At 36.8% G+C, this 115343-nt stretch carries 99 protein-coding genes and 1 riboswitch (1 of these 100 only partly in view); of the genes, 33 read left to right on the top strand and 66 right to left on the bottom strand.

The features are described from left to right. Positions 1 to 463 precede the first annotated feature (463 nt). Together JKA74_RS14240 and JKA74_RS14235 are read right to left on the bottom strand one after the other, a co-directional pair. On the bottom strand, positions 464 to 1453 hold the full coding sequence (locus JKA74_RS14240) for an isoaspartyl peptidase/L-asparaginase family protein (protein WP_201431879.1): 990 nt from the start codon (positions 1451 to 1453) through the stop codon (positions 464 to 466). Next, positions 1450 to 3030, bottom strand: coding sequence for a beta-N-acetylhexosaminidase (locus tag JKA74_RS14235; protein WP_201431878.1), 1581 nt, complete (start codon positions 3028 to 3030; stop codon positions 1450 to 1452). Before JKA74_RS14235 ends, JKA74_RS14240 begins: the two co-directional genes overlap by 4 nt. A 161-nt stretch (positions 3031 to 3191) precedes the next feature. Between JKA74_RS14235 and JKA74_RS14230 the strand changes: the two genes are divergently transcribed. Both JKA74_RS14230 and JKA74_RS14225 read left to right on the top strand, forming a co-directional pair. Next, the gene (locus JKA74_RS14230; RefSeq protein ID WP_201431877.1) at positions 3192 to 4106 is read left to right on the top strand and encodes an aminotransferase class IV; all 915 of its coding nucleotides are present in this window, start codon (positions 3192 to 3194) and stop codon (positions 4104 to 4106) included. Positions 4107 to 4111: 5 nt separating this feature from the next. Beyond that, a complete protein-coding gene (locus tag JKA74_RS14225) occupies positions 4112 to 4843 on the top strand; it encodes a sulfotransferase-like domain-containing protein (protein ID WP_201431876.1) in 732 nt (243 codons plus the stop codon). A gap of 69 nt (positions 4844 to 4912) precedes the next feature. On the opposite strand, the gene JKA74_RS14220 is transcribed toward JKA74_RS14225, so the two are convergent. Next, positions 4913 to 5500, bottom strand: coding sequence for a FimB/Mfa2 family fimbrial subunit (locus tag JKA74_RS14220; protein ID WP_201431875.1), 588 nt, complete (start codon positions 5498 to 5500; stop codon positions 4913 to 4915). Between the two features lie 631 nt (positions 5501 to 6131). Here JKA74_RS14220 and JKA74_RS14215 point away from each other — a divergent pair. Next, positions 6132 to 7271, top strand: coding sequence for a helix-turn-helix domain-containing protein (locus JKA74_RS14215; RefSeq protein WP_201431874.1), 1140 nt, complete (start codon positions 6132 to 6134; stop codon positions 7269 to 7271). 96 nt (positions 7272 to 7367) lie between these two features. Continuing rightward, complete coding sequence (locus tag JKA74_RS14210; protein ID WP_201431873.1) at positions 7368 to 8495, top strand: serine hydrolase domain-containing protein; 1128 nt, start codon at positions 7368 to 7370, stop codon at positions 8493 to 8495. A gap of 26 nt (positions 8496 to 8521) precedes the next feature. Here JKA74_RS14210 and JKA74_RS14205 read toward each other — a convergent pair whose 3' ends face one another. Further along, positions 8522 to 9427: a hypothetical protein gene (locus tag JKA74_RS14205; RefSeq protein WP_201431872.1), complete on the bottom strand. Its 906-nt coding sequence runs from the start codon at positions 9425 to 9427 to the stop codon at positions 8522 to 8524. A 472-nt stretch (positions 9428 to 9899) separates the two neighbouring features. Here JKA74_RS14205 and JKA74_RS14200 point away from each other — a divergent pair, with 472 nt between their 5' ends. The 12 genes from JKA74_RS14200 to JKA74_RS14145 all read left to right on the top strand — a co-directional run bounded on the left by JKA74_RS14200 (position 9900) and on the right by JKA74_RS14145 (position 25908). Beyond that, positions 9900 to 11063 carry an AraC family transcriptional regulator gene (locus tag JKA74_RS14200; protein ID WP_201431871.1) on the top strand — a complete coding sequence of 388 codons (1164 nt, stop codon included), beginning with the start codon at positions 9900 to 9902 and terminating at the stop codon, positions 11061 to 11063. A gap of 52 nt (positions 11064 to 11115) precedes the next feature. Beyond that, positions 11116 to 12630: a serine hydrolase domain-containing protein gene (locus tag JKA74_RS14195; RefSeq protein WP_201431870.1), complete on the top strand. Its 1515-nt coding sequence runs from the start codon at positions 11116 to 11118 to the stop codon at positions 12628 to 12630. Between the two features lie 291 nt (positions 12631 to 12921). Further along, positions 12922 to 13632 carry a DUF4386 domain-containing protein gene (locus JKA74_RS14190; protein ID WP_201431869.1) on the top strand — a complete coding sequence of 237 codons (711 nt, stop codon included), beginning with the start codon at positions 12922 to 12924 and terminating at the stop codon, positions 13630 to 13632. Between the two features lie 133 nt (positions 13633 to 13765). After that, positions 13766 to 14389 (top strand): hypothetical protein, encoded by a 624-nt coding sequence (locus tag JKA74_RS14185; protein ID WP_201431868.1) that lies wholly within the window; start codon positions 13766 to 13768, stop codon positions 14387 to 14389. Positions 14390 to 14673: 284 nt separating this feature from the next. Further along, positions 14674 to 15213 carry an SRPBCC family protein gene (locus tag JKA74_RS14180; protein ID WP_201431867.1) on the top strand — a complete coding sequence of 180 codons (540 nt, stop codon included), beginning with the start codon at positions 14674 to 14676 and terminating at the stop codon, positions 15211 to 15213. Further along, positions 15203 to 15661 carry a GNAT family N-acetyltransferase gene (locus JKA74_RS14175; RefSeq protein WP_236587814.1) on the top strand — a complete coding sequence of 153 codons (459 nt, stop codon included), beginning with the start codon at positions 15203 to 15205 and terminating at the stop codon, positions 15659 to 15661. Before JKA74_RS14180 ends, JKA74_RS14175 begins: the two co-directional genes overlap by 11 nt. Before the next feature lie 287 nt (positions 15662 to 15948). Then, entirely contained in the window at positions 15949 to 17304 is a 1356-nt protein-coding gene (locus tag JKA74_RS14170) for a DEAD/DEAH box helicase (RefSeq protein ID WP_201431866.1), read from the top strand. Positions 17305 to 17636: 332 nt separating this feature from the next. Then, on the top strand, positions 17637 to 18266 hold the full coding sequence (locus tag JKA74_RS14165) for a YiiX family permuted papain-like enzyme (RefSeq protein ID WP_407659060.1): 630 nt from the start codon (positions 17637 to 17639) through the stop codon (positions 18264 to 18266). A 124-nt stretch (positions 18267 to 18390) separates the two neighbouring features. Beyond that, complete coding sequence (locus tag JKA74_RS14160; protein ID WP_201431864.1) at positions 18391 to 19011, top strand: hypothetical protein; 621 nt, start codon at positions 18391 to 18393, stop codon at positions 19009 to 19011. An 11-nt stretch (positions 19012 to 19022) separates the two neighbouring features. After that, positions 19023 to 19745 carry an acetolactate decarboxylase gene (locus tag JKA74_RS14155; protein WP_236587812.1) on the top strand — a complete coding sequence of 241 codons (723 nt, stop codon included), beginning with the start codon at positions 19023 to 19025 and terminating at the stop codon, positions 19743 to 19745. Positions 19746 to 19769: 24 nt separating this feature from the next. Next, complete coding sequence (locus tag JKA74_RS14150; RefSeq protein ID WP_201431863.1) at positions 19770 to 20402, top strand: HD domain-containing protein; 633 nt, start codon at positions 19770 to 19772, stop codon at positions 20400 to 20402. 394 nt (positions 20403 to 20796) lie between these two features. Further along, positions 20797 to 25908 carry a T9SS type A sorting domain-containing protein gene (locus JKA74_RS14145; RefSeq protein ID WP_201431862.1) on the top strand — a complete coding sequence of 1704 codons (5112 nt, stop codon included), beginning with the start codon at positions 20797 to 20799 and terminating at the stop codon, positions 25906 to 25908. Positions 25909 to 26751: 843 nt separating this feature from the next. On the opposite strand, the gene JKA74_RS14140 is transcribed toward JKA74_RS14145, so the two are convergent. The 6 genes from JKA74_RS14140 to JKA74_RS14115 form a co-directional block, all read right to left on the bottom strand. After that, positions 26752 to 27843 carry a cyanophycinase gene (locus JKA74_RS14140; protein WP_201431861.1) on the bottom strand — a complete coding sequence of 364 codons (1092 nt, stop codon included), beginning with the start codon at positions 27841 to 27843 and terminating at the stop codon, positions 26752 to 26754. A 505-nt stretch (positions 27844 to 28348) separates the two neighbouring features. Next, entirely contained in the window at positions 28349 to 29314 is a 966-nt protein-coding gene (gene egtD / locus JKA74_RS14135; protein WP_201431860.1) for an L-histidine N(alpha)-methyltransferase, read from the bottom strand. Then, on the bottom strand, positions 29311 to 30468 hold the full coding sequence (gene egtB, locus JKA74_RS14130) for an ergothioneine biosynthesis protein EgtB (protein ID WP_201431859.1): 1158 nt from the start codon (positions 30466 to 30468) through the stop codon (positions 29311 to 29313). The genes egtD and egtB overlap by 4 nt, the downstream gene beginning before the upstream one ends. 938 nt (positions 30469 to 31406) lie before the next feature. Continuing rightward, on the bottom strand, positions 31407 to 31604 hold the full coding sequence (locus JKA74_RS14125; protein WP_201431858.1) for a hypothetical protein: 198 nt from the start codon (positions 31602 to 31604) through the stop codon (positions 31407 to 31409). A 100-nt stretch (positions 31605 to 31704) separates the two neighbouring features. Beyond that, entirely contained in the window at positions 31705 to 32100 is a 396-nt protein-coding gene (locus tag JKA74_RS14120; protein ID WP_201431857.1) for a hypothetical protein, read from the bottom strand. A gap of 329 nt (positions 32101 to 32429) precedes the next feature. Further along, positions 32430 to 33014 (bottom strand): super-infection exclusion protein B, encoded by a 585-nt coding sequence (locus JKA74_RS14115; RefSeq protein ID WP_201431856.1) that lies wholly within the window; start codon positions 33012 to 33014, stop codon positions 32430 to 32432. Positions 33015 to 33642: 628 nt separating this feature from the next. Between JKA74_RS14115 and JKA74_RS14110 the strand changes: the two genes are divergently transcribed. Beyond that, positions 33643 to 34068 carry a response regulator gene (locus JKA74_RS14110; RefSeq protein ID WP_201431855.1) on the top strand — a complete coding sequence of 142 codons (426 nt, stop codon included), beginning with the start codon at positions 33643 to 33645 and terminating at the stop codon, positions 34066 to 34068. Between the two features lie 306 nt (positions 34069 to 34374). Here JKA74_RS14110 and JKA74_RS14105 read toward each other — a convergent pair whose 3' ends face one another. The 3 genes from JKA74_RS14105 to JKA74_RS14095 form a co-directional block, all read right to left on the bottom strand. Then, positions 34375 to 35823, bottom strand: a complete 1449-nt coding sequence (locus tag JKA74_RS14105; protein ID WP_201431854.1) for a hypothetical protein — start codon at positions 35821 to 35823, stop codon at positions 34375 to 34377. 740 nt (positions 35824 to 36563) lie between these two features. Further along, positions 36564 to 38195, bottom strand: coding sequence for an L-glutamate gamma-semialdehyde dehydrogenase (gene pruA / locus JKA74_RS14100; protein ID WP_201431853.1), 1632 nt, complete (start codon positions 38193 to 38195; stop codon positions 36564 to 36566). A 257-nt stretch (positions 38196 to 38452) separates the two neighbouring features. Then, a complete protein-coding gene (locus JKA74_RS14095) occupies positions 38453 to 41086 on the bottom strand; it encodes an AsmA-like C-terminal region-containing protein (RefSeq protein WP_201431852.1) in 2634 nt (877 codons plus the stop codon). Positions 41087 to 41491: 405 nt separating this feature from the next. On the opposite strand from JKA74_RS14095, the gene JKA74_RS14090 reads away from it, so the two are divergent. From JKA74_RS14090 to JKA74_RS14075, 4 genes are all read left to right on the top strand, one after another. After that, the gene (locus JKA74_RS14090; protein WP_201431851.1) at positions 41492 to 42271 is read left to right on the top strand and encodes a hypothetical protein; all 780 of its coding nucleotides are present in this window, start codon (positions 41492 to 41494) and stop codon (positions 42269 to 42271) included. A gap of 182 nt (positions 42272 to 42453) precedes the next feature. After that, positions 42454 to 43488, top strand: coding sequence for an alkaline phosphatase D family protein (locus JKA74_RS14085; protein WP_201431850.1), 1035 nt, complete (start codon positions 42454 to 42456; stop codon positions 43486 to 43488). A 37-nt stretch (positions 43489 to 43525) separates the two neighbouring features. Beyond that, the gene (locus JKA74_RS14080; RefSeq protein WP_201431849.1) at positions 43526 to 43909 is read left to right on the top strand and encodes a nuclear transport factor 2 family protein; all 384 of its coding nucleotides are present in this window, start codon (positions 43526 to 43528) and stop codon (positions 43907 to 43909) included. Positions 43910 to 44061: 152 nt separating this feature from the next. After that, the gene (locus JKA74_RS14075) at positions 44062 to 45099 is read left to right on the top strand and encodes a CNNM domain-containing protein (protein ID WP_201431848.1); all 1038 of its coding nucleotides are present in this window, start codon (positions 44062 to 44064) and stop codon (positions 45097 to 45099) included. 532 nt (positions 45100 to 45631) lie between these two features. On the opposite strand, the gene JKA74_RS14070 is transcribed toward JKA74_RS14075, so the two are convergent. The 4 genes from JKA74_RS14070 to JKA74_RS14055 form a co-directional block, all read right to left on the bottom strand. Next, the gene (locus JKA74_RS14070; protein WP_201431847.1) at positions 45632 to 46183 is read right to left on the bottom strand and encodes an EF-hand domain-containing protein; all 552 of its coding nucleotides are present in this window, start codon (positions 46181 to 46183) and stop codon (positions 45632 to 45634) included. A gap of 99 nt (positions 46184 to 46282) precedes the next feature. Then, on the bottom strand, positions 46283 to 46756 hold the full coding sequence (locus JKA74_RS14065; protein ID WP_201431846.1) for a hypothetical protein: 474 nt from the start codon (positions 46754 to 46756) through the stop codon (positions 46283 to 46285). Positions 46757 to 46781: 25 nt separating this feature from the next. Continuing rightward, a complete protein-coding gene (locus tag JKA74_RS14060; RefSeq protein WP_201431845.1) occupies positions 46782 to 47390 on the bottom strand; it encodes a DUF998 domain-containing protein in 609 nt (202 codons plus the stop codon). A 6-nt stretch (positions 47391 to 47396) separates the two neighbouring features. Further along, positions 47397 to 47948, bottom strand: a complete 552-nt coding sequence (locus JKA74_RS14055) for a TetR/AcrR family transcriptional regulator (RefSeq protein ID WP_201431844.1) — start codon at positions 47946 to 47948, stop codon at positions 47397 to 47399. Between the two features lie 96 nt (positions 47949 to 48044). Here JKA74_RS14055 and JKA74_RS14050 point away from each other — a divergent pair, with 96 nt between their 5' ends. Then, positions 48045 to 48308 carry a hypothetical protein gene (locus tag JKA74_RS14050; protein WP_201431843.1) on the top strand — a complete coding sequence of 88 codons (264 nt, stop codon included), beginning with the start codon at positions 48045 to 48047 and terminating at the stop codon, positions 48306 to 48308. A gap of 156 nt (positions 48309 to 48464) precedes the next feature. Here JKA74_RS14050 and JKA74_RS14045 read toward each other — a convergent pair whose 3' ends face one another. From JKA74_RS14045 to JKA74_RS14020, 6 genes are all read right to left on the bottom strand, one after another. Beyond that, positions 48465 to 50186, bottom strand: coding sequence for a tetratricopeptide repeat protein (locus JKA74_RS14045; RefSeq protein WP_201431842.1), 1722 nt, complete (start codon positions 50184 to 50186; stop codon positions 48465 to 48467). 382 nt (positions 50187 to 50568) lie between these two features. Further along, on the bottom strand, positions 50569 to 52272 hold the full coding sequence (locus JKA74_RS14040) for a tetratricopeptide repeat protein (RefSeq protein WP_201431841.1): 1704 nt from the start codon (positions 52270 to 52272) through the stop codon (positions 50569 to 50571). 123 nt (positions 52273 to 52395) lie between these two features. Then, positions 52396 to 53253, bottom strand: coding sequence for a DUF5777 family beta-barrel protein (locus JKA74_RS14035; RefSeq protein WP_201431840.1), 858 nt, complete (start codon positions 53251 to 53253; stop codon positions 52396 to 52398). Positions 53254 to 53400: 147 nt separating this feature from the next. Next, a complete protein-coding gene (locus JKA74_RS14030) occupies positions 53401 to 53964 on the bottom strand; it encodes a YceI family protein (RefSeq protein ID WP_201431839.1) in 564 nt (187 codons plus the stop codon). A 29-nt stretch (positions 53965 to 53993) separates the two neighbouring features. Further along, entirely contained in the window at positions 53994 to 54788 is a 795-nt protein-coding gene (locus JKA74_RS14025) for a hypothetical protein (RefSeq protein WP_201431838.1), read from the bottom strand. Between the two features lie 12 nt (positions 54789 to 54800). After that, entirely contained in the window at positions 54801 to 55583 is a 783-nt protein-coding gene (locus tag JKA74_RS14020) for a hypothetical protein (RefSeq protein ID WP_201431837.1), read from the bottom strand. Between the two features lie 289 nt (positions 55584 to 55872). Here JKA74_RS14020 and JKA74_RS14015 point away from each other — a divergent pair, with 289 nt between their 5' ends. Next, positions 55873 to 57483 (top strand): S41 family peptidase, encoded by a 1611-nt coding sequence (locus JKA74_RS14015; protein ID WP_201431836.1) that lies wholly within the window; start codon positions 55873 to 55875, stop codon positions 57481 to 57483. Between the two features lie 92 nt (positions 57484 to 57575). Here the strand turns inward: JKA74_RS14015 and JKA74_RS14010 are convergent, their stop codons facing one another. The 3 genes from JKA74_RS14010 to proC are packed head-to-tail and all read right to left on the bottom strand — an operon-like array spanning position 57576 to position 60416. Beyond that, positions 57576 to 58775 carry a glutamate-5-semialdehyde dehydrogenase gene (locus JKA74_RS14010; RefSeq protein WP_201431835.1) on the bottom strand — a complete coding sequence of 400 codons (1200 nt, stop codon included), beginning with the start codon at positions 58773 to 58775 and terminating at the stop codon, positions 57576 to 57578. A gap of 34 nt (positions 58776 to 58809) precedes the next feature. After that, entirely contained in the window at positions 58810 to 59601 is a 792-nt protein-coding gene (gene proB / locus JKA74_RS14005) for a glutamate 5-kinase (RefSeq protein WP_201431834.1), read from the bottom strand. A gap of 14 nt (positions 59602 to 59615) precedes the next feature. Beyond that, complete coding sequence (gene proC, locus JKA74_RS14000; protein ID WP_201431833.1) at positions 59616 to 60416, bottom strand: pyrroline-5-carboxylate reductase; 801 nt, start codon at positions 60414 to 60416, stop codon at positions 59616 to 59618. Between the two features lie 605 nt (positions 60417 to 61021). Between proC and JKA74_RS13995 the strand changes: the two genes are divergently transcribed. After that, positions 61022 to 61537 carry a GNAT family N-acetyltransferase gene (locus JKA74_RS13995; protein WP_201431832.1) on the top strand — a complete coding sequence of 172 codons (516 nt, stop codon included), beginning with the start codon at positions 61022 to 61024 and terminating at the stop codon, positions 61535 to 61537. A 40-nt stretch (positions 61538 to 61577) separates the two neighbouring features. Here the strand turns inward: JKA74_RS13995 and JKA74_RS13990 are convergent, their stop codons facing one another. The 24 genes from JKA74_RS13990 to JKA74_RS13875 form a co-directional block, all read right to left on the bottom strand. Next, positions 61578 to 64820, bottom strand: coding sequence for a CheR family methyltransferase (locus JKA74_RS13990; RefSeq protein ID WP_201431831.1), 3243 nt, complete (start codon positions 64818 to 64820; stop codon positions 61578 to 61580). Positions 64821 to 64930: 110 nt separating this feature from the next. Further along, positions 64931 to 65449 carry a hypothetical protein gene (locus JKA74_RS13985; RefSeq protein ID WP_201431830.1) on the bottom strand — a complete coding sequence of 173 codons (519 nt, stop codon included), beginning with the start codon at positions 65447 to 65449 and terminating at the stop codon, positions 64931 to 64933. A gap of 957 nt (positions 65450 to 66406) precedes the next feature. Continuing rightward, positions 66407 to 66943 (bottom strand): YfiT family bacillithiol transferase, encoded by a 537-nt coding sequence (locus JKA74_RS13980; protein WP_201431829.1) that lies wholly within the window; start codon positions 66941 to 66943, stop codon positions 66407 to 66409. A gap of 331 nt (positions 66944 to 67274) precedes the next feature. After that, entirely contained in the window at positions 67275 to 67835 is a 561-nt protein-coding gene (locus JKA74_RS13975) for a DUF1572 family protein (protein ID WP_201431828.1), read from the bottom strand. A gap of 201 nt (positions 67836 to 68036) precedes the next feature. Next, a complete protein-coding gene (locus JKA74_RS13970; protein ID WP_201431827.1) occupies positions 68037 to 69137 on the bottom strand; it encodes a DUF6544 family protein in 1101 nt (366 codons plus the stop codon). Positions 69138 to 69190: 53 nt separating this feature from the next. Beyond that, positions 69191 to 70882, bottom strand: a complete 1692-nt coding sequence (locus tag JKA74_RS13965; protein ID WP_201431826.1) for an SMC family protein — start codon at positions 70880 to 70882, stop codon at positions 69191 to 69193. Positions 70883 to 70926: 44 nt separating this feature from the next. Then, positions 70927 to 72015 (bottom strand): DUF4297 domain-containing protein, encoded by a 1089-nt coding sequence (locus tag JKA74_RS13960; protein ID WP_201431825.1) that lies wholly within the window; start codon positions 72013 to 72015, stop codon positions 70927 to 70929. A 203-nt stretch (positions 72016 to 72218) separates the two neighbouring features. After that, the gene (locus tag JKA74_RS13955; protein ID WP_201431824.1) at positions 72219 to 72740 is read right to left on the bottom strand and encodes a hypothetical protein; all 522 of its coding nucleotides are present in this window, start codon (positions 72738 to 72740) and stop codon (positions 72219 to 72221) included. Between the two features lie 72 nt (positions 72741 to 72812). Further along, on the bottom strand, positions 72813 to 73079 hold the full coding sequence (locus tag JKA74_RS13950; protein ID WP_201431823.1) for a hypothetical protein: 267 nt from the start codon (positions 73077 to 73079) through the stop codon (positions 72813 to 72815). A 320-nt stretch (positions 73080 to 73399) separates the two neighbouring features. Beyond that, on the bottom strand, positions 73400 to 73918 hold the full coding sequence (locus tag JKA74_RS13945) for a hypothetical protein (protein ID WP_201431822.1): 519 nt from the start codon (positions 73916 to 73918) through the stop codon (positions 73400 to 73402). Positions 73919 to 74240: 322 nt separating this feature from the next. After that, positions 74241 to 76283: a M3 family metallopeptidase gene (locus tag JKA74_RS13940; protein ID WP_201431821.1), complete on the bottom strand. Its 2043-nt coding sequence runs from the start codon at positions 76281 to 76283 to the stop codon at positions 74241 to 74243. 118 nt (positions 76284 to 76401) lie between these two features. After that, complete coding sequence (locus tag JKA74_RS13935) at positions 76402 to 76629, bottom strand: endonuclease V (RefSeq protein WP_201431820.1); 228 nt, start codon at positions 76627 to 76629, stop codon at positions 76402 to 76404. 285 nt (positions 76630 to 76914) lie between these two features. Beyond that, positions 76915 to 77625, bottom strand: coding sequence for a tetratricopeptide repeat protein (locus tag JKA74_RS13930; RefSeq protein WP_201431819.1), 711 nt, complete (start codon positions 77623 to 77625; stop codon positions 76915 to 76917). Between the two features lie 90 nt (positions 77626 to 77715). Further along, positions 77716 to 78222, bottom strand: coding sequence for a hypothetical protein (locus JKA74_RS13925; RefSeq protein WP_201431818.1), 507 nt, complete (start codon positions 78220 to 78222; stop codon positions 77716 to 77718). A gap of 279 nt (positions 78223 to 78501) precedes the next feature. Continuing rightward, a complete protein-coding gene (locus tag JKA74_RS13920; RefSeq protein ID WP_201431817.1) occupies positions 78502 to 78744 on the bottom strand; it encodes a DUF433 domain-containing protein in 243 nt (80 codons plus the stop codon). A 134-nt stretch (positions 78745 to 78878) separates the two neighbouring features. Further along, positions 78879 to 80093, bottom strand: coding sequence for a hypothetical protein (locus JKA74_RS13915; protein ID WP_201431816.1), 1215 nt, complete (start codon positions 80091 to 80093; stop codon positions 78879 to 78881). 179 nt (positions 80094 to 80272) lie between these two features. After that, complete coding sequence (locus tag JKA74_RS13910) at positions 80273 to 80824, bottom strand: GNAT family N-acetyltransferase (RefSeq protein WP_201431815.1); 552 nt, start codon at positions 80822 to 80824, stop codon at positions 80273 to 80275. A gap of 139 nt (positions 80825 to 80963) precedes the next feature. Continuing rightward, complete coding sequence (locus JKA74_RS13905) at positions 80964 to 81752, bottom strand: hypothetical protein (RefSeq protein ID WP_201431814.1); 789 nt, start codon at positions 81750 to 81752, stop codon at positions 80964 to 80966. Between the two features lie 564 nt (positions 81753 to 82316). Further along, complete coding sequence (locus JKA74_RS13900) at positions 82317 to 83303, bottom strand: BtrH N-terminal domain-containing protein (protein ID WP_201431813.1); 987 nt, start codon at positions 83301 to 83303, stop codon at positions 82317 to 82319. A 117-nt stretch (positions 83304 to 83420) separates the two neighbouring features. Then, complete coding sequence (locus tag JKA74_RS13895; RefSeq protein WP_201431812.1) at positions 83421 to 84089, bottom strand: DNA alkylation repair protein; 669 nt, start codon at positions 84087 to 84089, stop codon at positions 83421 to 83423. A 223-nt stretch (positions 84090 to 84312) separates the two neighbouring features. Further along, positions 84313 to 85005, bottom strand: a complete 693-nt coding sequence (locus tag JKA74_RS13890; protein WP_201431811.1) for a cyclase family protein — start codon at positions 85003 to 85005, stop codon at positions 84313 to 84315. A 26-nt stretch (positions 85006 to 85031) separates the two neighbouring features. After that, on the bottom strand, positions 85032 to 85211 hold the full coding sequence (locus JKA74_RS13885; RefSeq protein WP_201431810.1) for a hypothetical protein: 180 nt from the start codon (positions 85209 to 85211) through the stop codon (positions 85032 to 85034). Positions 85212 to 85296: 85 nt separating this feature from the next. Further along, on the bottom strand, positions 85297 to 87093 hold the full coding sequence (locus JKA74_RS13880) for an acyl-CoA dehydrogenase family protein (protein ID WP_201431809.1): 1797 nt from the start codon (positions 87091 to 87093) through the stop codon (positions 85297 to 85299). Between the two features lie 4 nt (positions 87094 to 87097). Next, complete coding sequence (locus tag JKA74_RS13875) at positions 87098 to 87754, bottom strand: transglutaminase-like domain-containing protein (RefSeq protein WP_201431808.1); 657 nt, start codon at positions 87752 to 87754, stop codon at positions 87098 to 87100. A gap of 265 nt (positions 87755 to 88019) precedes the next feature. Here JKA74_RS13875 and JKA74_RS13870 point away from each other — a divergent pair, with 265 nt between their 5' ends. Together JKA74_RS13870 and JKA74_RS13865 are read left to right on the top strand one after the other, a co-directional pair. Further along, positions 88020 to 88646, top strand: coding sequence for a TetR/AcrR family transcriptional regulator (locus JKA74_RS13870; protein WP_201431807.1), 627 nt, complete (start codon positions 88020 to 88022; stop codon positions 88644 to 88646). Positions 88647 to 88846: 200 nt separating this feature from the next. Beyond that, entirely contained in the window at positions 88847 to 89947 is a 1101-nt protein-coding gene (locus tag JKA74_RS13865; protein WP_201431806.1) for a BamA/TamA family outer membrane protein, read from the top strand. A gap of 102 nt (positions 89948 to 90049) precedes the next feature. Here the strand turns inward: JKA74_RS13865 and JKA74_RS13860 are convergent, their stop codons facing one another. The 4 genes from JKA74_RS13860 to JKA74_RS13845 form a co-directional block, all read right to left on the bottom strand. Next, positions 90050 to 90916, bottom strand: coding sequence for a substrate-binding periplasmic protein (locus JKA74_RS13860; RefSeq protein WP_201431805.1), 867 nt, complete (start codon positions 90914 to 90916; stop codon positions 90050 to 90052). Between the two features lie 293 nt (positions 90917 to 91209). Further along, on the bottom strand, positions 91210 to 91647 hold the full coding sequence (locus JKA74_RS13855) for an SRPBCC domain-containing protein (RefSeq protein ID WP_201431804.1): 438 nt from the start codon (positions 91645 to 91647) through the stop codon (positions 91210 to 91212). Between the two features lie 106 nt (positions 91648 to 91753). Next, positions 91754 to 92326: a Crp/Fnr family transcriptional regulator gene (locus JKA74_RS13850; RefSeq protein WP_201431803.1), complete on the bottom strand. Its 573-nt coding sequence runs from the start codon at positions 92324 to 92326 to the stop codon at positions 91754 to 91756. Positions 92327 to 92368: 42 nt separating this feature from the next. Beyond that, a complete protein-coding gene (locus JKA74_RS13845; protein ID WP_201431802.1) occupies positions 92369 to 93202 on the bottom strand; it encodes a DUF4886 domain-containing protein in 834 nt (277 codons plus the stop codon). A gap of 194 nt (positions 93203 to 93396) precedes the next feature. Here JKA74_RS13845 and JKA74_RS13840 point away from each other — a divergent pair, with 194 nt between their 5' ends. Both JKA74_RS13840 and JKA74_RS13835 read left to right on the top strand, forming a co-directional pair. Then, positions 93397 to 95262, top strand: coding sequence for a cation:proton antiporter domain-containing protein (locus JKA74_RS13840; RefSeq protein WP_201431801.1), 1866 nt, complete (start codon positions 93397 to 93399; stop codon positions 95260 to 95262). Continuing rightward, a complete protein-coding gene (locus JKA74_RS13835) occupies positions 95249 to 96424 on the top strand; it encodes an MFS transporter (RefSeq protein ID WP_201431800.1) in 1176 nt (391 codons plus the stop codon). Before JKA74_RS13840 ends, JKA74_RS13835 begins: the two co-directional genes overlap by 14 nt. Positions 96425 to 96716: 292 nt before the next feature. Here JKA74_RS13835 and JKA74_RS13830 read toward each other — a convergent pair whose 3' ends face one another. From JKA74_RS13830 to metH, 4 genes are all read right to left on the bottom strand, one after another. Further along, positions 96717 to 97121: a DoxX family protein gene (locus JKA74_RS13830; protein WP_201431799.1), complete on the bottom strand. Its 405-nt coding sequence runs from the start codon at positions 97119 to 97121 to the stop codon at positions 96717 to 96719. Between the two features lie 109 nt (positions 97122 to 97230). After that, positions 97231 to 98184 carry a methylenetetrahydrofolate reductase [NAD(P)H] gene (metF, locus tag JKA74_RS13825; protein WP_201431798.1) on the bottom strand — a complete coding sequence of 318 codons (954 nt, stop codon included), beginning with the start codon at positions 98182 to 98184 and terminating at the stop codon, positions 97231 to 97233. 75 nt (positions 98185 to 98259) lie between these two features. Continuing rightward, positions 98260 to 98649 carry a four helix bundle protein gene (locus JKA74_RS13820; protein WP_201431797.1) on the bottom strand — a complete coding sequence of 130 codons (390 nt, stop codon included), beginning with the start codon at positions 98647 to 98649 and terminating at the stop codon, positions 98260 to 98262. Between the two features lie 137 nt (positions 98650 to 98786). Then, positions 98787 to 102854, bottom strand: a complete 4068-nt coding sequence (metH, locus tag JKA74_RS13815) for a methionine synthase (protein ID WP_201431796.1) — start codon at positions 102852 to 102854, stop codon at positions 98787 to 98789. Between the two features lie 43 nt (positions 102855 to 102897). Next, a riboswitch (SAM riboswitch) is annotated at positions 102898 to 103017 on the bottom strand. Between the two features lie 342 nt (positions 103018 to 103359). On the opposite strand from metH, the gene JKA74_RS13810 reads away from it, so the two are divergent. Then, positions 103360 to 104400, top strand: a complete 1041-nt coding sequence (locus JKA74_RS13810) for a hypothetical protein (protein ID WP_201431795.1) — start codon at positions 103360 to 103362, stop codon at positions 104398 to 104400. 94 nt (positions 104401 to 104494) lie between these two features. On the opposite strand, the gene JKA74_RS13805 is transcribed toward JKA74_RS13810, so the two are convergent. The 3 genes from JKA74_RS13805 to sdaAB are packed head-to-tail and all read right to left on the bottom strand — an operon-like array spanning position 104495 to position 107996. Continuing rightward, positions 104495 to 105832: an efflux RND transporter periplasmic adaptor subunit gene (locus tag JKA74_RS13805; RefSeq protein WP_201431794.1), complete on the bottom strand. Its 1338-nt coding sequence runs from the start codon at positions 105830 to 105832 to the stop codon at positions 104495 to 104497. 2 nt (positions 105833 to 105834) lie between these two features. Then, a complete protein-coding gene (locus JKA74_RS13800; protein WP_201431793.1) occupies positions 105835 to 107274 on the bottom strand; it encodes a TolC family protein in 1440 nt (479 codons plus the stop codon). 44 nt (positions 107275 to 107318) lie between these two features. Next, complete coding sequence (gene sdaAB / locus JKA74_RS13795) at positions 107319 to 107996, bottom strand: L-serine ammonia-lyase, iron-sulfur-dependent subunit beta (RefSeq protein WP_201431792.1); 678 nt, start codon at positions 107994 to 107996, stop codon at positions 107319 to 107321. A 93-nt stretch (positions 107997 to 108089) separates the two neighbouring features. Between sdaAB and JKA74_RS13790 the strand changes: the two genes are divergently transcribed. Next, positions 108090 to 108917: an aminotransferase class IV gene (locus JKA74_RS13790; RefSeq protein WP_201431791.1), complete on the top strand. Its 828-nt coding sequence runs from the start codon at positions 108090 to 108092 to the stop codon at positions 108915 to 108917. Here JKA74_RS13790 and JKA74_RS13785 read toward each other — a convergent pair. Further along, on the bottom strand, positions 108907 to 109359 hold the full coding sequence (locus JKA74_RS13785) for a type I restriction enzyme HsdR N-terminal domain-containing protein (protein WP_201431790.1): 453 nt from the start codon (positions 109357 to 109359) through the stop codon (positions 108907 to 108909). The genes JKA74_RS13790 and JKA74_RS13785 overlap by 11 nt on opposite strands. Positions 109360 to 109435: 76 nt before the next feature. Between JKA74_RS13785 and JKA74_RS13780 the strand changes: the two genes are divergently transcribed. The 3 genes from JKA74_RS13780 (at position 109436) to JKA74_RS13770 (ending at position 112302) form a co-directional block, all read left to right on the top strand. After that, the gene (locus JKA74_RS13780) at positions 109436 to 110230 is read left to right on the top strand and encodes an AMP nucleosidase (protein ID WP_201431789.1); all 795 of its coding nucleotides are present in this window, start codon (positions 109436 to 109438) and stop codon (positions 110228 to 110230) included. Positions 110231 to 110241: 11 nt separating this feature from the next. Further along, positions 110242 to 111879: an amidohydrolase gene (locus JKA74_RS13775; RefSeq protein ID WP_201431788.1), complete on the top strand. Its 1638-nt coding sequence runs from the start codon at positions 110242 to 110244 to the stop codon at positions 111877 to 111879. 75 nt (positions 111880 to 111954) lie between these two features. Then, positions 111955 to 112302, top strand: a complete 348-nt coding sequence (locus JKA74_RS13770) for a nucleotide pyrophosphohydrolase (protein ID WP_201431787.1) — start codon at positions 111955 to 111957, stop codon at positions 112300 to 112302. Between the two features lie 12 nt (positions 112303 to 112314). Here JKA74_RS13770 and JKA74_RS13765 read toward each other — a convergent pair whose 3' ends face one another. From JKA74_RS13765 to JKA74_RS13750, 4 genes are all read right to left on the bottom strand, one after another. Further along, entirely contained in the window at positions 112315 to 112863 is a 549-nt protein-coding gene (locus JKA74_RS13765; protein WP_201431786.1) for a hypothetical protein, read from the bottom strand. Between the two features lies 1 nt (position 112864). Beyond that, the gene (locus tag JKA74_RS13760) at positions 112865 to 114037 is read right to left on the bottom strand and encodes an outer membrane protein assembly factor BamB family protein (RefSeq protein WP_201431785.1); all 1173 of its coding nucleotides are present in this window, start codon (positions 114035 to 114037) and stop codon (positions 112865 to 112867) included. 92 nt (positions 114038 to 114129) lie between these two features. Further along, positions 114130 to 115308, bottom strand: a complete 1179-nt coding sequence (locus tag JKA74_RS13755; protein WP_201431784.1) for an outer membrane protein assembly factor BamB family protein — start codon at positions 115306 to 115308, stop codon at positions 114130 to 114132. Positions 115309 to 115315: 7 nt separating this feature from the next. Beyond that, positions 115316 to 115343 carry the 3' end of a hypothetical protein gene (locus JKA74_RS13750; RefSeq protein WP_201431783.1) on the bottom strand. The gene runs 308 nt beyond the window's last position, so only the last 28 of its 336 coding nucleotides appear in the window; the start codon falls outside the window, past its right edge; its stop codon occupies positions 115316 to 115318.

Raw genomic sequence — 115343 nt, 5'->3', positions numbered from 1 at the left:
ATTGTTGTTACGAGCTCCTCCTTTATCAGTTGGGTTATTTTATTATTATAATGATGATTTTGTTTAGTGGCCTCACCTTACTGGTAGAATTAAATATTCACAGATGAAAAATGTCGAATGACAGAATGACAATAAATTATACCAGTTATTTTTTTTAAAAAAAGATAATGTTTAAACAAGGTTTTTAAAGCACTTAATAAAAACATAACAGTTAAAAAACCTTATAAAATAAGGTTTTCACTTAAACTTGGGGATCAAATTTCAAGTCATCTATTTCCAAATTTTATTCTCCTTTCTTTTTGTTTGATCAAAAAGAAACAAAAAATCAAGACAAAAAGATGCTTCCACGCTGCAACCAACGCACTCCCCGCCTTTTTGTCGTCCAGCCCGCCTGCTTCGAGCAAAGATTATTTGGCTTTTGAACATTGAGGTATTTTTCATGAGGGGCCTAAACATTGTCCCTCTACCTCCCTAAATAGTCTGCATCTAATAATCTGTTTCCTTCTTTTTGATCTAAAACTGCATAGTTAAAGCCTTTTTGCAAACAGTAAGATCCATATTCACCTGCTTTATTCAGGGCTATAAAACCTATTTGAGTGGTAGAGAAATCCTTTTCCCGTAGTTGAAATTTTTTCAGAATCAGTTTAACCGCTGCCTCACAGGCTAGCTGGGGAGATTTCCCGTGGCGCATTTGCTCCACCACCAAATGAGATCCTACCACTCTAATAATTTCCTCCCCATGTCCGGTAGCTACGGCAGCGCCCACCTCATTATCTACATACAGCCCGGCACCAATTATAGGAGAATCTCCCACACGACCATGCATTTTATAGGCCATGCCGCTGGTAGTGCACGCACCGGATAGGTTTCCGTGTGCATCAAGTGCAATCATTCCGATGGTATCGTGATTTTCAATATTTACCACCGGTTCATATTTCGAAGTTTTAAGCCATTCCCTCCATTCTTTTTCAGAAATATCTGTCAGCAGATTTTCCTTTGGGAAGCCCTGTTCCAGGGCAAACTGCAAAGCTCCTTCCCCCACTAACATCACATGCGGGCTTCTCTCCATCACCGCACGCGCCACAGAAATAGGGTGCTTAATATTCTCCAAACAAGCCACAGAACCAATATTAGCTTTTTCATCCATTATGCAGGCATCCAGTGTCACCTTGCCATCACGGTCCGGCCGACCACCGTAGCCCACGCTGCGCTCATTAGGATCTGCCTCCACTAGCTGCACACCTTTCTCCACTGCATCCAGAGCAGTGCCTTTATTACTCAGAACTTCCCATGCTGCCTGGTTAGCTTCTAGGCCAAATCGCCAGGTGCTCAACACAATTGGTTTGTTTTGTACTGACGGGGTATGAGTCCCAAAAACTTTTAGCGGCTTCAAGGCCATTCCGGCTGCAAGTGCCAAGCCTGATTTCAGGAAATTTCTTCTGTGTGCCTTCATTTGATATCGCTTAAGAAATGTTTACTGTAGTTAGCACCCATTTCGTCCAGAATTTGGGTATTATATTTAAGTCGATGCAGAAAGTCTTTGTAGTTTTTAAACTCAGGCTGCGTCCATAAAACTTCAGAAAGCGCGGACATCCTGGGCAAAGCCATATACTCCACATGATCAAAACTTTTCATGTATTCTGTCCATACATTGCCTTGAGCTCCCATGATGTAGTCTCCTTCAGTAGGAGATAATGATTCAGGAATTGGCTCGTAGGCATAGACTTTATCTAAGGGATTGTAGCCACCTATAGCCAATGGTTCATTTGTTGGATCTTTTACCTGATAATGATCAAAATAGCAAGGGCTTCCGGGGCTCATTACTACAGAATGTGCTTCCCTGGCGGCCGCAATACCACCTTCTGTACCGCGCCAACTCATTACTGCAGCATTGGGCGCAAGTCCACCTTCTAATATTTCATCCCAGCCAATAATTTTACGGCCTTTAGCATTCAGGTACTGCTCCATACGTTGAATAAAATAGCTTTGTAGTTCATGCTCATCCTTTAAGCCTTCCTCTTTGATGCGGTTCTGACATTTTGCACAAGCTTCCCATCTCTTTTTAGGAGATTCATCCCCTCCAATGTGAATATACTGACTTGGAAAAAGTATTAAAACTTCATCCATTACGGTTTCTAAAAAAACAAAGACGGAATCATTCCCGGCACAATAAACATCTTCAAAAACACCCCACTTCCTGGCTACCTGAAAAGGACCGCCTGTGCAGGATAATTCAGGATAAGCTGCCAAAGCTGCGAGAGAATGTCCCGGCATTTCAATTTCCGGCACAACAGTGATATGCCTTTCTTTTGCATAAGCCACTATTTCCTTAATCTCTTCTTGCGTATAAAATCCACCATAGCGGATGCTGTCATATTCATGATTGTCATATTTCCCCACCATAGTGCCTGTTCGCCATGCACCAATTTCAGTCAATTTAGGAAATGCTTTAATTTCTATGCGCCAGCCTTGATCTTCGGTAAGGTGCCAATGAAAAGTGTTCATTTTATAAAGTGCCATATAATCGAGGTACTTCTTCACTTCCTCGGGATTGAAGAAATGTCGGCTGCAATCCAGGTGCATACCCCGCCAATCAAACCGTGGGCTGTCATTGATTTTCATGGCTGGAATACGGTTCTCTTCAATGGAAGCTAAGATTTGTCTCAGAGATTGCAACCCATAAAAAACCCCAGTACTTTCCGAAGCTGTAATACTAATTTGCTCAGCAGTGATATGTAACTCATAAGCCTCTTCCGCCATATCTGATTGCGATAATTGAAGTAGAATTACATTTTCACCTAACTTTTTAGCTACTGTAGGTTTTATCCTAAAATGATTATCTATAATAGATTGCAAGTACTTTACCTCAAATTCCAACCCTTCATCAGCCACGATTTCTGTCTGTGCATTAATGGAGAAAAAACCATCTTCAGTTACCAGCTGATTGGGAAACGGAATAATAGAGACAGTGCTTTGGGTGTATCCTAAAAGTGGAACCAGAACAAAAAAAATTAATAATATATGTTTCATGTGTGTGGTAGGATTTAATGTCAAATAAACTTCTGAAGAGTGAAAATAAAGAAAATATTATTATTCTCCTTCTTCCGAAAGATATATGGCCAAACCAGATGAGTTTCTAAAATGATTTTATTTTACTTTCTAATCACTTAAATTGGCCAAAAAAGAACAGCATGATTTCAGGAACGCATAATGCCATAGAAGATCCAAGGAATAAGGATATCAAAATATTCATCAACGGAGAATTATTCGCGCGTGAGGAAGCAAAAATCTCTGTTTTTGATAGTGGCTACTTAGTGGGGGACGGAATCTGGGAAGCTTTTCGGGTTCATCAGGGTCAAATGATTTTTGTAGATAAGCACCTGGACCGCATGTGGCAATCAGCGAAAGTCATTGGATTGAAGCTCCCTTTTAGCAAGACAGAATTATTACAAAATGTCCGGAAAACTTTGGATGCCAATGTGATGAAAGACCATATCCATGTGAGGGTAATGGTGACGCGAGGTTTCAAGAAAACTCCCTCTCAGGATCCAAGATTAACTATTTCCGGTCCCAACGTGGTTATCATAGCCGAACATAAAATCGCTTCTGAGGAAACTAAGAATAAAGGTATTACTCTTTTCACTTCCACAATCAGAAGAGGCTCGCCTGATTACCTGGATCCACGACTGAATTGCCACAGTAAGTTGCACGAGGTACAAGCCCTCATCCAGGCACTGGAAGCAGGTGCCGATGAAGCCCTTATGCTGGATGTCCACGGCTTTGTGGCAACCTGTAACGCAACTAACTTTTTTATGGTACGAGGAGAAGAAGTATGGACCTCCACCGGACAATATTGTATGAATGGCATCACCAGAGGAAATGTCATTCAGGTTTGCAAGGAGAATAATATTATTTGCAAAGAAAAAAACTTCTCTTTGTTTGATGTGTACGGAGCAGATGAATGTTTTGTAACCGGTACTTTTGGAGGGCTTACTCCTGTCATCAAAGTTGACGGCAGAACTATTGGTGAAGGGACTCCCGGAACTGTCACTAGCCAATTAAGTACATTGTACAAAAGTCTGGTTGAGAAGGAAATTAACTCATAAATTTGATGGAAAATTCAATAAAACGCATTGCATTGTGGTCAGGACCAAGGAATATTTCCACTGCCCTGATGTATTCTTTTGCCCAGAGGCAGGACACTAAAGTTTTTGACGAGCCTTTGTATGGGTATTATCTTAAGCATTCCGATGCTGCGGCTTACCACCCGGGAGCAGAAGATATTATGCAGTCCATGGAAACGAACGGGAAGAAAGTGGTGGACATGATGTTGAACTATTCAGAAAAACCCGTACTCTTTTTTAAGAATATGGCGCATCACCTTCTACCTGAGCTCGGCAGGGATTTTATGAAATCTATGGTCAATGTAATTCTGACCAGGAACCCGGTAGAGATGCTACCGTCTTTTGCAGAGGTAATTGAAAACCCTACTCTGGAAGATGTAGGCTATAAAATGCATCATGAAATCGTAAAAGAACTGCAATCTATGGATTTGCCTGTGATAGTGGTTGATTCCAAATCCATATTGCTCAATCCTGAAAAGCAGCTGGAAAAGCTTTGTGAGGCTATTGGAATCCCTTTTGATCCGGCTATGTTGCAATGGCAGACTGGTGCTATACCTGAGGATGGTATTTGGGCAAAATATTGGTATGGAAATATTCATCAATCTTCAAGTTTTATACCCTACAAGCCGAAAGAAACTCTATTTCCTGAAAAATTGAAACCTCTTTTAGCAGAATGCCAACCTTACTATGAGGAACTCACCCAAATGTCTGATTTTTAATGGTTTTTTAACAACAAAAAAGCCCGCTTTCGCGGGCCTAATTGTAACCTAAACTTATCTTATTTGGAATTATAGTTCGATAGTTTTCACCACGTCACCAGCTTTCACTTCAAAAGACAATTCATTACTTACTTGTCTTACATGAAATTTTTGAACAAAACTTACTCTATCAGTGACAGTTGAAGTATACACGATTTTACCGGCACTATCCCTCATTATAATAAAAACAGGATTCACAGTATTTTGTAAAACTTTAAGCTCCACTCTGTTTTCATCAATCCTACTGGCAGTAGCTACCAAATTCTTAGATGTTGTACTTAATTCGGTAGTTCCAATAGAAATTTTTTCTTCGTAAGTGGTTTTACCCTCTTTTACTACGATAGTATATTCCGTACCCTCTAATTGGCTAAGGTTATAAGGTCTGCTAAACCCTTCTTTGTTCAAGATTTGCTCCTGAAATATCACATTCCCCTTCTCATCTAAAATTTTTACTGTTACTTTTTCAGAAGTAGTAGGAATAAAAGTAAGGTTCGCCATTTTACCAATCTTATTGGTGGTAACCTTAAATTTGGCAACAACTGTTTTATCTTCATTATCATTTGCAATTGCTGATACACTTGAAAATAAAATACATGCAGCTACTAATAATTTTTTCATTGTCTTTTTTTGTTTTTGTTTCTTTTGACAATGCAAAGATGTGAGAAGAATTTGGTACTATAACTATCTGAGATATGAAGTAATTATTATTATAATGTAATGTTAAGCTAAGCTTTCATGAAATTACACGCCAATTATTATTTTGTTGAGGATAAAATTATTTTAATGTAAAGTATATTATTCTGTATATTTTGACTTAACATTTAAATTATCAACTTACTGCAGATAAGGAGAAAATTCTCTTCTTGCGGGGTTCGCTACAGAAGCAGAAAAGATGGCTGATAATATTGCCTTAATATTGTTCACAGAAATAACTGAATATTACACTTTTTTTTCGACATTTTTTAAATTTCAGCACCTGGGTTTCGCTTTAGAGTTACCAAAAGAGGTAGGGTATTGAATTCGTTGTATTAAAATTCCGACAAATGCACAGGCAATTATGAATTATACTTTTAAAACAAAGCCGGAACTATCTTTACTTGCCCTCCAAACCAACTTTTATTAATGTTCTTTTACTATTAACTATTATAGTGTTAAAAATCAAATTGGAGGAGTCGAATAAATAAATATGATTACTTTTAATCATTTAAAATTTACCTGGAAGTGATGTGGATTTAAATCTGATAGTAAATTGAAAAACCAGTTTTCTTTATTTGACTTGTTAATGTTGATCGGAATTACCCAGGGAGTAATCACCAGTATATTGTTAATGGTTTCTACAAAAAATTCACTTAGCAATAGATTCTTAGCTTTCGCCATTCTATCATTTTGCCTTTTAAGTGTAAAAATCTTACTCCATACTTTAGGTTTATGGGAAACTACTTCTTTCAGGTATTTCCCGATTGGCATAGAACTGGCTATTGCACCTTTGGTCTATTTCTATGTGAAATCCCTGACTACTCCTGCATTTAAATTCAAATGGAAAGACAGTTTGCATTTCATTCCATTTATACTTTCTCAAACGTATGCCTTTTTTGTCTATTTCAAAATCTCCGGGATTCCTGCTTTAGATCATAAAGATTTAGTAGCCGACTCTTTAGGCTTTTATCCTATTAAAAAAACAGAAGATTACCTGGTACTTTTATCTATTTTCGGGTACTTAATACTGGGATTTTTAAGGCTTCAAAAATACAGGAAATGGTTAAACGATAATATATCAGATAATACCTTCCCTAATTTTAATTGGTTAACTGGCATATTTGTTTTATCAACTGTTTTGGGGCTTTTTTTATTCGTCAACTTGTCACTTGATCAATTGTTTGACTTCAACCCAGTCTATTCTATTCATTGGGAAGCGTATTTTATTTTTATTGCCTTTCTTATTTATTATCTGGGATTTGTTGGCTATCAACAACCGGATTTTCAGATGGAAGAAATTGAAAAAACTACTATCATTCCAAATCCTGTAAAATTATCTGAAGAAAAAGCTGCTCAGGTAATAAAAGGACTTGAAGAAGCATTGCAAAAAGACAAAGTATTTCTAAATCCTAAAATCAACTCTCAGGAATTAGCCAAAATTTTGGAGATCAGCCAAAGCCATTTGTCCTATGTGGTGAACCGGTCCTTTAAAAAAAGCTTCAGGGACTTGATTAATGATTATAGAATTGAAGAGGTGAAATCAAAATTAAAAGATACGAAGCATCAGCATAAATCTATATTAGGGATTGCATTGGAATGTGGTTTTAATTCAGAGGCCAGTTTTTATAGAATTTTCAAAACAAATACAGGAATGACTCCTAAAGAATATATTCTTCAAGTGAATAAAAATTAAATACAAATTATTTATTTACTCTCAAAACGTGTTTTGAGAAGGTGCTATGAGAAAAAAGCCTATTCTTTGCCAGGAAAAAAACAAAGTATTGAACGGATGAAGATTTACAAAAGCGTAAAAGAGGGATTAATTGTAACAGTAATAATGTTCTTAATTGGGTTTCAAAGCTGTACAACTCATAAACCTACATTTAAAGGAACTGCATTAGAAAAACACGAATCCTTAGAAAATTCCGGATTTGACAAGGATAAATTAGATAAGCTGACTGCATTTATCAACGACCATTCTGAAACCACAGGAATGGTGGTTTTGTATGATGGTAAAGTCCTCTATGAATATGGTGACACCAAAGAAATCAGCTACATTGCCTCTTGCAGAAAAAGCGTTTTGAGCATGTTGTATGGAAAACATGTAGACAACGGATCGATTGATTTGCAACAGAAGATTGGAAGCATAGGAATTGATGAAAAAGATGGTTTATTACCTATTGAGAAAGAAGCTACCATAAACGATATAATTACTTCAAGGTCAGGCGTATTTCATGTGGCTGCCAATGGCGGGTATGACAAAAAGAACTTCTTAGAACGAGGAAGTGTAAAGCCGGGGGAATATTTTGTTTATAGCAATTGGGATTTTAATGTAGCAGGATACATTCTGGAGCAAGAAACCGGAAATTCTATTTATGAAGAATTAGAAAAACAGTTAGCAAAACCTTTAGGATTTCAGGATTGGAACCTCAAAAACCAAAAGAAAAAAGAGAATAAGAAGAAATCCAGATATCCGGCTTACCATATTTATTTATCTACCCGGGATATGGCTAAAATTGGTCAACTAATGTTAAATGAAGGTCAGTGGAATGGGAAACAACTTATTCCCAGCCAATGGATACAAAAAACAACAACTACCATTACTCCCACTGAAGTAGTCAATGAACGATATAATCGTACAGATTCCAGCACTATTCAATTTTCCTATGGTTATATGTGGTGGCTTGTTGATTACTTCAAAGGAATCCCTGATTTTGAAGGGGCTTATAGTGCAACAGGATATGGGGGGCAGTATATCACAGTAATTCCTAAAAGAAAACTTGTCATCGCACATAAAACAAAATTGGATTTATTAACACGATGGGGACTTGCTCCTGGTGGAACACCGGATTGGTTGTATTGGGATATTTTACATCAGCTGGTAGGAGACAAAAAGAGCGAACAGGAAAGGAACTGAATTTCAATTGGAATTTTAACTTAGCACTAGTTGGGATTCCAGTTTAACATACGAATTCTCTCAGTACCAGGCTCCATTTGAGCTGAAGGATAAAAAGTTTGACCACAAATCTTTAACTCAACATCCACAACAACATTATTATGCGGCCAGCTTTCCCACTCCTCAGCACTAATACCTGTGATTTCATGCAAATAAATTTCTAATGGAATGCTGGAAAAATAGGAGAATTTTTCAGAACCATCTTTTAAAAATGCCTGAATAAAATCCTCATAAACGAAGGTATAGCTACCTGATGAAACATAGGCTGTTGCTGATGTAATTTTATCATAAGGAATATAACTTAATGATCCGGCTTCTCCAGCAGCCAGTCTTTCAAAATTCAATGCAACATCTATTGTAGAAACTGATTTTGGGATATTTGTAGCATATGCGCTGGAAAGGTCAATTACCCACACTCCCCATTCCTCATGACTCTGACATAAGTCAATGCTTTCAACTGTTAAGAAGGAAACCCCTGAGGTACTCCCATTTTCACATTCGTATATAATTTCGTAGCGGGAGCGAATATTGGTTGACGGCAATGCAGCTTCAATAATCCAGTATTCTTTAAGTGGATCGCTATTATTAACTAATAGATCTTCCGGATAGTAGGTATTAATTTGGTAAAAGTTCTCCATATAAACCTGATCCGGAAAAAGATTTCTGTCTTTCAGGACTTCCGATTTCACAATAATTCTCCAAACCCCACCCATTTTTTCAGTCTCTATTTTGACCATTCCTTCGTTTTTGAATCCGGAAGTTTCTACTTCTCTTAACTGCGGTTGTACAAGTGTGAGGGCTTTACATTGTTCCGTAAGTTCTTCCTCGCTTAAATCCTCAGGTGTGCAGGCAACTGCTGTAATAAAAATAGTGATAAAAAATATTGCTCTCATTTTAGGGGCTTTGAGGTAAAAATAGTAATTATTTTTAAATGAATATTTTATCAGGGTTGTAAGTAAAGCTTCTTCTTGTAATGAAATGATCAATATCAACGGATATTTTATTTCCTATGATAAGCTTGAAGAAATTAACGGGATTGTATATTTACGGCTTGCTTAAAAACCGCTTAATACTAAAAACATACTTCATATATTTTCAGGCAATGATTAATCCATCATAGTTTTCAGCAAGTGCAAGCTTTTTTAAGATAATAGTTCATCTATAATTTAAGTGAAATACTTTTATTGGAAAAATGGTGTGCTTGTACTATTTGAGATAAAATAGTACCTTGGATGCCAACTACAGATGAAAGCAAATAGCTCATTAAAACACATACTCTGTCAAATTGAACAGCACAGTGTACGGAAGGAACTCCCCTCAAATACGGCTTCATCCGGCATGAGAAAACCAACCGTTTAGTCTCTGATGATTCAAGGAAGAGTAGCCATAACAATCATCACCATCTTATCATTGCAGGCCATTATTTTGAGCATACTTCTGTTTTTTAAAAACCGGAACAAACAGGCAAGTGCACTACTTGGATTAGTAATATTCTTTTTTGGACTGACTGCAGCAAATATTGCCATTTATTTTGGTTTATCAGTAGGTGGATATTCGGAACTAATACCTTATATAAGACTAGAACTCCTCTATGGAATTGGCCCAGCTCTTTATTTGTATACCAAAAGCATTACCAATCCCGAATATAAAATCGAAAAAACATCGTATCTGCATTTCTTACCAGTCTTATTGGAATTCTTTTATTATAGAACCTCCTTTTACAGAGAGGGTGCAATAGAACTCTTTGAAAGCCCTCAGAATTTTGAACATATATTTTTTATGTGTCAGCAATGGATAGGGGTTATTTCTGGTTCAATGTATATGCTATTTTCAGTAAAGCTATTATTGGATTACAAAAGGTGGTTGCACAACAATTTTTCGTCTTTGCAACACAAATCACTACAATGGCTACACGCCCCTGTAATTACCTTTGTTTCATTTTGGTGTATATGGTTTAGCGTTCGTATAATAGACTTGTTAATCTACTCAGGAGATTATGCCCATATATATTTCTATCCCATGTTTATCTTGCTATCAATACTTACTATTTGGGTAGGATTTCAAGGGTATGTAAGATCCCAAACCGGTACAAGCGGCTTTATCAACAACGACAATTTAAATACTTACGAGAAAAATCCGGATATTAATTATGCCGGGATTATACACAGCATAAAAGAAAGCATGGAAAAAGAAAAGCTTTACCTGGAACAGGATCTTCACTTAAAATCATTATCAAAGCGACTAGACATACAAGCGAAACATATATCAAAGGCCATTAACCAGGAACTTAAAATGAATTTCCATGAATTTGTCAATCGTTATCGTGTTGAGGAATTCATTCGTAGGATTAGCAACAAAACTGCCTCCGGCTTAACATTACTAGGCCATGCTTATGAAAGTGGTTTTGCTTCCAAATCTACCTTTAACCACATCTTCAAAAAATATACGAAGAAAACTCCCAAAGAGTATTATCTCCTGGTACAGAAAGAAAATAATAATTTGTCCGAAGACGCGATTTCGGACGAATAAGGACGCAAGAACCGTGAATTTTGCTTTATCATTTAATTCAAAACTCACATTTATGAAAAAAAAGCTCATCATATTACTTGCCCTTATCATACCAGGTTATTTAAATGGCCAACAAAACAACTCATTAGACTTTAGCAAGATTGAACATTTTATCAAAGAAGCCATTGAGAAGGAAGAGACCCCTTCTGTTGCAATAGCTGTTGCAAAAGATGGCATGATAATTTATCAAAATGCTTTCGGCTATGCAGATATTGAAAATAAAATTGAAGCCAACTCTTCTACTGCTTATCAATTAGCCTCTATTACTAAACCAATTACTGCCACAGCTGTAATGATATTGAATCATCAAAAAATAATTGATATTTATTCTCAGGCAGAGAAGTATATGGACCCACTACAATTTAAAGCCACAGAAACCAATCCCTCTGATGTTAAAATCATTAATCTCTTAAACCATACCTCAGGGTTAGGAACATATTTTCAATTAAATTATGCTGATGAACCATTTGAAGGGGACGACTTTAAAACTGCCTTTAATAAGTATGGCAAACTGTTCTATCCTGTCGGACGCATTTGTGAATACTCAAACCTTGGCTATGGACTACTTGATTACATTATCTCCAATCAAAGTGGAAAATCATACGCTCAATTTTTACAAACTGAAATATTCAATCCTCTTGGTATGAACAACTCTTTCGTCAACAATCCTGATAATCCGGGATTGTCTGTCGCTAAAAAATATGATAAGAATTTAAAATTACTTCCTGAAATAATAAACAACACAACAGGAGCAGGTAATGTGTATTCCAGTATTCAGGATTTAATCAAATTTGGAATGTTCCATCTAATCAGCCAGGAAAATGACATACTCTCTCCTAAAGAAGTTGATTTGATGCACAATTATATAGATCCAGATGTTATCTACCCCTACTATGATTCTACTTATTACGGACTGGGTTGGTACTTTAAAAATGACGATGGGTACAGGATTGTTTGGCACGAAGGAGGTATGATGGGAGCAAGCACAATGCTAAAGCTTATTCCTGATGAAAACATAGCCATTGCAGTGATGTTAAACACCTCAAACCAAGCATTTTCACGAGCAATTACCGATCAGCTAAGTAGTATTGTTTTACCAGGCTATAATCCGAAACCTACAAATGAGATAGCCAATTACAAACAACATACTGCGGACACAAGCCTTTACGGCACTTGGAAAGGAACTATGAGCGTAGAGGGTTTAGATATCCCTTGTACATTACATATTAATTCTGATGGCACAATTATGATGGAGTATCTTGACTATACCTATAAATCGTATTTCACAAATGATAATCCGATTCCCAACAAATCAATTTTATTGAACGGTATGATAAATAAGAATTCGTTTATTGGAATGTATCCTGGCAATTTACCTTCAGAAGACATTCGCCAGGAAATGAGTCAATTTATGTCTTTAAAACTATTTAAAGACAATAACAATATGACCGGAACTATTGTAGCCCTGGCCGCAGCAGACAGAGAGTATTATGCCTATCCATTTTACATAAAGCTTGAGAAACAATGAGGGCGTATTAACTGATTACCAAAATCTGTAATCAAACATTCCTATAATCTCATGATGAACAGCAGGACAATATAGTGAAATGGTTGTCAGAAGCTTTAAAAATTTAGAAGGGAGTTGAGGATACGTCATTGGAAGAAAAAAACAGTTGGCGTAAACTATTTAAATTACTGAAAAAAAAGCAGGTCAGAGATAGAAATAAATTACTAAATAAGTAACTTCCAAGGATGTAACTATTTTGCAAAGCAAGGTGCAACCAATAGAGGGTTTTACACGAGAATAAAAATACTAAGAATGAATTCAAACAAAAAGATTGCAAGATTTGCCGGCCTGGTTTATCTAATGGTAGTATTGTGTGGCATCTTCAGTCTGATGTACGTACCTTCAAAGCTCATCGTGTGGAGTGATGCTTCCGCAACTGTAAATAATATTATAGCTTCTGAATCGCTCTATCGATTGGGTGCTGTAAGTGGCTTATTATGTTATACATTCTTCTTAATATTACCCCTGGTACTATACAAATTACTCTCGCAAGTTGATAAAACAATGGCATCACTCATGGTGATACTCGCAGTAGTAAGTGTTCCCATTTCATTTATCAGTATATTATATAAATTTGATATTCTTTCCCTATTAAGCGGTGCAGAATATTTAAAAGTACTGACAGCAGAGCAGTTGCAGGCTCAAGTGATGCTATCTTTAGAATCGTATAACAATGGGATTCTTATTGCCTCCATTTTCTGGGGACTTTGGCTGTTCCCTTTTGGTTATTTAGTATTTAAATCCGGGTTTCTGCCAAAAACTCTAGGCATTTTTCTAATGCTTGGAAGTTTAGGTTACTTAATAAATTTCTTTGGTTATTCCCTACTTCCTCATTATGATGAAATGGGCATTTCTTCCTACATAAGGTTACCAGCCAGCATTGGTGAACTGGGCATTTGCGTGTGGTTCTTGATTTTTAGCGCAAAGAATAAAAAGGAGATGGTTTCCACTTCACCCTCTTAGTAGTGTATGGTTCATATTAAGGGATTATAGTGAAATCTAATAGTAATAGACGAGGATTTTTCCGGTGATAATTTTCTGTTTTTTTACTATATCAGCATAAAAATAATTCCTGATAATCACTTAATTTTACCGTATGAAAAAAGCAATATTTACTCTTCTCCTATTGAGCATTTTCTTTCTTTTGTCATGCGATAAGAAAGACGAACTTACTCCTGAATTTGCATTAGACCCACATGATGAGCTAAGTGCAGAAGAATACCTGGTATATAGTGCCAGTCTGGAGAGAATGAGTATAAAACATCTGATTATTAATCAGAAAACCTCAGTATATACCCCACCTAAAGACCACTTTGAATTATTTTTCAGTTTAGAAAAGATGAAAAATATGGAGCCCGGCTTATTTGACCTATACCTTCAGGCAAATCAAAGCTCCTACTTGCTGGATGAAAAGATTGAAGTCGCAACAGCAGAGACGAAACTTATGTCCAATGAAGAGTATGCTTATTATTTTGAAAGAGAAGATAGCTATAAAGGTTGGGACTTATTTAAAACAAAATATCCTGAGTCAAATAGCACATTCGTCTCCCTCAACAACATAGGTTTTAATGAGGACAAAACACAGGCCATGTTAGGAATTGAGTTATTTTGGTTCATGGAATCCCCCGAAGGTCCCACATTAAAAGCAGCAGGACTCCATTATTTGGAAAAGAAAGAGGGAGTATGGACTACAATTGGTATAACCAGTTACCCTTTTTAAAGAATTTTAGCAAAAAAAATCGGCAATGACTTTGGAAATTTTCAATTGATTTATTGGTCTATAAATTGATTGAAAATTGAAACCCTGAGTAACCTTCTGCTTGTTTTTCTTTTAAAACGAATGTTTCAACTATCAACACCTAGCGAAGTATGTAATAACTTATAGCATAAAGGCTATCAATCCCATATAAAATACAGTATAATAGTGTTTTATATGGGATTATTTATTTTTTTATATGAATATTACAAGCTAAATTTACAACTAACCTAAACATAGTTGTACAGATGGGAACTCCAAAGAAAATCTTGATCGCCATAGCAATTATAATTGCTATTCCTTTAATTATAGCCTTATTCGTAAACAAAACTTACGAAGTAGAACGGGAAATTATTATTAACAAGCCTCAACAAGAAGTTTTTGATTATGTAAAGTACCTCAAAAACCAAGATAATTTCAGCAAGTGGGCAACAATGGACCCGGAAATGAAAAAGACCTATCGTGGAACAGACGGGACTGTAGGCTTTGTCTCAGCCTGGGAAAGTGACAATGATGAAGTCGGTACAGGCGAGCAAGAAATCACCAACATTATTGAAGGGGAAAGAATTGATTATGAGCTTCGTTTTATCAAACCCATGGAATCCACTGCACCTGCATTTATGACAACTGAAGCAGTTTCGGAAAATCAAACCAAGGTAAAATGGGGGTTTAGCGGACATATGGATTACCCTATGAACCTGATGATGCTTTTTATGGATTTTGAAGAAATGATAGGCAATGACTTTCAGGAAGGATTGAATGAATTAAAAACCCAGCTTGAAAAATGAATGGATTAAATTGGAAATCAAAATACAAAAATATAGAGAAGAACACCGAAATAGTTTAGTGGAAGTTTGGGAAAAATCTGTTCGGGCTACACACCATTTTTTAAAACCAAGTGACATTGACTATTTTAAAGGGATAGTAAAGGATATAGATTTTCAATCGTTTCAGGTTTATTGCTCATTTCATGAAGAAAAGCTAAACGGCTTTATCGGGGTGGCAGAAAACAAGATCGAAATGCTATTTATTGATCCGCATTTCTTTGGAAAAGGTTGGGGGAAGACATTATTAAAATTCGGGCTGGAAAAACTGAACGCAACTGAAGTGGATGTAAACGAAGACAATGGAAAAGCTGTTGAATTCTATTCCAAATTTGGGTTCATCACCTACGACAGGACAGAGAAAGACAGCCAGGGTAAAGACTTTCCCATTTTAAAGATGAAATTACATTAAGGTAGTAGAACTTACGGGATAACAATTTACATAATTTCCCATGTTCTTTTACTTGAAAAACAAAAACAGGCTTATAGATTTAATGATAAGAGCAAATTTAAGTGTCTGAAAAAGCAGTAAAGAATAAATTGGGTATCCCTAATAGAATTGATAGATACCTTCATCATAATTAGAACTCGCTCATAGTCAATCTTTTCATCAAAGTATTTATTTTCTACACAATAATGCAGGCTCTATTCAATTATTGCCAGTCTCAAATAGTTACCTTTGCATAAATAACTATTCTGATGATTACTTTTGAAAATTTTAAACTGACAAAACAATTAAATAATGCCATTGAAGAGCTGAGCTTTGAAACACCTACGCCCATACAGGAGCAGGCTTTTCCGGTGGTAATGTCAGGTAAAGATGTAGTAGGTATTGCACAAACAGGTACCGGTAAAACCCTGGCTTATTTGCTTCCCATATTACAACAGCTAAAGTTTTCAAAGCAGGATAATCCCAGGATTTTAATCATGGTCCCTACCAGGGAACTGGTAACGCAAGTGGTGGAGAATATTAACAGCTATGCCAAATACATAAATATACGTGTTCTGGGTATATTTGGTGAGGCCAACATTAAACTACAAAAACAAGCCATAGCCGAGGGACTGGACATTCTGGTGGCTACTCCCGGCAGGCTTTATGATTTAGTCATTAAAAGATCCTTAAGCCTGAAAGACATCAATAAATTGGTGATTGATGAGGTAGATGTAATGCTGGACCTGGGTTTTCGCCCACAGTTGATCAACATCCTGGATCTGTTGCCGGCACGCAGACAAAACATCATGTTTTCGGCTACCATGACGGATGATGTAGATGCATTGATGGATGACTTTTTTGTTGCACCTCACAGAATTTCCATTGCCCCAAGTGGTACTCCTTTGGATAATATTTCACAGCAGGCTTACCCGGTCAAAAACTTCTTCACCAAAGTGAACTTACTTACTCATTTGTTGAGCAATAAAGAGGAATACCAAAAAGTATTGGTTTTTGTCTCGAATAAAAAAATGGCTGACAGATTGTTCGATTGCCTGGAAGACTCCTTTGGTTCCTCAAAAGCCATTATCCATTCCAATAAATCACAAAACTACAGGATGAGATCTGTGCAGGAATTTGAAAGTGGTGAAAAAAGACTCTTAATAGCCACGGATGTAATCTCCAGGGGACTGGATTTGGACAAAGTATCTCATGTGATCAATTTCGACACACCGGCTTATCCTGAGAATTACATGCACCGCATTGGAAGGACAGGCAGGGCTACACTGGAAGGTAAAAGCATTCTTTTTTACACCGAAAGAGAAGAAGAAGCAAAAGAAGCCATTGAAAGTCTGATGGATTATAAAATACCACTTATCGATTTCCCTGAGGAAGTGGTTATTAATAATGAGCTCATTCCGGAAGAGCGGATAGAAACAAATGATAAAAGCTTTTTCAGGAACGAGAAAGATGAGAAAAAAGGCCCGAGTCATCATGAAAAGCTGGAGAAAAATAAAAAGGTAAATGAAGGGGGCTCCTATCGTAAAAAATTGGCCGCCAAACATAAAAAAGCCCAAACCCGTGGCGATAAGCAATTCAATCAACAGAAAAAGAAGAAAAGGTAGTAAGTTGGCAGGTTTATAGGTTTTGAAGTGCAGAAGTGTTGAAGTGAATAAGTTGGGATATCCACCAGTTAGTGCCTACTTTCACCAAAAGCCACTCTTCCTTTGTTTAACACCTCCTCATTTGTTCTAATGCCATTGTCTACTAAAACATAAATCATTACTTTTATTCGTTTAGCTGAAAAAAACTTCAATTATGAATCAATGTCGTTTAGTTAAGACAAACTTCCTTCTCCTTTTAGCTTGTCCCAATCGGGAGAGAAGGATGGAAGGTTGAGGTTTTAGTTGAAAGCTTAACTAAACGACATTGAATTACGAATTATAATATGTATTCCTTGAAACTAATCTTCCTTATCACACTCACATTTCTCCTGGCTTGCACTGAGGGTAAAAAAGCAGAAGAAATTCAGGAGATGGAAAACATCATCCAAAGCGGTGACATCATTTTTCAAACTTCAAAATCAAGCCAGAGTAAAGCCATTCAATTGGCAACAGATTCCAAATACAGCCACATGGGAATTATCTATGAAAATGATGGCCGGTTCTTAGTCTATGAAGCTGTTCAGCCTGTAAAATTAACACCACTCTCAGAATGGATAAAACGAGGTGAAAAAGGACATTACGTAATTAAAAGACTCAAAAGTGCAGATCAAATTTTAACCCCGGATATTCTAAAAAAGATGAAGCTGGCAGGTGAAAAATTCAAGGGGAAAGATTATGATGTATACTTTGAATGGTCTGATGATAAAATCTATTGTTCTGAGCTGGTATGGAAAATTTATAAAGAAGCCACCGGTATACCGATTGGCCAATTGGAGCAACTTTCTGATTTCGATTTAACTCAGAAAGCTGTCAGAGAAAAACTTAAAGAAAGGTACGGAAACGACATTCCATTAGATGAAAAGGTGATTTCTCCTGCAGCCATGTTTAGCTCTCAAAAATTAGTAACCATACAGGAAAATTAATAAATTTATTATTTGAAAAACCCGGAATATAGTTACTAAGAAAATTTTTACATTAAACTACACACCTTAATTGAATCATCCATTCTACCAAAAAGCTCAAAAAGAGCAACACAAAATTCAATTCATGATTGGATTCTGTGCTTTCATCCTTAACCTACCCATTCTCCTTATTGCAATCTATAGTGGAATATACCTTATCGCTATTTTGTCAATTACCATTACCCTATCTGTAATTGCACCGTTTTTTGATACCCCCTCATTGAGTAAAAGTGGCCAACTTATATATTATGCCCCTCTCCTCTTGGCAGAAAAAGAGAAAAATAATCTGATCATCATTCATGGAGGCACTTTGTTTGATTACTATTTCGTGATCAATAAAGACCTAAATGGCAGGCAACGCACCAATTTCATCATCAAAAACTATTTGGAAGGAATTTTGAAGCTTATTGAGGCATATGAGGGTAAAGCCAACGACTCTATTAAAATAAAAGGAACAAGCTATATCTTAAATGAGAGAACAGCTAAAAAAATAGGATTTCGAACAGTAAGAACTGATCCCATTCAAAAGGTAATTCTGATTTATAATTATGTTAACCTAACCATTTCTTACTCAATAGCAAAGGCTAAATTAAGCTTTCCGAACCTAAAGGAAATAAAAACATTTGAGGCCGATTTAAATGATTTGATAGAGCATAAAGAATTTTTAATTGATTTTCATAATAGAATAACACCTGATAATACTTAAGGAGCAATAAAATGACACAAAAAATTTACTTAATGGGCATCATAGCATTAATGGCTATAAGTTGTGGACCCGATAGCAAAAAAGAAACCTCCGGAACAGAAGTACAAATAGTGGGCGCCATGAAAAACGTCATGTGGAAAGGAGAATTAGCCGGTACCATACAGCTCGATACCATAGCGTCTAAAAAAGGATTATATGGTCTTGGACCTGTTGAATATTTAACAGGGGAACTACTCATAATTGATGGGCAATCCTATGTTTCTACTGTACTTTCGGATTCCACCATGGAAGTAAAGGAAACATATGATATAAAAGCACCATTTTTCGTGTATGCCAATGTAGAGCACTGGAAAGAGTATAATTTGCCAGACAGTATCCAAAATCTACACCAGCTGGAACAATTTATTGATTACCAAAGCAAAACTAATATTAGACCATTTGCTTTCAAGCTGAAAGGAAGGATCAAGGAAGCAAAAATCCACATCCAGAATTTACCTAAGGGAACAAAAGTCAGCTCACCAGAGGAAGCACACCAGGGGCAGACAAATTACCTTTTACAAAATGAAGAAGTAGAAATTGTGGGTTTCTTTTCTACTGAACATAAAGGAGTTTTCACCCACCATGATTCCTTTTTACATATGCACCTCATTACCACCAATCGATCACAAATGGGGCATTTGGATGAAGTTATATTTGGAGATAAAAAAATGAAATTATATCTGCCTGAAAGATAAATCCAGGTTCAAAGAAAAACCCTCATGATGAAAGAAGTATACCAAACCAGCTTGAGGAAATTCACTTCCGATGAGCAACAAATTTCCAGTATGTGGAAAGAAATAGAAAGGTGTTATTGCAAAAAGGGTCGGTACTATCATACCTTAACTCATCTCAATAATTTAACCCATGAATTACAGCCGCTTAAAGACCAGTTCTCCCATTGGGATACTGTTGTAATGGCTATTGCCTATCATGATATTATTTACAATCCTTTAAAAAGCAATAATGAGGAAAAAAGTGCCGATTTAGCTGTGAAAAGGCTTGAATCAATTTCCTATCCCACAGATTTAGCAACACTTTGTAAGCAAATGATCCTTGCCACAAAAAGCCATGAGGCAGGTCATCCGGAAATCAACCTTTTCACTGATGCTGACTTATCCATTTTAGGTAGCGAGCCCGAAGTGTATAAAAACTATACTGCACAAATCAGAAAAGAGTATAAAATTTACCCGGACATGCTTTATTATCCTGGCAGGAAGAAGGTACTTAGACATTTTCTAGAGATGGAAAGGATTTATCAATCGGAGCATTTTTACAATCAATATGAAACGAAAGCCAGGCTTAATCTGAACAGGGAACTAAAAGAAATTGAAAATAAGCAGTCGCGGATATAGACCTCAACAAAAGTGACTCATTTGCAATGATTATATAAGGTAGGGGAAGAATTCATTTTTTCTTCTTCAATACTACACGATTACTCTATAATAATTATATAAATAATACCATTTACACCTACCCTAGAGATTAAAAAAACCGTTCACCACAATATTTAATTACTACCTAAACATTACATCTTCCTCTTATTAGATATAAGGCCTTAAAATACAGATCAATAGGTGATTTACGTAGTTTAAAAAATAAGTGAATCTCTTAGAACAGAATACATGTCACTCGTTCCCTGGAAATAATTCATTCCTTACACCTAAGAGCCTCCTCCACTGTTCACCAACTTCTTCTATTAGAATAATTCTAACTTACTTTGCTTGTTATTTTTTAAATTATTCAAAGATGAAATCACTCTTTACTGTTAGTTCGATTATTAAAAGTGTAGCCATAGCTATCACACTCCTATTTAACCTTTCCGAAGTCCGCTCTCAAAATGCTACGGATTATATTTTTAATGCTGAAATAAGAAATTACGTTCCCATTACAGGTGGAACTGTTATTTCAAACAATCAAAATCATGACAATCAATTCTTCAATAATAGGAACATTGGTTTTGATTTTAATTATTTTGGTACAGATCATACTACTATTGGAGTATCAATTAATGGGTTTGCGAGTTTTAGTAATGGTGATGGTACTACTTATCCACTATTTAACGGATTAGATAATTCTATAAGCCCACTTTCCGGTGATTTAAGAGCCCAAGCCGGATCAGAACTGAGGGCTCAGACTACAGGAAATGCCCCTAATAGAGTATTTACAATTCAATGGAGTAACTATAGATGGAATGGTAAAGACGGAAGTTATAATTTTCAATTAAAGCTATATGAAAGCTCAAATTTGATTGAGTTTCATTATGGTAACTTTACTCATACCGGCACCCAAAGCGTTTCACAAGTGAGTATCAATCGGAACAATACAGATTTTCAAAGTAGAGTAGGTGCTAATACTAATTGGGATACCAATAACACAGTCAACACAAATGATAGAGGTATAGGCATAGTTATTAATAATGGGGTGGTTCCAACAAACGGTCTTGTTTTTGCATTTGCTCCACCCTCTGCCGATTTATCCATCAATATTGCAGCCAATACCGGCAACCCTTGTGTAGGCCAGGAAATTCTCTATGAAATAAGCTTGACAAATAATGGACCGGCTACTACAGAAAATATATCTGTTAATTTTGATTTACCTGCTGGTTTAACTTTTGTTGAAGCCAATGCCGAAGAAGGTAACTATAATTCAGGTACCGGAAATTGGACAATCAATAATTTAAGCAACGGAGAAAATCTTATACTAATAATTAAAGCTACCGTAAATGTTGATCAAAGTGGCAATAGTTTATTAGCTAATGCTGAAATTGTATCTTCCAGCATGTTTGATAACAATAGTGCTAATGATGCCTCAGACATTACAGTTTCAGTTGGAACCAATACTATACCTGAAATCTCAGCAATCACTGACCAATCTGTCGGCTACAATCAAGTATCTTCCCCAATTGATTTCACTATCTCTGATGCTGAAACTGCTGTGGATGATTTAATTATTACTATTACCTCTTCCAATACAACAGTACTACCCCTTTCAGGGCTTGACCTTACAGGCACAGGAAATGATAGAACTCTGACAATTACCCCGGGACTGAATCAATTCGGTGTTTCAGATATATCCATTGAAGTATCGGATGGTACATGCGCAAAAACGATTAGCTTTAATGTAGAAGTATTTAAACAAAGCTATTCCAATTTTGAAAGTGCAAAAATTGTAGTGGGACAGGTAGATTTCAATACAGTAAGTACCACGGCCAGCCAGGTAACAGCACCAGGATCCAATAGTTCTGCGGTAAGCGCAAAGGGTGTACTTGCTGTAGGCTCTCAAACCACCAATCGGGTGCTGATTTGGAATAGCGTACCTACTGCTGATGGAACTCCTGCCAATATTGTAGTGGGACAAACCAATTTCACCAATACCGGTGCAGCGAATACGGCTTCACGTTTGAGAGCTCCGGATGGTGTAACCTTCAGTCCTGATGGCAATAAACTTATTGTTGCAGACGCAGGGAATAATAGAATCCTGATTTGGAACGCTATTCCTACCTCCAACAACCAGGCTGCTGATGTAGTAATTGGTCAAACCAATTTCACCAACAATGGCACCGGGAGAACAGCAAGTAGGTTCAACAGACCTACCGATGTGCAGATTACTCCAAGTGGTAAAATGATTGTAACAGACAGGAACAATAACAGGGTTCTGATTTTCAACAAAATACCTACAACCAATAATGCCGCTGCTGATGTGGTGATTGGTCAAACCAATTTCACCAATGGTAATGCAGGCACTTCCACTACAGCCTTAAGGCAGCCATGGAACACATCATTAGCCCCTGATGGTAAATTATTGATTGCCGATGACATGAACAACAGAGTACTTGTGTATAACACAATCCCTACTACCAATGGTGCAGCAGCAAATGTTGTTATCGGACAATCAAACTTTGCCAATAATGGTGCGGGCAATACCGGAAACAGGCTCAATGGGCCAGGAGTAACGGTTTCCCCTTCGGGAGTAGTGGCAATAGCCGATTTTTTGAATCACAGAGCATTGATTTTCAATGAAATTCCTACTGTTAATAATGCTAGTGCCGATATTGTTTTGGGACAAAGGAATTTTACTGAAACAGTATCTTTTAATGATGGTGCAGGAGCATCCGGCACCGCTACAGACAGAAATATGAGCCAGCCATATGGTATTAATTTTGATTTAAATGAAAGGCTATATCTAAATGGCAGGAACATGCACAGGATGATGGTGTTTGGGGAAACGCCCAATCAGACTGCAGATTTATCACTCGCCTTTGAAAGTGACAATGGAACTCCTTGCGTAAATGGACTCGTATCATACACAGTAAATGTTACCAATAATGGCCCCAATGACGGAACCAATGTGATCGTTACCTCTGCATTGCCTTTTGGTTTCACTCCTGTGGAATCTGAAGTGAGTTCAGGAACCTATAATCAGGCCAGTGGATTCTGGACTATTCCCTTAATAAGCAATGGTGAAACTGTAAGCCTTGAAATGAGAGGAACAGTAGAAATTGGTCAAAATTTAAATTCCATTACAGCTTATGCAAGTGTTAGATCTTATAACCAGGTCGACAGTGATTTTAGCAACAATTCCGGTTCAGTCACGGTAGCTGTAGAAGACAACACAGCGCCCACACTCACCCAAATAGCAGATGTAATTACAGATCTTAACACTTCAACTGCTGCTATCCCTTTTACAGTAGCAGATACGGAAACCACTGCGGGTTTGCTCACTGTTTCGGCCAGCTCTTCCAATACTTCTATTATTCCTACTGCTAATATTGTAATAAATGGAACCGGTGGCAACAGAAACGTAACTATAACACCAGCCAATAACCAGTTCGGTACAGTAACAATTACTTTAACTGTACAAGATGGTATTTGTAGCTCAAGTGAATCATTCGATGTATTTGTTGGAAATGTCTGGTTGGGACATTCCACAGATTGGAGCCTTGCCAGTAACTGGTCAGCCTCAATTCCTTCTTCAACTTTCAGTGCTTTGATACCAACATCTCCTATCGGTGGGAATTACCCTGTTATCAATTCAGATGTGCCTGCATATAATTTAGAGATAAATGCAGGAGCCAGAATAACTGTAAATGCAACAAGAACATTAAATGTTTATGGTAATTGCTATAATGATGGCACACTGTCTACAGGAAATGGAATCATTAATATGAGGGGAACGGACGTTCAAAATCTCAGAGGTATTATTGGTGGACTTTCAATTAATAACACAAATGGAGTGATAATGAATGGAAATACCAACATTCAAGGCATACTGAATTTGGTATCCGGCACACTAAGTGTAGAGGACAACACCCTCACCATCAGAAATCCAATTGCTGGGAGTACCGCTAATCTTTTGACCAATAGTACTTCTTCTATCTCTATTGAAGGTAGCGCTGCAGGAATGATTTTGCCCACTCAGGCTACGCACTTGAATAGCCTAAGGCTTAACAATGGAAACGGCCTTACACTTAGTAATGACCTTATTCTTGAAGGTGCGTTGAATCTAACTACCGGCACTTTGACAATGAATACAAATAGCCTTACATTAAATGGTCATATCAATAGCACAAACGGCACTTTAAGTGGTGATATTGATGCAAGCCTGACCATTAATGGAGCGGGTAATGCAGGTGTACTGGCAATATCTACAACCAATAATTATGTGAATAATTTTGAATTTAACAGAAACAACGGGCGTATCACTATTGAAAATGATTTAAAAATTGCAGGCAACCTCATCTTAACAAATGGAGTTGTTAAAACTGACAATGGCATTATTTGGGTAGAAAACACAGATCCTGATGCTATCTCGTCTTTTGGTGAAGATGCTTTCATAAATGGCAAATTAAGGAGATGCGTAATAGCAGATCAATCCTATAATTTTCCCGTGGGCTCACCCAACCATCTGGAAAATGCCTGGATTCATTTCAGCGCTATCAGTGAGGCTACCTGTATAGATGCTGAGTTCAATGCAGGCCATAGAGGGAATGCTCCCAATGGCCTGAACGTTGGCCCTAATCAGGTGAATGATGTTCTGAACTATGGATTTTGGACCATAAAACCAACATCTCCTTCTGTAGTTGTCACATATGATATATCAATAACTTCAAGAGGCCATACAAATGGAAATATCTTCACCAACCATATTTTATTGAAGAGAGATTCAGAATTAAACGACTGGTCAATATTGGGAGATCATATGGCATTAAATGAAGTGGGAAGTTTTAATAATCCAATTACTGTTTCAAGAGCTAATCTTTCAGGTTTTAGTGATTTTTCAGTAGGTGTTTCTTCCGATGGCCCATTACCTATAAGCCTGGTTTATTTTAAGGGGGAAATAATCAATGATGCTGCAGAACTCACATGGCAAACAGCCAGTGAAATCAACAATGATTATTTTGAATTGGAGAAATCGAAGGATGGTGAAAACTTTGACATCATTGGTATTATTGAAGGTCAGGGCACAAAATATGAACCAACAAATTATAGGTTTTTTGATACCGGGGAAAATTCCGGTACCACCTATTACAGATTCAGGCAGATAGATTATGATGGAAAATATTCCTATTCGCCCGTAGTTGTTATCCAGTTTAAAGAAAAGGCGGGCAATATATCCCTGTTTCCAAATCCGGTAAAGAATACTTTAAATATTGTTTTTGAGGAAGGAAATATATCGAAAGCGCAAATTCAGCTATTTGACAATATGGGTAGAATGGTAATTAATCAAGCACATACTGTTGAAAACAATCGTCTAAGCGTAGATGTTAGTGGACTTTCAGCAGGTTCATATCAGTTAAAGGTTGAATCACCCTCGGCTACTGGATCAATAGTTAGTTATACAAAATTAATAAAGCAATAAATTGATAGTCGTAGTCTTTCACAGGGCTACGACTACTTTACTTTCCACTTTTTTGAGTTGGACACTATTTTGATTTAATAAATTGTGATCAGTCATATTGAAAATTGATTTCGTTTTTTTGCTGCTATATAGGCTCCTAATGAAAAATAAATTTCACCTATAAACTGGGTATCCTTGCTTTTATTAGTGTTTCTTTAAATTTAAATCAAAGTACAAAACCTCAGAAAACAGGAATTTCATTTAATATTAAGGTTTAACTTAAATTTTATTCATTTTTAAACCAAATTTTATTCTTCATCTTTTGTCTTGATACAAAAGATTGAAAAAATCAAGACAAAAAGATGCTTCCAAGCTGCAATTCCACGCGCTCCCCGCCTTTTTGTCCACCCACGCGCATACTCCGAGCAAATTTTATTTGGTTTTTGAATATTGGAGCATTTATCAAGAGTACCCTATATAACAAGATTTCTTATTTTCCAGTCTACACCCCTATAATCCCCTCAATGCTATTAAGTTAAGTTTTAATTTAAACCTCAACCTTGCATCCTTCTCCGAAGAGAGAAGGAAATTTGTCTTAACTTAATAGCATTAATAATCGCTTTCAAGGGATATGTCTCACAGATTTATACCAGCAGAGAATAATAAGCTGATCACAATTTTCTACTATTGCAAAAGATTTTTTTAAAACTTGAAGCTGACAGGCTATTCCGCTCATTAATAGCAAAACTTGTCCCGGTACATTGGGTTTTCTGACATGGCATTATTTATCAAAATTTCCCTAAAAGAAAGAAAAAAGGCCTTAAAATATTTTCTAAGGCCTTCGCTATTGCTGATAAATTTTAGTTATTGAGGTTGTTGGATATCATTACTGATACTTCCGTTATTTACATTCACCTGGTGTAAAACTGCATCGCTGCTTTGTGCAGACCAATTAGCAATATTAAAGCTTACTGAAGGCGGATTTTTACCTTTTATCGCATAAACATTCACTGCATTGGCCCAATCTAATGATTCTCCCTGTTCACAAACATCAGGAGCTGAATTAGCGGAGAAAAAGAAAGCATAATCTTCATAATCCGGATCCCCTAATACAGAAACATCCCCATTGGCCTCAATGGCCGCAGCTGTGTATTCATCTACCGCTATCGCTTTAATTTGTTGATAATCGCTGACCAATCCATCTTGAATTAGCCTGGCCATAAATGTAATTGTACGACCAAGCCTGTCTCTTTCAGAAAAATGTGAATCAGTAACAATACTTCCCAGACCCGGCAGTTGTAAAAAGTCATTTTCTAAGGACTCCATATAAGAATGATAGGGATCAGATAAAGCTTCAGATGAAATAACACCACTTGATTGTGGAATATAAGCAAATTCTCCCAGTATGGCCAAGCCGGCTGAAGTACCTCCAACAGGTATTTTCTTCTCATTCACCAGGTAGTTAATTGCAAACTCTACTTCCGTATCATTCCAATAATCGTAGTAGGCTGTCTGGTCACCTCCAGCTATAAATAAAGCCTCTGCATTTCGAATTTTCTCTTTTACAAATTCAGAATTTGCTGCTTCTCTGCTATCTATTACTAAAGTCCAGATCGAATTTGTTCCTTCAATGAATGTGTCATCATTATAACCACTACTATTGGAACTACGAATGACTACAAAATCACCACCCCCGGATTTACCTACCATCCAATCGAACCAGGATTTTTGATCACTGGAACCTCCTGCTAGAAGGTAACCTGCAGTTGTATTGGTTTGTACATCAGTTTCACTACCGGTAAGGTAGTAAGTTACACCACTGTCGGTTCCACCTCCATCATTGTCTTTGTCTTTAGGACCACCGGCATGGGCAGGTTTTCCCATTTCCACACTTTCTTCCGTACACGCGGAAAATATCATTAAAATTGCGATAAATGCATAGCTTATCTTTTTCATAATTGTTAGTCTTTTAATAAAATTAATTGATTTTATCAACCTTCCGGGCGCTACTCACCATTAGGATCCATAGCATATATAGCTAATAAACCATTAATTGATTTATATCCATAAAGTACAATCTCCTAATAAACTGAGAAATGTATTTACAGAAGCAAAAGGTTTGAAACCTTTACCTGAAAGGAAGTATTAAATAATATGAGAAAAGGGACTAACAATCGAAAACCGGTTGCAAATTCAGTAAGTGAACCGGTTTGAAGCTCAAGATTTTGAGCCCAAATATTTTTTTAGGGTTGAAATTTAAATTGCGATATTTTAGAAGAATAAAACGCATTCACACTAAGATAAAAACATTCTTTCTATTATCCAATTATTTTAAAGTGAATTGACACACAATGAAATATAAATATTTACAGACTACTTTAATTACATCTTAAAAACATCAGCAAAAAAATAGTATAAAATGTTTTGGAAGTGTTTTTTTCAACTACCTACCAATTGTCTATTAAACCTTCTTGAGTACTACATCTGCAAAATATTTTTTATTATCGTAGAAATATTTTTCTACTGACAAACCTGCCTGACGTGCTAGTTCGGCAATCATTTCTTCATCAAACTTTTGTGAGAATTCCACATGAATGGGCTCCCAAGCCTTGAAATCAAAAGACTCATTTAAAGTGTTAAAGCTCACCGTTTGCTCCTCTTTTGAGACAATAAAACTTTTGGCAGTACCCGTTTGTGGGTCATAATAGGGATAATGCATAAATTTATCCAGCTCAAAATTGGCTTCCAGCTCCCTGTTGAGCCTTGTCAATAGGTTCATATTAAAAGCTGTGGTAATACCAGCCGCATCATTATAGGCATCCAATATCATATTGGGATTCTTTTTAAGGTCAAAGCCAATCATTAGTTGATCCTGAGACCGAAGTGAGCCTGCAATTTTCCTTACAAAATCCTTTGCTTCACTTAAGGCAAAATTGCCAATATTAGCCCCCATGAAGAGTACAATCATAGGATTCTTCCTATCTGAATTTAAAGCTTCCAGGGCCGAGAAATATTCCTTGTTGATGGGTTCGATGGATAAATCCGGAACAGATTGCTTCATTCTATTGGCCAGTTGATCCAATACAGAAGCAGAAATATCAACAGGCTTATAGGTAAAGTTGGCTTTCTGAGAAGTGAAATATTTTAACAAAACCTCTGTTTTCATTCCGTCTCCGGCACCAAATTCAATCAAATTGAATCCCCGGGAGTTTTCAGTAAAAACAGACAGAATATCTGCTTTGTAGTTTTGAAATATCTGGTACTCACTGTCCGTAAGATAATATTCAGGCATGTTCATTATCTGTTGAAAAAGCTTATCACCTTCTTCATCATAAAACAACCAACTTGGTAAACTTTTATTCTTCCTGCTCAATCCATTAATCACCTCATTGGCAACGGCTTGATTAATTTTTTTGGTATCGATCATAAATTTTTAGCTAGTCTGATTCCATTGAATTGCCATTGCAAATGCGGATGGAAAAAATTTCTATATGTTTTTCTGGAATGATTTTCAGGTGTAGCCACAGAGGCTCCCCTAAGTACCATTTGGTTAACCATAAATTTGCCATTGTATTCACCAATGGCTCCCGGTGGTTTTTTATATCCCGGATAGGGTAAGTAAGCACTTCCTGTGAATTCCCATCTTTGCCCCCAATCCAATTGATTGGCCGCCACTTCCCACTCAAATTCTGTAGGCAGTCGCATGCCTTTCCATTCGGCAAAAGCATAGGCTTCATAAAAGCTCACATGCATTACAGCGGCATTTTCAATAATTTTCTTCAGCCCGGCCAATGTGTAATGATACCAATCTCCATCAATTTTGTGCCAGTACAATGGCGCAGAAATCGCGGTTTGCTCCAACCATGCGCGTGCATCGCTATGCCAGAACTGATGATCTGCGTACGCTCCACTTTCAATAAATTCGGCATATTCTGCATTGGTGACTAATCTATTACTAATCTGTGCCCCCATTAAATGTACTTCATGATGCATGCGCTCATTGTCAAAGGCAAACCCATCGCCCTCATAACCAATTTTATAATTCCCTTTCTCCAAAGGAATAAATTCTTGTATGTTATTTTCCGGCTGATACTCCTTGAAACCCTCATCATAAACAGGGAAAAGCGGATTGTACCCTAAGATGTATTTGATATCATAAATCAGCAGTTCCTGATGTTGCTGCTCATGCTGCAGGCCAATTTCCAATATAGCCAGTTGCGTTTTATCCAGATCAGAAGAAAGTAATTCCTTCATTGACTGATCTACATATTCGCGGTATTGATAAACCTGTTCCACAGTTGGCCTTGTCATGTTGCCACGGTTAGGCTTTAGAACCCTCTCTCCTACTGCTTCATAATAGCTGTTAAACAAGTAACTGTAATGAGGATCAAACTCACTGTATCCTTTCAGATGTTTCTTCAATAAGAAAGTCTCAAAAAACCAGGTAGAATGCGCCAAATGCCATTTAGGCGGACTTACATCCGGGATGGGCTGGGCACCATAATCTTCAATTACCAATGGCTGACAAAGTTTTTCTGTGTACTTTCTCACCGCATGGTATCGCTCTTTTGGTTGGTTCATAGAAATTGAAAGTAATAATTATTATAAAAAATTGGTAGAAGAATCTTGTTTATCTTCAGTAATGTCCGCATCCTTCCATCATTAGGCCTTTTTAAAGAGGAGGGTTTCTGACGCTAAGCATTATATTAATCGAAGAAACCATAAAAATGTTTTGTCTCCGGAGGCTAATACTTTATAATTTGAGTTAGATTTTAAAAATTGACGTAAACCCACATTAGTTACCGGTTAATGCTATTAAGTTAATCTTTAATTAAAACCTCAACCTTTCATCCTTCTCCGATGGGAGAAGGAAAATTGTCTTAACTTAATAGCATTGCAATAAATCATAGTGAAATTTGCAAGGCCAACAACTTTGAGCTTTCAGCATTATTAATCGAAGAAACCATAAAAATGTTTTGTCTCCGGAGGCTAATACTTTATAATTTGAGTTAGATTTTAAAAATTGACGTAAACCCACATTAGTCACCGGTTAATGCTATTAAGTTAAGCTTTAATTTAAACCTCAACCTCAATGTCGTTAAGTTAAGCTTTAAACTAAAACCTCAACCTTTTATCCTTCTCTCCCGATTGGTCGGGACAAGCTAAAGGGAGAAGGAGGTTTGTCTTAACTTAACGACATTGACCTCAACCTTGCACCCTTCTCCAGAGAGAAGGAAAGTTGTCTTAACTTAATAGCATTGAGTCACCGGTCGGTGGCGCACCGAACGGAAGCAGAAAAGGTAGCTATTTAAGTGAGATGGCCGATGCGCCATTGATCATGGAATCAGACTCACCCCTGATTCGTCTTCGACAAATCTTCCCCTCTCTCCCCAGGAAAGAGGGGAGAAATCTCGTGAGAATCTATGTAATCCTTAAAATACTATATGCAGAAAGATTATCATTTAAAAATGACTGCTACCAATATTTCCTTCTCTTCAAAAAAAGAGCTCCCTCCATTATTATTCCTGGTTAAAATAATCTGATACTATTTCATCATCTTTTACAGACTCTTCCATTTCTACTATCATTTCAATAGTATCTTCCTTCTTGGTCGGTTTAGGCAAAGGAATTCCTCCAAAAAAGCCCACTCCAACTGCAGCTAATATGATTAATACAATAAAGCCTATTCGCCTTAAAGTTTTCTTAAAACTCTTCATGATTGAGATATATAAGGTAATGCCATTGCCTGACGGCAATAGTTTAATATTTGAAATTTTGAATAAAGTCAATGAGAATTGACTAATGGATGGATAGGTATTAACCTACCAAAGAAGTGAATAAGTCCTCAGGAGAACTTGCAGGGATGGTTTTATTAAAATAAACAGAGCATTCTGATTTGGTTAAGCGGTAAAGCTGTTGATGGTTCACATAATTTACTTTACTTTCTCCGGCATGCTTCCATAAAATTGCTTGATACCTGTTCGATAAAAGAGGCTTTACCGGACTGTTTCCCTCACAAGAATGATAAAATGAGATTGTTTTGTGAGTCCTTTGCGACTGAAAGGAAAAAAGTTGCTCCGTCTGATGGAGTTGCTGAACCTTTACCTGAGAATTGCCCGCATATCCTGAAAAAGAAAATATACCCAACAATAAAGTTACTGTCAGTAACCATTTGGAGAATTGCTCTTTTCGATAAGTTTTTGGGTTCCTCATTTAACCATAAAGATAGTAATTGTATTAAATTTCTCCTAACTCCCTACAAATCAATCTCAAACAAGATGAGTAAATTCTCTGCCATGGGAAATAAGGAGTTCTAATTTGGGGGAAGGCTAGACAATGAGCAGTCAGTCCCACAAGTGAATAGAGACCAAGAAATCTCGTATGGTAAATTTGTCTGTAGTTTTATGAAACGCCCACGTCCCGTATAAAAACAGTGCGAGCGAGTGTGATTATCAGCAGGAAATCCGCTGAGCAAGCGAGCACAGAATTTCGATTTTAGACAGATTCAAGCATTGTTTTTATACGCTGTTGGCAAACGTATTTTACTTACAATGTTGTTGGTAAAAATAATCTGTAGCCCAATCAGGTCTAAAGGAAAAGATTTCAGATAATTCTTCCTCCGTCAATTCTTTTGATAAACCTAAGTGAGTTTCTTTTAATTTTCTATCCGCTAACGTTGTCAGAGTCAAAGGAAAATATAGTCCGTCTCCAATGTTAGACACTCTTTTTAAAATCTCTTTATTAATTAAACCTACAACTGTTGAATTATCTATTGGCATCTTTACAGATTTTTTCTGTTGAATTGCAAATTCCCAAATTACAGATTGTTCGAAAGGATCCAATGATTCTAACTCTTCAATAATTATTTTATTTCCTTTATTCCTATTGAACTGATACTCTAATTTATCTTTAATATAATAAATTACTGACAGCCCTATAAATGCAATTGACGCTATAAAAATCGGCCCGAAAAATTTCCCATAGTCTTCTTCAAATTCTGTCATTTTAAGAATCCTTAAAAAACTGTCAGACGCCAACACAAAAATCCCACTAACTATCCCTAAAAAAATGATGATTTTCATAGGGATTTTATCTAAGTCAATCAAATCGCTTATTTTGAAACTCATAGGATTAAATTATTCTGTTGTTTTGTTGTATGTTTGCCAACATAAATGTATGAACATTGTTTATACATATTATTATTACACTACTCATTTAATATATTTCTTATATTTACTACCCGACAGCAAGCGCCTATAAACGCTCACAACCATTTACAATCTTTCTTCTGTCATCAGGCTTATTAAAGCTCTTCAACATACTTCCTTTCCATAATATATCCTAACTTTTCATCGAAAGCCACAGCAAAATACCTATATGTAGGTAGTGATTCCGGAATGAGGTGGCAGTGGGGTTTTAGCGCAATTTAAAATCGGATCAGGTTAATATACAGCTCGATATTTCAAATGCTATATGCAAATTTTATTTAAATCCAGTAGAGAGTATAAGAGTAGCAACAGACAAGTATTGCATCAAAATGATCACTACAGATACTGAACAACTACCGGCTACTTACGTATTCTAAAAATAGAAAGAATTAAAGATTTAAGGCGATTCGTATTAACAGATAAAAAAATCCCATTCTACCCGCCTTAAAGTAACCAAAAAGGAATTATTGGCAATCAGCACAAAGAAAGTGCAGCACTGTTGCATATTTCAATGTCGCCAGAATTATAACCTCAAAATCAATCAAGTATGTCAAAATCAGGCCCAATAGTGATCATTGAAGATGATGAAGATGACAAAGAAATTTTCGAATCTATTGTAAGGGAATTAGGTATTCAAAATGAAATAAAGTGGTTTGTAGAAACTGAAAGTGCTTTTGACTTTCTGAAAACCACCGATGAAAAGGTTTTCCTGATATTTTCTGACATCAATCTGCCAGGCAAAAATGGAATACAATTTAAATATGATATAGATGCAGACCCGGAGCTTCGGAAGAAAAGTATTCCTTTTGTATTCTTGTCTACCTATGCCAGCCAAAAGGATGTTGAAGAAGCTTACATAAAAGTAACTGTGCAAGGCTTTTTCATTAAAGGAACAGATTACGGAGAAATAAAGAAAATGCTTCAACACATATTTGAATACTGGAAAAACTCCAAGCATCCCAATTCATTTTAAATAGAGCCTATTAGACTCACCCCTGATTCGTCTTCGACAAATCTTCCCCTCTCTCCCAAGGAAAGAGGGGAGAAATCGCGTATAAATTAACGCGTTTCAATATTTGTTAGAAGCAGAAAGATTCTTTATTCAAAAAAGGTTGAAAACAATATTCCCTTCTCTTCCCAAAAAGCATGTGCCGACCCATCGGTAAGAAGGGTGACCCCCGCCTTTTTGATGGCCCACGCGCTCTATATCAGCAAAACTTGTCCCGGTAAGTCGGGATTTTATTTGCTTGCCTGACATGGTAGTATTATCAAGAGTTCTCTAAAAAAAGGACGCCTTTTCTGAATCCGGATCAGGATAAACAAACCAGTCATACTCATTTTTCAATATTCGCAATTTAGCCCAATCTGATTCTGAAGGTGGACCCGCAGTCTCACCAAATTCTTCTTCAGATCCCAAATTAATGGCACCTCCCGTTCTCCCTGTAGCCACTACTGATTCATAAATGGGGGCAATAATATTTTCCAGATTCGCAGTGGAAATATTATTAGGTCCCTGGATTAACAGATGGAGTACCTGATTAAGCTCCGGTATAATAATTTCTTCTAAATCATGGTTAAGGGCTAAGTTAAGTGTTCTCACTTTATGATTTCTCGAGAGATCAATGACTTTGGGGCATTCGCCACTACCATTAAATCCAATCCTCAGATCATCCAGCTCAGGAAGGTGGTATAGATTGATAGCCTTCATAGGTCCTTGCCCATAGTAAGAATAAAATTCCGTAAAAGTTGCGAGGTCACCTGTCACACTTACAAAGTATTCACCAAAACTCTCATAATTATGACTAGCCCAATAATTACTCACAAAAGATCCCTCCTCAACAGTTCCATCTCCCCAATCAATCGTTATATTTCCCTGGTAAGTGAGGCTAAAACCGAACTCATCAGGATAAGTGGCATTATCATAATTACCGGGCACAGCCACAAAGGTGAGGGCAGGAATTAAACTTACAGGAACTATGGCATTATCATAGTCATCATAGATATCTTTGATGGTAAAGTTTTGGGTATGTTTGGCAAAACCATCTTTTACAATTACCAAAGTAAATTCCACTGTATCATTTCCTGAAAAGGTAACTGCATTTATTTCAGGTTCTACTGAAAATTCTTTGACTGTATCCGACTCCTGAATGATATAGCCTTGTGCATCGGTAAGGGTTTGGCCATTTTCCTCCAGCTCAAAAACAGATACAAAAAAGTGGTTGACAATAGTAAAAGGAAATGAAACGTATCCAATATCCTCAGGAGTTAACATTGAAACATTCAATACTTCTAATGAAAGTGAAGTCGCCTCATTGGCCACTACCTCAAATGGAAATGGAAGTGGATCATTTGTTAAATCTGCCATTGGAGAACCTGATACAGGTGTGGCATATAAAACTTCATTACCAGGGCTAAGCACCATAAATTCTGTCAATAGATAAGCTGCTTCATTCAACTCAAGCGGTGCACTTACAAAAGTGCCATTGAAAGTTAAAATAGCAATTGAGTCCTGAGCCAAGACCTCCGTGCCTTCAGCAGTCTCTATGCTAATTTGCAAATAAGATCCTGTAGGAAGATTGAACGATTCTCTTGTCGCTGCACTTTCACCTATTAACTCAAGTGAAAAAGACACTTCTCCTTTTTTAAATGTCTTAAGATCTTCATTCTCAGACTTACAGCCAACAATTAGCAAAAGGAGGAAAATAACAGAAGTTGATAAAGCTTTCATAACAGTGGGGGGTTATTGTGGTCCCTATAAATTTACCAATTTATATTCCCTCAATTATTATATGATTTTGCTTGATGCTTATATCATTTTCCTGTTATTTTGTTTCATATTCTCAAGCTACAATAAGATACTTCAGCACTATTTCATTTTGAAGAAAGTTTTCAATGTATTTCGGGTTTAATTACGGCCGAGTTAGCATGGGCTCCATAAGTGTTTCGTGAGACACAAACCACGGCTGTGAATATATTCGAGTCAAAGTCACTTGAAGCCATATTGACCGTGATGGACAACTTTCTCTGCCATCCAAGCACATCTATCAAATGATAAGGACAAGACAAACCAGCAATCAGGCTGATTTGCCCCAGAGGGGTAAAATCCTAATAGAAATACCAGCAGGCATACAAAAAGCTCCGATAGGAGTGAAATAAATGGTGCTTTCTCTCAATTTTATTGAAGTTGTTAGGCTACAGTTCAGTACCGGGCTTTGCTTACAGCTTCAATAACAGGCTACAAATAAAGAAACCAACAGCCAGCGGTTTAAGTAGAATAGAAACTAGCGGTCTGACGGCTTGAAGCCGTACTGACCGGTGATGGCCAACATCCTCTGCCATATAATAATATTCCTTTAGAACTGTACGCTCGATTGAGGAGACACAATCGAGGGCAGGCTATTTGTGCCATAAAAAAAGCTCCTGAATTTGCATCCAGAAGCTTCATTAATTGATAAATTTTCGTGACTATTACTCTTTATCCATGAATGGGTAACGGTAATCAGTTGCCGGAACAAATGTTTCTTTTATAGTTCTGGCCGAAACCCAACGCAATAAGTTCAATTTCGAACCTGCTTTGTCGTTGGTTCCGGAACCTCTGGCTCCACCAAATGGTTGTTGTCCCACAACTGCTCCGGTTGGTTTATCATTGATATAGAAATTACCGGCTGCATTAGATAATTTTTTAGTTGCTAATTCAATGATATAACGATCGTTACTGAATATTGCACCTGTTAAAGCATAAGGAGAAGTTTCATCCACCAAAGTAAGTGTTTCTTCAAAGTTCTCCTGCTTGTACACATAAAGAGTCACTACAGGGCCGAAGATTTCTTCCTTCATGGTAATGAATTGAGGGTCTTCTGTTAAAATTACTGTTGGCTGGATGAAATACCCTTTGGAATCATCATACTCACCACCTGCAATAATTTTAGAAGTGCTGCTTTCTTTTGCTTTCTCAATATAGCCTGCAATTTTGTCAAAGGATTTTTTATCGATCACCGCATTGAAGAAATTCTCAAAATCCTCAGGGCCACCCATCTTTATATCCTTCACATCTTCTATCACCAATTTCTGTACTTCCTCTGCAATATTATCCGGCAGATAAACTCGTGAAGCAGCTGAACATTTCTGGCCCTGGTATTCAAAGGCACCTCTTACTATAGCTGTTGCCACATCCCTTGCATGGGCAGTATGATGTGCTACAATGAAATCCTTACCACCTGTTTCTCCGACAATTCTTGGGTAAGATTTATAAATATCTATATTTTCTCCTATGGTTTTCCATAAGTGTTTGAAAACACCTGTACTACCTGTAAAGTGCAAACCTGCAAAATCAGGATGTTTGAATACAACTTCACCTGCATCAGGCCCACTTACATGTACTAAGTTAATCACACCATCCGGCAAGCCGGCTGCTTTAAATACACGCATGATTACATCTGCTGCGTATATTTGCGTGTAAGCTGCTTTCCAAACTACAGTATTGCCCATTAAGGCAGCGCTTGAAGGTAAATTACCCGCAATGGCAGTAAAGTTAAACGGAGTGATCGCAAAAACGAAACCTTCCAATGGACGGTATTCCGTTCTGTTCCACATTCCTGCAGAGGATTCCGGCTGCTCACTATAAATCTCGCTCATGAACTGCACATTATAACGCAAGAAATCTACTAATTCACAAGCTGAATCAATTTCCGCCTGATAAGCACTTTTTGATTGGCCTAACATAGTAGCTGCATTAATTTCATTTCTGAAAGGACCAGCAATTAAATCAGCTGCTTTCAGGAAAATAGCCGCTCTATGTTCCCAGCTTAAATTAGCCCATTTTTCTTTGGCTGCTAAAGCTGCTTTGATGGCCTGTTCCACATGACTTGCATCGCCCTCGTGGAAATATCCCAACACATGCTGATGGTCATGCGGTGGATTTAGTGGCTTTTTATTTCCGGTTTTCACCTCTTCAGCACCAATATACATAGGTACATCAACTTGTTTGGAACGTGCTTTCTTTAAAGCATCCTTTAATTGTTGTCTCTCCGGAGTTCCGGGAGCATAACTGTTCACCGGCTCGTTCTCTGCAAATGGCAATTGGTAAATTCCTTTTGGCATATCTTTGTAATTTTGTAATTGAATAAAAATGGTTTCGCAAAAATAGGTAAATAAAATTTGTTGCCCTCCATGAAAAATGGAATTTTCCGGCTTAAAATCCTTACTTATTTATGACAACGAATTCTGATGAATTGGATTGGATAAAATGTAGAAAAATTATCCTCTTTTAGTCAATCCTCACCCTTCCGATAATTAGGATAGAGGGTGAGGAATAACCAGTTAGTTCACTCTATTAATAAAAACTAAAGAAGAAAGAATTACCTTCCTCCTCCAAATATATCCTTGACCTTGTTCTTCGCCTTTTCTTTCAACTTAGCCTTTTCTTCTTCCGCTTTCTTTCTGGCCTCTTCTTCTGCTAGTTTCTTTCGCCTTTCAAGTTCATTTTTTGCACTATCTTTAGCTGCTTCAATTTTGGCCTCTGCTTCTTCTTTCAGTTTATCAGTTTCTTCTGTTATTTTTTCTTTCACGGCAGTTTTTGCACTACCTGCAACTGACTGTCCACCTTCAGTAGTTGTTTTTCCTAATTTTATATTAGGGTCATCATAAGTGCCCGTCACATTAAAATTAAGGTTTACTGAACTCCCAACTGCCTTCACGTCTGTTCCCAGCAAACCCGAAAGCGCCTGGTTGGCTGCCTGCCCTACACTGCCAGTAGGCACATTCAATTTTAAATTGTAGGCAATGTTGCCGTCAAAAGCAGTAGTTCCATCAATGGTGGCTTTATATTTCCCCATATCAATATCAAAGGGTTCTACACCTAGTTTACCATCTTTAATCTCCGCTTTAAGTGTGATATCTTTTAGGTTGATTGTATTGGTATTATCAAGTTTGGATAAGGAAGTAACACCTTTAATAATTTTTGAATCAACAACGGCTGCTTCTTTAATTTTTACAATGCCTGAACCTGACAAAGTAGGAAGATCAGGCATCATTTCCTGTGTCATTATTCCCTGAATAGCAAAATCTGTACTGAATTTACCTGTCATCTTCTCAGCAACAGGCACAAATTTTTGAACAGTTACTACATTTTTGAATGTCTCGGGTATGCTTACGTCTACAATACCAAGATTAAAATCAAATATCGGATTATCCTCATCCTGTGTGTTGTAATTTCCCGCCATATTGATGGAGCCTTCCAGCATGTCAAATCGTAACGGATCCATGGTTAAAATTTGATTGTTGACCCTGATCTTGCCTTTCGCATTTTTGAGGACGAAATTGTCATACACTATTTGCTGCACATCAGCATTAAAGGTGAAGTCGATATTTTCCGGTACCAACACCAATTCCATTGAGGTGGTATCTTCTTCCGTAGTGGTTTCCTCTTCGGATGAGCCCATCATTTCATTTACATCCAATAATTGGGAAGTTAAGCTCATTTGTCCTTCCAGTTTAGCATTTTCCTTTATGGCATAAGCAATATAATTACTCAACTGGCCAGTTACTTTGAAATCACTTTTACCGAAATTACCTTCCATTTGAGACATTTCAACAAACTGAGGATTGAAATTCAAATTAGCTTGTGAAATTTTAAAATCAGGAAGATCAGTAGTGGAATAAAAGAAGTTATTTAATTCCAATGTACCTGAAGTATTTAGATTTTGATAATTCTCCTGTTCTACATCAGCATAGTTTCCTTTTGAGGTAATGTCTGCCTTTACAATTCCTCCAATACTATAGTCAGTAGTTGGTTCAATTCTGGAAATAACATCAAGATTTAAAGCCCCTTGAGCATTCAAATCCCAGCTTGGAGCATCAAAATTATTAACTACTGCATTGGCAGTGAAGCGATCTTTATCAATTGTCAACCCAAAATTCTTGATTTCCAGTAAACCATCTTTCAAATCGCCAGTCTCACTCTTTGCCAGTAAGTCCAGAGAAATATTTTGGACAGGCAATGGTACATCAGGAGATTTTACATAAGCATCATTTACTGATAAATTTATTGAAAATGCAGGCAGTTTATCCTCACCATAAGTTCCTTTTGCAAAACCCTTAAAATCAAATTCACCTTTGGTTTCCAGGCTTTCAAAACCATCGGCATACATCCCTGGCACCAAAGAAAGAACGCTTTTAAATTGTGTGTCTTCCACAAAAAACTTGACGTCCATGTCAATATCCTCTTCAGGCATGGCAAAGAATCCATCAAAGTTTAATTTAAACTCATTCATCCTGACCGAAGTCTCATTAAACTTAAATTTCATGGCGTCAAGATCCATTCCCAGAATCATATTAATTTCAAGTGTTTTATGTGCCACATAAACATCTTCATCATAAGCGAAAGAAAAATCATCTGCAGTGGTCTTTGTCACCATATCAAACACTGTTTGGGAAAAATCGCCCTTTCCGGTATGGTTTAAACCTATTATTGACATAGCCATATCAGCGGATTGATCATAATAGCTAATGTTGCCATTTTTGATTTCCCAATGGTCAATACCTATTTGCATATCACTCTCTTCAGTGGTAGTGGTATCTGTTTCATCAGACGGTACAACAATATCATAATTGGCTGAGCCATCTTCCAACACTAATATATTGATGGTAGGTTGATCTAATATAATACCTTTGATTCGCAAAGGCTCACTTTTAATAATAGCGACAATGTCGACTTCCAGAGAAAAATCCTTTGTAGCAAACAAAGTATCCCCTTCAAACATCTCTTTTCCGGTAACTGATAAATTTTTTAGTCCTACGGTAAGATTAGGAAAATCCTTTAATAGGGAAAGGCTAAAATCATCAGGGTCAAAATTCACATTTGCATTGACAGATTTATTTACTTCTGTTTGCACTTCCCTTAAAATTCGGTCTTTGAAAAGAATGGGGATTAAAATGATTGCAAGAATCAAAAATGCAAGGATACTGCCAACAATGATCAGTAATTTTCTCATGATTAGGAATTTGTAGTTTTATACTTTAAAGTTATAAATAATATAGCTAAGGTTTACATTACGAGCTGGTTAATTTAAAGGATAGATATTGTCTGATTATTTTATCATCACATTCAATTTCTGCTTTCATCTCAGAATAAGTTCATGATATGATTAAGAAAGCAATTGCACTGGCCAGGTGTTTCTACAACAAGCCACTTCATATACTTATTGCTTACAACCAGAATCAGATCTGTAGCTAATTTAACCGACTTTCGCCCCGAAAAGATACTAAAAGGCATGTTTTTCATGCAAAAAGAACCATTTGTAATAATTTTTAGTTAACTCAATATTAATTTCATGGAATATTTCTTAACTTAAAGTTCATATACAAGTTAAATAAGTAACATTAAGGTAATATAAGAATTGAATTTTTTATTCCCATATGGCCAAAGAAGAATCAAAACACTTTTGCTTTTCCTCATAGGAATGGTATTGGTGGGCAACATCTATGCAACCACTGACACTTCTGAATATGAAAAGAAAAGAAATTTGATAGTCTCTCAACAACTTTTAGAGCAGCATGCCCAATGGAACAAGCTCATCGAAAAACTAGAGAAAAAATCTTCTGCAAATCCCGAATACTTTCTGGACTTCCTGTTCTACAAAACCCATAATACCTTATTGAAAAACTATGGTAAACATTCCGATTTTGGCAAAATGTTGGAAACAGGAGATTACGATTGCGTGAGTGGCAGCCTTGCCTATTCCCTGATCCTCACTTATTTCAATATTGACCACAGTATTATCGAAACGGATTATCATGTATTTATTGTAGCCAGGATAGATGGTAAAGACTTCATTCTTGAAAGTACAGATCCTTTAAATGGGTTTATCAAGGATGAAAATGCCGTTATACAATATATTGCAAAATTCAAGCCTGATCCTCTGACCAAAGTCATTCAGAATACTATTGAGATTGGTGCCGAAAGCTATTTAACCACCGAAACTAACACCATATTCAAAAAGATCAATATTAAACAATTAAGTGGGCTGCAATATTACAATCATGGAATTTATGCCATTAAAGAACAAAATTACCCCCTGGCTAAAGCGAAAATCAGCCAGGCACTGGCACTCTACCCTTCAGAGCGTATTTATTCAGTGTACGAGTTGATCTCAAGCCTGGAAAATGCTGATCAATAAACTTTAGGTTTCCAAACCATAATGATTTGGTAACTCCTTCCTTGTCCATTTCCTGTATTTTTGCCAATATAAAATCTATTCCCATGAAATGAGCATAAATATTCGAGGGCGAATTTATACCAACCGCCAGATGAATATTTATCGCGAATTCCATGTGGTAACATAAAAACGAACATATACACATGAAATATTTATCACTGCAATTAATATTGTCAGTTGTGTTATCTACCCAACTGGCATTTGGTCAGGACAGGACTGTTACTGTTGAAGAAAAGGAGAAGCTTGTCATTGCTTTTGGATCTTGTAACAAACAATACAGACCGCAACCTTTATGGAAAGATATCCTTGCGCATGAACCTGATCTTTTCTTGTTTTTGGGGGACAACATCTATGGAGATACCAATAACATGAGGATTCTTGAGGATAAATATGAAAAGCAAAATCAACAGCCGGACTACACAAAGTTAAAAAAGCAAACAGAGATTATAGGAGTATGGGATGACCACGACTATGGCAAAAATGATGCTGGAAAGGAATACTCCCATAAGGAGGAAAGTCAGCAGCTTTTTCTTGATTTTTTTGAGGTACCCGAAAACAGTCCACGTAGAAAAAGAGAGGGCGTGTATTCTTCTTATCAGCTAAACTGGAATGATCAAAAGATTAAAATCATTTTACTGGATGCACGCTATCACAGGGATGATATCATAAAAACCAACAATAAGTATATACTCAACGAAAAAGGCACCATTTTAGGCAAAGAGCAATGGAGCTGGTTGGGAAATGAAATAAGCGATTCACTTGTTGATTTATATATCATTGCCTCCGGTATTCAGTTTATAGCAGAAGATCATCCTTATGAGAAATGGGCTAATTTCCCGAATGAAAGAAAGAAGATGTTTAATTTAATAGCCGATAAAAACCCTAAAGGTGTGATTTTCTTAAGTGGAGATAGACATATAGCAGAAATCTCTACAATAGATTGGAGAAACCTCCCATATCCTTTGGTAGATATAACTTCCAGCGGATTGACGCACACCTGGAGCGGTGATGATGCAGAAGAGTACAACCAACATAGGGAAGGTGAATTAATAGCACAATTGAATTATGGATTGTTGGAAATAAGTGCTGGCAGCAAAGGAGAAATAAAAGTCGTCTCTCAAATAAGAGGGGAAGATCAGCAGCTGTATTTGGAAAAAGAAATGGTTTTTAATAATTAGCATAGTTATTCTATCACCAGGAAAAACCTCAATTCCTATGCAACAGACTCAGAAAAACAAAGAAAAAGCAATGGCATTTTATGATTTAATGTTCAACCAATGCCAACCAAAGGAAGCCGTAGACAGATTTGTAGGAGAATCATACACTCAACACAACCCGGAAGTGGGAGATGGGAAACAAGCTTTTATTGATTATTTCACCCGAATGGCATCGGAATACCCCGGAAAAAAAGTAGAATTCAAGAAAGCCATTGCGGAAGATGAATTTGTGGTGCTACATTGTTTCCAAAGCTGGCCTGGTGACAAGGATTATGCAGGAATAGATATTTTCCGCTTTGATGATAAGGGGAAAATAGTGGAGCATTGGGATGTGCTGCAGGTCATTCCTGAAAAAGCCCAAAATGACAATTCAATGTTTTAAGTGAAAAACAGCCTCCTTTTTAATTCCCCGGGAGAACTACACTAAATGCTGCCATCCTAAGCTAAGGAGGAGGAGACTACGGCCATTATTGTTTGTAAAATCAAAACAATAATGGTTTCTTTCGTTAGTATCTATATCTTCATAGAAAGAAAATGACTTTACTTTTTATCTACCTGTTCATAGCGCTGTTTACTTCATTCTTGTGTTCTATACTGGAATCCGCTTTGTTATCAGTTCCAATATCTTATTTAATAGCAAAATCGGAAAAAGGAGACAAGTCAGCTAATACCCTGATTGAAATGAAGCAGAATGTGGATAAACCCTTATCTTCTATTCTTTCATTAAATACCGTGGCCCATACTATAGGTGCTGCCGGAGTTGGTGCTCAGGCTACTATTGTTTTCGGTGAAGCTTATTTTGGGCTTGTTTCGGCAATTCTTACCATATTGATATTAGTGTTTACTGAGATAATTCCTAAAACACTCGGAGCCAACTACAGCAAAGAATTAGGCCCCTTTACTGCCAGTACTTTAAAAGTATTAATCATTATTACCTATCCATTGGTAGTATTATCGGCAGTCATTACAAGATTGCTCCTGAAAAAAGAGCCAGAACTAACCACCAGCAGAGAGGAAATTTCAGCCCTGGCCAATATTGGAACACAGGAAGGGGTTTTTGGTGACAAAGAGAATAAAATTATTCAAAACCTGATCAAACTTAAAAGCATTAGAGTATCCGAAATTATGACTCCCAGGGTGGTGATGGTTTCTGCCAATGAAATCATGAAGCTTGAGGAGTTCAATAAAAACAGAGAATTTATACAATTTTCCCGCATTCCTGTTTATAAAAACAACAGGGATAACATCACCGGATATATTTTCAGGCAGCAGGTTTTTGAGAAACTGGCAGAGGATCAATTTGAACTTCAACTAAAAGAACTCAAACGCGAGATAGTTATACTTGGACACTCCACTACCTTATTTAAAGCATGGGAGAAATTGCTTACTGAAAAAGAACACATTGCACTTGTTGTAGATGAATACGGGGGAGTGGATGGCATAGTGACACATGAAGACATCATTGAAACACTTATAGGTTTTGAAATTGTTGATGAAAAGGATGAAATTGTTGATATGCAACAGTACGCCCTGGAGAAATGGAAGAAGAGAAGAAAAGGCCATATGTATTAGTGAAAGTACAAATACAAATGTTCAGCCATACTATTAAGTATTTTAATAACTGAAAAAGCTCCCGTTACAGTAGAACAGTTATGGAAGCTTTTTCAGGTTTTTCATAGGCTTCTCATGATAATTGATTTTGCATTAAAATTCTTCTTTATGGCTTCTAGAAAGCATTTTATTAAAATTCTTTAGCAATAAAAAACTTCAAAAAATAGGTCTTTCGTTGAAAAGTGGGATTTACTATTTCGTTTCTCGTATTTCGTTTCCAAATTTATTTTACTTTCTTTTTCTTGACAAAAAAGATAGAACGCCAAAGGCATCCCTTCGGGGAAAGTCAAGACAAAAAGATGCTTCCACGCTCAATCCAGCACACTCCCCGCCTTTTTGTCCTCCTACCCGCCCTCTCCGAGCAAATTTTATTTGGTTTAGAGATTTCGAAGTATTTATCAAGAGTACCCTTCATAAATTCCGTTGGCACGAAATTGCATGTTTGCAATAACCAATGGGAGCAAATTTTGACCTATTCTCCCATGTTGACATCTCATTGATCTAAATTAATCCCAGTTCTTCTATACTCATCCTGATCAATGGAATTATCATTATTGGTATCCCAGGTGTCAAATATGCTTTCTTCTAATTCTGACTCACTATAGCGGTTATCATTCTCGGAATCCCAATCATCATAAAAACCCGAATTATTTAAGCCTTCGGAATATTCATTATTATCAAGCATACCATCATTATTGGTATCCCAGTCTTCGAAATAATTGCCATTCCAACTAGCATTGCCATACTCATCATTGGACAACCTTCTGTCATTATTTTGATCTAATTCCCCAAAAAGCCCTGAATTGATTTCATTGTTATCATAATAGCCATCATTGTTGGTGTCCCAATCTCTGTAAAAATCATTGTCAGAATACCATGAGTTGAATTCGTTTCTGTCCAACCTATTATCGGTGTTAGTATCCCAGTCCCTGTAAGGATTAGTTTCCTGTGCAAAAGAGGTGTTAGCAATCATTAAAAAAAGTACTGTAACAAAACCAGACTTTATTAAGCGCAGTATTCTGTTCTTCTTATTCGCTTTCATCATTAAAAAGTTTTAGTTCAAAAAATAATTAGTTCTTTTTAAGGATACGGCTTGTAAAAAGGAGAGGATTGCTTTTTTATTCTTATTTTATTAATTGGTCGCTTATTTCTTTTTTCTACTTAACTGAATGTCTGATTTTATCCACCGCATAGTACCTAATAAATACAATAAGCCAATTACCAGGCAGAAAACGGAAGAAACTATCATAAAAGTTAATCTGGCTTCTAACTCATTCAGGTAAGGATCATCAATAAGAATAACAGCCGGTATTGCTGTAAAAGCACGGAATAAGAAAATGAAAGCTATTATAAACAGAACAGCTTTTTTAAAAGGTAAAGAAAATTTTCCTGTTGCTGCTGAAAACGCATATAATGCCCAGATGGCCAATACTAAAGCTATAAAAGCAGTCGTAAATACAGGATGGTAAGAGCCTGATTCGGCTAATTGAGCCATTCCTTCTCCCGCACCAAAAAACCTGTACCAATCGGGCCCGCCAATAATGATCAAAATATGCAATAAAGATGCTATTGCACTTAAAATACCTCCTGCTATTAAAAGTTTATTATTTCCGTTCATTGTTCAAATTTCCTGAATTATTATTTTAGATTGCCGTTCTCCTTAACTGAATAATCCTATAGGCATTCCATGATAATAAAGCTATATAAATATAATAAGCTAAAATCCCTAATTTTTGAGCAAGGCCGGGAAAGGCAGACTGCCTGAAAAAGCCTGTTATAATCAGGAGCCAAGCGCAAATTAAAAGTGGTTTCACAAGTGCCTGCCATTGTTTGTCTTTTCTCAATTGTTTGGAAATAGTGAAGGCGCCTATTATGAAAAACAAACCACTCCCCATTACACCAATAATATGGAGTGTAGATGAAAGAGAGGAATAGTTCTCGTAATTCATTGGCGAAGCACCTAATGCTATAAGTAATCCTGATAGAGCGATTAATATAAACGGATATTTCCTAACATTTCCATTATTAACCCACTTGCACAATTTCAGGGAAAATAAAGTAACCAATAAGCCGGGAATTAAAAAACCAAAAACAGCAAACCAGAGGTAGTTTGGTTGTCCTATACTCGCCAACTCGCTAAATGCTTTTGTGAGATGAGAGTAATCAGCATTAATACTCGAAAATATAAGGTAAGCGAAAATACAAATAGCAGTCGCCATAATGCCTGAAAGTGGTTGGAAATTATTTCTCATAAAATATTAGAAGTTGATAAAGGTTTTAACAAGCTTGATAATGTGATTTATATCATTCTGTTCAGTGGATTTGTATTTGTTTTGCTCATACCAGCCAACATAAAAGTTATGAAGTACTTCAGCTTTAACTTCAGCTTCCTCTTGCGTGTAACCTAAATCCCGGATCAGTAAGCAAGTAAAAGCTAATCGTTTGGCTCTGAGGCTATTTAATAGTCCCTTCAGCTGATGATTAGATTGAGCTATTCTTCTAAGGTAAAACATGAAATCCTTTCGGGATTTGTCCTGAAAAGACAGCTTTAAGAATATGGTGAATTTTTCAGCTGGATTGTTTTCATGATTCAGTTCCTTAGTAAAAGGTTTAATACTATGCTCAAACCAATAAAGAATAGTATCATTAAGAAAGTTTTCTTTTGACCTAAAATGCCAGTAAAAACTGGATTTGTTGCACTTTAACTGCTTTGCCATTTGCTCTACATTGAGGCCATCAGCACCGGAGACAGCAAATTTCTGTACTCCCAGTTTTAACCATTCCTCCTTTTCTACTTTGATTGTGGGCATTTTATAGACGTATGCGTTCATAACAAAGATAGAAAATATTTCTAAACGATAACGTTTAGAAATAGAAAATTAAAAATTAGTTATACACTTGGTCGCATGAAATTAGATTCTGCACCTGAAGCCAGTTTAGCTTCAAATTTTAAAAATGGTCATAACCTTCCTGTTTTTATTCCTTTTGATTCTTTACCGGAAGAAGAAGAAGAAGTAAATATAAGTAGTATTGGCGCTCGATATGAGCCGGATGATAATCCAAAATCAATTTGGAGATATAATCATCACGGCCACAATGCATTTGATGCTATTATTTTGATTGATAAATCTACGCCCTCTCAATTAATAGGAAATAATAACAAGAAGTAAAAATCCCAGTCAGGAGTCTCCATTCATGTTTTAAAAACATAGAATATAAACTAATAGATTACTCTAAAAAAAGGAAGTAATCTTTATTTTCTTTAGTATAGCCTTCATTTGGGCAATCTCTTCTTCGTGTGCAAAATCTTAGTAAAAACGCCTATTTCATTCCCCAATAAGCTCCCTTTCAAGCTTAATAATATATTCTACCAAATTCTCTTCTTTGCTAAGATGAAGTTTCTTTCTAAGCCTGTAACGAGCAGTTTTTACGCTTTCAGGTGAAATTCCCATGATATTGGCTGCTTCCTTCAAATTCATATTAAGCTTTAACAATGCACAGAGTTTAAGCTCATTATTGGTAATGTCCGGATAATTTGATTTCAACTGGCTGAAAAAATCAGTATGTACTTCTTCAAACTGGCGTTTGAAATCCAACCAGTCCTTATCAATATGCATACTGTTAGCTACCAGCCTATTAAGTGAATTGAGCTTCTTTACAGTCTCACTATCTTTGGACTTTTTCAGTTCTTTGATAGAGGATTTTATTTCTTCCATCAACTCGTTTTTGCGGACAAAATTCAGGGTATAGCTGGTGAGTTCTTTATTTTTAAACTCTATTTTTTGATTAAGTTCCTTTTCCTTTAATCTTGCATTTTCCAATTCTACTGCTGCAAGGGTTTCTTTGGTTTCATAAATCTGTTTATTTTTAAGAAGCAGTTCACTTTTTCTTCTGATATTCATTCTTTGCCTGCTATAGATAAAATAGGAAATGATCAATACTGCTAATATTCCAATAATCAAAGTTTGGCGCCACAACCTGCTCAACTGGGCTTCCTGCTGGAGAATTTCCAATTCCTTTTCCTTCATTTCCATTTGCTGAGCACTCTTTTCCAACTCGAACTGATTTTCAAGTCGCACAAATTCCCTCAATTTTTCCGCATTCAATAATGAATCCTTGGCCTCAGAATATTGTTCAAAATATGTAATAGCCTTGCCTAAATCACCCTGTCTGACAGCTACTTCCTTTAATTTAAGGTAGATATCCCTTTTTAATTTTTTTGAGCTGATATTTTCGGCTTCCTCCAGGGCTATTTTGAGGACTTTCTCTGCCGATTCATAATCTGCTTTCAGAAAATAAATAATCCCCATAGTGTAAATACTAAAAGCCTTCCCATTAAGATCGTTGTCTCTCGATTGGATTACCAAAGCTTTATGGGAATAAGACAAGGCTGAATCTAACTCATTACTATCTTTAAAATAACTAGCTAAATTGGAGTAAGAAGTGGCTTTTCCGTAAGAATAGTTTAGCTTATCACTTAAGTTTAAAGCCATGTTATAGGTGTCAAATGCCCTGGTGAGTTTCTTTTGTTTCTGGAAAAGTTTCCCCATGTGGTTGAGCGTGTTGACAGCCCTCTCCTGCTTGTTTAACAAGTTAAACGTCTTTAATGCTTCCTCATAATAGGCCAAAGCTTCTTCATAGCTTACCTGTTCACTATAAATCAGGCCTGTGTTCATCATCACATTTGCTATATTCAATGTATCACGCATATTTTGATACAATACCAAAGCTTTCATCAGTGCATTCAGTCCTTGTTCATAATTTCCCTGCGCCCAACCAGATACTCCTATTGATCTGTTAGCAAAAGCCATTCCTTTATTATAATTTAATGAAATTGCCAATTGCAATGCTTCCCTGCTGTAGTTTTCCGCTTCTACCGGATCGATGATCCAGTATACATAACTCAATTCATTTAGTATGTCGACTCTTACAGAATCCAGCCCCGGATGCATCTTCAATTCATGCTTGAGACTATCAATATTGCCAATATCTGCCATACCCATGGAAGGAAGAAGCATCCATAAAACTAGAAGAAAAGCTATTTTCATGTGTATATAATTGCATTTTAATTACCACATGGAATTCGCGATAAATATTCATCTGGCGGTTGGTCCCCCCGATAGCTATTGGGGCTATCGGGATTCCCCCTCGAATATTTATGCTCATTTCATTGATTATAAATGTATCATTTTCATTAAAATTAATAAATTTATCAATGAGAGTTTTTAATTTTTCCTAATTCCTTAAGTTTAAGCCAATCATTCTTAATAGATCGATCTATAAACCTGAGCATCCTGTATCAAGGATTTATTTTGTTTTTTTCACCTAGAATTCAGGAACACCGGGCATAGCCTCTATTTTCAGCAATAAGTTACCAATTACCATGAAATTCCCCCTTAATTAAAAAAACCACTAAGGGTTATTCCTGCTTCAATTGATGGGATATTCCCTAATATTTTTATAGGTGACTGGCTTAACAACAGATGTTTCCAATTCAACATCAGCATTTTTCCACACCAGTTCAAAATGTTCCATAACCTCCAAAGCTTCCATTAATTTATCCTGATGCACCAGGCTATTATACAAACCGTTAAGAGCCCAACCATTTTTAGGATACCGGGATAGATCATTTTCATATACTTGCTGAGCTTCTTCATACTGTTCTGCATTCAGTAACAGTGCTCCAAGGTCATGTTTCACTGAAAAAAACCAATCTGAAGAAAAAGTCATCTGATCTTCTAATTCCATCGCTTGGGTCAAAAATTCTATACCTTCATCATTATCACCTTTCTTTTGTGCTATTTTCGCTTTCAATGAATAAGATGCTATTTGGAGCAATTGATCAGTAGAGTTCAATTCCATATTTGTCTCTTTTTCTGGTTCAGCATTGCCTTTAATCTTTTCCAATTGCTGAAGTTCCTTGTGTGCTTCCTCCAGCTTGCCCTTTCCCACAAAAGCCATTCCCCGGGCATAATGCCAGGTGGCAGTAGGATATCCTAAATCAATCTCGGGTTTTTTAAGGCTCAATATCTTATCCCATTGACCAAATTTTACCAGTAGGTAATACGGAATTATACTATAATATTGTTGTAAGCTTTGCAAGTTCTGTTTTTCTATCAAAGTAGTATCAGTAAAAGATGCCATTTCAAAAGCTGCATTAATAGCCTTTTCTCCCCTACCTTCAAATGTGGAAATAGTTACCAAAGAGAGAGTAGTATGTGGAAATACAGTGAAAGCATCCACTCCTAACCCCTTACATTTCATAACATACAGGCTATCTGTTTTTAGGGCCAGTTCATTTATTTCCCTTGCTTTGTTGTAATCTCCAAGCCTCCAGTAAATATGAGAGGCCGTATGCACCAGCTGACTTGATCCGGGAACTAAAGTGACTAAACGATCAGCACTTGGCAAACCTCTTTCAGGCCTGTTGGATGCCTCTACCGAAAGGATATAAAAATGGTTGGCTCCCGGATGTTGGGGGTTGCGCACCAATACTGTTTCCAATACATTCTCAATCTCTGCTGTCCAGGGTTTGGCTATTCCTTTTTTGCTATATAAATCACCAGGATGAATATTCATTAACGATTCAGCAAACAGTACTGCCACATCATCATGGTCTGGAAATTGATGATAAAGTTTACGCATGGCTTCTGCATAATCTATATCAAGTTGTTTTTGGTTTTTCTCTTCACCATATGAGAACCTTATTTGAGTGGCTTTTACAATCTCCTTTTCCCATTCACTTATATTTTCTCCATTTTCAATTAATGCAGAAGCTTTTTGTGATAAATGCCAGGCTTTCTGTTGCGAGGCCTCATCCATAGCTGTTATATAATTGGTACCTAAAACGTGTGATGCTCCCCAGTAAGCCATTGCATTACTGCTATCCAGGCGGATGGCCTCCTGAAAAGAACGTTCAGCTTCTCTATGATTAAATGCATAAGCCAGGATTAAACCTTGATTAAAAAATCGTTGGGAATATTCGGAACCCATGGTAGTTTTCATTGAATATTCACCCAGATTATCAAATAAAGGGGCATTAAAATCAGCCTGATCGAAAGAATTACAGGCTAAAAAGCCGGACAAAAACACCATCACCAATAAGCCCGAGAATCTATTTAAACTAGTCTTCATATTAAATTTTCTTTCGTTTTGTAATGACCATCTTTGCCATTTTGTAAAGAATGTATTTAGTCTGTCACTTTTCCTTTAGGTAAAATAACCAAATTCAACTTTCGTATTTATCGGTCCTGTGTATTAAAATACCCTGGACACATTAAATCCAAAGTGGACATCTCCTTTAAAAAAATCTCCGGTTGTTTCGGTAATAAAACCCTTTTCAATCATGGCCCTGCTATTAGTCAAGTGTAGTTGAAAAACATGCCCCCCTGTTTCAATATCTACACCTACAGCAATAGAGTTGAAATTTTCATCTCCTACCACTGTATTCAACCGATGGTAATATTCCGAATTAAGCGAGATCCTTTGGGTAATTTTCATCCTTCCCCCTACACCCATTGCATACACATCATTCTTGCCTTGCTCCTCCAGAATCAGGTTCCGGTGAATGAGAGTAGGCATTATTTGTAAAGATAATTTTGAGCCAAATTTTCTGGCAATCAATAGCTGATGAGTATAGAATAATTTTGAAACATGGTTGGTATATTGTTCCTGTCCTTTCAAAGTCTTGAATGCTGCACTGCTGATGTACACCATGGAAAGTGGAACATTTACACGCCCGGAACTCTGCCTCAGTAATCTGAATTTCAAAAATGAATCATAGGTTTTCTCAAATGAATTTCTTCCCAAACCAATAGTGAGGAAATCAGTAAGTCCATATTCAAATCCAAGCCTGATATTGGCTCCATCCAGGCCAAAAAGCTCATACACACCTGCATTTAACCTGCCAAATCTATGTGAAATAAGAAATTCGAAAGCTTTGCTCTTCCTGGTTTGCACGGTGTGCCCGTTGATAAGCCTGCTACCTTTAAAAGTGGCTTCCGCATAATTAATGGGTTCTTCTACCTGGTCATTGAGCAAAGCCATCAGGTCATCTTGCTGGGCAAAGCAAGCAACAGGGAATAAAAGAAAGGCCAGAATGATAAAATATCTCATTTTCAGAATGTTTTATAATAAAATATAATTTTTGCAGTATGTACAGTAAGAAGAAGAAGTACCAAATAAACAAGGACCAGCCATTTGCCGGCCCCGATTTATTTGTAACCAAACCGTAAAACTTATTAGTACTTTTATGCCGTTGAACTAACTTTTAAAAGGCTGGTATTTCAGTTCAACCGACACCTCTACCTCCTCTGCAATATTCTTAAAAGAAATTCGCGGGATTTCAATTTTATAATCGGCTACTTTCACAAAGAAAGTAGTAGTAGCTATCAAAGTATTGTTTTCTACTTTTATATAACCTTTAGTGCTTATGGATTTAGTAACGCCATGGATTGTAAGATTTCCCTTTACCATCACTTCATAAGTTGTATTTTTACTCATGTCTATTGGAGTAGCTGAAGTATACACTCCCTGAAATTCCGCTTTGGGGAATTTATCGGATTCCATATAGTTTTCATTGAAATGCTCCTGCATTAAGGATTTCTCGAAGGTAAAGCCCGTAATAGGCATGCTAATCACCACATCGTTTTTGGCAATATCAATGATACTCTGCACCTGCTCGTTATGAGCTTCAATGTTTTCCAAAGGAGCTTCAGAATAAAATTTTGCATAGCTATCCTTCGTGAAAAATTTGCTATCCTGCGCCTGCGTTCCCAGGAACATGAGTAGCATCAGTATTGTGAAAATTGTCTCTTTAAGTTTCATATTTTTTTGAGTCATGTGATTAATAAAAATTATTGGGAGGCGCCATCATTTACCCAGCATGCTATCTCCTGGATTTCCTCATTGGTCAGACTTATTCCACTGGAAGATGGAGGCATTGATTTACTCTCAGTTCTTGATTTGATTTTTGATGCATTCGAGAGAATATTTGATTCTACCCTAAAATCGGGAGATACATTTCCACCATGGCAGCTGGATGTAGCACAATTCTGACTAACAATTGATTTAACCGTACTAAAAGCCACATCTGACTTAACTTCCATTTCCCTTGAAACCTCACACCCTCCTGCATCTCTGGCGATCACTACATATTTACCAGGGCTCAAATTCGTAAATTCATTGGCATCCTGGAAAGCCTGTCCGGCAATTTTGAATTGATAAGGTGTTGCCCCTCCTTCTGCCTGCACAGTAATGCGCCCACTATTGGTTCCACAACCTGATTTAAAAGCTTCGCCAGATATATTTACACCATTGGCATTCTTCACATCAGTTGTGAGGCTATTTGTACATCCATCAATTGTTTCTATCTCAATAGTATATGAGCCGGCAGCCAGGTTCTCAAATATTCCTGTAGTATTTTCCTGGTCGTTGAGGCTGAATTTAAATACCACACCTTCCGTTGCAACACCTTCTACCTGTATCAGTCCATTAGCACTTCCACAATCAGCATCTGTTACAGCAACTAATTCTATTGAAGGCACAATGGCGCAACTTACACCTTCCGGCACTACCTCATACGTGCATGCCTTTAATGCTATGACTAATATTATCCCAAAAAGGGGAAGGATTTTCCTGAAATTGAGCATTTTATACACCATTTATAATAAAGCAATTTCCCAATTAGGTACTGCATGACCTTTCACTTCTCCTCTTTGCGCATCCTGTACGTAATAATATAATGGCTTAAGAGAATAACTATTTTGGTCTTCTCCATCTGTTCTTGGTGTCACATCAAATTGGTTTGCATTGAAAACTGAAGGCAAAATCAATTCCTCCCCACCAAAGAATGCAGGCCAGGCATCGAGACATCCTCCCTCACAATTGCTAAGGTTGTCACCATCATTTGCAAAATAATAGAGGGAAACACCTGATGCGTCCACTAAATAAGTAGAAGGTTCTTCCAAACCATCAATTTCCTGTTTAGCCACCATTAATGAATAATCAGGCTTGGCTACATACCAAACGTTTCCAACTCCATCTCCTTTAGTGTCATCGTTACTTTCGTCAGAGGCAAAATAGTAGAGTGGCCATCCTTTATAAGTAGTTTGCTTATCACCATCTTCTCTTGTAATATTGGTGAAATCAGCTTTATTTAAATCTTCTGAAACCGTAATATTCTCCATATAATAGACTGGCCATGTGTCAAGACATCCGTCCTTACATGCACTTGCTCCATCTGCATCATTGGCGAAAAAATAAAGGGTGTTTCCCTCAGCGTCTACTATTATGCTGCCAAAAGAACCTTTATCCGCCACACTGATCATTGGATCTTCTTCTATATCAGGCGTGGTAGCATCATCTTCTTTATCACAAGAAGTAAAAAGAATACCTAGCATTATCGCAAGGGCAAGCATGGTTGAAAATTTGAATTGTTGCATCATTTATAAAGTTTAGTTATTTGTTTTCGAATTGAGGCAAATGTAGAGGACTCCTATTGTCAACCTTTAAAAAGGAGGTAGACAAAGAGGTGACAATAGGGAAAAGTGGGTGAACAATAAGTGTACAGAATGAAGCTAATTGTGTCTTAGAAAGGAATAAAAGCCTTCCGGAAGAGATTTCCAGACTGGTGATTTAAAATCAACTATAAAGGTGAAGGGATTCCGCTATAGTTGATAATTATTGTTAAATTATCAATCGGATTTTATATTGGGGAGCTAATTTTAAATAGTGATGAAAAAAAACCTTCGATTTTTAACAGTAATACTCTTAGCACTTTCCCTAAACTCCTGCGGGCTTTTTCTACAAAATACAGGTGTTAAAAATTATTCCATTAAAGATCAACCGGGCAAAGCCCTGAATGACTATCAATATGATTTCATATATCTCACTAAGTTGCTAAAAGAAGGATTCCCTGAGTTAGAAAGCATATTTCCAGAGCAGGAAAGGATAAAGTTGGAAAAAGAAATTATTGTTCTATTAGCCAACAAAGAGCTTCAGGATATAGACTTTGTCTTACAGGCCAGAAGGTATTTATCGAATGTGCATAATCAGCATACCAACTTCTATTTGAAGTCAGATATTGAAACTGTTTATCCGTTCATTGTTCACACATCTTATAATCGTTGGCATTTATTGAATCTCCATAAGGAGCAGGATAGCTCACATATCGGAAAAGAAATTATCACGATTAATGGGTTGGAGGTAGAGGAACTGGAAAAAAGACTGATGAACTATACTTTCGGAGAAAATAAAATTAACCGTCAACATGAAATCAATCGAACTCAGATGTATAATAAGCCTGTATTTTTACAAGAAACAGGCCTGATTACAAAACTAACCGAAACCATTCAAATAACTTTCTCAGATAGTTCTTCAGTTGTTCTGGCACCGCTAAAGGGAGATGAAGAATTTAAACTTTACGAGATTCATTTACCAAGAAATGAGCTTACTCAAAAACAAAAAGCAACTTATGCATACCAGGTATTTCCTGATCAGAATCTGGGATACTTACAATTCAACAATTGCCATGATAAAATTGATATTATAGATGGAATTAAAAGTTATGTAAAACCATGGCTTCAGCCCCTTGCCCAAGCTTATGTAAAAAAGCAGTTTAAAAAAGACGAGCCAAATAAGAGGCTGGCAAGTTTTTACAATCCTAAATATCCTGTTTTTAAAGATTTTGTATGGGAACTTGTTGATAGCTTAAATCAAAACAATATTCCTGATCTTGTTATTGATTTAAGAAACAACCCCGGAGGTAATTTAACATTAGGTATTCAAATGATATATTTCCTCACTGATAGAACAGATTTAAGAGATTTCACAGAATATACCTGGCCTTCAGATATTTATAAAAGCTATTTCCCTGAGGAATATAAGAACTTGCAGAAAGCTTATCCTGAAGGATTCCCTGAAAATCAACTGGTGAATAAGCAGGTAGAAAACGATTTTTTTCATGAGATCACTGCTCCTCAATCTGATTATTACATTCCTGCAAACAGGCCTGTGTATAAAGGGAAGATTCATGTATTGGCAAATTATGGCACAGGAAGTGCAGCTGCAATGCTTACTACTTTGCTGCAGGACAATAATATAGCGACAGTTATAGGCACTAGTGTGGGAAACAATCCTACAGGTGCCACTACTTATACACCCATGAAATTACCAAAAACCAAGGCTCATGTTTCAATAGCTACGACTTTTAAAGTAAGGCCAGATAAAACAGCATCTAAAATTCAACTCCCTCACCATTGGGTTGAATATACAATAAAAGATTTATTGACGGGGAATGATCCTTATTGGGAAAAGGTGAAGGAGTTGACAGGCAGCGGAAAGTGAATAAAAAAATAAAAAACTGCTGTATAGAAGGAGCCCTGTGGATTAATTTGGCTCATTAAACTCGATAGATTTTTATACAATAAAAAAATTAATTATTTCCTGATTTGTCCCGCACCATGCACATAGTACTTATTGGTCACCAACTGCTTTAAGCCCAATGGCCCTCGATGATGCAACTTATCCGTACTAATAGCCAATTCAGCACCTACTCCCATTTGGCCACCATCAGTGAAGCGGGTAGAAGCATTATGGTAAACGGCTGCGCTATCAATTTGCTCCATGAACTTCAGGGCATCCTCATTGTTTTCCGTGAGAATGATATTTGAGTGGCCTCCGGAATAGGTATTGATAAATTCAATAGCCCCGTCTAATCCATCCACTGCACCAATAACAGCCTTCATGGCCAGAAACTCTTCATACCAAACACTCTCATCTGTTATTTGATCATCGGTTTCCAGCATGTCTGCCACTTCCTTACTGCCCACAATATGAACACCTTTACTGCTTAGTTCGGATTCAATCTTTTTCAACACCTCCTCAAAGTCAGGCCTGTTTTTATCTACCAGAATTTTATCCAGCGCATTACAACCTGATATTTTATCGCATTTGGCATTTACAATTACCGAAATTACTTTTTCCATATCGGCATCCGGAGCTACATAGGCAAAATTGTTGCCCCGACCACTCACCAATACAGCGCATTTGGCATGTTGCTTTACAAAATCGATCAATCTTTCGCCTCCTCTTGGTACAATCAAATCCAATGGCTGATCAGGATTTCGTAAAAACTCTTGTGTAGTGGCACGATCCATTTTGAGGTATTGAATCCAATCTTTTTCCAATCCATTATCCTCAAGGGCCTTGTGCCAGCATTTCACCAACTCCTCATTACTGTTATGAGCTTCTTTCCCCCCCTTCAACAGAATTTTATTGTTGGCTTTAAAAGCTAATACAGCTGCTTCAATGGTTACATCTGGTCTCGACTCGTATATAATCATGATGGTACCAAAAGGAGCTGTTTTATTGGTGATGTTCAGTCCGTTTTCCAGCGTATCATCACTTATGGTATTGCCCACCGGATCATCATGTGCCTTCACTTCTTTTACCGCCCTGATCATGTCATCTACTTTCGCATTATCTACCACCAGCCGATCGTACAGTGCCCGATCATCCCGGTCAAAGGCATCCAGGTCTTTTTTATTTGCAACAATAATAGCTTCACGTTCCGAATCGAGGTAAGCTATCATTGATTGTAAAACTGCATTTTTTTTATCTGTGCTTAATAATTTCATAAAAACTCAATGTTTTGATTCAAAATACTTTAAGTTAATCTTCCTTATAAATGCGGGTTCCCACATTCTTGCCGTGAACGATGTCCATGATCACATTTTCACGCTTACCATTGGCTATATAAGTGGTAATATCCTTGGCAGCTGTTTTTTTAGCCACACTGATCTTGGATTCCATTCCTCCCCGTCCTTCGCCTTCTTTTTTGTTGGAAGACTGTACAAATTGTTCTACTTCCTGTTCTGTACTGACAGTTCTGATCACTGATGAATCGTCATGGTCAGGATGTCCATCATAAATCCCATCTGTGTCAGTCAGTAAGATCAATGTGTCTGCATGAATCAGTTCCGCCACTAAACTGGCCAATTCATCATTATCTGTAAACATTGACATTGATAAAGACACAGCATCATCTTCATTGGCTATAGGTATAATTCCCTGGCTAAGGAGGCCTTCATAGCAATTGATCATATTGTCGCGGTGTCTGCCAAGATCGAAGTCTCGTTTTGTAGCCAATACTTGCGCGCACCGCATACCGTAATCATGGAAAATACTGTAATAGTGCCGCATCATCCTTGGTTGTCCAACGGCAGAATAAACCTGTCTGCGAACAGTTCTGTCCGATATGGTATTACTGTTGAGCACTTCTTTACCAGCAATCACAGAACCTGAAGAAATGAGGACAGTAATCACATCTTCCTCATAAAGCCTGGCAATTTGATCTACTAATTTTTTAAGAATAGGCACCACAATCCTATTATCCTTATTCACCATTACATTGGTACCTACTTTTACTACTATTCTTTTTTTGTATTGTTTGTCAACTTCCATTTGAAATAAGATACTTATTTACCTAATTCTACTGCACGGTTAAATGCTGCATAAGCAGCCTCCTCAATTAATTGTTTTACATTATTGTCTTCCATAGAATCCAAAGCAGCACGTGTAGTACCGCCCTTAGAAGCCACAAGGTTCATCCAGGATTCAGGAGATCGGTCTGATTGGTTAAACAATTCCACCGCCCCTTCAAAAGTCTGACCTACCAATACTTTGGAATCGTGTTCGGAAAAACCCATTTTGAGAGCAGCTTCCAACATAGATTGCATAAAGTAAAAGACATAAGCAGGCCCGCTCCCTGAAATTCCGGTAGATGCATCGATATCATTTTCAGTATCCAGTCTTACTGATTTACCAGTGGTATTAAGGAGGTTTTCCACTGTAGACAATTCAAGGCGGGAAACCTCATCTGATGCTGTAAAGGAAGTAAGCCCTTTTCCTACCTGTGCTGGAAGATTGGGCATGGCACGCACTACTTTGGTGATACCGAGTCCATCCTTGATACTTTGGATAGTTATACCCGCCATAATGGAGATCACTACCTGATCGGGTGTCATCATATGTTTAATTTCGCCAAATAGCTCATCACAATTATAAGGTTTCACCGCAATAAATATGATATCTGCATAAGGAAGGCAATCTTCTAATTTTGTATAAACATCAAACCGACTAATTTTTTTAAGTTCTGCTGTCTTTTCCTCACTTGTATCTGATATCATCAAATTGTGGGTTTTAAGGAATTCCGATTTTACAAGGGCTTTTGCATAAGCCAATCCCATATTCCCGGCTCCTATTACTAGTACTTTCATTTGTATGTGTGTTTGTGTTAACTTATTTGTTTAATACATCGCTCTGCGTGCAAGCATTGTGCATTTCTGCCTAAAAAAAACTATTAATTAATCACCTACTTTACTTTATTACGATAGTTTTCCCATCTATATCCTTTATAAATGGGATTTTTACCGCCTGAATAAAGAAATTTGACCCTTGTGCCAAAATAAATTGAACGTGCCATTTAGGCGGGATTGTGCAGATATGGCAGTAAAAGAACCGGAAACAGTAAATGAGAATTGGTATGGAGAGAAGTTATTGATGAGAGGAATATTAGTTTTACATTGAAAATGATTGTTTGTTTAATTATTGAAAAATGAAATAGCCATCTCGAATACTCGGAACCAACCGAGCATGAATATTAGATGTGAAACAGCTGGTTTCTTTGCAGGGAAATAGCTGAGCTATTCTCCCATAGGGATCCCTTCAATGCTATTAAGCTAAGACAACTTTCCTTCTCTCTTTGGAGAAGGATGCAAGGTTGAGGTTTAAATTAAAGCTTAACTTAATAGCATTCGGGATCTCTATGGGGCATATCGCTAAGGCGGTACAAGTTGTGACCTTTAAAAATAAACATATACACATGAAATACATTCTGGAAACCAAGAGATTAAGACTGAGGGAGCTTACACTTGATGACGTCCCCTTTATTGTTGCACTTCTCAACAGTCCGGGCTGGCTACAATTTATTGGTGACAGAAATGTGAGAAATCCTGAGCAGGCAAAACAGTATCTTGAAAACGGCCCACTAAAGAGTTACAAAGAAAACAACTATGGCATTTGGTTAGTAGAAACAAAAGAAGAGAAAAATGCTATTGGAACCTGTGGCATTATCAGGCGAGAACACCTGGATCATCCTGATATTGGCTTCGCTTTTTTGCCCGAGCAAATGGCCAAAGGCTATGCATATGAAATGGCCCATGCTACTTTGAATTATGCAAAGGACAAGCTGAAAATCTTTCCTATTCTTGCCATAGTTGTAGCGGAAAACCATAAATCAATCTCCTTACTTGAGAGAATAGGACTCCAATTTATTAAAACATTTTATCTTCCGGGGGATAAAAAAGAATTGCTTTTATTCAGTACAAAAGGCAGTTGAACACGTAAATTTAATATTTGAGCCACTTTTTAAACAAGCTCTATTTATTGGGGAAGAGTACTTTAAAAGTAGTTCCTTTTTCCAGTGTACTTTCTACTTTTATCTCGCCACCCGCATTGGAAACAATTTTATTGACCAGATACAAGCCTATACCTGATCCTTCAATTCCTGCATTATGCTCGTGAATTCTCTTGAACTTGGAAAAAATTTCCCCGATTTTCCCATCGGAAATACCTATTCCGTTGTCCTGAATGGATAGCATAGTGAAACCATCTATTTTCTGAGTTTTCACCACTATTTTTAATTGGCGATTATTGGACCTGTACTTAATAGCATTACATAAAAGGTTATAAAGTATACTTCTGAGATTCTTTTTTGAGAATTTTATTTCCTTCTCATTTAATTCAATTTCAAGGATAGCATGGGAACTTTCCAGAAGGTCGCGGATGCTCCACTTCACTTCTTCCACCAGCTCTTTTACATCCACATTTCCTGCCTCTTCAATTTCCTTTTCAATATTGGTAATATTGGAAAGTTCATCAATGGTTTCCCTTAATTTAATCACTGATTTCACAAGAGGTACAGTAATGGCCTTTACCTGTTCTATGTCATCGGAAGCTTTTAAGATAGTAATTAATCCCTCCATGCTATTGAGCGGTGATTTCAGGTCGTGGGAAACTGAATAAATAAAAGTATCATGGTCTTCATTAATTTTCATAAGCTTAGTATTGGCCTGTTCTATGATCTCCTGTGATTTCTTCAGGTCCGTGATGTCATAAAATGTAATGATGGCACCATCTACTGACCTATCTTTGGATCTGATATAGGGCATAATCACCATTACATACCACATTCCATCCTTTGTTTCAATTTGCTTTTTGTTAAGCTTTTGGGTTTGGATAACGGAAAGGACTTCCTGGATCAGATCTGTTTCCTTAATATTATTGGACAAATCTGCCAAAGGTCTGCCAATATCACTTTCTTTTACATTGATTTGCTTAACAGTAGACGGGGTAAACATCTTGATACACAAGTCTTTATCTACATAAACTTGTGTATTAATGGTGCTCTTGAAATAATTGTCAAAATCATCGTTAAGTTCCGAGAGTTCTTTAATGGTTGCTTCACATTGTCTATTCACCACATTAAGTTCCTCGTTGGTAGATTGAAGCTCTTCATTGGAACTCTGAAGTTCTTCGTTGGTGGCCAACAGTTCCTCCGTATAAGTCTGGATATTCTGATGTGATGTATCAAGGGCATTATGGGCATCTTTTAATTGATGCTTTGTATTATTTAATTCCTCTTCCAGGTCCTCTATATATCTTTTGGTATGCTCATCTATATTATATACTTCGGTGTGAGTATCTTCCGTATTACCGTTGGTATCATCTCTAAAGTAAATCATAAACAATGAAGCTTCCGACTCACTCTCTCCCTTTAATGAATTCACCAATATGCTTATATCCTGTACTTTTTTATTAAGTGGATACTTGATGTGTTCGACTACTACTTTTTTTCCGGAAGTTTTGTTTTTCTGTAAAGAAGTTTCCACAGCCATCGCCAGTGAGTCAGGTAACAACTCCATTAAATGGGTGTTGAAAAGTTTGGGGAGCATAAATTTTTCATACTCTCCAAATGGCATTAAAATTTCGCTATCTTCATTAACACATACCCCTGCATCATAACCCGACACTTCTAAATGGGAGGCATTAATAATTTGTGAAATTTTATCAGGCATCCTTTCTATGAACGGCTTCATGGCTATTTGGGTATTGACATAAGATTTTGTCCGGGAAAGCGGGGGAGTCTCCAGTTTGAAATCTATTTGACGATTGATATGATTATATTGAAACATTTTCCATTTTTGATTGATTACCTCAAAATTTTCAGTAAGAGCTCCATGCCCTTCGCAAGAGCCCAAAAACAAGTAAGCTCCATTGTTCAGAGAGGTTTGAAAAATGGAGAATATTTTCTCCTGAAGGGATTGATTGAAATAAATTATCAGATTCCTGCAGCTTATAAGATCAATTTTGCCATAGGGTGAGTTTTGGGTAATATCATGTTCTGCAAAAACAATCATATCCCTTATTTTTTCCTTCACTTTGTAATAGCCATTTTCCATAGAAAAATAAGTCCGCAGCCTTTCCTCAGATAGCTCCTTTGCAATACTTTCAGGATACCGGCCTTTTGAGGCAAAAGTCAGGGCTTCTTTATCGATATCAGTGGCTAAAATCTTCACTTTTATCTCTCTGTTGATAGCTGAAAGATACTCGTCAATTAAAATTGCAATAGAATAAGCTTCTTCACCAGTCGCACAGCCTACCACCCACAATTTTAAGGTTTCTCCGTTTAACTTATTATTTACAATTTCTGGTATTCCCCTCTTTTTCAACTCTTCAAAAGCTTCAGGATCCCTGAAAAAACTGGTAACTTTGATAAGAAATTCCCGAGAAAGTAAATCTATTTCGGCAGGACTGGATTTAAGGAAGTGGATATACTTCCCAATTTCCCCCATTTCGTTTGTCACCATTCGTTTGATAATCCTCCTCACGATTGTAGGTCTCTTATAATGAGTAAAATCCAATGGGGTATGCTCTTTGATCAAGCCAATCACTTCAAGAATCGAGGCTTCTTCATTTTCTGAGATGAGATTCAGGTATTTATGGTTCAGCACTCGTTGTTTTACAAAATAGGAAATTTGATTTTGCATTAAATCAGGGGATAAAGCAAAATCAAAATTCCCCGATTCTATTAGTCCGGAGGTGATATCTTTGGTTTCAGCACTTTCAAGATTTTGAATGATGACCATCCCTCCCTTTTCTTTAATCGCTGCAATTCCTCTTTTACCTTCAGAACCCGCCCCTGCTAATAAAACACCTATACTATCACTTCCTTTCTCCTCCGCCAAAGAATTGAAAAGTATATCCATTGTAGAAACCGGAGTGTGATATACCTCATTGTTCAGCCGGAATTTTCCATTTGAAATAACCATGGGTTTATCCTCAGGCAATACATAAAGGCCATTTGGCCTTAAGTGCATTCCCTCTTCAACTTTATAAATGTCACGCTGAGGATGCACAGTACGTAGGCCAGCCATTAATTTTGAACAATCAGCTGATGATGGTTGAGCAACAACATATGAAATGGCATCATTAGGGATGTCTTTGAAAAACGTATGTATATCAGGCAATCTTTCTGAAGATGCACCTACTGCTACGATAAAATGTTCCTCAATCGAGGGTCGTTTTATTGTCTTATTTATTGGAGATTTTATGAGTTCCAAAATTGCTTAGAATTAAAAAAGTGCCTGAATAAATCCATTTTATCCTGGCAACTGTTAAAAATAATTTATTTCACAAAAATTCCCCCTACTTGAAATGACCTCTTAAATGATTAATCCATTTGAAAATGCCATTTGTTTTTAAAATATAATGCATCAATTCTATTCCGAGGCATAAACCGTATGGTTGCCTTGCTCAATTGATCTTTGCTTTTAATCCTTATTGCTGATGAAACAGGCAACAAAGGCCCCAACAATAAACCTAATAATGCACCCCATACTATTCCTACTCCTATTCCTATCAGGGCGATCAGCCATGAGCCTTCATTAAACAAGCCCCCGGATAAAACCATATATAGAATAACGATGGCTACACTTACAGCTGCACCAAAAATTCCTCCCAGTTTTAGTCTTTTAAAAACTATACCTTCTTTGTCCCGGGTTTCCACATATTCCACAGGCATTTTGGGAGGTAAGGCAAACTTGATTTCGTTTTTACTGTAACCTCTCATCAATAAATTGGCATACACCAATCTTGATTCTTCTGGATATTTAAATTGACCTTCAATTGGTGTGGTGATCTTCTTCTGATTTTTATCAATGTGGTTTTCTACTATCGCTTTAGCTTCCATAATAAAGGTTTTTAGTTTAGATTTTGGTTCTTTCCTTTTAAATTATTCGCCCATATGTCAATAGTGGCGAGTTTCAATTTGTGAAGCTAACTCGATTTATCCGATGAATTGTTACATTTTATTTACATTGGGTTGCAAAATTCACGGATATTGAAATTTTACCCACCAATCATGTATTTTTATCGACTAATATTGTAATACTTACGGATTATCATTGACAAAGGTCATGATTTTTCATAAAAGTTTTCGTAAAGTCCTTTGAACCAACTTACTTTATTTCTATGAATTCATAAACATTTAAGATATCCTGTGAGAGGCCAGCATGTCCATGGCCATTGTGGCCTGGAAAAACTCTCATACTGATCACGGGAAAATATCTTCATGATGGTTCGTGAGACACGAAACACGGCTTTTTTTATGAAATCCAAACTAAAACATCCGGTTACGGAACAGGGACATAAAATAGCATGTAGCTCTGGAACTGGTATGTATACTTGAAATCAAATACCTAGGTCAGGCCACAGATCAGTACCGGGATTTGCTTCCACTGATTATTGCGAGCATGTTATTCCGTGTCAACGGAATTCATGTAAAGCAATCTGTTGGCTATAAACTTCGTTTCTGTGTTTTGCTTGGGTTCCAATCGGAGGGTTTAGAAAAAATGGAAACTAACGGTCTGACGGCTTATAGCCGTACTGACCGGAAATAGCCGACATCCTCTGGTCGCTCTATACTTGTGTCTCAAGCAAGCAGGAAAAGTCATGAGCCATGAACTCGATGCTGGTAAGTTGAAAATGTCAGATATCTGATTCAAGGTTTTCATTCGCATAGCGAGCAGCAAATTAGCTTTAGCCACCGACCATGGAATCAAAGTCGGCAATATTAGGTGGTTCGTGAGACACAAAACGAGGGCAGAGATAGCAGACTGGTTGGTTTTTTAAGATTAAGGACACCTTCTCAGGTCCATCCTTTGGATATTTTCAGGCCAGTAATATGCGCCAGGTGATGATTGCAGTGCCATGCATACATCCCTATATTTTCATCCAGGCTAAATTCTTTTCCGTGTTCTGGATGGATAAAAACCCTTTTCAAATCTTCGGGAGTAAGTTCCTTTAGCAAAACTGTCCAGCGGGCGTGAATGCCTTCCAACATACTGAGAGCCGGTTCAATGGGCATCTTTTTGCTATCGGCAAGTTCTGCCCAGCGATCTTCAAAGTAAGGTTTTATCACGGGCCTGTCTTCCGTGAGTGCCAGCTTTAACCTCATTAAACTGTTCATGTGGCTATCCGCACAATGATTGACCACTTGCCGGATGGTCCATCCTCCCGGGCGGTATTCGGTATCTAACTGATCATCTGACAAAGATTGTACTTCCTTCTTAAGCCTTTGGGGAAAGCTGGAAATATCATTGATGTATTGCTTCAGTAAGTCAGGTGTAATTGTATCCGCACTTTGAAAAGTGCCGATCGGGAATTTAAGTTGATTGAGATTCATAGAGTTATGGAATGATTTATCGATTGAAAATTAATCAAAAAATCAGGAATAATTTTAGTTGGTGATATGGATTCCTCCTTTCATTTCGGCTTCAGTAGGTTTTTCAAACCAGCTTTCCATAAAATCGAAATTTTCCTTTGTGACTTCAAATTGAAAAGTCTCTCCTTTTTCTTCATTTCCCCCGAAGGGATGCCTTTGGCATTTTCATCACTCTTTCCAATCGGATATTAGTAGGGATATCTAAAAAATGAATGCTTAATTCAAAGCCTTTGTTTTGTTTAATGTGGTACACTTCCTTATTACTATGTAAATCAGCTTTCGAAATATGGAATTATTTTAATCCGTCTGAAAAATCTCCCGCATGTTTTCCTTTAGAGAATTTTTCCTTATTAAAATCGGAGGATTTCCCTTTCGGTATTGTTAAATTCTCCCACTTACTTCCTTTTACCATACGACCCACATACACCATCTGCCCAATATGATATGAGTAATGGGCAAATTGCCTATGTACGGCTTCCATAACTGAATGGGCTTGATCCCGGATATATATTTCCGTATTAATATTTTCCTCGTTTATGGAATCCAAAGCAGCAAAAAAACAGCTCCAACCTTCATCCCATTTGTTCAACAACTCTTCTTTTGATGTGATAACTAACTCAAATTCCAAATCCCGATTTCGCCATTCCTTTTCACCGTCAGAAAGCAGAAAATCCGTCCAACGTGATTTCATATTTCCCCAAAGATGGTTTACGATAATGGCGACTGAGTTACTTTCATCATTGAATTGCCAAAACAACTCTTGCCCATTAAGCTGGTCCAAAGTCTTTTCACCAATTGATTTGTAATACTCAAGTTGCTTTTTTATGCTATTTAGATATTCTACTAACTCCATATATAGGTTCTTTCTTAAAATTGGCTATTAAGTTTTAAATATAGGAATTATCAACTTGATTGCGCTTGCCTTGCGCAGCTAAGATTCTTTTAAGTTTTTCCTGAATACATATTTGAGAGACAGGCAAAAATCAGTGAGGGGATGTGATAGTATTTATCAAGGGTTCCCAAATAACACCTTTCGGATCAAGATCTGCTATTGTTATCGATTGGCCTTTTCATTGTATTGGATGTCCTTAATTTCCAACTTCAGCCAGGTCCAATCCCCACTTTCAAGTTTCCAAGTGGCAGTCATTTGGGACGGTACTTTTATGCCTTCAAAAGTTTTATGCTCCTCCACTAATAATACCCATTCGTATCGTTTGGCATCTGGTTTATTGTCCTTATAACGCATGGCGGAAAACTTTATAAAATCTCCTTCGGGATTAAAATAAAAAGTGCCGCTTCCTTTGGTTCCTTTGTAGTTCATGGTGGCAATGGCTGTATTGTCATCCACTTCCTGCCAGCTTACGTACGGACTAACAGCCAATGAAGGAAACCAAACCATTTCGCCTAAATAACGCTGGAGAGTCCCTTCGTTAAGCTTCTCCCCTTTCTCATTCACCACATTGATCAAGGCATTTAGCTTAATCAACATTTCCCCTTTTCCCTCTTCGAATTTATCTCTGCCCTGGAAATTTATTAAGCTATTCATTTTGACATCTACCTTCCAGATAAAAGCAGGTTCATCAATAATAGTGTATTGAACGGCCGTTGCATGAAGCCAATCTTCCTGCTCGGGCTTCATTTTCATTTCAGCTTGTTGGATTACCTTTCCCCGGCTTATAGAGGGTTTATCCATTGCTCCCGAACGATGAAGCCATTTTTGTACGGGTTCGGGTAATTCCTTGATGTCATCTTCAGAAATAAACTTCTCTTTTAAGAGGCTACTTTTACTTAATATATGCCTGGTTTCAACCTGGACAAGTTGCTGAAAGTTGTAGTGACCATAGGCTATGATGGACACCAGCAAAACAAGTAGATTGGGCAGTGTTGCCCATTTGGCATCTTTCCAAAATAAAATAATGAGGATTTGGGAAACAACCACTGCTATAAAGCCAAAAAGCCAGACATATGGATGGTTCAGATAATATAAGATGCCATAAATGAGAAACAGCAGACTGGCTACTAACCACAATAAGCCCATTGGTTTGCTAATGGGAAGAGTTAGATTTTCTACTTCCTTCCAGCTAAAGCCTTTTACAAATCCCAACAAATGGATAAGTGCGTGCAGTAAAACGATTATTAGGAATACTGTTCTCATTTTAGAGTTGTTTTGATTGAAGCACCACTTCAGTAATTCCAGCTAGCTACTGATTAATTTATCACAGACTCCAAGTAAGGCTTCATTTTATTAAATACCTCTTCAAAATGTTTTTTAAGCAAAAGACTTCGCTTATCAGATAACTCAATTATTTCATTTTTTTTTACTACTGCTGAATCAGGCAACTCTTCAAGTGCTAGTACTAGTTGTGAGCCTTTTGGTTGTTCTGACAATATGAAGTCTATCAAGATAGGTAAGTTTTCACGGTCTTGTCCTTGTTGATTTGGGGAATCGATTACAATAGGACAAAATGCGGAAGAACCTTCTTTCTTAATTACATGCAGTATGCTATAGTAGTAAGCCATTAGTGCTCTTGGCATAGCGCTACCTGATTCTTTGATGCTAGCATCAATTCTTGAATAAGATTTTTCCGATAGAGAATGAACATTTAGCTTTTTCAAAAAGCGAGACATTAATGTTTTATATTCTGATTTAATCCTATTTGACCTTTTGCGGTCTTCAAAACTTTTAACATCTGCTTCGTATTGTTTTTGTAACAGTAATTTTGATTTCAGTTCTTCTTCATACTCTCGAATTTCCTTTTCGAACAATTTCCTTATCTCTTTCTTTCCCTCGCTTTCTATAACATCTTTGAGCTTTATTTTCTCTTTTTTGCTCTCTAACTGCTTTTGAATTTCTACTATAGTTTTATTGTTAACAGAGAATTTGCTGTTAGTTTTTTCGATTCTATTCTTAACAACTGATAATTCTCCTTTTAATTCTATAATTAAATCTAAACATCTTTGTTCATCTTGTGCAATTCCAAAACGTTCTGAAAAATTATTTTCATAGTCGGCTCCACAGCTGGGACAAGAAACAACTTCTTCCAAATTGTTTACAGCGAATTCGTAATCACTGTTTGTTTCACTTAAAGCTTTTTGAGTGATGATCAACTGAGACTCTAAGTTAATTTTTTGATTATAAAGATGAGTCAAGTCGTGTTTTAGCTGGTTTTGAGATTTATTTAAAACCTCACAGTTTACAAGTAATTCAGTTATTTGAATTTGAAAATCTTCGATATCAATATTAAAATCAATCTTTGATAATTTTTCTTTTAAGTTTTTGAGTAAACCACGTACTATTGATAAATCTTTATCTATTTCTGATATTCCAATATTTAAGAGGCTTAATTCATTTTTCGCTTCATAAAATTTATTCGGTCGTATCCCGGTATGATAATTTACAATACTTGTTTTAGCATTGGGAAGGTATAGCTTAGAGAATGACGACCAGTTTGCTGTCCAACTTTTATCTTGGTCAGCATAATAAGGTAATAATAGGTATGCAGGAGGAGGTGTAACTATTTCACCTTTTTTGTTCGGTAATTGAATCTTGAAATCAAAGAGTGTAGTAAAGTATTTAGCTAACTCTGAAACCTTATTAAAAGCTTTTAATTGATTTTCTTGATTATCAAATATGCTGTAATTCTTATCATTTCTTAAGATGTACAGAGTGTCATTATCAATAGAGAATTCAACTAAAGATATTACATTTGCATCCCTCCAATTAGGGTGAAGGTTCTGCGGTTCAGCACCAAAAGTCTGATATATAGATTTTAATAAACAGGATTTACCCGTACTATTTTTCCCCAGGATTATCGTTCTTTTGCTGTTGAATTTTACTTCTCGTGCCTTTTCTTCTTTTAGAGATAACAGTAGTATCCTCTTTAATTTGAACTCCTTCATTTTTCCAATTTCTTAGGGTTCTAACCAGTTGTTTAAAATTCCCTTTATTCATAGATGATATATAAAACCATTGCCTCTATCAGAGCTTCACTGACACTGTTGTTTGCAAGGTTTTTAGTGTTTAATTCATTAATAATTTGTTTCTGACAGCTTAATAGACTTGATTTTTCATCAAAAGTCAGTTCAGATTTCGTCTTTCGAATTTCAGATTCAATCCTTCTAAAAGCCTTGTCGTTATAGGACATTTTTTTTAGCTCATAAATTCTTGATTGTGCCTTAAATGATTGAACGGTTTGAAAACTTGCATTCTCCGCGTTTAACCTATTTTCAATAGATAAGGTAGTTTTAGGGATAGTATTTGAACTCTCAAGTTCCTTTATGTACCTGTCAAAGTCGTTACGACTTATAGATTTCTTTGATTTTAGCTCTTCAAAATTTGTTACAGATTTCTCATAATCTGTCTTCATTTTGATTTCGTCAAAAATTGATTTGTAAAGCGGAGCAATCTTATAGCTTAAGTCCGAGAAATTTTTATCTAAAAAATCAACAATTCTAGCCTTAGCTAAGTCAGAGTGTTTATCAATATCTAGTTCACCAAGTTTGAAAAAGGTGATGTTTTGAAAGTCTTTTAAATCATTTAGTGAGTGTTCATTCTTTAATGCGACTATAATTTTATCGAGCTCTGTCGATTTTAATTCTGACAAGCAAAAACCTGAAGTATCCTCACATTTACTTTTATCCGCTAATACGCCTTTAACCTTGTTGTTAGTTATGAAATTAAGTGATTCAACTTTGTTACCAAATTTGACTAGGTGATCGAAAAGCTTTCCGAGAGGCGAATTAAGCAGGGATGTTTTGCCTTTCTTTTGCTTAATTAATTCGTTTAGTGTCCAATGATTCTTTTTGTTAGTTTTTACTTGATAAAACGAAATTTTAGTTGGGTCTGAAGATGAGTCAAAAATTATAACATCATCATGGTGCTCTAATGTTAAAAGATAGTCTTCAGGATTTGTATGTAATTCCAACAGTTTGCAAATCGCCCAGTCTTTTTGATAATCAAATCTATTTGAAGATGATGAACCACTATTTTCTCTTGGTCTAGTGGAAATAATATTTTGTTTAAGTTCATTCATTCTTAAAAACTTATGAGCTTAAATCACTTCCATTAAAAGCTCTTGAAACAGCAGAAAACCAGTAAAAGGCATATTTTCAGGCATGGGTATGGTTGAATTTGGTGAATGGCTAAGGTAAGCTTTTATACTTATAATTAATCGGTACAATTATACTATTCATCGAATAAGATGGGGTAATTGAAGGTGATTGGTGGTGTAGGTTTTTATAAAATCAAAGATGTAGTTTTTATTCTTCCAATAGAACTGTTTTTGGTAAAGCTGTACCCATGATAATATATATAGTAATCCGTTTTATCCTTAGAATCTCGCCTGGCTGTTAAAATGATAGTATTGTTTTCATCAATTATCTGCAATACATCCTTCTTAGTGGGTCGGGATCTGGTACTTTTATTAAATCCTGAATATTTTAGTTCGTCTATAATTTCCTGAGATTGCTTATCCCCTACATCATATCTATTGATTCTCACTATCAAATCCGGTTGATCTAAAACAGCACGAAGTTCCTGCCTTGCTTTTGTTATAAAATAAAGCTCTAACCTCAATAAGCCAAATACACAAAAAAATGATTGTAATACTAATATAGCTCCAACCATTGTTCTTTTATATGAATAATCGTATTTCCAGTATCGGTTGTAAATTAAAAGTGATCCTCCATAGAGTGTAATTAAAAATGAAAGAAGCATTAAATAGTAATCGTATGTCAGGATTATGTCTAATATTCGCATTTCTAACTCTGATTAACTTTTATTAAATGTTAAAAATTAATATTTAGATTCTGTTTGCAAGAAATATCGCAATTACTGCATTAGTATCGCCAAAAATATACCTAAACAAACAAAAAGCGCCACTATCAGGTAAATAATTGAATGCCTCCTCTTATTACTTTTTTCTTTTAGAAGTTTCCAGGCCTTAAGCTCTTCATGATTTTTCGCCACTACTTCATAAGTAATGCCTTTATACGGGGAGTAAGGGTTATCTTTCATCCGATGGCGCGGATTTAACATATCTCTATTCTTTTTTAATGAGTCTTGCCCCATCCTGGCAAACCCTAATCCTCCTGTCATAGTTGGTAATTTAGTCTCATAGCTTTTCGCAAGCTTAATTAAAGCATAATAAGCATTAGTTTAAAGAATAGCTAAGATAGACTTTTAAACTAATTTTTTATTCAAATAAGATGTGGGAAATGAAGGTTTTAAAGTGACGCTTATTGCATGACTGCTTTAAATTTACAAAAGTTTAAAGTTTCTAACTTAGCAATCCTCAGGATTGCTTACTAAATGATCTTTTACCTGCAAGTCAATACGGATTGACGGATTTTCTAACAAGAGCCATCGTTTCGTTGTTCACTGAACAGCCATGATTTATACAGAAAATAAAGTGTTTCTTATTTAAATTCTAAAGTCATGTTATAAAGTTGTCCATTTTGGAAAAACGCAAAAAATAAATCAATTTCTTTGTCATAACCAATTGAGTATTTTATCATATTTTTCATACAGCTATCCAAACTCAATTCATTGGCTGTTCCTGCCATATCAAGTTCACAAATGATAACTTCTGTAGATTCATTCCTAATTGTGTCTTGCTGAGATTTCTCCTGATTAAATTTCGAATATTTAATAATTGATGTGGAATCAGAAGAAATCCAAAATGCTGCAAAATCCGAACTGTCTGATTCAATTCTAACGTGACTAATTTGCGTCAATACATTTTTATCCTCTAAAACAACTATATCGTCCATGTGTTGGATATTTTCCCCGATCATGAAATCAATTACACTATCCAAAACGATTGTAGAATCATTTTGAAGCAGAAAACCACTGTATTGATATTCTTTGTTTTGTCCATTGACTGATATACTCGATAGTAAGAAAACTATTACTAATGCTCTATATAAATTATTCATTTAGTTTCCATATGCCTATAGTTACACATAACATTTGCAAAAACTGAACAACAAAGAAAAACCAATGACAGGCAAATTTTCAGGCATGGGTATGGATGAATTTAATGAACGGCTAAGATAAGATTTTATACTTATATTTTAATAGTTCAATTATACTATTCATCGAAAAAGTGGGGTAGTTAATTATGAAGCATGGAGGGTATTCTGTCTCACTAACAAGCTATGAGCTGTAGTAACAGTATTACCATTCAAATTCTACACAAAAAAAGCGCCCCGGAAAATTCCTGAAACGCTTTAATTAAATCAACTTGACTAGAAGATTTTATTTCAACCCAGCTCTCTCCAATAAAGCCTCAATTTTAGGTTCCCTTCCCCTGAATCTTTTGTATAATTCCATCGGGTGCTCGCTTCCTCCTTTGGAAAGGATGTTGTCTTTAAAAGATTGTGCCACTTCTTTATTGAAAATGCCTTTTTCTTTGAATAATGAGAAGGCATCAGCATCCAATACTTCCGCCCATTTGTAGCTGTAATAACCTGAAGCATAGCCACCGGAAAAAATGTGTCCAAATTGGGTGCTCATTAAAGTGCCTTCCACTTTTGGAAATAAATCTGTTTTGGCCATGGCTTTTTCTTCAAAGTCGGCCACATCTTTAATGTTTTGCGCTGCTTCTCTGTCCAAACTGAAATAAGCCAAATCCAACAATGCTAAACTTACCTGCCTTACGGTGGCATAGGCTTCGTGGTAAGTACTGCTGGCTTTTATTTTCTCCACATATTCCTGCGGAATCTTTTCGCCTGTTTCATAATGCCTGGCAAATAAATCAAGGCATTCTTTTTCATAACACCAGTTTTCAAAAATCTGAGAAGGAAGTTCCACGAAATCCCAATACACATTGGCTCCGGACAAGCTGCCGTAGCGGCTGTTTCCCAACATGGCATGCAAGGCATGACCAAATTCATGGAATAAAGTGGTCACTTCATTGAAAGTCAGTAAACTCGGATTGCCCGGTGAAGAGGGTGTGAAATTGCAAACATTGGAAACCAGCGGTCTGATATCTTCTCCATTTTTTCGGTATTGATCTCTATAGGTCGTCATCCAGGCACCTCCTCTTTTTCCTTCTCTCGGATGAAAATCCGCATAGAAAATGGCTACATGTTCACCCGAATTAGTGCTTACTTCATAGGTCGTCACATCCTCATGATATACCGGAATATTTTTGACTTCCTTAAATCGAATATCATATAATTTCTCAGCCGATTGAAATACGCCATCCAGCACATTTTCCAATTTGAAATAAGGCCTTAGCAATTCATCATCAATGGCATATTTTTTCTTTTTCAGCTTTTCAGAATAATATCCCCAATCCCAACGCTGTAAATCAATATCTTCGCCTAATTCTTTTACGAATGCTGTTATTTCGGCTACCTCTTCCTTTGCTTTTGGTAAGGATTGTTGTAAAAGATCATCCAAAAAAGCTTGCACTTTATCCTTACTTTCCGCCATTCTTTCTTCCAGCACATAATCTGCATAAGAGTCATAGCCTAAAAGACTTACTTTCTCACTTCTCAGATTTACGATTTCCTGAATAACGGCTTTATTATCCCGCTCATCATTTTTGTTGGCTTTGGACATATAGGCTTTATAAAGCTGTTCCCTTAATGAACGATTATCTGCATTTTCCATAAAAGGAACAAAGCTTGGCGCTTGCAAAGTAAATACCCATTTTCCTTCTTTGTCTTTACCTTTGGCAGTATTGGCTGCTTGTCGAATGGCAGAATCCGGTAAACCACTTAAATCTTTTTTATCTGATATGACCAATTCATAATCATTGGTTTCAGCCAAAACATTTTCTCCAAAAGTAAGGCTAAGTTGGGAAAGGGTTTTCGTGATTTCCTTAAATCGAGCTTTGTCTTTTTCATTCAGATCAGCACCATTTCGGATAAAAGATTTATAGGTTTTGGTCAAAAGCATTTCTTGCTCCTTGTCAAGCGCTAGCTGATCTTTTTGTTGATAAACGACTTTTACGCGCTCAAATAAATCGGCATTTTGCCAAATGTCATTGCTAAATTCCGACAATATGGGAGAAGCTTCTCTTGCTACTTCCTGAATTTTTTTATTAGTTTCCGCACTGTTGAGGTTGAATAAAATGGAAGTCACTGAACTTAATTTTTTACCTGCAAATTCCATTGCCTCCAAAGTATTTTCGAAAGTAGGCGCTGCACTTTGTGAAGCAATGTCCTCGATTTCCTGTTTAGCTTCTTTAATGGCTTCTTCTATAGCCGGCATAAAATGCTCTGACTTTATTTTATCAAATGGGGGAGTTTGATGGGGAGTGTTATAGCTTTTTAATAATGGGTTATCCATATATATTTTTTTGTTATCTATTTTCAATTGCAAACTTAAGTTGTTTAGTACGGAACAGGGAGGAGTTAGATTAAAAAAAGTATAAAAGCATGTTTCTCCTAATTTTCATATGTGGTTTTTAAACAACATTAGTGCCTTGAGTTTTCAGTCTTCTACAATAATTGTCCACCAATTTTAAAATGGTAGGAACTCTAAAATCACCATGCATTTTGGAGATATTGGCACTAGCTTCGTCTAAATCAATTCCTTTAGTAGTAATATAGAGCGGTTTTTCACTTTTGCCGCGGTATACTTCTCGTTTTAGTTTATTAATGGTGGCAAAATTATTCTTTGCTACTCCAATCACTGGAATTTTCGAATTTAAAAACTTGAATAAGTAAGCACCAAGTCCCCGTTTACCTTAGTCATCTAACACGACAAAGCCATCAATAACAATAATATCCTGTTCAGGATTTAATTCGATTCGCTCCAGAATACTCTTCATACATGGGAATGGTTGAGTTTGGTAAATGGCTAAGGTAGGTTTATATATTCATCGAATAAGGTGGGGCATTTGAAATTCTTCGTCAGAATGAGTTTTTCTCTATGAGCAGTGACATCCTTTAGGAGAACTATAGATTAGTGGAAACAGTTATTTTAGTTGTTGTTTAAAATCCAGTAACTCCCATAAATATATTTCGCTCAGATATTCATTGTATTCATTTTCTCTTTTATAATGAATAAATTTTTCTGCCTTCGAAATGTTTTCATTCGCTTTTTCGATTTCCCCAAGCTTTTGGTAAACTTTGGCCATTCCAAAATATGATTCTGGCGTGTATTCGGATTGTTTTAAAGCTCTCTTGAATTCTGAAATTGCCTTCTCATAATTTCCAAGCTCATATTCGCAAAGTCCCAGATAAACAAAAGAATGGATATCAGCCCAATCTTCTTTGTGGTGTTCTATATTTCGGTTAAACATTTCAATTGCTTTAGGGTAGTCCTTTTTTCCGAAATAACACTCTCCACGCAAAAAGTCAATGCCTTCTCCCCAGGGTGCATCTACAAAGTTAGGCGTTAGGCTGTCCAATCGATTAAAATCCTTCAAAGCGCCATTAAAATCCCGTAAGAATCGAAGTTTCATATAGCCTCGATAACCTAAATGCATTTCAGGGTCTAATTCCACTGCCTGATCCAACAGCTCAAATCCTCTTGCATGATTACCGTATTTATTAAATGCTACGGATTGTTCAAAATAGACATCGGAATAATCAGGATACTGTGATTTTAGTATCTCGAACATTGTCTGTGAAAGCAAAGAACCCTGCATATTTCCCGCCATTTTGAAACGCTCTTCTTTAGGCATAAAGAAAAGTAGATACGCTATTCCGATTATGATAAGCAGGAATATTGTAGAGAATAATATTTTGAGAATTTTAAAAAACAATTTCATAGCTTAAAAAATATCGGTCACATGTCCGTTCCTTACTTTGAAATTGATAAAATAGTAACTGTCGAACTTTTTCTCTTTCATAGGTTTCACTTTCCATTCATCTAATTGGCTTACCAGCGATATTAGAGATGCTATCCCGCTTTGAGCAAAATCCGTCTCTTGTAGATTTTCATCTATTGATTTTACTCTGAACAGGCCAATTTCACCATTACAGTTTACAACAAAACGGATGGTTATATTGCCATTTTTTGTTCCGAATGAAAGCTTGTCTTTTTCAATAATGGGTAATAATTTCTTTTTTATCGCCTTTTTCCCACCATTGTAACCTGTAGAAACAGTGTAGTACTGAAGTATTCGGTCTTCATTGCAAAGCTCAAGCGCAATTTCATCAGTACTTTCGTCAAATTGGATTTCTTCAATCCCGTTTGTAGCTAAGTAATCACTTGTAAAGTAAATTCCGATTGCCAGAATTCCCGTAGATATCAACAGTATGTTCCAAAAGTTTTTCAATATAATTTCAGTTAGAAATGTTGTGCAAAAATGGCTTAATTTTATTTCCTCTGAATCCTTAAATATTCGTGAAACGCACACAAACCAGTGCCCTGCAAAATTAAGCAATGGGTATGAGTGAATTTGGTAATGGCTAAGATAGGCTTTTATATTTATAGGGATTGTACAATTATATTATTCACTGAAGGATTTCGGTTAATTGAAGGTGTTTGGCGACAATGAGAGGAAGTGCTAATCGGCAGTGGTTAGTTTAATTTCCATTTTACTTTTATCCCTGTATCACTCAATGGCCACTTGAGTATTTACTGTAAAGCTATTATTCATCATTTTTGAAGCGAAATCAAGACATGCTTTTATATCCTCTTCCTCTAAATTAGGGAATTGTTCTAATATCTCTTTGGGAGCATCCCCTGCTGCTAAAAATTCAAGAATAGTCTGAACTGTAATTCTTTTCCCTCTTATTGTAGGTTTCCCGTTACAAATATTAGGATCAATAGTTATTCTTGTTGATAGGTTATTCATATTACAATTTAGATTTTTTTATATAAAACGACAACTTGAAGCTGTTAGTTTTCCGCAAAAAACCACATAACATAATAAATAACCAAGTACAACTGTAGGTTATTCCTTTCTTAATAGTTAGTTACAAGCAATAGTTATTTCACTTCCTGTTCGAATTTGTAGGACTGGTTGCCATTGGTAACTACAATTTCATAAGTTCCTTTTTTTAAGGCGAAATGGCATTCTGCCGTTTGACTTTCTACTTCTGTAATATCAATTGGAACTGCTAAATTTATGTCTTCTCCTTGTTTGAATGCCAAAACCATCACCGGAAACTCAATTTGAATATCATTTAATAAAACAGAAACATTTTTGTTCCCGTTTTCAAATAACCAATTAGGCCTATTATCAATATATGTGGTATTTGGATGAAAAACTGCAATATCAGCCCAGGCTTCTTCACGTTCATATCTTAATGGATTATTATCTTTATCTATTAAGATGGAAGATTCTTTGATGTCAATGGCCTTTAAAAGAGGATGATTATATTCAGCTTTGCTTTTTTCGCTGTACTCAACTTGATTAATAGTTAATGGATTTATTCCTGTATACTCTGTTAATCTTCCTGCCATTGTTTTTTCCCAGGACTGATAAGTTCCTTCTAAAACATGAGCAAAACCACAATGAATTAAAAACTTTTCATTTGGCTTGGAGTCAATTACTTTCTGAATGTTCTTGGCTTGCTCAATTTCTCTTGGTTTTCCACCTCCTTTTCCCATGTTCTCATAAGCGAATAAATTATATCCTATTTCTAATGCATCTCTTACTAAGTTCGCAAATTGCGGGTCTTGTATATAGTAGCCTGTTTTTTGAATAGGATAGCCACGACTATTAAGGGCTGAATCTAAATCCACCCCATTGTTTAAAGCTTCCAGACCTAAATTTTTATACCCATTTTCGAATAGTCTTTGAAGCAGTGATTTGGTAAAAGCTCTATGCATAGAACTATGATGTGCTTCATTAATAATGACTACCTGGTTTTTCTTAGCTTCCTGAATAATATAATCAGCTGCATTTACGATAGAATATTTTAAGTTGATGGAATCTATTTCTGCTTTTGTATAGTTCCTCTCATTCGTAGGCATTGCCAAATCCCAGTGGATTAAGGCATTTTTATAATCTGCTTTTTTAGCATAGTCAGCAGCTGAAATCTGATATTTCCATGGAATAGTGTCTGTTATTACTTGACCCTCTATTTCGGAAGTAAATTTATAGCCAGTTGAAAAATCAATTTTCTCAACTACTCTTTTTTTCTCAATGCAAGAGGTAATAAACAGTATAATTACTAATAGATAGAATGTTTGTCTCATAATTATTGTCCAGGTTTCGCTAGTAAAAAGTTGGTATTATATCACTTTTATCTTTAACAATCTAAGTTATTGCTTTTACGAAGAGTTAGAGTAGTTTCTCTTATTTACTGACTACTTTTAATTTCTCCATGCGTACTCTGTAAATTTTGAAATCAGATTTTGGATGCTTAATTTATTGTTTAGTCTGTTGTGTTAAAATCTTCCTCTAAAATCCCATAAAAATAGTTGTCTTTCCATTGCCCATTGATTGGCAACTTTTTTCTTTTCATTCCTTCTCGTGACATCCCGACTTTTTCAAGAGTTTTACTTGATGCAATGTTTTCAACTGCACAACCGGCTTCAATCCTATGAAGTTTTAAGTCGTTAAAACCAAAGTCTAAAAGTTTCATCAAAGCTTCTGTCGTATACCCTTTTCTCCAATAATTTTTATTGATTTTAAACCATACTTCCGCAGATCGATAATTTGCTTTTCCTAAATTCAAGGAAATTAACCCAATAAAGGATTTGCTCTCAATTAATTCAAGCTTGAATGTAAAATTTTTATTCTGCCCATCATTGTTCTTTTGCACCCAATCTTTGACTATATTTTCTGTTTGATTTAGGTTTTCAGGAATCCCAAGAGTGTTGAATTTATCAGTTTCTGGAAGAGAATGTAATTCGTGAATTTTTTCTAAATCCGATAAGGAAACGAGTTTTATTATTAATCGATTAGTTTTTAAATTAATTTCCATTTTCCTTTTATCCCGGTATTACACACTACCACTTGAATATTTACTGTGCGAATTGAGAGTCCTTTATTTTCCGTATTAAATAAAAGTAGCAAAAAGAACAAATATTTCAATCTCTTGCAAATTAGCCATAGTAAATAATCTATTCTATTCTGGTATAGGTAGCTTGATGTTCAAATTTATAATCGCTATTTACTCCAGAAAGAAAATTTAATGATAACTGACCTGTACATTCATCCCAATTACCACTTTTTATTTCTACAATCCATTCATAAGGCATACCCCCCACATAATTGATTGTGCCATCTTCATTAACCGTGATTGTTCCAGGGTTTAGGTAATCTTCCCAATAACCTATGTCTATAATACAACCTGATAGTATAAAACCATCAGCCGTACTTAAATCCCATGCTCCTGCAGCTACGCCTTCTGTAATTTCAGCTATATTGTAGCTTCCATCAAGAAATAATTCATAATCAGTATAGCACCCCATATCATTTCTACTAGTAGTAGTAGAAACTAAATAAGTACCACTTAAATTAAAACCAGTATAGGTTGGATTAATTATATAGGTTTTGTTCAGCTCCTCTTGCATCTTATAATCTCCTTCAACACTTAATAGGATTGTGAAAGAACTAGACTCAGTAGTGCAGTTGGCCAATACCTTAATCAGAGCAAAAGATTGATAATTATTTCCTGGAAATAGTGTGATTGTTTTTTTAATTAATTCAACTTCATCAAGTCTTGTGGATTGGGAAGTATCAAAATCTATATTCAACACAACTTCTCCCGAGGCCAGGCTTTTAATAGTTTGTTCATCTAACCGTAAGTAAAGGGTATCATATAAGGAAGCTGTTGCATCGAATTGTAGCTCTCGAAGCTGAGTGTCAACAATCACCTTTATTTCAGGAGAGCTGGCAGTCTCTTCCATATTTGAACAGTTGAATAGGGTGAGAATTGCCCCTGTAAAAAAGCAATAATTTAAGATACGAAGCATAAAAATGAGAACATAAGTTAAATATGTATTCAAGATAATGCTTATTTATGCATGTCCAATAAGATAGTAATCATTTTTTAATGTTCTTGCTTTTTGGTCAGGCTGCGCTTTTCTTCAGATGTCAATTTCAAAGAAAAAATCATTTAATACTCCTTTCTTAAAAAGGAATGGGGAATTGTTTAGAGGGAAACATTATTCAAATCCTCTATAAATATTTCCGGTTGAACATACATATTTTTACTTGGTTCCTGACTAATATTTTTATTATCTATTGACAATCAATTTGTTATTCGCATTTGGATATTAATTCCTGTATTGAATTTTATCCTAACGATTAGCTTGCGAAGTTAATTCTTTCGGTATAGAGTCGGTATAGAGTGAATGACGCATGACGATTGAGCTAGTATGTTTGAGCTATGGGCTGTGGCAAATTCTTTCCGTATTCAGTTTAGATAAAGATAGCAAAAAGAAAAAGATCAATCAGTGGCAAGCAAATTTTCAGATGCTAGCTACTTTTAATTTTTCCATGCCTGCTCTTTCCAATACAGATAATTCAGCTAAGATTTCAGACGCTTCATTTATATATTGAACATCTTCTGTTTCTCCAGCCCGATTAAATAAGTCAGCCACATTTTCCCAAAGCCCGGCAATATGCGCATACTGAACACTAGCCTCTGATAATTTAGCAGAACTCAGTAAATCAGCACTTTCGCTCAGGAAATCACGGTACAGGTTTCGAAACAAGGCACCTCCGGTTCCTGCTCTTTCCATCAACATAGCTGTTGTTTGAAAATCCCTTTGAATATCAGTACTGCTTTTAAACCATTTTTTTATTTCTGTGCTTGTTTTTAAAATGCCTTTGTAGCCCATGTTCTTGATTGGTGGATTTAGGAATTCAGTAGCATTATTGTGAATGGCTTTTTTAATTGCTATCCTTAAATCAGTCAAATTTCCCTTTTTATTTATTGTGTAGGATCTATTTCGTGATGACATGGAACCACGTTCATTTCTGGCTAATTCCAAACTTTTTAATGAGGTTTTTGCCTCCCTACCTTGCTGGTTGGTATCGTTTAAATAAGCCCATTGATCATCATATCCATACATGCTCACATAATGTCCTGCAAAATGAATTTTGTTGGTGAAATATTCTAAGTGATAACAATCCAGTTTTAATCCCACAGCAATACCCTTATCAATATATTTCGTCACATTTTCCCAGGCCTTTTTAGTAGATGAAGTTTCTTCAACTTTCAATTGCAAATTGAGATTCCTGCAAATATTTTCTGTTAACATATCCGGTTTTACCCTGCCTCCAATAAATGGAAAGTCAATCATTTTCATGTTCCAGAAAATGAACCCCAGCCCCTCTCCAATTCCAAAAAGCATGGGCTCTGACAATTCAACCCCAATTTGTTTGAGAAGACTACCAGTGGCAGTAGTTTCACAATGTTGTCCAGTAAATGGTTTAAATTTTTCTATTCTCATTTCATGTGTATATGTTTATTTCCATTAGTCACATGGAATAGTTCAGCTGTCAGAATACCTGAAAACCGTCACATTTACTTTTAATATTCATGCTCGGTTGGTATGCTGCGTTTATGACTATTTCATTAACCTTAAGGCTTCTTTTTTACTTAAAGCGTTTAATGCTGTTTTATTTACAAACTCGGTTACCCAGTCCGGATTTGTCTGGCTGTATTCCCTTAAAACCCAACCGATGGCTTTGTTGATGAAAAACTCTTTTGAACCTGAGAGTTTATTGATGATCGTACTTAACAAGCTTGTATCTACCTCTTGCTTATATTTTAATTGAAACAACAAAGCCGATCTTTGGAGCCAGATATTGTTGGATTGAAGCCATTTTTGCACATACTCTTGTTTTTGTTCAGGATACACTTTAAAATATGCTCCCATAAGTTTATTGGCAATAAAGTCAACTGTATCCCACCAGGATTTATGGAGTACCATCCATTCGAAAAGTTTGATATCATCTTTCTCCAGTTGGTTGATGTATTTAAAAGCAAGTTCCTGTGCAAAGTAGTGGTATTCCCTTTGTGGTCTTTTCCAAAGTATTTTTACGAGTTTGTGCAGCTCCTTTTTCTCGGGCAGGTAGGCTCTGATAAGGAATGGTTTCTGAATTGCTCTTCTATCAGTTGTCTTGAGCCCATAAAACTCAAATTGATTTCTCAAATAGGCTTTTTGCTCCAAAGCAATTTGAACATTGGAATGCTTTTTCAACTCATTTTCGAAGGTAAGGATGAATTCTTTCATTTTACTGAGCTTAATTGGAGATATTCATTTGCTCAAAGCAAGTTTAATAAATTTGTTTATCATTATTTTCTGAAAAGCAATTTTACTCTGCTCATATGACAGCCTTATGTCAGGAGGTCAAATTTTTTATTTAAACCTCTTTAAATAATTTTTAACTGTTAACCTGAAATTTGGAAAGTTTTAAAAAAAGGTCGAACTCAGGTTGCTAAACTATCCTCCATACTTATTCAAAAACCGCCACTGCCCTGACCGGGGAGCCTGTTCCTCCACGGATTTTTAAAGGCAAGCCGATAAACCGGAAGCGGCCCCTACCAATCAATTGGTGCAAATTCAGGAGGTTTTCATAATGGGTAAAGCCTAGCTCTCCACAAATTAAATGCACGTCTTTATTGCTCACACCAGAAACTCCAGGAGCCATGGTTTCCACTCCAAAAGCAGCAATTCCTTTATTGCCCAGCCAACGGCATGCCGCAGCACTGATGCCGGGGCCATTTTTCCAATCTTCTGTACCGAAAGCTTTTCTGTAATGATCGGTATAAAGTAAGACGGTATCTCCTTTTTTAATGGTGTAAGCTGCTTTTTCGCAAGCATTCTCCAGTTCAGCCGGCTCTATTAATTCCCTCAAGCCTTTGTGGGAAAAATCGAGGCAAATGCCTTCTGTATAGAACATACTTAACGGCATGGCATCAATAGATTGCCCGAAATTGTGCCTACTCATATGGTTGAGAGCATCTACATGGGTGCCTGTATGCTCCCCCATTTCCAATTTGTTTACTGCCGGAGATACAGTTTGGGCATCAGTGTCTCCTTCCCATTCCTCATGGGAGGCATACATGCTAATATTTACCTGGGGCAAACCTTTATAAACTGGCATTCCTGAGTAAATTTCCTGGCTTAGATCTATGATTTTCGGCATGGTGTATAAGTTTTATGATCGTGAAATTACCAAAATTTTAAGTCAAGCTGGTCAAAAAGAAAATATTGGATGAAAAGCATTTTATTGACCCATGCTTCTGGTGTGAGTGCTCCTCCATGTCCTGCACCGGCTACAGTATAAAGCCGACACAAAGATTCGTCCGATCCTTTTTCCTGCAATGCTGCTAGAAATTTATAAGAATGCAAGGGCGGTACTGATTCATTCCATTAGACATAAAAAAAGCCATCCGCTATTAACAGATGACTAATCCATGATAGGATTAAATCCTCATCAGAACTTATATTTACCTTCCTCAATAATTGATTGAGCAATACGTCTGCGGGCATCTTTGGTATTGAATGGCTCCAGCTTTGTAAATCGTTTAAGTGCCAACAGTAACATCTTCAACTCATCACCTTCTGCAAAGGACCATAAAGCTTCCTGGCCTGCTTGCCTGATCTTTTCTGTTGCTTCGTGCATAAACAGTTTACTGATCTCTATTTGATTGGCAGCGGCTTTTTCGCCCAATGTATTGCTTATTTTTCTGCTTTTCACCAAAACAGATTCCAATACATATAACTGAATCAGCATATCTGCCACATTCATCAATATTTCCTGCTCTTCTTTCAGCTTCATCATCAGTTTTTGGGCTGCTGAGCCAGCTATAATCAAAGTGATTTTTTTGAGGTTCTCCAAAACTGTAAAAGCCTTTTCCAGTTCATCTGTAGGTTTGCTTTCGCTAGAATCCGGAATGGCTGTGAGTTCAGCCTGCACTTTGGAGGCTGCTGTCATTAAATCCAATTCTCCATTCATTGCTTTCTTCAAAAGCATGTCCACTATCAGCATGCGGTTGATCTCATTGGTGCCTTCAAAAATCCGACTGATACGCGCATCTCTGTAGAGCCTGGCCATAGGTGCTTCTTCTGAAAAACCCATACCTCCGAAAATCTGTACACCTTCATCTACGGCAAAATCCTGTGTTTCTGAACCAAATACTTTAATGATAGCGCATTCTATTCCATAGGCGGAAACTGCAGCGGGCTTGGCTTTTTCAGCTTCCATGCCTTCGCTTTCGAGAGCTATGGCTTTTTCATCTATCATATGACCGGTGCGATAGGCAGCTGCTTCCAATGCATAAATTTTTACCGCCATTTGAGCCAATTTATGTTGTATGGCTCCGAATGAGCTAATAGAAGACCCAAATTGCTTGCGACTGATAGCATATTGAACAGATAAGTTAAAAGCTTTTTTAGACATGCCAACAGCCCCTAAACCTAATTTTATCCTTCCGGTGTTCAGCACATTTAAGGCTATTTTAAAGCCCTCTCCTCTTTCACCCAACATGTTTTCAGCCGGCACTCTTACTTCATTAAAAAACACCTGACGTGTGGAAGAGGATTTAATACCCATTTTACGTTCTTCTTCTCCCAAAGTAATCCCACCAAAATCTTTTTCTACAATAAAGGCAGAGAGGTTTTTATCATCCTCCACCTTGGCAAATACAATAAAGATATTGGCTATACCGGCATTGGTGATCCACATTTTCTGTCCTGTAAGCAGGTAAGCATTTTCACCTGCAATAGGTGTAGCCTTTGTTTTACCGGAATTAGCATCTGAGCCTGCATCGGGCTCGGTAAGGCAATAGCAGCACTTCCATTCACTGCTCACCAATTTGGGCAGGTATTGTTGCTTTTGTGCATCATTCCCATAAAACAGGATAGGAGCAATACCTATGCTGGTTTGTACGCCAAAAGTAGGTGCGAATTCTGAGGCCTGAGCCATTTCCTCCACCACTCTTAAAGTAGTATTGAACGAAACATCAATACCACCGTATTTTTCTGAAACGCCTAAGCCCAACAAGCCCAATGCCCCAGATTTTTCCAGGAGTGCTATAGAACGTGAGGGATCTTTCTGGTTTTCCAATTCATCAGCCATAGGTTGCACTTCCTGCTCAACGAAGTGTTTGGCGGAAGCCACCATCATATTTTGTTCTTCAGTGAAATCTGAGGTGATAAATATATCATCCGGTGCGGGATTGATCAAAAATGCTCCTCCTACTTGTAGTTTTGTGGATTCTTGTATGTTCATATCTTTATTTTAGGTGTACTAGTTTTCCTTGTAAAATTTGCTCTTTGAGATGCGGATAATACTTAACCAGCTCGCTCATAAAGTAATCATAGGGGATATCAGGAAAATGGCCGTAATCGTGTAAATATTCCATAAATTGCCCCCCTTTCTTATCAAATTGCTGAAAAATAGCATGTTCTTTCCCATTAAATTCAAGGGGGGCTACATGCAATAGGGTGCATAATTCTTTATTGAAAACAGGGGTGGTTTTTAACCAGTGGCCATTCAGGTATATTTCTGCATAACCATGAAATACCAATACATTGGTTTGCAGTACTTCTTCCAGTTTGGCCGTACCAATATGATTGCGCACATTGGCAAAGCCCATTCTTGCCGGTACTCCTATGGCCCTGGCCGTTGCCGTGAACAGACAACTTTTCTCCACACAATAGCCATAGTTTCGGCTTACGAGATTACTGGCCTTCATGGCTTCTTTGGAGAAATCCAGTCGGTAGGGATCGTAGCGGAATCCATCCCTTACTGCATAATATAATGCTTCAATCTTTTCATTTACCGTGTTCAAATGATCCGTTTGTTCGCTCACAAACTTTTGAATAGCCGGATGATCCGAATCAATAAATTCAGCCGGCTTCAGGTATAAATCAAAATTTTTTTGTTCCATGGGAGAGTATTCAATCCAATTAGGCAATTATGCCTAACAAAAGTAAAAAATTAAAATTACACTTTAGGCATTAATGCCTATTTTTTATCCTGTATTAAAAATTTCACAATATTGTATTAATATTCTTTGGTTAATTCTTGGCTCTATCTGGCTTTAAATCTCTGTAAATGAGCTAACAGGTTTGCATTTCGAGTTATTCTTTGGAAAGGATTTTTGAAGAGTTTTCCTTAAAAATTATTAAATTTACAAAGTCAGTTATACCCTTATGAAAACAAAAGAGAAGATTTTAGAAACAGCATTGGAGTTATTCAACATGAAGGGTATTTCTGCTGTTTCCAGCAAATCAATTGCAGAGGAAATGGGCATTAGCTATGGCAACCTCTGCTACCATTTCCCTAAGAAAGATGATATTATTCTTCAGTTGTACCTGAATATGCAGGAGCGGGTTGATATACAGTTTAAAAATATCAAACAGGAAGTGATCAACCTGGAATTTATGTTAAGCAGGCTTAAAGTGTTGTTTGAAGAGATTTATAAGTATAAATTTATCTATTTAGGAATTACAAAAGTAATCCGCCACTCCGAACAAATTAAGCAGCACGCCCGAAAGCAATTTGATCAACGCTGGAAAATTCTGGATACTTTATCACAATTTTTGGTTACCAATGGCTACATGATTCCTTTTAAAGAAGAAAGGCAAAAAGACATGCTGATCCATACCATGCTAATGATCAGTAATTCCTGGATTTCTGATGCGGAAGTGTTTTTCAAAGGAGAGGAATCAGAAAAAGTAGATTACTATATGCAGCTGTTCTTCAACCTTGTGAGGCCTATCCTGACAGAAAAAGGCAGGGAAGGTTTTAAGAAAGTGTATAAGATGCCTTTAAGTTAAACTTTCAACTGTAATTATAGTTTATTAGAAGTGGGTTTGCTATTTCCTGACCTTTAGAATTTTTAAAGGCTGAAAATCTTACATTCCTGTGTTTATTATTTATAATCGTCAATCAAAGTAAAATTGTGGTTTTATTAAAATCGAGAGCCAGATTTCACATCCATAAAAACAAATCCCTTTACTTAGTAAGCCTATGTGCTATGCTTTGGTTTTCCTCATACAATGTTCAAGGGCAAAATTTTATAACGAAGTACTGGAACAGCCTTGTAAATGACACGAGTGATGTGGCCAATTCCCAATTGCTGATCTACCCTGTAATAGCTTATGCACCTGAAACAAGTTGGGAATTTGGTTTAAGTTCTTTGTATGTATACTATGCTAAGCACGATACTGCCAATCGATTGAGCGAAATCAATGGATTTACATTCTTCACCCTTGAAAATCAGTACGGCCTCTACTTAGACCACGCCATTTATAGCAACAAGGACAATTGGTTCTTTTTGGGAAGTTTACGCTTTCAAAGCTTTCCTCTATTTTACCATGGTATTGGAATTGACACGCCCGAAGACTATATAGCCAGGGTAGATGCCAACCAAATCATAATTAAAGAAAGAGTATTAAGAAAAGTATTTCACAATTTATTCTTAGGCCTGGAAATAGATTATCAGCGTTTGAGCTCAGTGGAGTTTGTTAGTAGTTATACTACTGAATTTGACTTACCAAGGGGCAGCGAAGGAACCACTAACTTAGGTTTCGGATTGGGGATTGTACAAGACAACCGACACAATGTGCTCAATGTACGAAAAGGCTTCTTTTCGGAACTGGCATTTCTCCATTACAATACCTCATGGGGAAGTTCATATGACTTTACTGCTTTAATTACAGACACCAGAATTTACAGGCCAGTACAAAAAAACAATGTACTGGCAGCCCAATTTTTAGGGCAGTTTAATTTTGGGGATGTTCCTTTCAACCAGCTGGCATTAATGGGTGGAGAAAATATGATGAGAGGTTATTACCGCGGCAGGTACCGTGATAATCATCAGCTGGCCACGCAGGTAGAGTATCGATTTCTCCCACTTCCTCTGGGATTTACCAAACGATTAGGGGCTACTGTTTTTGCAGGTGCCGGATCTGTTTTTGATGACCTCCAAAGCTTTAATGTTTCTGACATTGTGGTTTCAGGTGGAGCCGGAATCCGCTTTCTGCTTTTTCCCAAGAAAGACATATATACCAGGCTGGATCTAGCTTTTACAAAGGAAGGTACCGGTTTTTATATTTTTATAGGAGAGGCTTTTTAGATAAACCTATAAGCTCAATTGTATAAGTTATTAATTTTACAAAAAATTGCCCATCTAAGAAAGATGGGCAATTGATAAATCACTTAATTGGAGTGCATAGTCCTATTTATTGATTGAATTAAGCATAGATACCACATGATTACCAAGAGTATTTGCCACTATTTTCTTGTATTCTGTAGAATTGGTATAACCTCCATTTCTATTAAAAAACTCATCCATTATGGGTTTCCAGTCAGAGCCTTTTGGCATAATAAAACCAAACTCCTCACCTGTTTGATCACCTGCAGTATGCCTTTTAATATGAGAGGTGTTCTCCAAAGCTGTTAGATAAGAGGAAAAATCCAGATACGTAAAATAATCAGCACTTTTGTCTACTTTCTGATAACACTCTTGAAAAGAATTCACTACTTCAATTTTAAGATCAGGGAATGCACCGGATTTCAACTCTTTGGCTCTTGTTTCATGAGTAGTGCCTCTTTGAACAACTAATGTCATACCACTAAATTCCTTCCCAATACTGGACATACTACTGAGATCTCCAACACTTTTATTAGTAAGCAGTATGGAAACATTAGAGAAAAAAGAAGGACTGAACTCCAATTCCTTTTTTCTATCAGTAGTAATGGTAACATCCGCAAGTCCAAATACACCATTTTTACCATTTTTCACTAAATTATAAAAAGCAGTAAAATCGGCAGGGTCAGCAGGATGATGGACTTTATCATTTATTTTCACTCCATGTTCACTTTCAGCATATACTAGAAAATCTGCCCAGATCAAATAACATAGACCTTCCAAACCCTTGGGTCCCTTGTTCATAAATTTTCCGGAATAATTATAAGTGTATGTTACTTCTCCGGAACCAGTGCTCTTTAGCTTTTGCCAGGAATCACCAGACAGCTGCTGAGCGTAGGATTCAAAATAAAACAATGAAAGAAATGCGAGTACGAGTAAACTTGAATTTTTCATATTATTTATGTTTTGACACTCATATAACATAACCATAAAAAAGATGAAATAAAAGCAATCAAGAACATATTTATTGTCAATAATGGTTTATTGATACAATATATAAAAATCATTATATTAGAAATATTATATTTTACTTGAAGTACATGCTCCATTGCCGGGAATTATCCATTTTATCTTCCCATTGATTAAACCCAACAAAATGGGCACTTCAGGTGAATTTTATAAGCAAGAATTTTTCTGTTCTCTATAAAAAGAAAAGGTTGGCAACAAAGGCACTATTGGTCTTATTCCTATTCACTTTCTACTAATTCTTTTAGTTTTCTATTCATTTGATTGAAGCCATTTACGGTATTGTTGTCTAGCATTTTCCTGAATAACGGCACCAGTATTCCATTGAATTTCTCCCTTTGGATGAAGGTGGTATTTCCATCCTTATGGTCAAGTAGCTCAAAAATATGTTCCCCATCAAATAACCCTGGAATGAAGAGATGCCCCAGCCATCTAAATTCCTTATTGGCTTCAAAAGCGAGTACTTTCGGTTTAAAAGTCATACCACTTGCATCAGGCGGTTCAATTCTTGCAGTAATGGTATTTCCTACTTTCACATCTCCTTTGATAGATTTTATGAAAGGGTTCCACTTGGGATATTGATTGAAGTCAGTAAGTGCAGCCCAAACCTTATCAGGCGTTGCATTAATTAATATTTCAGTTCTGATTTCCTTTGCCATTGCTTTTATGATTTAAAATGTCAATAAATATTTTTTGTATTGAACTTAATCAACATGACAAAGATCTGACACTAAATCAGCAATGCTCTTGACAAATATCAAGAAGTTAAGAAATCTGCTTTTTTCTTATTCTACTAAAGGTTTCCGGGGTCATTCCCAGCATTGAGGCAATATATTGCAGGGGGACTTGATTAAAGAGTTCTCTGTTATTCTCAAAAAAGAAGTGATAGCGCTCTTCAGCCGTCATTGAAAGGTGGCTGAAAATTCTATCTTCCAATATTGTGAAACATTTTACGATGAAAAGTTTTTCCAATTCATGCCATTTGGGAACCAATTCTCCAATTCTTTCATAATCTGTTCTATTGATGGTGTAAAGCGTTGCATCTGTTAAAGTTTGTATGGTCCAGCGGGAGGGGCCACCAAAAACAAGGCTGGAAATATCTGTCACAAAATAGCCTTTGGTGGAAATCCACTGGGTAACTTCTTTGTTTTCTGTAGACACAAAAATCCTTAGAAGTCCTGATTGTATAAAACTTAATTTATCGCAGCGCTGGCCTGTTTTGAGGAAATAGTCTCCTTTATGTAGGGTAGTTGACTTGAACAATGAACCTATTGTGGCTAATTCATCCTGCTTAACCACACCAAAGTATGATTTTATATATTGTTCAAGCTCTGTCATCAGGAGATATTGTTTATTCTTTCATTAATGATTTTAATATTTTCAGTACTCATCCTCCACAATTGCTTTTAATTGATTAGCAATAGTTTCATCAATATCAGCAGTATAAGTCAACTCCTGAGGATTTAAGCCACTGATATGTTTGTAAAAAGTTAATGCAGATAAAAACGCTCCTGCTTTTGACGGATGAATTTCATCATCGTATAAATCTATGGAAGGATGATTTTTTATTAGTTGGTAATACATCTCTCCCACTTTCACTGTATTTTCCTTTAGTGATTTCACTCCATTTCTGATTTCCTCCATTTCCTGCTCCAGGTTTTTGATAATTTCTGAGCACGCTTCGAAACTCTCCCCAAAGCATTTAATTTCTCTGCAAAATTGTTGGGGATATTCCATTTTAGCAGGAAAGTTTTGAAAAACTAAAAAAGCTGGTTCAGTATTCCGGCTACCTTTCTTCTTAATACTATCAATTGCAGGAAGAATTTCACATTCCAAAGCCTTGGGAATGCTCAGTTGGCCTGTACGTTCTTGTAAAACAATGATGTCATAGTCATTATTCAATAACTCTTCCGTTTCTGTCAGTTCGTTTTCCTCTTTCATTCTTGTATAAAAAGTGGAATCTGATTGAGATAGCACCATATACTCAAGGTGGGCCTGAAGTGAATAACCCGGGTAGGTACTTTGCTGAATAGAATAAGGCAAGTTCTTTTCTTTCATCATTTCAGCCAACATCAGAGGCATATCATGGTAATAAGTCAGGCTATTCCCTATGAATAATATTTTCTTATCAGGTACATCTTTTTTTTCAGGATTACATGACAATAAAGCACCTGTTATAAATAACAATAAAAATTTTAAATTAACGGAACTCATGGATTCTTCTGTTCTTTCAATTGAATACTCTATCTACAACTGATTTATACTCAAATCTAAACAACTTTCTTTAAAATGTTAGAATACTAACATGTCTCATCTCTCAGACTTTTTAAATCCTTGTTATTCTTTTGAATATCAATGTTAATCCTTTAATTTACCTAATTAGGAAGAAATAATCCCCACTATTCACCATGGAAAGCCTCAATTATTGGCCTTTATTAATCATCCTCATAATTGCTTGGATAGTACCTTTGGTGCTTTCATGGTTTGAGATTACAAAAGTCCCTTCGGTAATTGTAGAAATTATGATGGGGGTAATCATTGGCCCGTTTGTCCTCAATATTGTATGGGATATACCTATTCTCGCTTTTTTAGCCGAAACCGGTTTTCTCTTCCTGATATTTTTAGCCGGACTGGAAATAGACGTAGATAAAATTCTGGCTTCCTTTCCTAAAGGGAAAATCCGCAGAGTTGACCTGCTGAAAAACTCTTTACTATTAGCCCTCTTTATTTATTTTGGCTCTTTATTCCTGTCTTTACCTTTTGCCTGGCTCATCAGCCAGTTTATTGAAGTGGATATTGTGTTTTTTGCTTTATTATTACCCACAGTAGCATTAAGTATAACTGCTCCCATTTTAAAGGCAGATGGTGAAATGACACGGAAATTTGGCCAGATAATGCTTATGGAGGGTGCTATTGCCACTGTAATGAGCATCATTATTATATCTGTTTATTCAGGCGTATTGAAAAATGGTTTTCAGGTGGAATTGCTGCTTTTTTCCATCATATTTATTGCTTTTACGGTGGTGTATATTCTCGGGAAAAAATTATCCAAACAAAGGAGAATTCAAACTTTACTCTACAGGTTAGAGCATGCTGCCAGCCAGATCAGAGTAAGAGGTACTGTGGCTTTGCTATTGCTTTTCGTGGTGATTGCTCACCTGATCAATACTGAATTGGCAATGGGTGCCTTTTTTGCAGGCATCCTGATGAGTCTCTTTGTACATAAAGAGCGATCTGCTTTATTATTTAAGCTCGATGGGATGAGTTATGGCTTCTTCATTCCCATATTCTTTATTATGGTAGGTGTAAATTTAAATCTTTCTGCACTGACTCAATTTCAGGAATCAATACCTTTTGTAATCACATTGCTTTTGGGATTTTTTATTACTCAAATAATTCCTGCACTTATTATGGTAAAGGTTTTTGGCTTAAAAAAAGCATTAGCCGGAGGCATGTTGCTTTCTGCCAGAATGGGGATAGCTATCGCCACAGCACAAATAGGGCTTTCTTTGGGAGTAATAGATTCAGCTGCAAATGCAGGAATTGTGATTGCTTCTATTTTAGCGAGTTTAATTGCTCCTGTAGGCTACAGGTTCTTCAAAGATGAAAAAGAAGCTTATTACGACATTTATATCCTGGGAGGAAGCAAAACCAGCCTTTTACTTGCTGAAAGGCTTAAAATGCATGATATATCATGCCTATCTATTATTCAAAGAAGAGACCTCGTGCCTGATTATGATCGTAAAAACCTACAATTTAAATATGTAGACAACATCACCGAAGAAGTAGTTAATTCCTTAGGATTGCGGGTAGCAGATTTAGTAATCATACTCACTGAGTCAAAAATATTAAATCTGGAAATAACTAAATTCATCAAATTTAAGCTTAAGCACAGTAATATTATCACCCGCAGACAATCAGCTGACCGAGAATTATTAGAACATTCCACTGACATCAAATTTATTGATGGTGATGAAGTAATGGCAAGTCATGTAGAATCCATGATTGTAACTCCTGATGCCATCTCTTCTCTATCTTCAAGTTTTGAAAACTACAGGGTAGAGGAAATAAGAATTACTCAAAAAGAGTTGCATAAAAAAATGGTGAAAGAAATAGCCTTCCCTCCTTCCGGTTCTTTAGTGATCCAGCGCAGAGCAGGTGAAATTTTCATTCCTCATGGTGACACAAAATTATTATTAGGTGATTTCATGACGGTAATTGGCAATCATAATGCCCTCTCAGACTTTAGGGAAATTTTAGATGTCAAAGACTAATAAAACACTTGCCATTATTGTAGTAGCACAGTTCTGTTGCACTTCTGTATGGTTTGCAGGCAATGCTGTTATTGATGATCTAATAAGAGATTTCAACTTATTACCGACTGCTTTAGGGCATCTTACCTCCTCCATTCAATTAGGTTTTATCACAGGCACTTTAATCTTTGCCATCCTCTCAATTGCTGATAGATTTTCACCTTCTAAAGTATTTTTCATTTCTGCAGTATTTGCAGCATTCTTCAATTTATTACTGATCTTTTCAGCTAACACCTTTGGAAGTTTAATGGCTTTCCGCTTTTTGGCTGGCTTCTGCCTGGCAGGTATTTATCCTGTAGGAATGAAAATAGCAGCCGATTATTTCGATAAAGGTTTAGGTAAATCATTGGGTTATTTGGTGGGCGCATTGGTCTTAGGTACTGCTTTTCCCCATTTGCTTAGTGCTATTAATGCAGATTTCAGCTGGAATTATTTAATTTATGCTACATCTCTACTTTCATTAACAGGAGGCGCATTGATTATACTATTTGTGCCTGATGGCCCCTTCCGAAAAGCCAGCCAAGTATTAAAACTCAATGCCATTTTCTCCATTTTCAAACCTCAAAGCTTTAAATTAGCAGCTTTCGGCTACTTTGGACATATGTGGGAGTTATATACTTTTTGGGCTTTTGCACCTCTTTTGATCGTAGCACATCATGATTATCACCATCATGAATTGGGCCATATAGCTTTCCTCTCTTTTATGATTATTGGCAGCGGAGCATTGGGTTGTGTATTGGCAGGCTATCTGGCCAATCGGTTCAGTCCACAAAAAACAGCTTTTACTGCATTGGCAATATCGGCCAGTTGTTGCCTGCTGTTACCACTGGTGTTTATGATAGGCAGTCCCTATTTATTTGTCGGTTTTTTGGTCATTTGGGGAATTTCCGTAGTAGCAGACTCTCCTTTATTTTCCACCATGGTGGCACAAAATGCCATTCCCGAATTAAAAGGATCCGCCCTGACGATAGTAAACAGCATTGGTTTTGCCATTACCATTTTGAGTATTCAGCTTCTAAACATCCTTTATCTGAATTTTGAAATACAATATATATTTGTAGTATTGGCTATAGGCCCGATAGCAGGATTGGTTTATAATAGGAGAGAAAGAAAGCAAATGTGACTCACAAGCCTCACCCCAACCCTCTCCAACGGAGAGGGAGTTCATTCAATAGAAAACTGAAATGCTTTAGGTCAAAAATATCGACTAAAGACCGAACGCACTACTTAATTACCAGATTCTTTTCTGAGAAGGAAACAACATAGCTGACCTTTACAAAATGCCATGGTGAATAGCTCAAATTTTATCCCTACTGGTTATTGCGAGCATGCTATTCCGTGTACACGGAATTCATGTGAAGCAATCTGTCTGCTAAAAAAACTATCACAAAACAGCAAATTAAAGTCCTGGATGATTAAAATTTTACTGATAACTTACCAGGGCCGGTAAATAAAAAAGTGAGGCAGCCGAAAAGCATTGCTAAAGCAGGAGTCATCCCTTCTACTGTGTCATTAGCAAGCAGATGCACAATAAAAGCAACAAGGAAGTTGATAATCAATATAAATGAGGTAACCCTGATTTTATAGCCCAAAAGAATTAACAATCCGCCAATAAACTGCACATACACTGAGGTAACAGCACTCATAAGAGGAAACGGGAAACCATTATTTTCAAGGAAAATAGAAAATTCAATCATCTGTTGCCAGCTAATGATATTGTCCACTACTCCGTATAAGAGGCGTAAGCCAATAAAAATCCGCAATAACAGAATACCTATTTGCCAGTTTCTATCTAAGTATTCATCTGTTTTTTTTACCATTCTCATAGAAATATGATGCGCTTGCTTAAGCAATTTATCATATTTCCACTCATTATCAGCTGAATAAAATAAATTATTAGGGGAGGACCTTCTCCTCTAACCCTGATCGTCAAAAAACCCTCTCCGCTATCCTATAAATAGGATCTGATTTTCCCATGGAGTAGTAATGCAAACAAGGAGTGCCAAATTCTATCAGTTCCTTTGATTGCTGTACACACCAGTCAATCCCCACTTCTTTTGCAGCTTCATTGGTTTTACATTTCTCTAACTCATCTACCAGGGCATCGGGCAGGTCTAGAAAAAAAGTGCGTGGAAGTGCGCTCATTTGCCTCAGGGAAGTGATTGGCTTTAAACCCGGAATAATGGGAACATTAATCCCTTCTTTTCGACAGGTTTCCACAAATTCGAAATATTTCTGATTATCAAAAAACATTTGGGTAACTACGTACTCAGCCCCCGCCTCCACTTTTTTCTTCAGGATTTTAATATCTGATTTCATACTTGGTGCTTCGAAATGTTTCTCAGGATAGCCGGCCACTCCCATACAGAAGTTGGAATGTGAGGCATCTTTTAGATCTTCATCCAGGTACTTCCCCTGGTTCATTTGTACTACTTGTTCTAATAGTTCTATTGCATAGGTATGTCCATTGGGGTCTGGAATAAATTTTGATTCTGATTTAATAGGATCTCCCCTTAATATCAATACTGAATCGATGCCCAGAAAGTCTAAATCGATTAAAGCATTCTCGGTTTCCTCTTTGGAAAAGCCCCCACAAATAATATGAGGCACTGTGTCGATATCAAACCTGTTTTTGATAGCCGCACAAATACCCACCGTTCCCGGCCGTTTACGTGTAGTTCGCTTTTCGAGCAAGCCATTACCTTTATCGTGATATACATATTCCTCCCTGTGGTAGGTAACATCAATAAAGGGAGGTTTGAACTCCATCAGAGGTTCGATGTTAGAAAACAAAGTTTCAATATTCTGGCCTTTCAAAGGCGGTAAAATTTCAAAAGAAAATAAGGTTTTCTTTGCGTTATTTATATGTTCAGTTACTTTCATGAATAAGTTATTGCAAGTTTGCAAGTTGAAGGAGTTTACAATAATTTTAAACCCATTCAACCCTATCCTCCTTAATTATTTATTATCAGATTTATGTTTAACAGTATTTCGCAGGTATGTGATAAATGCTAATAGTTGAAAATATATTTTATCAGCATCATTCCTTAATTGTTCTACTTTTTCAGAAGAAAAATATTCTAAATCCTCTGCTACATATAACATACTCTTTACCTCTAGCAAAGAGCCAACTGAGATGTCTAAAAATCGTCTAAATTCCTTATTATTAAATCGCCCAAATCCTTCAGCTATATTATTCATAACCGATATGGAAGCTCTTCTTATTTGGTCCTGAAACCCAAAGTCATTTTGCACATCAGAATTAGTAGTTGCCTTATAAATGTCTTTAACAAAAATTCGTGCATTTTTCCAACTTTCTAAATCTTCAAATTTTTTAATTGTAGCCATTTCTAATTAAATTTTATTTTTATAATTGATTATTTAATCAATTTCTCTTATCCTCAAATTTGCACAAGTTTCAAACATGCTACCAACAACTCTCAACTTGACAACTTGCTTAACATGCTTAACTTGACAACTTGCAATTAATAATTCAAATTCGGACTCAACCACCTTTCCAATTCTTCAAATGGTTTATTTTTACGTTGGGCGATATCGGCTACCTGATCCTTTCCTATTTTCCCCAATCCGAAATATTTACTATCGGGATGTGCGAAATAAAACCCGCTTACAGCCGCAGTAGGATACATAGCCAGATTTTCCGTTAAGGTAATTCCTACGTTTTTCTCTACATCCAGCAGATCAAAAAGTGTGATTTTTTCAGTATGATCAGGGCAACCCGGATAACCTGGAGCCGGCCGCACTCCTTTGTATTTTTCCTGGATTAAATCTTCATTGTTTAATTCTTCATCAGCACCATAGCCCCAATATTCCCTCCTTACCTTTAAATGGAGCAGTTCGGCAAAAGCTTCCGCCAGCCTATCTGCCAAAGCTTTTGCCATTATGGAGTTATAATCATCATGCTCTTTTTCGTATTTATCTACAATAGCTTCCAATCCTATACCGGTGGTGACAGCAAAAGCACCCATATAATCAGTATAATTTGCTTCTTTAGGAGCCAGAAAATCTGAAAAAGCATAATAAGGCAAGCCTTCTTTACGCTTACTTTGCTGCCTGAGTGTATGAAATTCAGTCAGTTTCTTCGTTTTGGCAGCATCGGCAAATACTTCAATAGAATCATCACCGGAAGTATGAGCCGGGTATAAACCAAAAATACCATTTGCCTGCAAGAGCTTACCTTCAATGATTTCATTAAGCATAGCTTTTGCATCATTAAAAAGCTTTGTCGCCTCCACCCCCTTTTCAGGGTCACTCAAAATCTTGGGATACCGACCCCGCATTTCCCAGGTTTGAAAGAAAGGTGTCCAATCTATATATTCAGCAATTTCCTTTAAATTATAATCAATAAGCGTACGGACTCCGATTTGTTGTGGTGCGGTGGGCTGATAATTAGCCCAGTCTGCCTGATACTTCTGTGCCCGCGCTTCCTCTATGGTCACGTAGGATTTGTCCTGACCTCTCCTGCTATGTCCATCCCGCATAGACTGGTATTCATCTTCTATTTCCTTGAAATAAGATTGCTTATTTTCCCCTAATAATTTTCCCGCTACAGTCACACTTCTGGAAGCATCATTTACATGTACTACAGCACTGGTATAATTCGGTTTTATTTTTACTGCTGTGTGGATTCTGGAAGTAGTCGCGCCTCCAATCATTACAGGCGTTTTCAACCCTCTTTCCTCCATTTCCTTCACTACATAAATCATTTCATCCAATGAAGGTGTAATTAAACCACTTAAGCCAATAATATGAACCTGATGTTTCTCTGCCTCTTCTAATATCTTTTGAAGTGGTACCATTACACCCAAATCAATGATCTCATAATTATTACAAGCCAAAACGACAGAAACGATGTTTTTACCGATATCATGCACATCACCTTTTACGGTAGCCATAAGTATACGACCATTCGTCTCAAGCCCCCTGCCCCCCAAAGGGGTGATTTGGTTTAGTGTTTCAAGAATCTTATCTAGTACAATCTCTAATTGGTTGATAACTTCGGTATTAGTGAATCGGATTACTTTAAATCCTTGTTCTTCTAACCACTTGGTTCTCTCTTCATCACTGGCTTTGTTTTCAGGTAATTGATGAATAAGCCCATCCACCTCAATTATTAAACTTTTTCTCAAACAAATAAAATCAGCAATGTAACCTCCCAAAATATGCTGCCTTCTAAATTTGTGACCGTCCAGTTGCTTACCCTTTAATGCATTCCATAAAATCTCCTCAGCCTGAGTCGGTTGATGCCTCATTTCTTTGGCATACTGTTTTATCAAACCATAAAGCATAGGGTCAGCAGTTTGCCAGTATTGCTCCCCCTTTGGGGGCTGGGGGGCTCTTTTTTTCTCCTCTTCGATATATGGTAATAGATAAGCCACTGCTTTTTTCATCACCCGGGCACTTTTCACCACTTGAGGCAGGAACATTTTACCTTCACCAAATAAATCGCCCACTACATTCATTCCATCCATCAATGGCCCTTCAATTACGTCCAGTGGGCGAACAGCTTGCAATCTTGCTTCCTCTACATCTAAATCTATAAACTCAGTGATACCTTTGATCAATGCGTGTTCCAGTCTTTTATTGACAGGTTCCGATCTCCACTCCTGCGCTTTTTTTTCAGCTTTTTCACCAGGCACCAAATCTTCAGCATAAGCCATTAACCTCTCCGTAGCATCCGGCCTTTTATTGAAAAGCATATCTTCAACGTAGCCAAGTAATTCCTTATCCACCTCTTCATAAATTTCTATCATGCCGGCATTCACTATCCCCATGTCCAATCCGGACTTAATGGCATGAAAAAGAAAAGAAGAATGGATTGCTTCACGAACCACATTATTTCCCCTAAACGAAAAGGACACATTACTCACACCTCCACTGGTTTTGGCCAACGGTAGATTTTCTTTGATCCATTTAACTGCATTAATAAAATCCACTGCATAATTGTTATGCTCCTCCATGCCTGTGCCGACAGTCAAAATGTTGGCATCGAAAATGATGTCTTCAGCCGGAAATCCCACTTCGTTCACCAGGATATCATAGGATCTTTTACAGACTTCTATCTTTCGCTCAAAGGTGTCTGCCTGCCCGGTTTCATCAAAAGCCATCACCACCACAGCAGCCCCATAATTCATGATTTTTTTGGCTGTTTCTTTAAAAGCTTCTTGTCCTTCTTTCAAGCTGATAGAATTCACAATTCCTTTGCCTTGTAAACATTTTAAACCTGCTTCAATCACTTCCCATTTTGAGGAATCAATCATAAAAGGTAATCTTGCAATATCCGGTTCAGCAGCAATTAAGTTAACAAATTGAGGCAATACAGTCACGGCATCCAACATGCCATCATCCATATTTATATCAATAATTTGCGCTCCGCCATCTACTTGCTCACGGGCAATATCTACTGCTTCTTCAAATTTTTCATCACGAATGAGGCGGGCAAATTTCTTGGAGCCCGAAACGTTTGTTCGCTCTCCCACATTCACAAAATTGAGCTCAGGGGTCAAGGTCAAAGGCTCTAAACCACTTAACCGCATTACTTTATCAATTGTCGGAATTTTTCTTGGTTTCGCCTCTTTTGCATAATCAGCTATGGCCTTGATATGTTCAGGTCGGGTGCCACAGCACCCACCAATAATATTGATCAAGCCCTCATCGAAATAGCTTTTTACAATAGTGCTCATTTGGCCGGGGGTTTCATCATATTCGCCAAATTCATTGGGTAAACCCGCATTGGGATGGCAGGAAACCGGCACATTGGCAACTCTGGAAAGCTGTTTTAGATATTCTTTTAATTGTTTTGCACCCAATGCACAGTTGAATCCAATACTGAGCAAAGGGAAATGACAAATTGAATTCCAGAATGCCTCCACGGTCTGTCCGGAAAGTGTTCGCCCACTGGCATCCGTAATAGTCCCAGAAACCATTACAGGTATATCAATCTTTTTCTCATCTTTAAGCTCCTGAATAGCCATTAAAGCAGCTTTACAGTTGAGGGTATCAAAAACTGTTTCTACCAGAAATATATCTACTCCACCATCAGCCAAAGCAATGGCCTGTTCCCTGTAAGCTTCTTTTAACTCATCAAAAGATATCGCACGAAAGCCGGGCCTGTTTACATCAGGTGATAGTGATGCTGTTCTGTTGGTAGGCCCAATGGAGCCTGCTACAAAGCGTGGAAAATCAGAAAACTCAGCCGCTACTTCTTTGGCAATTTTAGCTGATTGATAGTTTAAATCATAAACCAATGACTCCATATTATAATCCGCCATGGCAATGGAGGTACTACTGAATGTATTGGTTTCAACTATATCGGCCCCTGCTTGAAAATACTTTCTGTGTATATCTTTGATGATTTCTGGCTGGGTGAGGGAAAGTAAATCGTTATTCCCCTTTAAATCGCTCGGATAGTCTTTGAATTTTTCACCACGGTAATCTGCTTCGGACAACTGATGTTGCTGAATCATAGTACCCATGGCACCATCTAAAACCAAGATTTTCTGCTCTAATAATTTCTTATTGAAATTGCTCATTCTGTTCGAATTTAATTTTCCAGAAAGAGCGAAATGATAGGCTTCCTTATCTTTACCTGAACATCAATACATGTGTCAGGATGGGAGTTAGCACCTTTTCCATATAATGGAAGGGTTGCTAAGACTTCATAGGGCCCAATCCCTCAGTCTTTCTGGATAAGTAGAACAAATAAAGGAAGAAATTGTGGAAGAGAAAAATTTGGCGTTTTATTTTTTTGGTTGAGCCACATCCGAATCAATTAATCACAGAAATAAATGTACAATTCCGTGAACTGCAATAAAATAACATTGAAATTATTTAATTTTTTATTTAAAAATATTAATCCTATAGAACCGTTTCATATACCTCAAATAAATTTACTACACTTCAACGGAATCAATGGTTTACAGATATACAATCCTCCTTCTATTCTTTTTTATTCCTTTTTGCTTAGTAGCGCAAAAAAGGAGAGGACAACCTTCAAAAATTCATCTCTCGCTCTTTCCCGGCATTGGCAATTCAGGAGTGAGTGAATTAATAAGGGATTACAACCTATCATTAAATCTTAGTTCAGGCGTTACAGGAAGCGTACATGGTATTGAATTGTCCTTGATTTCCAGCTACAATTATCAATCTTTTCAAGGTATACAAGTTTCCGGATTTGCCAATATTTCAGGAGCCAACAACATTCTTAATCCTAAGGAGAAATTAGAAGAAACATTTAGAGGTTTTCAATTTGCAGGATTGATGAACAAAACTTTTGGAGATGGCACAGGCTGGCAATTAGCAAGTTTCAATATTGCTGAAAGTAGCTTCAAAGGATTTCAAATGGCACTAATTAGCAACAAAGCCCGAGATATGACAGGTATTCAACTGGCAGGGTTAATCAATTCTTCCGTGAAAGGATTCGGAGGGATACAAATGGCCCCGCTATTTAATTATTCAGGAGGACAATCATACGGTATGCAAATTGCCCTATTTAACTACGCCAGAAGCGGAGGCCTGATTAATTCCAGAAAAACCATTTTCACTGACTTTTATCAAATTGGATTGATTAATTTCAGCAAAGTCAACAATGGAAACCAGATTGGGTTGATCAATATCACGGAAAAAAACAATGGTGTACCTCTTGGTTTAATCAATATAGATGCCAGCCATGGCAATGCGAGTTTCCGTGCCACTGATATGTTTTTAAGTAACCTTGCTATTTCAACTGGCAGCGCATTTTACACTAATTTAATCCAGGTTGGCTATAACTTTTCTATTACCGGCATGCCTGTTTGGGGCCTGGCATATGGTCTTGAAAAGGAGTGGAAGAATACAGACAAAAATAAATTGATTTCACTTAGCCTGAGTTTATGGCAGCAAAAAGAAAAAGATGAGAAACTGCTGGAAGGTCCACGAATTTTGAGGACTGAATTAATCTATGGGTTCAAAATCACAAAATTCCGCTTTCTGGAAATCGGAGCAGCCTTTGGTTATCAACTCAATGAATCAACTGCTCTGGAACCTACCCTATTACCTATAGGAAAAGTATTACCAGGATTTATTATGGGGATCAGGTAATCAATGAAAATATCATTCAACAACTCATCCACAAAAAAAGCCCATGAACATCTCCATGGGCTTCCCATTGAATTCAAAATCAATTTAATAGGCTCTATCTTTTATCCTTCTCCTTTTTAGCTTCTACCAGATCTCCATCTTCAAGTGTTTTGGAAACTACAAGGAAAGGGCCGGTAACTACTTTATCTCCTTCTTTCAAACCTTCTTTAATGTAAATGTATTCAAAGTCGCTGATACCTGTAACCACTGGTGTCACCTTAACCGTATTGTCATCCTGAACTACAAATACCACCTCTTTTTCTTCTTCTTTTTTAACCGCACGAGGTTTTTCCTGCTCCTGTGAAATAGAATCATTTTCAGGTTTAGGTGCCCTTAAAGTAACTGAAGATAACGGCACGGTCAGTACATCTTTCATCGTTTTTGTCATTATCTCCACACTGGCAGTCATACCGGGACGAAATGGTGAACCTCCCTCCTTATCAATTAAATCTTTATAAGATTCATTTAATATTTGAACCTTTACCTGAAATTCAGTAACAGCATCATTGGAAACTTTTTCCTTAGCCGTATTCGCAATGGCAGTTACAATACCCATAAATTCCTTTTCCATATAAGTATAGGAATCTACTTCTATATTAGCTGTATCTCCTACATTGATTCGAATGATGTCATTTTCATTAACATCCACACGTACTTCCATGTTATTCAGATTGGCAATTCGCATTAATTCAGTACCTGCCATTTGCTGAGTACCTACCACTCGCTCTCCAAGTTCTACACTCAATTTAGAAACTGTACCATCTACAGGTGAATAAATAGTAGTTCTTCGTAAGTTTTCCTGTGCTTCATCTACCGAAGCCTGGCTACTTTGTACCATAAATTTGGCAGCCAACATATTTTTCTCAGCTGCTATCTTATCATTTTGAGCAACTGAATAGTTAGCCTGGGCCGTTTCATAATCTGACTGAGAGATTACTTTCTGCTCGTATAACTGCTTCTGTCTATTAAAATCCTGTTCCGCCCTTTTGGCTTGTGCTTTAGCTCTTTCATAGGCAGCCTCAGCCTGCGCCAAATTGGCTCTTTGCTGATTAAGATTTGCCTTTGCTCTTTCAAGGGCACTAATAAAATTATCCGGCCTGATTTTCAATAATAGTTCTCCTTTTTCCACAGGATCACCTTCCTCTACAGTCAGTTCCATAATTTCCCCGGCCACATCAGGACTCAGTTTCACTTCCACCACCGGTTGAACTGTCCCGCTGGCGTTCACTTTCTCAATAATAGTGCGCTTTTTTGCCTCTTCTACTTCCACCGAAATGGTAGGAGGCTGGCCAATTACACCGGATTTTTTACCAATGATCACTGCAATTATCAGCAATGCTACTATTCCTAAAAGAATATATAGTGTTTTCTTTGAAGACTTCTTCTTAGCCATGTTTAAAAATTTAAAGGTTTACCCTGATAAAAATCCAATACTTTTAATTTAAAAATATAATCATATTTAGCACGCACCAAATCTGATCGTACCCTTTCATAATCGTTCTTTATCTGTGTGTATTCAACAGCATCAGTAGCACCAAGCTGCAACCTTTGCTCGGCATTATCAAATGATAATTGTGCAGCCTCCAGACTATTTTCCAAAGCAGAATAAGCCTTAGCAGCAGATTTCACATCTAAATATGCCTGCTCTATAGTCTGCTGCAACTGGTTTTTGGCATTAATAAGTTGATATTCTGTATTTTTTTGAGTGAGAATAGCTTGTTCTACATTATTCTTCACCTGAAATTTATTAAAAATCGGAATATTCAATGAAAGTCCCACAAATTGTCTTTGATTAAAATCCAACTGATTCCAGTATGTATTTTCAGTAAATTCCGAGGGCACTTCTCTTTCTGCAAAAACCGGGTACTGAGAGTCATCAGGTAATTGCACAAAACCAATCTGTTGCGTTATCACCTGGTTTTCAGAACCTAAAACAGGAAAAACATCCGGAGCCGCACTTGAATAAGCAGTAGATAAGGCTGCATTCAGACTCAAGGAAGGAAAATAGTTACTTCTGGCAACCCCTACTCCATACATGGCACTTTCTGTCCTAGCCCTTGCCGCTTTTATAACAGGTTGGTTTTGCAACGCATAAAGGTATACCTGGGAAGAATTTTCAATAAGCACTTCCTCTTCCGGTTCCGGCAAAGTAGGAATCTCAATTTCAAATTCTACATCTCCCGGAATTTGTAAGGCTTGCTTCAATTGTAACTTGGAGAGTTCCAGGTTATTTTCAGCCCTGATTACTTCCAGTTCATCATTGGCCATTTGCTGCCTGATTTGCAATAAGTCGGCCATAGGCAAGGCGCCTATTTCCACTTGTTTGTCCACGCGGTTTTGCTGCGATTGTGTAGTCCCCAGTCGTAATTGTGCGGTTTCCAACAATTCCATGTTAAAAAGAATATTTGTGTAAAAGGTAACCACATTTAAAATCACATCATTTTGTGTGCTTTGCAAATCATAAGTAGAGGCCAAAAGGTTTTTTTGATCTCTTTTGACGGAGTTTCGAATTTCAAAACCATTAAAAATGGGAACACTTGCATTTATGGATGCATTTTGGGAATTAATTCCCTGATCAATTATGGTATTGGTAAATGGATCAATAGAACGACCTTTGGAAGTATTAAAGCTTACATTGGCGTTCATATCTGGCAAACTCCGCATCCTGGAACCAAACAAATTAATATCTGCACTTTGTGCATCTAACTCAGATTGCTTGATCTGAATATTATGCTCCAATGCATAATCTATACATTGCTGTAAAGACCACTTATCCTGGCCCAGCAATTGTGTAGCACACAAACACAAAACAATTAAAAAAATATTTTTCACCATTTCAAAATTTCATTTAAAACTACTTATTTGTCCTATTTCTCTATTTACAAATCAATATCAGGAATATAGATTACCTCCATCACCCAATCCAAACTTTTCAAATACTCCAATGAAATGGGTTTTAAACCGGAATCCATTTCTATCACCAAGCAAGCAATATCATTTTTACCTTTTCGGGATACACTCATTGTTGCTATGTTCACTTTATCATTATTTAAAATATTAGAGATAAAGGCTATACTCCCCTGGGTATCTTTTGCTGTAATGATAAGTGTATGCATGGCAGCTGAAAAATTAGCTGTAAACCCATTTACTTTAGTGATATTGATTACACCACCTCCGCGGCTTTCACCAATAACTTCCACTTTTCTATCCCCTTTTGTAAGGTTCAATTTAATGGTATTAGGATGAAAAGTAGCTGCATTTCCTATAGATTTAAAAGAAAAAGTCAATCCATTTTCTTCTGCAAAGTCAAAGGCATTTTTAATGCGTTTATCATCCGTTTTATAATTAAGCAAGCCGGCAATAATGGCTCTGTCACTACCGTGGCCTTCGTAAGTTCTCGCAAAGGAATTATAAAAAGTAATTACCGCATTGTCCGGAATACCTCCTAAAACCTTAATAGCAGCTCGGGCAATTCTTACTACTCCGGCTGTATGTGAACTGGAAGGACCTATCATTACTGGACCTATCATATCAAAAACACTGCTACGTTCTGCCATAATTCAAATTAAAGTTCAATATTAGACAAATATTTCGAGGCAAGAAAGCTAAATTGATGAATGGAAGTAAGAAGTTTTAAAAGCGAATATACAATGATTAACTACAATGGTAAATTTCTAAACTCCAATTCAAACACGGTAAAATTTAATAATCGCGCTTTGAACTACGGAGATGGGATTTTTGAAACAATTATCTATCATAATGAAGACATGGCACTTCTCGAGCTTCACTGGGAAAGGCTGCTTGAAGGTGCTGAAATGTTAAAAATAAATTTGCCTTTTGACCTGGATCATCTTCAAAAAAATATTCTTGAACTGCTCAAAACAAATGATTTACTCAAAAAAAGAGCAAGGATAAAACTCATAGTTTGGCGTGCCCCGGGTGGTCTTTATACGCCTGAAAGTTCGGATTCCCATTTCCTGATTACAGCCTCAACATCCGCTCGGAAACCCTTTAAACAATTCAAAAATGTATTGACTTCCCAAACAGTTTTCTTACAAGCTTCACAGTTTAGTCATCTAAAAACCATTTCTGCATTGCCATATGTTTTGGCTGGCCTTGAAAAAAAAGAAAGGGGGGCTGAAGAGCTGATTCTGACAGATAAAGAGGGTAATATTGCAGAAGCAAGTGCTTCCAATATTTTCATCTATTCAGCCCAAAAAGAAACTTTTTATACCCCTCCTCTTTCCTGCGGGGGAATCAATGGAGTGAGCAGAAGGTTCATTTTGAAAGAAATGGAGCAAAATGGGATTGCCTATCAGGAAGTAAAAATGAAAGTAAGTGACTTGAACGAGCAAACAGCGGTTTTCACTACCAATGTATCCGGTATCAATCAGATTTTGGTGCTCGATGGTGTGGAATTACACATGGGAGAAAAGGCTTTTTATATTTTAAACAACCTTTTTCCATTCAACCATTAATGGCTTGCTGGTAATCAGGTATTGAGGCTTCAAATTTTAACTCTTTTTCATCAGGTCTGAAGCAAAAGTGTTCTTTTCCATTGGTTAGCAACATATACTTCGCCTTCACCTTACTAAAATAAGAGGAAATTTGCGCAAAAGATTTTTGAGTTATTTTGATTTCTGGAGCCTTGCATTCCACTAATAAAAGAGGAACCATATTGGGTCCATAGGCAATTAAATCAGTCCTTTTCTGGCGTTCGTGATATTTCAGGCCTGTTTCCATACTAATCAGGGAAGCTGAATAACCTTTATGGTGTACCAGGAAATTCAGGAAATGCTGTCTTACCCATTCTTCAGGGCTTAAAACCAGATATTTCTTCCTGATAGGATCAAAAATATGTATCTTTCCGTCCAATTTTTGCAAGTCCGGCTCATAAGGAGGGAGATTCAATCTTTCCATTATTAATTTCTATGGGAGAACAACAAAATAACAATCAAAAATTGAATAATTTACCAATAAACATAAAAACTACTCAATGAAGACTAAAAAAGAAATTGTAGACAATTGGCTGCCACGATACACCGGAACAGGCTTAGATGATTTCGGTGACTATATTTTATTGACCAACTTCATCACCTACGTGGATTTATTCGCTAAACAATATAATGTAGAGATTAAAGGCAAGGATAAGCCCATGCAGACAGCTACTGCGGAAGGTATTACCATTATCAATTTCGGAATGGGAAGTTCCGTTGCCGCCACGGTAATGGATCTATTATCTGCCACCATGCCTAAAGCTGTTTTGTTTTTGGGGAAATGTGGTGGTATAAAAAGCAAATCAAAAATTGGCGACTTAATTTTACCACTTGCAGGTATCAGAGGCGAAGGTACCAGCAATGATTATATGCCGCCTGAAGTTCCTGCTTTGCCTTCTTTCCGTCTGCAAAGAGCTGTATCATCCATGATCCAGAAACATGGGTTGGACTATTATACAGGTACCGTATTTACCACTAACCGCAGGGTATGGGAACATGATGATGAATTTAAAGACTATTTGAAAAAAATCAGGGCGATGGCAGTGGATATGGAAACAGCCACCATATTTTCCGTAGGCTTTGTCAACAGTATTCCCCGTGGTGCTTTGCTATTAGTATCAGATAATCCCATGACTCCGGATGGAGTAAAAACAGCTGAAAGTGACTTGAAAGTAACAGGTAATTTTGTGAACTATCATTTACAAATTGGGATAGATTCGTTAATTGAATTAAAAAATTCCGGTGCCTCTGTAAAGCACTTGAGATTTACTGAAACCTTATTTGATAATGATTAAAATTAATATCTATGAGAAATAATTTACTATTACTTCTCTTACTAGTCCTTAGCTTTTCTTGCAGCCAAAAGGAAGAGGTGGATTATTTATTCTATAATGGCAAAGTGTATCAGGCTAATGAAGAATTCAAGGTAACCGGAGCCTTTGCCATTAAAAACAGCCGTTTTGTAGCGGTTGGCAATGATCAGGACATCCTCAATCACTACGAGTCTGCTCATACAATTGATCTGGCAAAGGCTCCTGTCTATCCCGGATTTATTGATGGGCATGCTCATTTTTATCGCTATAGTTTGGGTTTAAGAGATGTGGATCTGGGTGGAACAAAATCTTTTAACGAGATAATTGAAAGGTTACAAAAACATGCAGAAGAATACCCGGAAGAGGAATGGCTTCTGGGCAGAGGTTGGGACCAGAATGACTGGGACAATAATGAATTTCCGGACAGAGACACACTGGATCTGCTTTTCCCTAATAAGGTAATTATGTTGACCAGAGTGGATGGCCATGCGGTACTGACCAATAAAAAAGGATTGGATTTAGCCGGAATCAATGCACAATCACGGATTCCCGGAGGAGAAATTATTCTTAAAAATGGTAAAGCAAGCGGTGTGCTGATTGACAATGCTATTTATGCCCTTAGCAAAGAAATGCCCGAAATCCCTCTGGAAAGAAAAAAGGAATTATTGTTAAAGGGACAGGCCAACTGCTTTGAAGTAGGTATTACTTCGCTTGCAGATGCTGGTCTGGACAAGGACCAGATTGAGCTGATGAGTACTATGCAAAAAGAAAGGAGTTTAAAAATGCGTACCTATGCCATGATTAACCCTAGTGAAGAAAATATGAATTATTACTTCGGTCAGGGACATATAAAAACCGATCAGATGCATGTGCGCTCTTTCAAAATTTATGGAGATGGCGCTTTAGGTTCAAGAGGTGCTTGTCTGGTGGAACCTTATACTGATATGCCCACTACCAATGGTTTTTTATTGAGCGATATTGGCAGGTTCGACAGCCTGGCAAAAATAATTTTAGCAAAGGATTTCCAGATGAATACGCATTGTATAGGTGACTCAGCCAACAGGGTGATCACCGGGATTTATGGTAAATACCTGAAAGGAAAAAATGACAAAAGATGGCGTATTGAGCATGCTCAGGTAGTGAAACGATCCGACATCTCAAAATTTGGTTTATATAATATCCTTCCTTCAGTGCAACCCACACATGCTACTTCTGATATGTATTGGGCGGAAGAAAGGTTAGGGAAGGAAAGAATAGAAACCGCTTATGCTTATCAGGAGTTATTGAAACAAAATGGCAAATTAATATTAGGCTCTGATTTTCCTGTGGAAGATATCAATCCTTTATTTGGCTTTCATGCGGCAGTTGCCAGGCAAGATGGCAACAATTACCCTGATGGTGGTTTCCAGTCTGAAAATGCCCTTTCAAGGGAAGAAGCCTTAAAAGGAATGACTTTATGGGCGGCATATGGTCAATTTGAAGAAGCTGAAAAAGGCAGTATTGAAAAAGGAAAATTTGCTGATTTCGTGATACTGGATCAGGATATAATGGAAGTAGAGCCGGGAAGGATGCGCAGGACACAAGTGATGCAAACATGGATTGGCGGAGAGAAAGTGTATAGTGCGGAATAGTTAAACTTTATAAAAATCATCAGATGGCTGTTTGACAGGACTCATAGCCATCTGATGGTTAAAGTAAAATAATTTATGACACAAAAACCTAAAGATATCACCCTCAACGAGGCACAGCAAAAAGTAGATGAGTGGATAAAGACAGTTGGAGTTCGTTATTTTAATGAACTCACCAATATGGCCATTCTTACTGAAGAAGTGGGTGAAGTAGCCAGGTTAATTGCCCGTAAATACGGTGAGCAGTCCTTTAAGGAAAGTGACAAAAACAAAGACCTGGGGGATGAAATGGCCGATGTACTTTGGGTGCTCATTTGCCTGGCCAACCAAACGGGAGTAAATCTCACTGAAGCCCTGGAAAGGAATTTTGAAAAGAAGACATCAAGGGATAAGGACAGGCATAAAGGAAATGAGAAGTTGGGGTGATTACGATTCAGATTAAAAAGCTAAACCATAAATAAATCCTGCTTCAATCAAAGCAGCTCCTACTCCCACGTTTATATTGGTTCCAAAATTTTTGTAAATAAAAAAGTTGGCACCTGCTCTAAAGGCGGGAAAAATTTCTTTTGCCAATAAAGGGGTATCGTAATAATAGAAGGTTATCCCGCCATATGGATCAAACCATCTAAGGTTATGGTTTCGAATTAAATGAAACTCCAGTCCAAGACCTGTCACCATACTTTTAGTGGGGCATGGAAAGTCAGTGAGTGTTCCTGAGACTTTTTCATATTCATAGCCGAAGTAGAATGTAGCGGAAATACGTGGGAAAATGTGGTGATCTATTTGAGCAGATAATGGTACTATCGCTTGCCGTTCAAAACGATTAGGTTGTCTGAGTTCATCCAAAGACAAAAGTCCGGGATAGCCTGAGCTCAGCTTAAACAGTACTTTATATTTAGCATCGGGAACAATTGACTGTCCTGATAATTCTAATTGAGCAATTAGCATCGTTAGTAGAAGCAGAAGAGTAGTAGTAATTCTTTTCATATCACCTCAAAGTAGGATAACAATAAGCATGGGTATAGCTGGCGGTATAAATTCTGTTGTTTTCATGATCAATATTCATTACGGGTTGGAAAAACGCTCCTCCATCTTTGGAAAAGGAAGGCGCTTCTATAGCCATTAAACTTTCGCCAGAAGTAGCATCTACAGCTCTAAGCTTAGTACCTCCTGTATAATAAATTACTCCATTATGGTATCGTAACCTGCTTCCCGCTCTGGAAGGAACTTGCCAGAGAACATTTCCCTTTTTTGTATCAATAGCGTACAGGGAAAATTCAGTATTTATAAACAGACTATAATCATTTACTAGACAAAACCCCGATCTACTTGCATTTCCATCTAACGATATTTCCCAATTAGTGTCAAATGAATCTTTATCTATGCTAACAATTGCCCCATGAATTGATAAGAATATTGATTCATCATTTTCCTGAGGTGGATCATCTAAAAATCTATTGTAACTATAATCAATCTCAATAACCTTACTTCTAGTAAATTGCTTTATTTGCAAATCAAATTGAGTGAGCATTATCCTACCAATAGAAAAATCTTGTTTCCCAATATTGATCGGTAGTAGTATAGTACCATCATCATATGCTTTTGCAAAACGCATATGATAAGATAAACTATCATCATTATTCAGCGTCATAATAGGTTCCCATGAAAAAGAATTTAAGCTTGTGCTTTTCAATTCTGTCTTTTTATTATCTACACTAGAAAAGGAAGCCACAAGTAGGCTTTCATTAATTAAATTTAGAAATGCACCACCAAAACCATCTGATTCCGCTTTTGCTGCATAATGAGTTGTAACACCAAAATCGAGGTCAACAGCATAGTAAATACCAGTATAACCAAAGAAGATATTTCTATTAACTACGTTTTCAGCTTGATAATTAAATTGACCATAGGAATTATCAATTGTTCCATCCCATTTCCAAATCAACTTACCATTATTTTTATCAAATGCTTCAAGTGTGCTGTTTGCTGAAAAATCATTTTTCTTTTTATCTAAAGCAGAGAAAATAACTTTATCATTGTGAATAATAGGGTCAATGGAGGAAAAATAGCCCACATTAAAATTATATTCCCATAATGGCTGATAGGAATCTTTATCTGCGTCTTTATCCTCAAATAAACTACATGAGCTTAAAAAGCTCATGCAGCCAATGATTAAAATTATCAAACGATTTCTCATCTATTTATATTCCTGTACTTCTAACGGAAGCATCTTTTCTTTTTGCCAAACCATCATCACCTCAAAGTAGGATAACAATAAGCATGGGTATAGCTGGCGGTATAAATTCTGTCGTTTTCCTGATCAATAGTCATTACGGGTTGGAAAAATGCGCCATCATCCACAGCCCGGGAAGGAGCTTCAAAAGCTAAAAGCTTCTCTCCGGTGGTGGCATCAATCGCATTGAATTTGGCTCCTCCGATATAGTAGATCACATCTTTATGGTATTGCATGCGGCTACTTATACCTTCATCATCACCTTCAAATCGCCATAGGATATTTCCGTTTTCCGGATTCAGACAATATACACCAAATTCCGTATTAGCATAAAGGTTACCATTTGGTGCCAAAATAAATCCGGAAAAATCCATATTGCCTTTTAGAGCAGTATTCCACTTTACACGGCCAGTAAAAAAATCCACACAAATTATGACCTCACTGATGCTTGTAAAAATATTATCATCCTCTGATATAGGATAATGTTTTGAAGAAAAGCTTAATTCAGCATCCAATAAATCTACATTATAAATTAAGCTATCTGTATCTAAGCTATAAAGAGCTATCTTGTTTTGAGTTTTATTATCTTCCCTAAGAAAGCCTGTATTTAATAACAAATATTTCATACCATTTTTCAATATTAACATAGGAGCACTAGCTTCATATACCTCTAAAGTTTCAATAACTTCGGAAGTTTCCAGACTCATGGTGTATATTATGCCATTTCTTTCAGAATCTTTACCAGCAAAATAGATTTTGTTCTCAAACACATAGATTCCACTGTAGATATTTTGAAATTGATTGTCCTTCCAAATTGTTGAGCCATTTTCAGTATTGATTTTATAAATTCTTGGACCACTTTGAATTACAAGCTGGTCATCAATAAAATAACTAATATCATTTCCTAAGAACTCCTCATAAGAGTCTTTAAAAGTATCTTTCCAAACCCATTGAGTAATAGCTGTTTCAGAATCTAAGGAGGTAAGCGTACTTGGAGATGAAAAATCATTTCTTAAATCCTGTACAGGTGAATAAATTACCCCTGAGCTACTAAGAACTGGATTAATGGTATTAGTGTACCCTACTCCAAAACTCTTCTCCCAAATGGGTTTATAGCTCTCATCTTTAATGTTATCATCTTGACAAAAAATACTACAGCTAGTCAAAAAAAAGGCGAAAAATATAAATTTCAAATTCATGTTAACTTTAATTTCTTCCTGACCTTTCAAAAACC

It is taken from the genome of Marivirga aurantiaca (assembly GCF_016679925.1).
Classification (GTDB): Bacteria; Bacteroidota; Bacteroidia; order Cytophagales; family Cyclobacteriaceae; genus Marivirga; species Marivirga aurantiaca.
This window is presented reverse-complemented; position numbering and strand designations above follow the sequence as displayed.

Bases quoted from the DNA above. Each gene is read 5' to 3' on its own strand.
- egtB (WP_201431859.1), bottom strand. From the start codon at position 30,468: ATGAACCAACCAAAAGAGCGATACCATGCGGTGAGAAAGTACACAGAA.
- JKA74_RS14035 (WP_201431840.1), bottom strand. From the start codon at position 53,253: ATGAGATATTTTATCATTCTGGCCTTTCTTTTATTCCCTGTTGCTTGC.
- JKA74_RS13800 (WP_201431793.1), bottom strand. From the start codon at position 107,274: ATGGTGAAAAATATTTTTTTAATTGTTTTGTGTTTGTGTGCTACACAA.
- proB (WP_201431834.1), bottom strand. From the start codon at position 59,601: ATGGAAGTTGACAAACAATACAAAAAAAGAATAGTAGTAAAAGTAGGT.
- JKA74_RS13830 (WP_201431799.1), bottom strand. From the start codon at position 97,121: ATGGTAAAAAAAACAGATGAATACTTAGATAGAAACTGGCAAATAGGT.
- JKA74_RS14095 (WP_201431852.1), bottom strand. From the start codon at position 41,086: ATGAGAAAATTACTGATCATTGTTGGCAGTATCCTTGCATTTTTGATT.
- JKA74_RS14200 (WP_201431871.1), top strand. From the start codon at position 9,900: ATGATTCAAGGAAGAGTAGCCATAACAATCATCACCATCTTATCATTG.
- JKA74_RS14160 (WP_201431864.1), top strand. From the start codon at position 18,391: ATGATTGGATTCTGTGCTTTCATCCTTAACCTACCCATTCTCCTTATT.
- JKA74_RS14025 (WP_201431838.1), bottom strand. From the start codon at position 54,788: ATGCTCAATTTCAGGAAAATCCTTCCCCTTTTTGGGATAATATTAGTC.
- JKA74_RS13755 (WP_201431784.1), bottom strand. From the start codon at position 115,308: ATGAATTTGAAATTTATATTTTTCGCCTTTTTTTTGACTAGCTGTAGT.
- metH (WP_201431796.1), bottom strand. From the start codon at position 102,854: ATGAGCAATTTCAATAAGAAATTATTAGAGCAGAAAATCTTGGTTTTA.
- JKA74_RS14220 (WP_201431875.1), bottom strand. From the start codon at position 5,500: ATGAAAAAATTATTAGTAGCTGCATGTATTTTATTTTCAAGTGTATCA.
- JKA74_RS13850 (WP_201431803.1), bottom strand. From the start codon at position 92,326: ATGACAGAGCTTGAACAATATATAAAATCATACTTTGGTGTGGTTAAG.
- JKA74_RS14125 (WP_201431858.1), bottom strand. From the start codon at position 31,604: ATGAAGAGTTTTAAGAAAACTTTAAGGCGAATAGGCTTTATTGTATTA.
- egtD (WP_201431860.1), bottom strand. From the start codon at position 29,314: ATGATCGATACCAAAAAAATTAATCAAGCCGTTGCCAATGAGGTGATT.
- JKA74_RS13910 (WP_201431815.1), bottom strand. From the start codon at position 80,824: ATGGAAATTAATTTAAAAACTAATCGATTAATAATAAAACTCGTTTCC.
- JKA74_RS13985 (WP_201431830.1), bottom strand. From the start codon at position 65,449: ATGGAAGCTAAAGCGATAGTAGAAAACCACATTGATAAAAATCAGAAG.
- JKA74_RS13895 (WP_201431812.1), bottom strand. From the start codon at position 84,089: ATGAAAGAATTCATCCTTACCTTCGAAAATGAGTTGAAAAAGCATTCC.
- JKA74_RS14120 (WP_201431857.1), bottom strand. From the start codon at position 32,100: ATGAGGAACCCAAAAACTTATCGAAAAGAGCAATTCTCCAAATGGTTA.
- JKA74_RS13770 (WP_201431787.1), top strand. From the start codon at position 111,955: ATGACACAAAAACCTAAAGATATCACCCTCAACGAGGCACAGCAAAAA.
- JKA74_RS13780 (WP_201431789.1), top strand. From the start codon at position 109,436: ATGAAGACTAAAAAAGAAATTGTAGACAATTGGCTGCCACGATACACC.
- pruA (WP_201431853.1), bottom strand. From the start codon at position 38,195: ATGCCAAAAGGAATTTACCAATTGCCATTTGCAGAGAACGAGCCGGTG.
- JKA74_RS13905 (WP_201431814.1), bottom strand. From the start codon at position 81,752: ATGGAAGAGACTGCCAGCTCTCCTGAAATAAAGGTGATTGTTGACACT.
- JKA74_RS13960 (WP_201431825.1), bottom strand. From the start codon at position 72,015: ATGAATGAACTTAAACAAAATATTATTTCCACTAGACCAAGAGAAAAT.
- JKA74_RS14185 (WP_201431868.1), top strand. From the start codon at position 13,766: ATGAAAAAAGCAATATTTACTCTTCTCCTATTGAGCATTTTCTTTCTT.
- JKA74_RS13930 (WP_201431819.1), bottom strand. From the start codon at position 77,625: ATGCCTAAAGAAGAGCGTTTCAAAATGGCGGGAAATATGCAGGGTTCT.
- JKA74_RS14210 (WP_201431873.1), top strand. From the start codon at position 7,368: ATGAAGATTTACAAAAGCGTAAAAGAGGGATTAATTGTAACAGTAATA.
- JKA74_RS13860 (WP_201431805.1), bottom strand. From the start codon at position 90,916: ATGAAAAATTCAAGTTTACTCGTACTCGCATTTCTTTCATTGTTTTAT.
- JKA74_RS13835 (WP_201431800.1), top strand. From the start codon at position 95,249: ATGTCAAAGACTAATAAAACACTTGCCATTATTGTAGTAGCACAGTTC.
- JKA74_RS14055 (WP_201431844.1), bottom strand. From the start codon at position 47,948: ATGCCCACAATCAAAGTAGAAAAGGAGGAATGGTTAAAACTGGGAGTA.
- JKA74_RS13900 (WP_201431813.1), bottom strand. From the start codon at position 83,303: ATGAGAATAGAAAAATTTAAACCATTTACTGGACAACATTGTGAAACT.
- JKA74_RS13765 (WP_201431786.1), bottom strand. From the start codon at position 112,863: ATGAAAAGAATTACTACTACTCTTCTGCTTCTACTAACGATGCTAATT.
- JKA74_RS14235 (WP_201431878.1), bottom strand. From the start codon at position 3,030: ATGAAACATATATTATTAATTTTTTTTGTTCTGGTTCCACTTTTAGGA.
- JKA74_RS14150 (WP_201431863.1), top strand. From the start codon at position 19,770: ATGATGAAAGAAGTATACCAAACCAGCTTGAGGAAATTCACTTCCGAT.
- JKA74_RS13965 (WP_201431826.1), bottom strand. From the start codon at position 70,882: ATGAAGGAGTTCAAATTAAAGAGGATACTACTGTTATCTCTAAAAGAA.
- JKA74_RS13995 (WP_201431832.1), top strand. From the start codon at position 61,022: ATGAAATACATTCTGGAAACCAAGAGATTAAGACTGAGGGAGCTTACA.
- JKA74_RS14240 (WP_201431879.1), bottom strand. From the start codon at position 1,453: ATGAAGGCACACAGAAGAAATTTCCTGAAATCAGGCTTGGCACTTGCA.
- JKA74_RS14030 (WP_201431839.1), bottom strand. From the start codon at position 53,964: ATGAAACTTAAAGAGACAATTTTCACAATACTGATGCTACTCATGTTC.
- sdaAB (WP_201431792.1), bottom strand. From the start codon at position 107,996: ATGGCAGAACGTAGCAGTGTTTTTGATATGATAGGTCCAGTAATGATA.
- JKA74_RS14115 (WP_201431856.1), bottom strand. From the start codon at position 33,014: ATGAGTTTCAAAATAAGCGATTTGATTGACTTAGATAAAATCCCTATG.
- JKA74_RS13875 (WP_201431808.1), bottom strand. From the start codon at position 87,754: ATGGAACAAAAAAATTTTGATTTATACCTGAAGCCGGCTGAATTTATT.
- JKA74_RS13945 (WP_201431822.1), bottom strand. From the start codon at position 73,918: ATGAATAATTTATATAGAGCATTAGTAATAGTTTTCTTACTATCGAGT.
- metF (WP_201431798.1), bottom strand. From the start codon at position 98,184: ATGAAAGTAACTGAACATATAAATAACGCAAAGAAAACCTTATTTTCT.
- JKA74_RS13955 (WP_201431824.1), bottom strand. From the start codon at position 72,740: ATGCGAATATTAGACATAATCCTGACATACGATTACTATTTAATGCTT.
- JKA74_RS13790 (WP_201431791.1), top strand. From the start codon at position 108,090: ATGATTAACTACAATGGTAAATTTCTAAACTCCAATTCAAACACGGTA.
- JKA74_RS13975 (WP_201431828.1), bottom strand. From the start codon at position 67,835: ATGGAGTTAGTAGAATATCTAAATAGCATAAAAAAGCAACTTGAGTAT.
- JKA74_RS13775 (WP_201431788.1), top strand. From the start codon at position 110,242: ATGAGAAATAATTTACTATTACTTCTCTTACTAGTCCTTAGCTTTTCT.
- JKA74_RS13920 (WP_201431817.1), bottom strand. From the start codon at position 78,744: ATGAATAACCTATCAACAAGAATAACTATTGATCCTAATATTTGTAAC.
- JKA74_RS13890 (WP_201431811.1), bottom strand. From the start codon at position 85,005: ATGCCGAAAATCATAGATCTAAGCCAGGAAATTTACTCAGGAATGCCA.
- JKA74_RS13865 (WP_201431806.1), top strand. From the start codon at position 88,847: ATGCTTTGGTTTTCCTCATACAATGTTCAAGGGCAAAATTTTATAACG.
- JKA74_RS14110 (WP_201431855.1), top strand. From the start codon at position 33,643: ATGTCAAAATCAGGCCCAATAGTGATCATTGAAGATGATGAAGATGAC.
- JKA74_RS14170 (WP_201431866.1), top strand. From the start codon at position 15,949: ATGATTACTTTTGAAAATTTTAAACTGACAAAACAATTAAATAATGCC.
- JKA74_RS14050 (WP_201431843.1), top strand. From the start codon at position 48,045: ATGAAATTAGATTCTGCACCTGAAGCCAGTTTAGCTTCAAATTTTAAA.
- JKA74_RS14205 (WP_201431872.1), bottom strand. From the start codon at position 9,427: ATGAGAGCAATATTTTTTATCACTATTTTTATTACAGCAGTTGCCTGC.
- JKA74_RS14065 (WP_201431846.1), bottom strand. From the start codon at position 46,756: ATGAACGGAAATAATAAACTTTTAATAGCAGGAGGTATTTTAAGTGCA.
- JKA74_RS13915 (WP_201431816.1), bottom strand. From the start codon at position 80,093: ATGAGACAAACATTCTATCTATTAGTAATTATACTGTTTATTACCTCT.
- JKA74_RS14020 (WP_201431837.1), bottom strand. From the start codon at position 55,583: ATGATGCAACAATTCAAATTTTCAACCATGCTTGCCCTTGCGATAATG.
- JKA74_RS14015 (WP_201431836.1), top strand. From the start codon at position 55,873: ATGAAAAAAAACCTTCGATTTTTAACAGTAATACTCTTAGCACTTTCC.
- JKA74_RS13805 (WP_201431794.1), bottom strand. From the start codon at position 105,832: ATGGCTAAGAAGAAGTCTTCAAAGAAAACACTATATATTCTTTTAGGA.
- JKA74_RS13870 (WP_201431807.1), top strand. From the start codon at position 88,020: ATGAAAACAAAAGAGAAGATTTTAGAAACAGCATTGGAGTTATTCAAC.
- JKA74_RS13820 (WP_201431797.1), bottom strand. From the start codon at position 98,649: ATGGCTACAATTAAAAAATTTGAAGATTTAGAAAGTTGGAAAAATGCA.
- JKA74_RS14155 (WP_236587812.1), top strand. From the start codon at position 19,023: ATGACACAAAAAATTTACTTAATGGGCATCATAGCATTAATGGCTATA.
- JKA74_RS13760 (WP_201431785.1), bottom strand. From the start codon at position 114,037: ATGAGCTTTTTAAGCTCATGTAGTTTATTTGAGGATAAAGACGCAGAT.
- JKA74_RS14075 (WP_201431848.1), top strand. From the start codon at position 44,062: ATGACTTTACTTTTTATCTACCTGTTCATAGCGCTGTTTACTTCATTC.
- JKA74_RS13840 (WP_201431801.1), top strand. From the start codon at position 93,397: ATGGAAAGCCTCAATTATTGGCCTTTATTAATCATCCTCATAATTGCT.
- JKA74_RS13950 (WP_201431823.1), bottom strand. From the start codon at position 73,079: ATGACAGGAGGATTAGGGTTTGCCAGGATGGGGCAAGACTCATTAAAA.
- JKA74_RS14060 (WP_201431845.1), bottom strand. From the start codon at position 47,390: ATGAGAAATAATTTCCAACCACTTTCAGGCATTATGGCGACTGCTATT.
- JKA74_RS13970 (WP_201431827.1), bottom strand. From the start codon at position 69,137: ATGAGAACAGTATTCCTAATAATCGTTTTACTGCACGCACTTATCCAT.
- proC (WP_201431833.1), bottom strand. From the start codon at position 60,416: ATGAAAGTACTAGTAATAGGAGCCGGGAATATGGGATTGGCTTATGCA.
- JKA74_RS13855 (WP_201431804.1), bottom strand. From the start codon at position 91,647: ATGGCAAAGGAAATCAGAACTGAAATATTAATTAATGCAACGCCTGAT.
- JKA74_RS14010 (WP_201431835.1), bottom strand. From the start codon at position 58,775: ATGAAATTATTAAGCACAGATAAAAAAAATGCAGTTTTACAATCAATG.
- JKA74_RS14140 (WP_201431861.1), bottom strand. From the start codon at position 27,843: ATGAAAAAGATAAGCTATGCATTTATCGCAATTTTAATGATATTTTCC.
- JKA74_RS14040 (WP_201431841.1), bottom strand. From the start codon at position 52,272: ATGAAGACTAGTTTAAATAGATTCTCGGGCTTATTGGTGATGGTGTTT.
- JKA74_RS14230 (WP_201431877.1), top strand. From the start codon at position 3,192: ATGATTTCAGGAACGCATAATGCCATAGAAGATCCAAGGAATAAGGAT.
- JKA74_RS14180 (WP_201431867.1), top strand. From the start codon at position 14,674: ATGGGAACTCCAAAGAAAATCTTGATCGCCATAGCAATTATAATTGCT.
- JKA74_RS13940 (WP_201431821.1), bottom strand. From the start codon at position 76,283: ATGGATAACCCATTATTAAAAAGCTATAACACTCCCCATCAAACTCCC.
- JKA74_RS13880 (WP_201431809.1), bottom strand. From the start codon at position 87,093: ATGAACATACAAGAATCCACAAAACTACAAGTAGGAGGAGCATTTTTG.
- JKA74_RS14225 (WP_201431876.1), top strand. From the start codon at position 4,112: ATGGAAAATTCAATAAAACGCATTGCATTGTGGTCAGGACCAAGGAAT.
- JKA74_RS13980 (WP_201431829.1), bottom strand. From the start codon at position 66,943: ATGAATCTCAATCAACTTAAATTCCCGATCGGCACTTTTCAAAGTGCG.
- JKA74_RS14190 (WP_201431869.1), top strand. From the start codon at position 12,922: ATGAATTCAAACAAAAAGATTGCAAGATTTGCCGGCCTGGTTTATCTA.
- JKA74_RS14085 (WP_201431850.1), top strand. From the start codon at position 42,454: ATGAAATATTTATCACTGCAATTAATATTGTCAGTTGTGTTATCTACC.
- JKA74_RS14045 (WP_201431842.1), bottom strand. From the start codon at position 50,186: ATGAAAATAGCTTTTCTTCTAGTTTTATGGATGCTTCTTCCTTCCATG.
- JKA74_RS13785 (WP_201431790.1), bottom strand. From the start codon at position 109,359: ATGGAAAGATTGAATCTCCCTCCTTATGAGCCGGACTTGCAAAAATTG.
- JKA74_RS13845 (WP_201431802.1), bottom strand. From the start codon at position 93,202: ATGAGTTCCGTTAATTTAAAATTTTTATTGTTATTTATAACAGGTGCT.
- JKA74_RS14080 (WP_201431849.1), top strand. From the start codon at position 43,526: ATGCAACAGACTCAGAAAAACAAAGAAAAAGCAATGGCATTTTATGAT.
- JKA74_RS14195 (WP_201431870.1), top strand. From the start codon at position 11,116: ATGAAAAAAAAGCTCATCATATTACTTGCCCTTATCATACCAGGTTAT.
- JKA74_RS14105 (WP_201431854.1), bottom strand. From the start codon at position 35,823: ATGAAAGCTTTATCAACTTCTGTTATTTTCCTCCTTTTGCTAATTGTT.
- JKA74_RS14145 (WP_201431862.1), top strand. From the start codon at position 20,797: ATGAAATCACTCTTTACTGTTAGTTCGATTATTAAAAGTGTAGCCATA.
- JKA74_RS14070 (WP_201431847.1), bottom strand. From the start codon at position 46,183: ATGATGAAAGCGAATAAGAAGAACAGAATACTGCGCTTAATAAAGTCT.